101 protein-coding genes, 3 pseudogenes and 1 riboswitch (2 of these 105 cut by a window edge) are annotated in these 114,912 nt (G+C 71.1%); of the genes and pseudogenes, 46 read left to right on the top strand and 58 right to left on the bottom strand.

Annotated features, from left to right (window positions below; translation table 11 throughout):
- On the bottom strand, positions 1-331 hold the 5' portion of the coding sequence (locus ACFPCV_RS19750; RefSeq protein ID WP_378057707.1) for a 3' terminal RNA ribose 2'-O-methyltransferase Hen1. The gene continues 1,028 nt to the left of window position 1, outside the view; the window shows 331 of its 1,359 coding nt (coding positions 1-331); it begins with the start codon at positions 329-331; its stop codon lies off the left edge, out of view.
- On the opposite strand from ACFPCV_RS19750, the gene ACFPCV_RS19745 reads away from it, so the two are divergent.
- A complete protein-coding gene (locus ACFPCV_RS19745) occupies positions 315-842 on the top strand; it encodes a hemerythrin domain-containing protein (RefSeq protein WP_378057706.1) in 528 nt (175 codons plus the stop codon). The two genes, ACFPCV_RS19750 and ACFPCV_RS19745, sit on opposite strands and share 17 nt — an antisense overlap.
- A gap of 392 nt (positions 843-1,234) precedes the next feature.
- On the opposite strand, the gene ACFPCV_RS19740 is transcribed toward ACFPCV_RS19745, so the two are convergent.
- The 5 genes from ACFPCV_RS19740 to phoU all read right to left on the bottom strand — a co-directional run bounded on the left by ACFPCV_RS19740 (position 1,235) and on the right by phoU (position 7,577).
- Entirely contained in the window at positions 1,235-2,662 is a 1,428-nt protein-coding gene (locus ACFPCV_RS19740; RefSeq protein ID WP_378057705.1) for an amidohydrolase, read from the bottom strand.
- A 25-nt stretch (positions 2,663-2,687) separates the two neighbouring features.
- Positions 2,688-3,737, bottom strand: coding sequence for a ribonucleotide-diphosphate reductase subunit beta (locus ACFPCV_RS19735; protein ID WP_378057704.1), 1,050 nt, complete (start codon positions 3,735-3,737; stop codon positions 2,688-2,690).
- On the bottom strand, positions 3,728-6,061 hold the full coding sequence (locus ACFPCV_RS19730) for a ribonucleoside-diphosphate reductase subunit alpha (protein ID WP_378057703.1): 2,334 nt from the start codon (positions 6,059-6,061) through the stop codon (positions 3,728-3,730). Before ACFPCV_RS19730 ends, ACFPCV_RS19735 begins: the two co-directional genes overlap by 10 nt.
- 95 nt (positions 6,062-6,156) lie before the next feature.
- Positions 6,157-6,354: riboswitch (cobalamin riboswitch) on the bottom strand.
- Positions 6,355-6,442: 88 nt separating this feature from the next.
- Positions 6,443-6,910, bottom strand: coding sequence for an NUDIX hydrolase (locus tag ACFPCV_RS19725; RefSeq protein WP_378057702.1), 468 nt, complete (start codon positions 6,908-6,910; stop codon positions 6,443-6,445).
- 13 nt (positions 6,911-6,923) lie between these two features.
- Entirely contained in the window at positions 6,924-7,577 is a 654-nt protein-coding gene (phoU, locus tag ACFPCV_RS19720) for a phosphate signaling complex protein PhoU (protein WP_378057700.1), read from the bottom strand.
- 101 nt (positions 7,578-7,678) lie between these two features.
- On the opposite strand from phoU, the gene ACFPCV_RS19715 reads away from it, so the two are divergent.
- The 6 genes and pseudogenes from ACFPCV_RS19715 (at position 7,679) to ACFPCV_RS19690 (ending at position 11,903) form a co-directional block, all read left to right on the top strand.
- Positions 7,679-8,479, top strand: coding sequence for an endonuclease/exonuclease/phosphatase family protein (locus ACFPCV_RS19715; protein WP_378057699.1), 801 nt, complete (start codon positions 7,679-7,681; stop codon positions 8,477-8,479).
- A gap of 478 nt (positions 8,480-8,957) precedes the next feature.
- A pseudogene (locus ACFPCV_RS19710) lies at positions 8,958-9,125 on the top strand (Orn/Lys/Arg family decarboxylase); the annotation flags it as partial.
- Positions 9,126-9,253: 128 nt separating this feature from the next.
- On the top strand, positions 9,254-9,562 hold the full coding sequence (locus ACFPCV_RS19705) for an early set domain-containing protein (RefSeq protein ID WP_378057698.1): 309 nt from the start codon (positions 9,254-9,256) through the stop codon (positions 9,560-9,562).
- A 61-nt stretch (positions 9,563-9,623) separates the two neighbouring features.
- Positions 9,624-9,986 (top strand): YciI family protein, encoded by a 363-nt coding sequence (locus tag ACFPCV_RS19700; protein ID WP_378057697.1) that lies wholly within the window; start codon positions 9,624-9,626, stop codon positions 9,984-9,986.
- A complete protein-coding gene (locus ACFPCV_RS19695) occupies positions 9,967-11,145 on the top strand; it encodes an RNA polymerase sigma factor (RefSeq protein ID WP_378057696.1) in 1,179 nt (392 codons plus the stop codon). The genes ACFPCV_RS19700 and ACFPCV_RS19695 overlap by 20 nt, the downstream gene beginning before the upstream one ends.
- Entirely contained in the window at positions 11,142-11,903 is a 762-nt protein-coding gene (locus ACFPCV_RS19690; RefSeq protein ID WP_378057695.1) for a carboxymuconolactone decarboxylase family protein, read from the top strand. Before ACFPCV_RS19695 ends, ACFPCV_RS19690 begins: the two co-directional genes overlap by 4 nt.
- A gap of 409 nt (positions 11,904-12,312) precedes the next feature.
- Here the strand turns inward: ACFPCV_RS19690 and ACFPCV_RS19685 are convergent, their stop codons facing one another.
- Positions 12,313-12,861, bottom strand: coding sequence for a TIGR03086 family metal-binding protein (locus tag ACFPCV_RS19685; RefSeq protein WP_378057694.1), 549 nt, complete (start codon positions 12,859-12,861; stop codon positions 12,313-12,315).
- 52 nt (positions 12,862-12,913) lie between these two features.
- On the opposite strand from ACFPCV_RS19685, the gene ACFPCV_RS19680 reads away from it, so the two are divergent.
- Positions 12,914-13,261: an ArsR/SmtB family transcription factor gene (locus ACFPCV_RS19680; protein ID WP_378057693.1), complete on the top strand. Its 348-nt coding sequence runs from the start codon at positions 12,914-12,916 to the stop codon at positions 13,259-13,261.
- 383 nt (positions 13,262-13,644) lie between these two features.
- Here ACFPCV_RS19680 and ACFPCV_RS19675 read toward each other — a convergent pair whose 3' ends face one another.
- Positions 13,645-14,544, bottom strand: a complete 900-nt coding sequence (locus ACFPCV_RS19675) for a cation diffusion facilitator family transporter (RefSeq protein ID WP_378057692.1) — start codon at positions 14,542-14,544, stop codon at positions 13,645-13,647.
- A gap of 72 nt (positions 14,545-14,616) precedes the next feature.
- Here ACFPCV_RS19675 and ACFPCV_RS19670 point away from each other — a divergent pair, with 72 nt between their 5' ends.
- From ACFPCV_RS19670 to fxsT, 11 genes are all read left to right on the top strand, one after another.
- A complete protein-coding gene (locus tag ACFPCV_RS19670; RefSeq protein ID WP_378057691.1) occupies positions 14,617-15,420 on the top strand; it encodes a class I SAM-dependent methyltransferase in 804 nt (267 codons plus the stop codon).
- Positions 15,421-15,473: 53 nt separating this feature from the next.
- Positions 15,474-17,486: a hypothetical protein gene (locus ACFPCV_RS19665; protein ID WP_378057690.1), complete on the top strand. Its 2,013-nt coding sequence runs from the start codon at positions 15,474-15,476 to the stop codon at positions 17,484-17,486.
- An 18-nt stretch (positions 17,487-17,504) separates the two neighbouring features.
- Entirely contained in the window at positions 17,505-18,983 is a 1,479-nt protein-coding gene (locus tag ACFPCV_RS19660; protein WP_378057689.1) for a CYTH and CHAD domain-containing protein, read from the top strand.
- A gap of 3 nt (positions 18,984-18,986) precedes the next feature.
- Entirely contained in the window at positions 18,987-19,496 is a 510-nt protein-coding gene (locus ACFPCV_RS19655; protein WP_378057688.1) for a MarR family winged helix-turn-helix transcriptional regulator, read from the top strand.
- Between the two features lies 1 nt (position 19,497).
- Positions 19,498-20,295: an EamA family transporter gene (locus ACFPCV_RS19650; RefSeq protein WP_378057687.1), complete on the top strand. Its 798-nt coding sequence runs from the start codon at positions 19,498-19,500 to the stop codon at positions 20,293-20,295.
- A gap of 234 nt (positions 20,296-20,529) precedes the next feature.
- Positions 20,530-21,591, top strand: a complete 1,062-nt coding sequence (locus tag ACFPCV_RS19645; RefSeq protein WP_378057686.1) for an AAA family ATPase — start codon at positions 20,530-20,532, stop codon at positions 21,589-21,591.
- Entirely contained in the window at positions 21,588-23,423 is a 1,836-nt protein-coding gene (locus ACFPCV_RS19640) for a vWA domain-containing protein (protein WP_378057685.1), read from the top strand. Before ACFPCV_RS19645 ends, ACFPCV_RS19640 begins: the two co-directional genes overlap by 4 nt.
- 149 nt (positions 23,424-23,572) lie before the next feature.
- Positions 23,573-24,514, top strand: coding sequence for an effector-associated domain 2-containing protein (locus tag ACFPCV_RS19635; protein WP_378057684.1), 942 nt, complete (start codon positions 23,573-23,575; stop codon positions 24,512-24,514).
- Positions 24,515-24,563: 49 nt separating this feature from the next.
- Entirely contained in the window at positions 24,564-26,033 is a 1,470-nt protein-coding gene (locus ACFPCV_RS19630; protein ID WP_378057683.1) for a VMAP-C domain-containing protein, read from the top strand.
- A complete protein-coding gene (locus tag ACFPCV_RS19625) occupies positions 26,030-27,073 on the top strand; it encodes an AAA family ATPase (protein WP_378057682.1) in 1,044 nt (347 codons plus the stop codon). The genes ACFPCV_RS19630 and ACFPCV_RS19625 overlap by 4 nt, the downstream gene beginning before the upstream one ends.
- Before the next feature lie 6 nt (positions 27,074-27,079).
- Positions 27,080-31,447 (top strand): FxSxx-COOH system tetratricopeptide repeat protein, encoded by a 4,368-nt coding sequence (gene fxsT / locus ACFPCV_RS19620; RefSeq protein ID WP_378057681.1) that lies wholly within the window; start codon positions 27,080-27,082, stop codon positions 31,445-31,447.
- Between the two features lie 200 nt (positions 31,448-31,647).
- Here fxsT and ACFPCV_RS19615 read toward each other — a convergent pair whose 3' ends face one another.
- The 3 genes from ACFPCV_RS19615 to ACFPCV_RS19605 form a co-directional block, all read right to left on the bottom strand.
- A complete protein-coding gene (locus tag ACFPCV_RS19615) occupies positions 31,648-33,402 on the bottom strand; it encodes an HEXXH motif domain-containing protein (protein ID WP_378057680.1) in 1,755 nt (584 codons plus the stop codon).
- Positions 33,399-33,596: a hypothetical protein gene (locus ACFPCV_RS19610; protein ID WP_378057679.1), complete on the bottom strand. Its 198-nt coding sequence runs from the start codon at positions 33,594-33,596 to the stop codon at positions 33,399-33,401. The genes ACFPCV_RS19615 and ACFPCV_RS19610 overlap by 4 nt, the downstream gene beginning before the upstream one ends.
- A 111-nt stretch (positions 33,597-33,707) precedes the next feature.
- A complete protein-coding gene (locus tag ACFPCV_RS19605) occupies positions 33,708-34,895 on the bottom strand; it encodes an LCP family protein (protein WP_378057678.1) in 1,188 nt (395 codons plus the stop codon).
- A gap of 135 nt (positions 34,896-35,030) precedes the next feature.
- Between ACFPCV_RS19605 and ACFPCV_RS19600 the strand changes: the two genes are divergently transcribed.
- The 5 genes from ACFPCV_RS19600 to ACFPCV_RS19580 all read left to right on the top strand — a co-directional run bounded on the left by ACFPCV_RS19600 (position 35,031) and on the right by ACFPCV_RS19580 (position 40,526).
- On the top strand, positions 35,031-35,633 hold the full coding sequence (locus ACFPCV_RS19600; RefSeq protein ID WP_378057677.1) for a hypothetical protein: 603 nt from the start codon (positions 35,031-35,033) through the stop codon (positions 35,631-35,633).
- A gap of 77 nt (positions 35,634-35,710) precedes the next feature.
- Complete coding sequence (gene cseB, locus ACFPCV_RS19595) at positions 35,711-36,373, top strand: two-component system response regulator CseB (RefSeq protein ID WP_378057676.1); 663 nt, start codon at positions 35,711-35,713, stop codon at positions 36,371-36,373.
- The gene (locus ACFPCV_RS19590) at positions 36,370-37,578 is read left to right on the top strand and encodes a sensor histidine kinase (RefSeq protein WP_378057675.1); all 1,209 of its coding nucleotides are present in this window, start codon (positions 36,370-36,372) and stop codon (positions 37,576-37,578) included. The genes cseB and ACFPCV_RS19590 overlap by 4 nt, the downstream gene beginning before the upstream one ends.
- A complete protein-coding gene (locus ACFPCV_RS19585) occupies positions 37,575-38,087 on the top strand; it encodes a DinB family protein (protein WP_378057674.1) in 513 nt (170 codons plus the stop codon). The genes ACFPCV_RS19590 and ACFPCV_RS19585 overlap by 4 nt, the downstream gene beginning before the upstream one ends.
- Positions 38,088-38,804: 717 nt before the next feature.
- Entirely contained in the window at positions 38,805-40,526 is a 1,722-nt protein-coding gene (locus ACFPCV_RS19580; protein WP_378057673.1) for a hypothetical protein, read from the top strand.
- 3 nt (positions 40,527-40,529) lie between these two features.
- On the opposite strand, the gene ACFPCV_RS19575 is transcribed toward ACFPCV_RS19580, so the two are convergent.
- The 5 genes from ACFPCV_RS19575 to ACFPCV_RS19555 all read right to left on the bottom strand — a co-directional run bounded on the left by ACFPCV_RS19575 (position 40,530) and on the right by ACFPCV_RS19555 (position 48,660).
- A complete protein-coding gene (locus tag ACFPCV_RS19575) occupies positions 40,530-40,964 on the bottom strand; it encodes a VOC family protein (protein ID WP_378057672.1) in 435 nt (144 codons plus the stop codon).
- Between the two features lie 40 nt (positions 40,965-41,004).
- Positions 41,005-41,475: a TIGR03618 family F420-dependent PPOX class oxidoreductase gene (locus ACFPCV_RS19570; RefSeq protein WP_378057671.1), complete on the bottom strand. Its 471-nt coding sequence runs from the start codon at positions 41,473-41,475 to the stop codon at positions 41,005-41,007.
- Between the two features lie 4 nt (positions 41,476-41,479).
- Positions 41,480-45,667, bottom strand: coding sequence for a TIGR02680 family protein (locus ACFPCV_RS19565; RefSeq protein WP_378057670.1), 4,188 nt, complete (start codon positions 45,665-45,667; stop codon positions 41,480-41,482).
- On the bottom strand, positions 45,664-46,848 hold the full coding sequence (locus tag ACFPCV_RS19560; RefSeq protein WP_378057669.1) for a TIGR02678 family protein: 1,185 nt from the start codon (positions 46,846-46,848) through the stop codon (positions 45,664-45,666). Before ACFPCV_RS19560 ends, ACFPCV_RS19565 begins: the two co-directional genes overlap by 4 nt.
- A gap of 258 nt (positions 46,849-47,106) precedes the next feature.
- The gene (locus ACFPCV_RS19555) at positions 47,107-48,660 is read right to left on the bottom strand and encodes a TIGR02677 family protein (RefSeq protein WP_378057668.1); all 1,554 of its coding nucleotides are present in this window, start codon (positions 48,658-48,660) and stop codon (positions 47,107-47,109) included.
- 184 nt (positions 48,661-48,844) lie between these two features.
- On the opposite strand from ACFPCV_RS19555, the gene ACFPCV_RS19550 reads away from it, so the two are divergent.
- Positions 48,845-51,481, top strand: a complete 2,637-nt coding sequence (locus ACFPCV_RS19550; RefSeq protein WP_378057667.1) for an AfsR/SARP family transcriptional regulator — start codon at positions 48,845-48,847, stop codon at positions 51,479-51,481.
- A 6-nt stretch (positions 51,482-51,487) separates the two neighbouring features.
- On the opposite strand, the gene ACFPCV_RS19545 is transcribed toward ACFPCV_RS19550, so the two are convergent.
- Positions 51,488-52,348: a LysR substrate-binding domain-containing protein gene (locus ACFPCV_RS19545; protein ID WP_378057666.1), complete on the bottom strand. Its 861-nt coding sequence runs from the start codon at positions 52,346-52,348 to the stop codon at positions 51,488-51,490.
- Positions 52,349-52,417: 69 nt separating this feature from the next.
- Between ACFPCV_RS19545 and ACFPCV_RS19540 the strand changes: the two genes are divergently transcribed.
- Complete coding sequence (locus tag ACFPCV_RS19540) at positions 52,418-53,122, top strand: SDR family NAD(P)-dependent oxidoreductase (protein WP_378057665.1); 705 nt, start codon at positions 52,418-52,420, stop codon at positions 53,120-53,122.
- 48 nt (positions 53,123-53,170) lie between these two features.
- Here ACFPCV_RS19540 and ACFPCV_RS19535 read toward each other — a convergent pair whose 3' ends face one another.
- The 3 genes from ACFPCV_RS19535 to ACFPCV_RS19525 are packed head-to-tail and all read right to left on the bottom strand — an operon-like array spanning position 53,171 to position 55,049.
- The gene (locus ACFPCV_RS19535) at positions 53,171-54,172 is read right to left on the bottom strand and encodes an NADP-dependent oxidoreductase (RefSeq protein ID WP_378057664.1); all 1,002 of its coding nucleotides are present in this window, start codon (positions 54,170-54,172) and stop codon (positions 53,171-53,173) included.
- On the bottom strand, positions 54,172-54,588 hold the full coding sequence (locus ACFPCV_RS19530) for an organic hydroperoxide resistance protein (protein ID WP_378057663.1): 417 nt from the start codon (positions 54,586-54,588) through the stop codon (positions 54,172-54,174). Before ACFPCV_RS19530 ends, ACFPCV_RS19535 begins: the two co-directional genes overlap by 1 nt.
- Positions 54,585-55,049: a MarR family winged helix-turn-helix transcriptional regulator gene (locus tag ACFPCV_RS19525; RefSeq protein ID WP_378057662.1), complete on the bottom strand. Its 465-nt coding sequence runs from the start codon at positions 55,047-55,049 to the stop codon at positions 54,585-54,587. The genes ACFPCV_RS19530 and ACFPCV_RS19525 overlap by 4 nt, the downstream gene beginning before the upstream one ends.
- A gap of 99 nt (positions 55,050-55,148) precedes the next feature.
- On the opposite strand from ACFPCV_RS19525, the gene ACFPCV_RS19520 reads away from it, so the two are divergent.
- Entirely contained in the window at positions 55,149-57,191 is a 2,043-nt protein-coding gene (locus ACFPCV_RS19520; protein ID WP_378057661.1) for an MMPL family transporter, read from the top strand.
- 134 nt (positions 57,192-57,325) lie between these two features.
- Here the strand turns inward: ACFPCV_RS19520 and ACFPCV_RS19515 are convergent, their stop codons facing one another.
- Positions 57,326-58,201, bottom strand: a complete 876-nt coding sequence (locus tag ACFPCV_RS19515) for a ParB/RepB/Spo0J family partition protein (RefSeq protein WP_378057660.1) — start codon at positions 58,199-58,201, stop codon at positions 57,326-57,328.
- Positions 58,202-58,525: 324 nt separating this feature from the next.
- On the opposite strand from ACFPCV_RS19515, the gene ACFPCV_RS19510 reads away from it, so the two are divergent.
- On the top strand, positions 58,526-59,446 hold the full coding sequence (locus ACFPCV_RS19510) for a mechanosensitive ion channel family protein (RefSeq protein WP_378057749.1): 921 nt from the start codon (positions 58,526-58,528) through the stop codon (positions 59,444-59,446).
- A 56-nt stretch (positions 59,447-59,502) separates the two neighbouring features.
- Here the strand turns inward: ACFPCV_RS19510 and ACFPCV_RS19505 are convergent, their stop codons facing one another.
- The 3 genes from ACFPCV_RS19505 to ACFPCV_RS19495 form a co-directional block, all read right to left on the bottom strand.
- Positions 59,503-59,892, bottom strand: a complete 390-nt coding sequence (locus ACFPCV_RS19505; RefSeq protein WP_378057659.1) for a DUF6401 family natural product biosynthesis protein — start codon at positions 59,890-59,892, stop codon at positions 59,503-59,505.
- A gap of 357 nt (positions 59,893-60,249) precedes the next feature.
- Entirely contained in the window at positions 60,250-60,417 is a 168-nt protein-coding gene (locus ACFPCV_RS19500) for a hypothetical protein (protein ID WP_184811787.1), read from the bottom strand.
- 207 nt (positions 60,418-60,624) lie between these two features.
- On the bottom strand, positions 60,625-61,254 hold the full coding sequence (locus tag ACFPCV_RS19495) for a hypothetical protein (RefSeq protein ID WP_378057658.1): 630 nt from the start codon (positions 61,252-61,254) through the stop codon (positions 60,625-60,627).
- Positions 61,255-61,678: 424 nt separating this feature from the next.
- Between ACFPCV_RS19495 and ACFPCV_RS19490 the strand changes: the two genes are divergently transcribed.
- A complete protein-coding gene (locus tag ACFPCV_RS19490) occupies positions 61,679-62,965 on the top strand; it encodes an MFS transporter (RefSeq protein WP_378057657.1) in 1,287 nt (428 codons plus the stop codon).
- Between the two features lie 72 nt (positions 62,966-63,037).
- Here ACFPCV_RS19490 and treZ read toward each other — a convergent pair whose 3' ends face one another.
- From treZ to ACFPCV_RS19450, 8 genes are all read right to left on the bottom strand, one after another.
- On the bottom strand, positions 63,038-64,756 hold the full coding sequence (gene treZ, locus ACFPCV_RS19485; RefSeq protein WP_378057656.1) for a malto-oligosyltrehalose trehalohydrolase: 1,719 nt from the start codon (positions 64,754-64,756) through the stop codon (positions 63,038-63,040).
- On the bottom strand, positions 64,753-67,218 hold the full coding sequence (locus ACFPCV_RS19480) for an alpha-amylase family glycosyl hydrolase (RefSeq protein ID WP_378057655.1): 2,466 nt from the start codon (positions 67,216-67,218) through the stop codon (positions 64,753-64,755). Before ACFPCV_RS19480 ends, treZ begins: the two co-directional genes overlap by 4 nt.
- Complete coding sequence (glgX, locus tag ACFPCV_RS19475) at positions 67,215-69,356, bottom strand: glycogen debranching protein GlgX (protein ID WP_378057654.1); 2,142 nt, start codon at positions 69,354-69,356, stop codon at positions 67,215-67,217. The genes ACFPCV_RS19480 and glgX overlap by 4 nt, the downstream gene beginning before the upstream one ends.
- Positions 69,357-69,437: 81 nt before the next feature.
- Positions 69,438-71,240, bottom strand: coding sequence for a 4-alpha-glucanotransferase (gene malQ, locus ACFPCV_RS19470; protein ID WP_378057653.1), 1,803 nt, complete (start codon positions 71,238-71,240; stop codon positions 69,438-69,440).
- Positions 71,241-71,252: 12 nt separating this feature from the next.
- Entirely contained in the window at positions 71,253-71,591 is a 339-nt protein-coding gene (locus ACFPCV_RS19465; protein ID WP_378057652.1) for a hypothetical protein, read from the bottom strand.
- Positions 71,592-71,727: 136 nt separating this feature from the next.
- Positions 71,728-72,399: an endonuclease V gene (locus ACFPCV_RS19460; RefSeq protein WP_378057651.1), complete on the bottom strand. Its 672-nt coding sequence runs from the start codon at positions 72,397-72,399 to the stop codon at positions 71,728-71,730.
- A gap of 21 nt (positions 72,400-72,420) precedes the next feature.
- Positions 72,421-72,591 carry a hypothetical protein gene (locus ACFPCV_RS19455; RefSeq protein WP_378057650.1) on the bottom strand — a complete coding sequence of 57 codons (171 nt, stop codon included), beginning with the start codon at positions 72,589-72,591 and terminating at the stop codon, positions 72,421-72,423.
- 127 nt (positions 72,592-72,718) lie between these two features.
- On the bottom strand, positions 72,719-73,210 hold the full coding sequence (locus ACFPCV_RS19450; RefSeq protein WP_378057649.1) for a GNAT family N-acetyltransferase: 492 nt from the start codon (positions 73,208-73,210) through the stop codon (positions 72,719-72,721).
- A gap of 190 nt (positions 73,211-73,400) precedes the next feature.
- Here ACFPCV_RS19450 and ACFPCV_RS19445 point away from each other — a divergent pair, with 190 nt between their 5' ends.
- Entirely contained in the window at positions 73,401-74,003 is a 603-nt protein-coding gene (locus tag ACFPCV_RS19445) for a histidine phosphatase family protein (RefSeq protein ID WP_378057648.1), read from the top strand.
- A gap of 42 nt (positions 74,004-74,045) precedes the next feature.
- On the opposite strand, the gene ACFPCV_RS19440 is transcribed toward ACFPCV_RS19445, so the two are convergent.
- The gene (locus ACFPCV_RS19440; protein WP_378057647.1) at positions 74,046-75,113 is read right to left on the bottom strand and encodes an erythromycin esterase family protein; all 1,068 of its coding nucleotides are present in this window, start codon (positions 75,111-75,113) and stop codon (positions 74,046-74,048) included.
- Between the two features lie 80 nt (positions 75,114-75,193).
- Between ACFPCV_RS19440 and ACFPCV_RS19435 the strand changes: the two genes are divergently transcribed.
- Complete coding sequence (locus ACFPCV_RS19435) at positions 75,194-75,895, top strand: TioE family transcriptional regulator (RefSeq protein WP_378057646.1); 702 nt, start codon at positions 75,194-75,196, stop codon at positions 75,893-75,895.
- 8 nt (positions 75,896-75,903) lie between these two features.
- On the opposite strand, the gene ACFPCV_RS19430 is transcribed toward ACFPCV_RS19435, so the two are convergent.
- From ACFPCV_RS19430 to ACFPCV_RS19400, 7 genes and pseudogenes are all read right to left on the bottom strand, one after another.
- Positions 75,904-76,683 (bottom strand): DUF899 domain-containing protein, encoded by a 780-nt coding sequence (locus ACFPCV_RS19430; RefSeq protein ID WP_378057645.1) that lies wholly within the window; start codon positions 76,681-76,683, stop codon positions 75,904-75,906.
- A 252-nt stretch (positions 76,684-76,935) separates the two neighbouring features.
- Positions 76,936-77,394, bottom strand: a pseudogene (locus tag ACFPCV_RS19425) (SRPBCC family protein); the annotation flags it as partial.
- 44 nt (positions 77,395-77,438) lie between these two features.
- Entirely contained in the window at positions 77,439-77,801 is a 363-nt protein-coding gene (locus ACFPCV_RS19420; RefSeq protein ID WP_378057644.1) for a DUF5313 family protein, read from the bottom strand.
- A gap of 64 nt (positions 77,802-77,865) precedes the next feature.
- Positions 77,866-78,363: a hypothetical protein gene (locus ACFPCV_RS19415; RefSeq protein WP_378057643.1), complete on the bottom strand. Its 498-nt coding sequence runs from the start codon at positions 78,361-78,363 to the stop codon at positions 77,866-77,868.
- A 51-nt stretch (positions 78,364-78,414) separates the two neighbouring features.
- On the bottom strand, positions 78,415-79,278 hold the full coding sequence (locus ACFPCV_RS19410) for an ATP-dependent DNA ligase (RefSeq protein WP_378057642.1): 864 nt from the start codon (positions 79,276-79,278) through the stop codon (positions 78,415-78,417).
- Between the two features lie 268 nt (positions 79,279-79,546).
- A complete protein-coding gene (locus ACFPCV_RS19405) occupies positions 79,547-80,881 on the bottom strand; it encodes a DUF2252 domain-containing protein (RefSeq protein ID WP_378057641.1) in 1,335 nt (444 codons plus the stop codon).
- Between the two features lie 75 nt (positions 80,882-80,956).
- A complete protein-coding gene (locus ACFPCV_RS19400; RefSeq protein ID WP_378057640.1) occupies positions 80,957-81,280 on the bottom strand; it encodes an anti-sigma factor antagonist in 324 nt (107 codons plus the stop codon).
- Positions 81,281-81,436: 156 nt separating this feature from the next.
- Between ACFPCV_RS19400 and ACFPCV_RS19395 the strand changes: the two genes are divergently transcribed.
- Positions 81,437-82,198 carry a GAF and ANTAR domain-containing protein gene (locus ACFPCV_RS19395; protein ID WP_378057639.1) on the top strand — a complete coding sequence of 254 codons (762 nt, stop codon included), beginning with the start codon at positions 81,437-81,439 and terminating at the stop codon, positions 82,196-82,198.
- A gap of 2 nt (positions 82,199-82,200) precedes the next feature.
- Here the strand turns inward: ACFPCV_RS19395 and ACFPCV_RS19390 are convergent, their stop codons facing one another.
- Positions 82,201-83,034 carry a glycosyltransferase gene (locus tag ACFPCV_RS19390; protein ID WP_378057638.1) on the bottom strand — a complete coding sequence of 278 codons (834 nt, stop codon included), beginning with the start codon at positions 83,032-83,034 and terminating at the stop codon, positions 82,201-82,203.
- 156 nt (positions 83,035-83,190) lie between these two features.
- On the opposite strand from ACFPCV_RS19390, the gene ACFPCV_RS19385 reads away from it, so the two are divergent.
- Positions 83,191-84,264, top strand: coding sequence for a calcium:cation antiporter (locus ACFPCV_RS19385; protein ID WP_378057748.1), 1,074 nt, complete (start codon positions 83,191-83,193; stop codon positions 84,262-84,264).
- Here ACFPCV_RS19385 and ACFPCV_RS19380 read toward each other — a convergent pair.
- Positions 84,254-84,817, bottom strand: coding sequence for a TetR/AcrR family transcriptional regulator (locus tag ACFPCV_RS19380; RefSeq protein ID WP_378057637.1), 564 nt, complete (start codon positions 84,815-84,817; stop codon positions 84,254-84,256). The two genes, ACFPCV_RS19385 and ACFPCV_RS19380, sit on opposite strands and share 11 nt — an antisense overlap.
- Positions 84,818-84,934: 117 nt before the next feature.
- Between ACFPCV_RS19380 and ACFPCV_RS19375 the strand changes: the two genes are divergently transcribed.
- Complete coding sequence (locus ACFPCV_RS19375) at positions 84,935-85,456, top strand: DUF1697 domain-containing protein (RefSeq protein WP_378057636.1); 522 nt, start codon at positions 84,935-84,937, stop codon at positions 85,454-85,456.
- A gap of 16 nt (positions 85,457-85,472) precedes the next feature.
- On the opposite strand, the gene ACFPCV_RS19370 is transcribed toward ACFPCV_RS19375, so the two are convergent.
- Complete coding sequence (locus tag ACFPCV_RS19370; protein WP_378057635.1) at positions 85,473-86,957, bottom strand: glycosyltransferase family 39 protein; 1,485 nt, start codon at positions 86,955-86,957, stop codon at positions 85,473-85,475.
- 45 nt (positions 86,958-87,002) lie between these two features.
- Here ACFPCV_RS19370 and ACFPCV_RS19365 point away from each other — a divergent pair, with 45 nt between their 5' ends.
- A complete protein-coding gene (locus ACFPCV_RS19365) occupies positions 87,003-87,824 on the top strand; it encodes an endonuclease/exonuclease/phosphatase family protein (RefSeq protein ID WP_378057634.1) in 822 nt (273 codons plus the stop codon).
- 370 nt (positions 87,825-88,194) lie between these two features.
- On the opposite strand, the gene ACFPCV_RS19360 is transcribed toward ACFPCV_RS19365, so the two are convergent.
- Together ACFPCV_RS19360 and ACFPCV_RS19355 are read right to left on the bottom strand one after the other, a co-directional pair.
- Positions 88,195-88,401, bottom strand: coding sequence for a hypothetical protein (locus ACFPCV_RS19360; protein ID WP_378057633.1), 207 nt, complete (start codon positions 88,399-88,401; stop codon positions 88,195-88,197).
- Between the two features lie 68 nt (positions 88,402-88,469).
- Positions 88,470-88,700, bottom strand: a complete 231-nt coding sequence (locus ACFPCV_RS19355; RefSeq protein WP_378057632.1) for a hypothetical protein — start codon at positions 88,698-88,700, stop codon at positions 88,470-88,472.
- 136 nt (positions 88,701-88,836) lie between these two features.
- Here ACFPCV_RS19355 and ACFPCV_RS19350 point away from each other — a divergent pair, with 136 nt between their 5' ends.
- From ACFPCV_RS19350 to ACFPCV_RS19340, 3 genes are read left to right on the top strand one after another with little or no spacing between them, the layout of a single operon-like run.
- On the top strand, positions 88,837-89,043 hold the full coding sequence (locus ACFPCV_RS19350) for a heavy-metal-associated domain-containing protein (RefSeq protein WP_378057631.1): 207 nt from the start codon (positions 88,837-88,839) through the stop codon (positions 89,041-89,043).
- 2 nt (positions 89,044-89,045) lie between these two features.
- Positions 89,046-89,963 (top strand): hypothetical protein, encoded by a 918-nt coding sequence (locus ACFPCV_RS19345; RefSeq protein WP_378057630.1) that lies wholly within the window; start codon positions 89,046-89,048, stop codon positions 89,961-89,963.
- Between the two features lie 9 nt (positions 89,964-89,972).
- Positions 89,973-92,189 carry a heavy metal translocating P-type ATPase gene (locus tag ACFPCV_RS19340; protein WP_378057629.1) on the top strand — a complete coding sequence of 739 codons (2,217 nt, stop codon included), beginning with the start codon at positions 89,973-89,975 and terminating at the stop codon, positions 92,187-92,189.
- On the opposite strand, the gene ACFPCV_RS19335 is transcribed toward ACFPCV_RS19340, so the two are convergent.
- The 7 genes from ACFPCV_RS19335 to ACFPCV_RS19305 form a co-directional block, all read right to left on the bottom strand.
- Positions 92,176-92,904 (bottom strand): hypothetical protein, encoded by a 729-nt coding sequence (locus ACFPCV_RS19335; RefSeq protein WP_378057628.1) that lies wholly within the window; start codon positions 92,902-92,904, stop codon positions 92,176-92,178. The genes ACFPCV_RS19340 and ACFPCV_RS19335 overlap by 14 nt on opposite strands.
- 137 nt (positions 92,905-93,041) lie before the next feature.
- Complete coding sequence (locus ACFPCV_RS19330; protein WP_378057627.1) at positions 93,042-94,451, bottom strand: GH1 family beta-glucosidase; 1,410 nt, start codon at positions 94,449-94,451, stop codon at positions 93,042-93,044.
- A gap of 22 nt (positions 94,452-94,473) precedes the next feature.
- Positions 94,474-95,493, bottom strand: coding sequence for an ABC transporter ATP-binding protein (locus tag ACFPCV_RS19325; protein ID WP_378057626.1), 1,020 nt, complete (start codon positions 95,491-95,493; stop codon positions 94,474-94,476).
- A complete protein-coding gene (locus tag ACFPCV_RS19320) occupies positions 95,480-96,436 on the bottom strand; it encodes an ABC transporter permease (RefSeq protein ID WP_378057625.1) in 957 nt (318 codons plus the stop codon). Before ACFPCV_RS19320 ends, ACFPCV_RS19325 begins: the two co-directional genes overlap by 14 nt.
- Positions 96,437-96,439: 3 nt before the next feature.
- The gene (locus ACFPCV_RS19315; protein ID WP_378057624.1) at positions 96,440-97,420 is read right to left on the bottom strand and encodes an ABC transporter permease; all 981 of its coding nucleotides are present in this window, start codon (positions 97,418-97,420) and stop codon (positions 96,440-96,442) included.
- A gap of 2 nt (positions 97,421-97,422) precedes the next feature.
- Positions 97,423-98,457, bottom strand: a complete 1,035-nt coding sequence (locus tag ACFPCV_RS19310) for an ABC transporter ATP-binding protein (protein ID WP_378057623.1) — start codon at positions 98,455-98,457, stop codon at positions 97,423-97,425.
- Positions 98,458-98,462: 5 nt separating this feature from the next.
- Positions 98,463-100,133 (bottom strand): ABC transporter substrate-binding protein, encoded by a 1,671-nt coding sequence (locus tag ACFPCV_RS19305; protein WP_378057622.1) that lies wholly within the window; start codon positions 100,131-100,133, stop codon positions 98,463-98,465.
- A 203-nt stretch (positions 100,134-100,336) separates the two neighbouring features.
- Between ACFPCV_RS19305 and ACFPCV_RS19300 the strand changes: the two genes are divergently transcribed.
- Positions 100,337-101,566: an ROK family transcriptional regulator gene (locus tag ACFPCV_RS19300; RefSeq protein ID WP_378057621.1), complete on the top strand. Its 1,230-nt coding sequence runs from the start codon at positions 100,337-100,339 to the stop codon at positions 101,564-101,566.
- Between the two features lie 80 nt (positions 101,567-101,646).
- Here ACFPCV_RS19300 and ACFPCV_RS19295 read toward each other — a convergent pair whose 3' ends face one another.
- Positions 101,647-103,842, bottom strand: a complete 2,196-nt coding sequence (locus tag ACFPCV_RS19295) for a discoidin domain-containing protein (RefSeq protein ID WP_378057620.1) — start codon at positions 103,840-103,842, stop codon at positions 101,647-101,649.
- Positions 103,843-103,987: 145 nt separating this feature from the next.
- Positions 103,988-104,980 (bottom strand): LacI family DNA-binding transcriptional regulator, encoded by a 993-nt coding sequence (locus ACFPCV_RS19290; RefSeq protein ID WP_378057619.1) that lies wholly within the window; start codon positions 104,978-104,980, stop codon positions 103,988-103,990.
- A gap of 107 nt (positions 104,981-105,087) precedes the next feature.
- Here ACFPCV_RS19290 and ACFPCV_RS19285 point away from each other — a divergent pair, with 107 nt between their 5' ends.
- Genes ACFPCV_RS19285 through ACFPCV_RS19275 form a run of 3 tightly spaced genes read left to right on the top strand, consistent with a single transcriptional unit; the run spans position 105,088 to position 106,612 of the window.
- Positions 105,088-105,942 (top strand): SMP-30/gluconolactonase/LRE family protein, encoded by an 855-nt coding sequence (locus ACFPCV_RS19285; protein WP_378057618.1) that lies wholly within the window; start codon positions 105,088-105,090, stop codon positions 105,940-105,942.
- Positions 105,930-106,304 (top strand): YidH family protein, encoded by a 375-nt coding sequence (locus ACFPCV_RS19280; RefSeq protein ID WP_378057617.1) that lies wholly within the window; start codon positions 105,930-105,932, stop codon positions 106,302-106,304. Before ACFPCV_RS19285 ends, ACFPCV_RS19280 begins: the two co-directional genes overlap by 13 nt.
- The gene (locus tag ACFPCV_RS19275; RefSeq protein WP_378057616.1) at positions 106,301-106,612 is read left to right on the top strand and encodes a DUF202 domain-containing protein; all 312 of its coding nucleotides are present in this window, start codon (positions 106,301-106,303) and stop codon (positions 106,610-106,612) included. Before ACFPCV_RS19280 ends, ACFPCV_RS19275 begins: the two co-directional genes overlap by 4 nt.
- On the opposite strand, the gene ACFPCV_RS19270 is transcribed toward ACFPCV_RS19275, so the two are convergent.
- The 4 genes and pseudogenes from ACFPCV_RS19270 to ACFPCV_RS19255 form a co-directional block, all read right to left on the bottom strand.
- The gene (locus ACFPCV_RS19270; RefSeq protein WP_378057747.1) at positions 106,572-107,363 is read right to left on the bottom strand and encodes an MBL fold metallo-hydrolase; all 792 of its coding nucleotides are present in this window, start codon (positions 107,361-107,363) and stop codon (positions 106,572-106,574) included. The two genes, ACFPCV_RS19275 and ACFPCV_RS19270, sit on opposite strands and share 41 nt — an antisense overlap.
- Positions 107,364-107,383: 20 nt before the next feature.
- Positions 107,384-108,590 (bottom strand): annotated as a pseudogene (locus ACFPCV_RS19265) (class I SAM-dependent methyltransferase).
- A complete protein-coding gene (locus tag ACFPCV_RS19260) occupies positions 108,587-109,285 on the bottom strand; it encodes a DUF1365 domain-containing protein (protein WP_378057615.1) in 699 nt (232 codons plus the stop codon). Before ACFPCV_RS19260 ends, ACFPCV_RS19265 begins: the two are co-directional and overlap by 4 nt.
- A complete protein-coding gene (locus ACFPCV_RS19255) occupies positions 109,282-110,529 on the bottom strand; it encodes an NAD(P)/FAD-dependent oxidoreductase (protein ID WP_378057614.1) in 1,248 nt (415 codons plus the stop codon). The genes ACFPCV_RS19260 and ACFPCV_RS19255 overlap by 4 nt, the downstream gene beginning before the upstream one ends.
- Positions 110,530-110,831: 302 nt before the next feature.
- On the opposite strand from ACFPCV_RS19255, the gene ACFPCV_RS19250 reads away from it, so the two are divergent.
- The 4 genes from ACFPCV_RS19250 to ACFPCV_RS19235 form a co-directional block, all read left to right on the top strand.
- Complete coding sequence (locus ACFPCV_RS19250; protein WP_378057613.1) at positions 110,832-111,584, top strand: FadR/GntR family transcriptional regulator; 753 nt, start codon at positions 110,832-110,834, stop codon at positions 111,582-111,584.
- A gap of 48 nt (positions 111,585-111,632) precedes the next feature.
- Complete coding sequence (locus ACFPCV_RS19245) at positions 111,633-112,922, top strand: RNA polymerase sigma factor (RefSeq protein WP_378057612.1); 1,290 nt, start codon at positions 111,633-111,635, stop codon at positions 112,920-112,922.
- Positions 112,919-113,407 (top strand): flavin reductase family protein, encoded by a 489-nt coding sequence (locus ACFPCV_RS19240; protein WP_378057611.1) that lies wholly within the window; start codon positions 112,919-112,921, stop codon positions 113,405-113,407. Before ACFPCV_RS19245 ends, ACFPCV_RS19240 begins: the two co-directional genes overlap by 4 nt.
- 359 nt (positions 113,408-113,766) lie before the next feature.
- A protein-coding gene (locus ACFPCV_RS19235; RefSeq protein WP_378057610.1) for a glycosyl hydrolase family 28-related protein crosses the window boundary here: on the top strand, positions 113,767-114,912 show its 5' portion. It continues 507 nt past the right edge of the window; 1,146 of the gene's 1,653 nt are visible here — the first part of the coding sequence; the start codon lies at positions 113,767-113,769; its stop codon lies off the right edge, out of view.

Here is a 114,912-nt window from a genome sequence, read left to right as displayed (position 1 = left end):
TCGGGGTCGCGGCGAGTTCCGGGCGTGCGTCGCAACGGCCACGCATCGCGGTGCCGAACACCTTGCCCATGGCGACCGCCAGTAAGGACGACGCCGCGTACGGCCGGTCGTTGACGTACTGGCCGAGGGTGTCGCCGCCCTTACGGACGAGACCGATCGGGTCGATCTCCAGTAACAGTGCGGCGGTGGTGCGTTCCGGCGTCGCTTCCGGGTAGAAGACGTGGGCGGTGCCGGTCGACACGTCGAACCGCTGCGTGCGGTCCGGGTGCTTGTGCAGCAGGTACCCGAGGTCGGTCGCCGGGGTGTGCGTGGTCGTGACGCTGAGGAACATGCCGCCGAGTAAACACGAGGCAACCGACAGCGTCCGCCGCTTTTGTGTTCTGATGGCCGCGATGAACGACCGCCTGACCGCTTTCGGTAACCAACTCATCGTTTCGCACATACGTTTGAGGGAACTGCTGGACGAGCTCCGTGACGGGACGTACGCGGAAATCGACTTGGCGACCCACTGTCTGACCTTCTGCTCGGTGCTCGCCGCGCACCACTCTGCCGAGGACGAACAGGGATTTCCCGTGCTGGCCAAACACTTCCCGGAGCTGGGGCCGGTGCTGACCGAGCTGATGCATGATCATCGCCAGGTCGCCGAGGTGCTCGATCGGCTGAAAGCGGTGTCCACGATGGATGTCGTCGATGCCGGACGTGAACTGGAAACCCTCGCCGCGCTACTGGAAACGCACCTCGTCTACGAGGAGAAGAAGCTGGTGGCGGCGCTCAACCGGTTGAGCCCGACGGTCGAGGAGGCGAGAGCGGTCGCCCGTGCCGTCACGCTGTCGCAGCCCTAGTCCCGCGAACGACGTGCTGGTCGCGCTCCTGGCCCCGCGTGTCCGCGGAACGCGCTGGCGACCGCGCGGCGGTGGTGGAGCCGGAGAACCGGCGCGAGTTCCAGGTGCGGGAACAGCCTGTCCTTGGCGGCCGCGGCGATGCCCTGCACGTTAGTCCGGCCTGCAGTCGCTCGTGCCGACCGACCCGGAAACCGTGCTGTCGCCAGGTGATGGGTGCGGTCGACTTCGTGACCGGTAGGTCGATCGCACCGCGGGCGACACCGTCGCGGCCGATTCGTGCGAGTTCGCGGACGATCCGCAGTCGCACCGGGTCGGCGAGCGCGTGCGGTACCGACTCGATCTGGCATGCCGCCACGTACCTGCTGCTCGCCGGTGAGCTGTTTTCGCTGGTGTCACGCCCGGTGCGTGAGCCTGCCGTCGAGGACGGTGGCCTGGATCGGGAGGTCTCTTAGCTCGCTCGGGGGCAGGCCGGTGAGGTCCCGGCCTGCCAGCACCAGGTCGGCCGGGTCGCCCGCCGCGACAGACGTGCCGCGGCCGCCGGTGCTCGCCGCGACCGCGACCGCCAGCGGCAGGCTCTGCTCGGGGTGCCAGCCGGGCCGGTCGTCGTCGGTGCGGGTGACCGCGGCGGAGATGGCCTCCCACGGGTCGAGCGTGGCGACCGGCGCGTCGGAGCCGAACTCGAGGGTGGCGCCTGCCCGGTGCAGCGACCCGAAGGCGTAGGCGCGGTCGGTGCGGCCCGCCCAGTGGCGGTCGGCGGCGTCGCGGTCGTCGGGCTGGTGTGCCGGCTGGACACCGGCGACCACGCCCAGCGCGGCGAACCTCGGCACGTCGGCCGGGTCGAGGAGCTGGGCGTGCTCGATGCGGCCACCGACGCCGAGGTGGTCGAACGCGTCGAGCGCGAGGGTGTTGGCGCGGTCGCCGATCGCGTGCAGTGCTAGGCCGATGCCGTTGTCGACGGCCTTGCGGAGAACGGGAAGGAGTTGGTCGAGAGGTTCGAGCAGTTCACCGTGGTAGGTGCCGTCGGGGTAGTGGTCGTGGCAGTAGGCGGTGCGGGTGTTGAGCGAGCCGTCCATGAAGATCTTCAGCGGGCCGACGGTGAGGAGGTCACCTGCCGGAGCGCCGGTCCTCAGGCCGCGTTCGATCGTCTCGTCGAGCAGGAACTTGGCGATGACGCACCGGATCCGCGTCGCCGGGGTGCCGCGGCGCCGCCAGTCGGCGATGGTGTCGGTGTACTCGTAGTCGGCGATCGTCGTGATGCCGCGTGCGGCGGCCGCCTCGGTGGCGGCGAGCACCCAGCGGTCGGTGATGTCCGTCGACGGCGAGGGCAGGGCGGCGGTGAGCGCCATGCACTCGTCCTCGATGAACACACCGGTCGGGTGGTCGACGTTCATCATGCGCATGGCCGCCGAACTGAGCCACAGCGTGTGCAGGTCGTTGCTGAACAGTGCGACCGGCTGGTCCGGGAGCACGTGGTCCAGCAGCGTCCTGTGCGGGCGGTCGGGCCAGAGCGCGGCGTGGAAACCCGCGCCCTGCAACAACTCGCCGGGTTTCGGGCCCGCGGCCGCGATCAGCTCCGCGGCGTGCGCGGCGGAGGTGGCACCGGCGAGCGAGACGCGTTGGCGGGAGCTGGCCCACTGCAGCAGGTGTGCGTGGGCGTCGACCAGGCCGGGCAGCAGCGTGCCGCCGTTGCCGTCGACGACCTCGGCGCCGTCGGCGGGCAGACCGGGTGGTTCGACGGCCACCAGGCGACGCCCCTCCACACGCACGTCGGCGCGTCGCCCGGTGAACCCGATCGTCACATCACGCAGAAGCAGAGCCATGAGGACATAGTGCTGGAAGTCGGTGCTAAAAATCTTCGTCGAAGTTGACGGTGCCCGTCACCGCCACCTGGTACGCGGACACACGGCGCTCGAAGAAGTTCGACAGTTCCTGGACGTCCTGCAGCTCCATGAACGCGAACGGGTTCGTCGACCCGTACTCGGGTTCGAGGCCGAGCGCGGCGAGGCGCCGGTCGGCGACGTGCCGCAGGTACTCCCGCATGTCGGTGAGCGTGAGCCCAGCGACACCGCCGGTTAGCAGGTCCTCGGCGAACTGGACCTCGGCGTCGACGGCTTCGCGGAGCATCTGGCGGACCTGGGCGTCGAGTTCGTCGTCGAACAGGTCCGGCTCCTCGCGGCGGACGGTGTCGACCACGTCGAACGCGAACGCCATGTGCATGGACTCGTCGCGGAACACCCAGTTCGTGCCGGACGCGAGGCCGTTGAGCAGCCCGCGGGAACGGAGGAAGTACACGTACGCGAAGGCACCGTAGAAGAACAGGCCCTCGATGCACGCCGCGAAGCAGATCAGGTTCAACAGGAACGCGCGCCGGTCCGCCCGGGTCTCGAGCCGGTTCAGGTGCTCGATCGAGTCGATCCACCTGAAACAGAACTCGGCCTTGTCCCGGATGGACGGGATGTTCTCCACCGCGGCGAACGCGGCCGCGCGATCCTCGTCGTCGGGAAGGTAGGTGTCGAGCAGCGTCAGGTAGAACTGGACGTGCACGGCCTCCTCGAAGAGCTGCCGGGAGAGGTACAGGCGTGCCTCCGGCGCGTTGACGTGCTCATACAGGTTGAGCACCAGGTTGTTCGCGACGATCGTGTCGCCGGTGGCGAAGAACGCGACGAGCCGGTTGACCAGGTGCCGTTCGGCGTCGGTCAGCTTGTTCAGGTCGGCGAGGTCGGAGTGCAGGTCGACCTCCTCGACCGTCCACGTGTTCCTGATCGCGTCGCGGAAGCGTTCGTAGAACAGCGGGTAGCGCATCGGGCGGAGCGTCAGGTCCATGCCCGGGTCGAGCAGCGCCTGCTTGCGGGAGCTGTCCTGCAGGCTGGTGTTCTGGGTGCTGGTCACTGGCATGCCTCACATGACTCGGGGTTCTCCAGGGAGCAGGCGACCGCGGCGTCGTCGGCACCGACGGTGGCACTGACCGTCGCCTGCTGGATGCGGGTCGCCGGGCGGGACCGCAGGTAGTACGTGGTCTTCAGGCCGCTCGCCCACGCGTAGCGGTACATCGACGACAGCTTCCCGATGGTGGGCGAGGCCACGAACAGGTTCAGCGACTGGCTCTGGTCGACGTACGGGCCACGTGCGGCGGCGAGGTCGATCAGTGCGCGCTGCGGCAGTTCCCAGGCGGTGCGGAACAGTTCGCGTGACTCCGCGGGCAGCGCGCTCAGGCCCTGCACGGAGCCGTCGTCGCGCTTGACCTGGTCGCGTGTGGTGGCGGTCCAGAGCCCGTGTTTCTTCAGCTCTGCCACCAGGTATGCGTTGACCTGCAGGAACTCGCCGGACAGGGTCTCGCGCTTGAACACGTTGGACACCTGCGGCTCGATGCACTCGAAGCAGCCCGCGATCGACGCGATCGTGGCGGTCGGCGCGATCGCGATCAGCAGCGAGTTGCGCAGGCCGTGTTCGGCGACCCTGGTCCGCAGCGCCGCCCACCGGTCGGACTGCTTCGGCGTGACGCCCCACAGGTCCGGCTGCAGGTCCCCGCGCGCGGCGCGGGTCTGCGCGTACGCCGGGTGCGCGCCTGCGGACGCGGCCAGGTCGGCGGACGTCTCCAGCGCCGTGAGGTAGACCTCCTCGGCGAGCCGTGTCGACAGCTCGCGGGCCTCGTCGCCGTCGAAAGGCAGGCGCAGCTTGAAGAACACGTCCTGCAGGCCCATCACGCCGAGCCCGACGGGACGCCAGCGCGGGTTGCTGCGGCCTGCCTCCTCGGTGGGGTAGTAGTTGATGTCGATCACGCGGTCGAGGAACGTGACGGCGGTGCGCACGGTCTCCCGCAGCCGCGCCCAGTCGATCTCGCCGCCGGTGACGTGCGCGCCGAGGTTGACCGAGCCGAGGTTGCAGACGGCGGTCTCCTCGTCGGACGTGACCTCGAGGATCTCCGTGCACAGGTTGGAAAGGTGCACGACGTTGCCGGGCGCCGCGGTCTGGTTGCAGGTGCGGTTCGCGGTGTCCTTGAACGTCATCCAGCCGTTGCCGGTCTGGGCGAGCGTGCGCATCATCTTCGCGTACAGGTCGCGGGCCCTGACCGTGCGCACCGCCCGCCCGGCCTGCTCCGCGGCCCGGTACGCCCGGTCGAACGCCTCACCCCACAGGTCCGGCAGTTCCGGCAGTTCGTCCGGGTCGAACAGCGACCAGTCGGCGTCGGCCTCGACCCGGCGCATGAACTCGTCCGGGATCCAGTTGGCGATGTTGAGGTTGTGTGTGCGGCGTGCGTCCTCGCCCGTGTTGTCGCGCAGTTCGAGGAACTCCTCGATGTCCGGGTGCCACGTCTCCAGGTAGACGCAGGCCGCGCCCTTGCGCCTGCCGCCCTGGTTGACGGCGGCAACCGACGAGTCGAGCGTGCGCAGCCACGGGACGACGCCGTTGGAGTGGCCGTTGGTGCCGCGGATCAACGCGCCGCGGGAGCGGACGCGGGACCACTGGATGCCGATGCCACCCGCGAACTTCGACAGCCGCGCGACCTGGCCGTAGCGCTCGTAGATCGACTCGAGCTCGTCGCGCGGTGAGTCCAGCAGGTAGCAGGAGGACATCTGCGTGTGCCGGGTGCCGGAGTTGAACAAGGTGGGTGAGCTGGGCAGATACGCCAGTGACGACATCAGCCGGTAGAAGCGGACCGCCTCGGCCGGGGTGTTCGACAGTCCACACGCGACACGGAGGAGCCAGTACTGCGGGCGTTCCAGCGCGGTGCGGCTGTTCGGGTGGCGGAGCAGGTAGCGGTCGTGGACGGTGCGCAGACCGAAGTACTCGAAGCGGCGGTCGGCGTCGTGGTCGATGGCGTCGTCGAGCTTGCGGGCGTGCGTGGCGACGAACGTGGCGGTGTCGTCGCCGATCAGGCCGAGTTCGTGGGCCGTGCCGATGGACTGGCTGAACGAGTGGACGCCGTGACCGCGGACCTCCTTGTCGATGTAGGTGGCGAGCAGGCGGGCCGCGAGCCGGGAGTACTCCGGCTCCTCGGCGACCAGTTCGGCGGCGGTCCGTATGGAGAGGCGGTCGAGCTCTTCTGTGGTGGCGCCGTCGTAGAGCCCGTTGATCGTCCTGGTGGCGACCCGTTGCGGTGCCACCGCCGGGAGTCCGGTGGCGCAGCGGGCGACCGCGCGGATGATCTTGTCGATGTCGACCGGTTCGGTTTCCCCACTGCGTTTCCGGACGCGCATCGTGTCCTGGATCGTGGTCAAGGTTCTCCTCGCTTTTTCGGGCGCGCGAGAGAACCCCGACAGGTGGGTCGTCCCCGCGCGCCCTCCCTCGGGGCAAGCGGATGCACCCGGCAGCGGCGCGGCCGGGGGAGCGGGCAGGTCTTCGGACTCACGGGCAGACGCCTACTGACCGTCGCTTCCCGGACTCGCGTCCAGTGCTTCGTGACGGCGTTCGTTCCCGTTCACCGCTGCGGGGCAGTCCCGGACTCCCACCGGGTTCCCTCTTGCGACGACCACCATGGCATGGTGGTCGAACCAGCTCGGTGATCACTATACATAGGGGCTAGTTCAGGAGTAGCGCCCATATGTTGTGTCGGTGTGTCGTTGTCCACAGCACGCCAGGTTGTCCACAGGCAAGATCGACTACGGCCGGTTGTCGGTGTCCGCCGGTAGACTGGACCTGGGCCGCCCCCCGGGTTCGGGTGGGGGCTGCCTACGTGAGCGTTCTGGGTGACTGAACCAGAGGTCGATCGCGCGGTGGTAGCCGCGCGGGAGGTTCAGGGCGGAGATTTCGGCTTGGTGGAACAGGTTTGCGCTCACGTGCTCGGTGGACAGCACCACCTCGGCCGGGGCGTTCGGGTGGCAGCCGTAGGTCACGACGAACACGTGGCGGTGTACGGATTCCACGTGGTAGAGCCAGGTGTCCAGCACCGGGCCCACGTGCACCCGCCAGCCCGTCTCCTCCGCGATCTCGCGGGCCACGCACTGTTCCGGGGTTTCGCCGATCTCCAGCCTGCCGCCCGGGAGTTCCCACTCGTCGCGGGGGTTCTTCAGCAGGAGGACCTTGTCCTCGTGCAGCACCACGCCCTTGACGGAGACCGGGAACGTCACGGTGTTCGGGTGCTCAGGCCGGGAGAGTGGGTGTCTCGCCGGTGCACACGAACTCGACCCGCTTCGCTGCCGACACGGCCTGGTCGGCGTAGCGCTCGTAGAAGCGGGCCACCAGTGCCAGGGTCGTCGCCATCGGGACGCCGTGCGGCCAGTCCTTCGCGGTGATCTTGTGCAGTACGTCCGCGTGCAGGTCGTCGACCTCCTGGTCGATGGCGTCGAGTTCGGCGAACGCGCCGGCGCGGGGCGCGGCCACGTGTTCGACCAGGCGCGCGGACATGTCGGACGTGATCGCACCCAGGCGGTCGAACGTGTCGCGCAGCTCGGTGGGCACGACCTGGTCGGGGTGGACGCGGCACGTGGTGTTCGCGATGTGTTCCGCCAGGTCGCCCATGCGCTCGACCCGCTCCGCGCAGTAGATCGCGGACAGCACCAGGCGCAGGTCACCCGCCACCGGGGCCTGCAGCGCGAGCATCTGCTGCGCCATCTCCTCGCACTGGTCGCGCATCTCGTCGATCGCGGCGTCCGCGGCGAGGACACCCTTGGCCGCGTCGAGGTCGGCGGACAGCATCGCCCCGGTCGCGAGGCGCATCGCGGTCGCCGCCTGCTCGCACATCCTGGCCAGCAGTGCCCGCAGTTCGGCGAGCTCGCTGTGGAACGTCTCCCGCATCAGAACGCCACCCTTCCCGACAGATAGGACATACCCCGGCCGCGCGTGGTCCAAGCGTCATCGTCATGCGAACGGGGAAGCCCCGCGCCAGACTCGAAGACATGCGCGTGGTCACACAGAACCTGCTCGGCCATCACATGGACTGGCCACGCCGCCTGCCCGCGGCCGCGAGCTGGTTCCGGCGGCTCGACGCGGACGTGGTGACGCTGCAGGAAGCCGTCGCGACCGCCGGCTACGACCAGGTTACCGAGGTGCTCGGGGACGGTTACCACGTCACCCACCACCCGCTGCGCGAACCGGACGGCTCCGGCATCTCCATCGCGAGCCGCTGGCCGATCGGCGTGGTCCGGGAGCTGGACCTGCAGGTCGGCCCGCGCACGGCCGACTTCCCCGCGAGCGCGCTGATCGCCGACATCCACTGGCCCTACAGCGACGTGCCGCTGCTGCTGGTCAACCACAAACCGTCGTGGGCGACCAACCTCGAGTACGAGCGCGGCAGGCAGGCGGTGCTCACCGCGGGCTTCGTCGAGGAGCTGGTCGAGCGGACCGGCCAGCACGTGGTCCTCGCCGGGGACATGGACGCCATGCCGGACACCGACAGCATCCGGTTCTGGCGCGGCGTGCAGGCGCTCGACGGCACCAGCGTCAGCTACCGCGACGCGTGGGAGCTGACGCACGGCAGCGAGCCGGGCCCCACGTTCGCGCCGTCGCTGACCCCGATCATGGAGAAGCACTGGCGGAGCGATCTCGACCGCAGGATCGACTACGTCCTCATCCGCTGCGGCCGTGCCGGGCCGTCATTGGGAGTGACCTACTGCACACGCACGTTTGACGAACCCGTCGACGGGGTATGGCCCAGTGACCACTTCGGGGTGGTGGCAGACCTCGATCCTGGCCGGTGACGCTGAACGGCGGTAACAGCAATGCTCGAAAAGGCGACGTACCGGATCGTGGAGCCGACGGAATCCCAGCTCATCGCCCTTTTCGAGGCATGGCGCCAGGACATCGACTCCGAGCCGTTCGCGCATGAGCAGGAATGGGCGGGCTTGGACGCCCCGCGGTTTCGCCCGTTGACCGCTTGGGCACACAAGCACCATGGAGCACAGCCGTGCGCCTGTCCTGGAGGCTCTCCAGGCATTCCGTGACCGCAGGTTCACGCCGTTCAACCCACCGGGGCACCGGCAGGGGCCGGGGTGTCGACCCCCGTCGCGGCGCTGGTGCGGGCGGTGAGCGCGATGCGCCTGGCCGACCTGCCCGTGCCGCACCCCGTGGACCTGCCGTCGCCGAGGGACCTCGAGCTGGAGACCGCGATGCTGCCGAGGGACGCGTTCTTCGGCGAGAACCGAACAGGTCGGCGTCGACGACGCGCCGGGGCGGGTCAGCGCGCAGATGATCACGCCGTACCCGCCCGGTGCGCCCGCGGTGCTGCCCGGTGAGGTGATCATCAGCGCGGTGCTGGACTACGTGCGCAGCGGGCTCGCCGCCGGGATGCGGGTCCCGGACCCGGTGGACGCCGAGCTGAAGTCCGTACGAGTGGTCGCCAGGTGAACACGGGCCCACTGATCGAAGCGGGTTCGCCCAGGGGCGTCACCCGGAAGCGTTGTCCTGCGGGCGAACCCCGGCGAACAGGGCCATGATGTCCTCCGCATCCCCGACGAGATCGACTGTGGAGAGTCATGCTGAAGATCGACCGCGACCGCTCCGGAGACGTGCGCGTCACCTTTGTCCTGCGACCGAACACGCCCAACGGCCGGGTGAGCGTCGTCGGTGACTTCAACGAGTGGCGGCCCGGCGCGCACGAGCTGCGGCCGCGCAGCAACGGCACCCGCTCGGTGGCCGTGACCGTCCCGGACGGCGCCCACGTGCGGTTCCGCTACCTCGGCGAGGGCGGCCACTGGTGCAACGAGACCGAGCACCCCGAGGTGCGGCAGGTCGGCCAGGACAGCGTCGTCGTCGCGATCCCGCCGGTGCGGAAATCTCGCTGACCCCTGTCGAGTTGCGGCATGCTTGTTCGTCATCCTCAGTGCACACCCGCGAGGAGGAGACGTGCAGTACCTGCTGCTGATCTACGACTGTGACCGGCCGGAGCCGGATGACCCCGGCTTCGCCGACGCGCTGGCCAGGGTGAACGCGTTCGCCGACGAGTGCCGTCGGCGGGGTGTGTTCGTGGCGGGCGACCCGCTGACCAAGGAGGGCGCCGCGACCACGGTGGCCGTCCGGGACGGCCGGACCATGATCACCGATGGGCCGTACGTGGAGACCCACGAGCATCTCGGCGGCTATTACGTCCTCGACTGCCGCGACCTGGACGAGGCGCTCGAGCTGGCCGCCATGTGCCCGCTGGCGGCCGTGGGGTCGATCGAGGTCCGGCCGGTCGTGCGCGTGCCCGGTGTCGACCACAGCCGCTGAGGTCGAGCGGGTCTACCGCGGCCACCGGGCGCGCATGCTGGCGGCACTCCTGCGCGCGGTCGGTGACTTCGAGCTGGCCGAGGACGTGCTGCAGGACGCGTGCGCCCTCGCGCTGCGCAGGTGGGCCGACGGCGTGCCGGACGACCCGGTCGCGTGGCTGCTGACCGTGGCCCGCAACCGGGCCGTCGACCGGCTGCGCCGTGCGCGCCGCGGCCGGGAGAAGGAGGCACAGGTGCCCACCGCCGACCTCCCCACGGGAGAACGCCTGGTCAGCGTGGGTGACGAGCGGCTGAGCCTGATCTTCACCTGCTGCCATCCCGCGCTCGCCGAACAGGCGCGGGTCGCGTTGACGTTGCAGGCCGTCGTCGGACTGACCGCCGGGCAGATCGCGCGGATGTTCCTGGTCGGCGAGGCCACGCTCGCGCAGCGGCTGGTGCGGGCGAAGCGCAAGATCCGCGACGCGGGCATCTCGCTCGCCGTGCCGCCGGACCACCTGCTGCCCGAGCGGCTGGCCGGCGTGCTCGCGGTCGTGTACCTGATCTACACGCACGGCTACCCGGCCGACGACGATCTGCGTGCCGAGGCGGTCCGGCTGGCGAAGCTGGTCGCCGCGCTCATGCCGGACGAGCCGGAGGCGATGGGGCTGGTCGCGTTGCTGCTGCTGCACGAGTCGCGGTCGGCCGCCCGCCGCACGCGCGACGGTGACCTCGTGCTGCTCGCCGACCAGGACCGGGCGCGGTGGGACGGTGCGCTGATCGCCGAGGCGGTCGGGGTGCTGGACCGGGCACTGCGCCACGGCACGGTCGGCCAGTACCAGCTGCAGGCGATGATCGCGGTGCAGCACACGCGGGCACCGGCGGACTGGACGCGGATCGCGGCGCTGTACGAGGCGCTGCTGGTGGTGGCGCCGACACCGGTGGTGGCGCTGAACCACGCGGTGGCGGTGGCCGAGACGGCGGGGCCCGCCGACGGGCTGGCGCTGGTCGAGCGCATCGACGGGCTGACCGGGTACCACCTGTGGCACGCGACCCCCGCGGACCTGCTGCGGAGACTGGACCGCCGCGGCGAGGCCGCCGAAGCGTACCGGCGGGCGCACGACCTGGCGACGGATCCGGCCGACCGCCGCTTCCTGACCGGACGACTACTGGAGACCTCATGAGGCTTTCTTGTCTGGACGACGGGCACCGGCTGCGTGGTCGCCTGTTCCTGCGCATGACCTCGCGCGACGCGCCCGACGTGGTGCGGATGTTGTTGTACCGCCCGGAGTTCTTCGCGCGGCCGCTGCTGGCGCTGACCGTGACCGCGATGCGTGGGCCGTCGTACTGGACGGTGGGTGAGCGGGAGGACATGGCCCGCCGCGTCGCCGAACGGCACCGGTGCGCGTTCTGCTTCGACTCGCACGCCGAGATGACCCGGCTCGCGGCGCACGACCCGGCCGAGACCAGGGCGGTCGAGGACGCGCCGGCGCACGCGGTCCGCGACGCGGCGCGGGTGACGCTGGTGTGGGACGTCGTGAACCGGCTGGGGAACGCGTTCGGCTTCGCGTTGCGCGGCGACCAGGTGCACACCGGGACGCGGGCACTGCACCGGTTCGGGTACCGGTTCCCCGGTTTCCTGCTGGCGGGCGGGAAGGACGCCGGGCACGACGATCCCGTGGAGAACCTGCGGCACGCGGTGTTCGCGGCCCCTGCGGTGACCGACCGGGAACTGCGTGCGGCCGCGGCCGCCGGCCAGCCGGACGAACCGTGGCGGTCGTACACGGCGATGGTCCGCGACGCGTCCTACCGGATCACGGACGCGGACATCGCCCGGCTGCTGGCGGCGCACTCGGAGGACGAGGTGTTCGAGGTGACGGTGGCCGCCGCGGTCGGCGCCGCCCTGAAGGACTACGACGCCGACCAGACGATGATTCCGTGAAGATCATGTGAAGTGCCGTCCCGCAGGCGTGGGCCGGTGCCGTAAGGCGCGTTGACGGCACAACGAGTGCCGTCAATGGGCCTTTCAGGGCGCCCAGCGCCCTGAACGCGCCTTTCAGGGCATCGCCAACGCCGTCAGCCTTCAGAGCGCCGAACCAGCCCGCTACCGCCCTGCCCGCGAAGCGGGCGCCTGCCCGCGAAGCGGGCGCTGCCCGCGAAGCGGGCGCCTGCCCGCGCAACCCCGATGGTGGCGTAAGCCCACCCCAAAGGGGCTCCCTGCCATCCCGTCGACCTGGCAGGCAGACCCGAACCCAGCCGCAGCCCAACAGCCCTCCGCCACCCCGAGACCTGCCCGTCCGGCTAGGACAAACCCCCAGCCCAAGGGAGCACCCAGGTTTCGAGGAGGCGGACTAGGTGGTCCGGCCGAGGAAGGCCAGCATGCGGGTCTGCGCGTCGGCGTCCTGGGCGACGGGCACCTCCTGGTCGAAGAATCCCGGCCTGCGCACCACGTGGTCGCGGGCCCAGTCGAACGACGCCGTCACCAGTTCCGGTGGCAGGCGGACCGGCAGGCCCAGTGCGTGCCCGATGTCCCACGTGTGCGCGGAGAGGTCGGTGACCAGCAGCGACAGCAGTGCCGCGACCGGGATCTCGCCCATGCCGGTGATCGTCACCGTCCTTTTCAGCTCCTCGCCGGACGGGACCGTGCGGGCCGCGCGCCATGTGGTCAGCGGGTCCTCGCCCGCCATGACCGCCGGGGTCGGCATGCCAGGGGCGCCGTCCGGGGCCGGGTCGGGGGCGCCCGTCGCCCACGAGTGCAGCTGCCGCTGGCCCCAGATCGCGTGCCCCGCGACGTCGCGGACCGTCCAGTCGCGGCACATCGACGGCGTGGTCCAGCCGGCCGGGGGGACCGCGGCCAGCATCTTGTCGAACTCGTCCTGTGCTTGTGTGTACAGCTCCATGTGCCGAGGACGAACGGGTGGCGCCGCACTCGACATGTGACATCGTGTGCGTATGCACGCACCCGTGGAGCTCACGCAGTGGCGGGAGCTCCCGCCCGACGACACCGTCGCCGCGGCCGTCGAAGCGTTGCGGATGCTCGCCGATCCGACGCGGTTGCGGATGCTGTGGCTGCTGTGCGGCGACGAGTACGACGTGACCACGCTCGCCGCCGCCGTCGGGATCGCGCGGCCCGCCGTGTCGCAGCACCTCGCCAAGCTGCGGATCGCCGGGCTCGTCGCCACCCGCAGGGACGGGCGCCGCGCGGTCTACCGGGCCACCGGCGGGCACGTGAAACGCATGCTCGGCGAGGCCGTCGCCGCCGCGCACCACCGGGTGTCGAACGTCCCGGACGGGGACTAGATGATTGATTCCGTGAAGTCGGCGAGAGGCGGTGGTCGGTTGTCGTGTGCTGGTCGCGTGGCTCCGGTTCACGTTGTGGTGGGTTTGTCCTCGCCGGACGGGCCGGTCTCGGCGCTGGCCCGGGCCCGCTTCGCGGGCCCGGGAGCGTAGCGCCCGGGGTTTGGTGCTGTGAAAGGCGCGTTCACGGCATCCGCAATGCCGTCAATGGGCCGTTCACAGCGCTCAGCGCCGTCAATGTGCCATCGACGGCACCGGTTGTGCCGTGAATGCGCCTTTCACGGCATCGGCCCGCCCCGTCGGGCGCCCACGTTGGTATGGGTGTCGTGCCTGATGACGGGTTCTTGCGCCAAGCCACTTCACATGATCTTCACGGAATCAGTCATCTAGGGCGGGGACTGGCCGGGGTGGGCGTGGATCGTCGCGTCCACCAGTTGCGGGACCGCGTGCCGTAGTGCGTGTTCTGCGTCGTGGGCGATGTCGTGGGCCGCGGCCAGGGTCAGTTCCGGGTCGACGGCGACCGTCGCCTCTGCGGTGACCCGGTGGCCGATCCACCGCAGCCGCAGCCGGTCCACCGCACGCACGCCGCTGGTCGAGCGCAGTGCCGCCTCCGCGTCGTCCACCAGTTTCGGGTCGACGGCGTCCAGCAGCCTGCCGAACACCTCGCGGGCCGCGCCGACCAGGACCCACCCGATCGCGACCGCGATGGCGAGGCCGGCCACCGGGTCCACCCACGACCAGCCGAGCGCCGCGCCACCCGCCGCCGCGACGACCGCGAGGCTCGTGAACCCGTCGGTGCGCGCGTGCAGGCCGTCCGCGACCAGCGCCGCCGACCCGATCTCGCGGCCCACGCGGATCCGGTACCGCGCCACCGCCTCGTTGCCCCCGAACCCGACGACGCCCGCGAGCGCCAGCCACAGCACACCGGTCACCGGGCGCGGTGACAGGAGCCGGTCGATCGCCTGCCACCCGGCCAGCACGGCGGAACCGGCGATCACCGCGAGGATCACCAGCCCGGCCAGGTCCTCGGCGCGGCCGAGCCCGTAGGTGAACCGACGGGTCGCCGCGCGCCTACCGAGCAGGAACGCGATGCCCAGCGGCACGGCGGTGAGCGCGTCGGTGACGTTGTGCAGCGTGTCGCCGAGCAGTGCGACCGAGCCGGTCACGCCGAGCAGCAGCGCCTGCACCAGTGCGGTCGCCGCGAGCGCCGCGAACGACACCCACAGCGCACGCAGGCCGCGCTTGCTCGACGGCAACGTGTGCGTGTGCCCGTGACCGTGTCCCATGGCTCGATGATATGTGCTCATGTACGCACGCGACAACGATGCAGGTGCAAGTGATTGGCTACTGTGGCCATCGTGACCGACGCCGTTCGCGCCCTCGCCCAGCACTACTCCGACGCCGCGGACACCTACGAACGCACGTGGGCCGGTGCCCTCCACCCGGTCAGCCGCGGGCTGATGGAGCGGCTGCCGCTCGCGGGCGCACGCCGCGTCCTCGACGTCGGCACCGGTGTGGGCACACTGCTGCCCGCGCTGCGCACCGCCGCCCCCGCCGCGCTCGTGGCCGGGATCGACCGCGCGCCGGGCATGCTCGCCAGGGCGCCCCGTGACTTCCCGCGTGTGCTCACCGACGCGACCCGCCTGCCGTTCCTGGACGGCGCGTTCGACGTCGCCGTCGCCGCGTTCATGCTGTTCCACCTGCCCGACCCGCCCGCCGGGCTGCGGGAGGCGCACCGGGTGCTCGCCGACGGCGGTGTCCTCGGTCTCGCGACGTGGGGGCCGGACCAGCCGATGAAGGCCGTCGACGTCTGGAACGAGGAACTGGACCGGCACGGCGCGCCGCAGGAGGAGTCGCTGCTCGCCAACCACGAGGTCGTCGACTCGCCGGACAAGCTCGCCGAACTGGTCACGGCGGCCGGGTTCGCGGACGCGGACATGCGGCCGGTCGACTGGGAGTACCGGCCGACGGTCGACGAGTTCGTCGTGCGGTACACCGGGCTCGGGTACACCGCGCGCCGGTACGCCGGGCTGGAGCGGGCGGCACGCGACGAGTTCGTGGCCGCCGCGCGCGCCCGGCTGGCGCAACTGGGCCCGGCGGACTTCGTTCAGCGCCGCACGATCGTCACCGGCGTGGCGACTGCCCGTCATTCGGCGGATTGACCTGTTCCCTACTGGCGGGTAGATCTGGAGCGGCCGGACCAACGGAGGTCGCCATGCGCCGTCGTCGCCTGCTCGGATCACTCGCCGCGGTGCTCACCGTCGCCGCGCTCGGCATGCCGGTGCCCGCCGCGCAGGCCGCGCCACCGGACGTCGCCGCGCTCGACGGCGCGTGCGTCGCGCTCAGGGCGCCGAGCGGGAAGTTCGTGGTACGCAACGCGCTCGGCGGCTACCAGGCCACCGGCGGCGCCGCGACGCAGCCGTTCCGCCTGCAGGAGACCGGCGCCGCGACCTACCTGATGTACGGCACCGGCGACGACTTCCTCGGGCAGGGTCTCGGCACGCTCGGTGTGCTGGCCGCCCGGGCCGCGAGCGCCGACACGAACTGGCGGCTGACCGCCGCCGGTGACGCGGTCACGGTCACGGCCGTCGCCGCGAACCGGCAGCTCGCCGTCGACCCGCTGCTGAGGACGCTCGCGCTGCGGGCCACCGCGACTCCGTTCACGCTCGTGCCGTCATCGGGCTGCGCGACCGCGCCGGAGGCCGAGCTGAACGTCGCCGGCGAGCCGTTCACCGGCACCGTCGACGGCGAGGTCCGCGGGCTCGCCGACCTGCACAGCCACCTGACCGCGTACGAGTTCATCGGCGGCGACATCCACTGCGGCGCGCCGTTCAGCCAGTACGGCATCACCGCGGCGCTCGTCGACTGCCCCGACCACGAACCGCACGGCCTCGGCGCCTGGTGGGAGAACCTCGCGGGTGGCGGCTACCCGACCTTCACCCACGACACCAAGGGCTGGCCCACGTTCGCCGACTGGCCCAAGCACAACTCGTGGACGCACGAGGCCATGTACTACCGCTGGCTGGAACGGGCGTGGCGCGGCGGGCTGCGCGTGTACACGAACCTGTTCGTGAACAACGAGGCCCTGTGCGAGATCTACCCGGTCAAGTCCAACCCGTGCGACGACATGGCGTCGATCCGCCTGCAGGCACAGCGGATCCACGAGCTGGAGGACTTCATCGACGACCAGCACGGCGGGCCGGGCCGGGGCTGGTTCCGGATCGTGCGTGACCCGGCGCAGGCGCGGGCGGTGATCGAACAGGGCAAGCTCGCGGTGGTGCTCGGCGTCGAGGTGTCGCAGCCGTTCGGGTGCGGGATCCGCAACGGGACCCCGCTGTGCGACCGCGCCGACATCGACGCCGGGCTCGACGAGCTGTACGACCTCGGTGTGCGGCGGATGTTCGTGTGCCACAAGTTCGACAACGCGTTGTGCGGCGTGCGGTTCGACGAAGGTGTCGCGGGCACGATCATCAACGCCGCGAACTTCGCCTCGACCGGCCGGTTCTGGCAGGTCGAGAAGTGCGCGACCGCCGCGCACGACAACACGATCCAGTTCCAAGCCGACCTGCTCTCCGGCCCGTTGGGGGCACTGCTGCCGCCGGGCGTGACGCTCCCCGTGTACCCGAGCGCGCCGCACTGCAACGTGAACGGGCTCACCGACCTCGGCGCGTACGCCATGCGGGGCATGATGGACCGCGGGATGCTCATCGACATCGACCACATGAGCGTGAAGGCGACCGGCCAGGCACTGGACCTGCTGGAGGCGCGGAACTACCCGGGGGTCGTGTCCAGCCACTCGTGGGTCGATCCGACCTTCTACCCGAGGATCTACGCGCTGGGCGGCATGGCGGTCCCCTACGGCCACGGCACCGAGCAGTTCCTCGGCGAGTGGCGTTCGATGAAGGCCGCTGCCGGACCGGGCGCCGACTTCGGTTTCGGCGCGGGCTTCGACACCGGCGGGTTCGGTCACCAGCCACCGCCGAGGGCCGGGTCGACCGTCCGGTACCCGTTCCCGACGTTCGACGGCGGGTCCACTGTGGATCGTCAGCGGACCGGGGAGCGGGTGTTCGACGTGAACACCGACGGGCTCGCCCACTACGGTCTGCTGCCGGACTGGCTGGAGGACCTGCGCATCGTCGCCGGGCCGGACGGGCAGGAGGTCGTCGGGGACATGAGCCGCGGCGCCGAGGTGTACCTGCGTACGTGGGAGCGGGTGTTCGTGTCCTGATTGGGTAATCATGGAGGCATGGCTGTCACCTCCCATGCCGAGACCGAACGCAAGTACGAGGCCGCGGCGGACACCAAGCTGCCGAAGTGGTCGGACATCCCGGGCGTCGCGGACGTGCACGGGCCACGGTCGGAACACCTCTCGGCCGTCTACTTCGACACCGCCGACCAGCGGCTCGCCCGGTACGGCGCGACGCTGCGCAGGCGAACGGGCGGCGAGGACGCCGGCTGGCACCTCAAGGTGCCAGCGGGCGAGGACTCGCGCACCGAGCTGCGGCTGCCGCTCGACGACGACCCCTCCGGCGCCACGAACGCGCCGCCGGAGGAGCTGGTCGGCCTGACGCTCGCGATGACCCGCGGCGCGGTGCTCCGCCCGATCGCCCAGCTCAAGACGTCCCGTCGGGTGTGGGAGCTGGCCGGGGACGACGGGGGGCCGGTCGCCGAGGTGACCGACGACCGGGTGAGCGCGACCAGGCTCGACGGCTCGTCCAACGTGGAGGAATGGCGGGAGCTGGAGGTCGAGGTGGCCGGTCCCGGCGCGGCCGGGGTCCTGGCGGGCGCGGAGAAGGTGCTGCGCAAGGCGGGCATCCGGCGGGCCGCGCACAGCTCCAAGGTGGCGCGGGTGGTGCCGCCGCCCGCCGTGGCGGTGCCGGCCGCCGACGGCACCGCGGGTGACGCGGTGCTCGCGTACGTCGGCGCGCAGTTCGCCGAGCTCGTCGCGCAGGACCTGCTGGTGCGCAGGGACGCGCCGGACGCGGTGCACCAGATGCGGGTGGCGGCGCGGCGGCTGCGGGCCGTGCTGCGGGTGTACCGGCGGCTCCTGCCGGGGACCGAACGGATGAGCACCGACCTGCGGTGGCTCGGGCGGCGGCTGGCGGACGCGCGGGACCTGGAGGTGCTGGAGGAGCACCTGCGCGCCGCGGTGGCCGCGCTGCCGTCGGAACTGGTCGTCGGACCGGTGTCCGGGCGGCTGACCAGGCACTTCTCGCCCGCGGCCGCCGCAGCCCGGGAGGTCGTGACGGACACGCTGGCCGACCAGCGGTATCGCGGGATGCTCGACGACCTGGCCGGGTTGCTCGCCGAGCCCGACCTGGGACCGCGTGCGGCCAAGCGGGCGGCGAAGGAGCTGCCGAAGCACCTGCGGCGGGCCTACCGGAAGACGAAGCGCCGACTGTCGGACGACACGCCGCACCGGGCGCGGAAGGCGGCGAAGCGGTACCGGTACGCACTCGAGGCCGCCGAACCCGCGCTCGGCAGGGCGGCCAAGGAGGCGCGGAAGCGGGCGAAGGACCTCACGAAGGTGCTCGGCGAGCACCAGGACGGGACGGTCGCCCAGCCGGTCCTGCGTGACCTGGGCATGCAGGCCCACATGGCGGGGGAGAACGGCTTCACCTACGGGCTGCTGCTGGAGCGGGAGCGGGCCCGGTGCGCGCGGGTCGAGGAGGTGTACCCGGCGTACTGGCGGCGTTTGACGGAGGCGCGCCCGTGGAATGCATGAGGCATGCATGAATTACGGCTGGCGAACCTGCTCGGTGCGTGCGGTCTGGCTGTCGCCGACCGCGTGCGCGACGTCACGGCGGGGCTGAACCCGAGCAGTGCCGCCGCGGTCGTGGTGCTGGCCGCCGGCCCGGTCGGCGGCACCGAGCTGGGCAGGCGGGTCGGGCTGACGCAGTCCGCGGCGACCAGGCTGGTGGACTCGCTGGTGGCCGCCGGGCTGGCGGCGCGTTCCTCGCGGGCGGGCCGGTCGGTGCTGGTGAGCCTCACCGAGTCCGGCCGCTGGGTGGCCGACGAGCTGCTCGCGGCGCGGGCGGAGGCGCTGGCGGGCGTGCTGTCGGTCCTGCCCGACGACGAACGGGCGCGGCTGGGCGGGCTGCTGGAGAAGCTCCTCGCCCGGCTGTACGACGACATCGGCAGCGCGGAGCTGATGTGCCGCCTGTGCGACCGGTCCGCCTGCACGTCGGGCGCGGTGTGCCCGGTGGGCCAGGCGGAACGGGACCGCGGGCGAGGCTGACGTGGGTGCGTTGCTCGCCCTGGCCTCCGCGGTCGCGTACGGGGTGGCGGACTACGTCGGCGGGGTGCTGTCCCGCCGCGCGCACTTCGGCAACGTCGCGTTCGTCGGCCAGGTCGGCGGGCTGGTGCTCGCGCTGGCGGTGGCGCCGTTCGTGCCCGCCCATGTGAGCCCGCAGGGGCTGGCCTGGGGCGCGCTCTCCGGTGTCGGCACCGGCTTCGGCATGTTGTTCCTGTACCGGGGCATCAGCCGCGGCGCGATGAGCGTCGTGGTGCCGGTCAGCGCGGTTGGCGGGGTCGCGATCCCGGTCGTCGTCGGCGTTGCCCTGCTGGGCGACCGGCCCTCTGCGCTCGCGTGGGCGGGGATCGCGGTGGCGGTGCCCGCGCTGTGGCTGGTCGCGCACACCAGCGGCCCAGCGAAACCGGACGGGGTCACCGACGCGCTGCTCGCCAGCGTCGGCATCGCCGTGCAGTACCTCGCGCTCGCGCAGTCCGACGCCGGGCTGTGGGCGGTCGTCGCGGGGCGGGTGGCGGCCGCGCTCGTGGTGCTGCCCGCCGTGCGCGGACCCGTGACCGCCGTGGTCCCGGCCGCCGCCTGCGGGGCCACCGCCGCGGTCGCGCTGACCTGCTACCTGCTGGCCACCTGGCAGCAGCTGGTGACCGTCGCCGTCGTGCTGTCGTCGCTGTACCCGGTCATCCCCGTGCTGCTGGGAATCACCCTGCTCCGCGAGCGGCTGGCACGCGCCCAGATCGCCGGTCTCGTGGCGGGCGCGGCGGCGACCGGGCTGCTCGTCGTCGGTTGACCAGGGCGCTGACCTGCGGAAGGTCCGGAATGTAGTCAGGACTTAGCCGCGTGCCCGATCATCAGCCCCGGTGTGCCGGGGCCCTGGGGGTGCCCCGGCACACCCCTTTGCCGGTGGCCCGTGCCGCCGCCGTGTCCGCGAAAACCCGGTGCGCGGGAACGGGGAACGCGCGATCATCTCCCACGGAAAGGGGGCGTCGCACACGGGATGTCCTGACGCCACAGGAGGTTCCACGTGCACGCCGGCCGGACGGTCACGCCAGCGCAGTTGCCCGAGGTGCTGCTGAACGTCGCCGTCGTGCGTCCGGTGTTCCTGTGGGGTGCGCCCGGCATCGGCAAGTCGTCGCTGGTGCGGCAGTTCGCCGCGGCACTCGGGCTGGACTGCGTGTCCCTGCTTGGCACGCAGCTCGCGCCGGAGGACCTGATGGGCGTGCCGAGGATCGTCGACGGGCGCAGCCAGTTCTGCCCGCCCGAGCAGATCGCGCGGGACACCCCGTACGTGCTGTTCCTCGACGAGCTGAACGCGGCAGCGCCCGACGTTCAGAAGGCGTTCTACTCGCTGATCCTCGACCGCCGCATCGGGTCCTACGAGCTGCCCGCCGGGTCGGTCGTGCTCGGGGCCGGCAACCGCGCCACCGACCAGGCACTCGCCCGGCCGATGGCGTCGGCACTCGTCAACCGGCTCGTCCACGTCCACCTGCGCGCCTCGGCCGCGGACTGGCTCACGTGGGCGGTCGACAACGGCATCCACCCGTGGATCGTCGAGTACCTCACCCAGCGCCCGGACCACCTGTGGAGCGCGCCGCCCAAGACCGAGGAGCCGTTCTCCACGCCGAGGGCCTGGCACATGCTGTCCGACGTGCTGCACTCCTACGGCGACGACGCACTCGACGACGACACCGTCGCACTGCTCGCGCACGGCACGCTCAGCCCGCGGCACGCGGGTGCGTTCCGCTCCTACCTCAAGGTCGCCCGCCACGCCTACGACCTGGACGCGATCATCAAGGGTGACCGGCGGTGGCCGGACGCGCCGGAGGACCGCGACCTGCTCTACTTCCTCGCCGAGACCTTCCGTGCGCGGCTCGGCAAGGAGCTGCCAGCCGACCGGCGGCACGCGTCCGGCGGCGTCCGGCAGTTCGCCTTCCGCGCCAAGACGCTGCTGGTGGAGCTGGCCGAGATCGCACTGGAGATGGCGCAGCTCGTCATCGCGGAGGACGAACAGGGCACGCCGCTGCCCGCGTGGTTCCTCGTCGAGGCCGCCAGGGACATGCCCCGGCTCGTCGACGCACGGTCATGAGCAGGACCGCCGACGCCGAGCGTCGTGCGCGCAGGGAGAAGGCGCGGGTCGCGGGCTGGGCGATCGTCGGTGCCAACCCGGTCCTTGGCCGGCTCCGCGAAGCGGTTCGGGGCCGGGCCGGCGAAAGCCTCACCGGCACCGACGCGTGGGCCGTCGTCGACGGGCACGGCATGCTCACGGTCAACGCCGAACGCGACGGCGAACCGGCCGAGTGGGCGTGGGTGTTCGCGCACCTCCTGCTGCACCTGGGACTCGGCCACACCGACGAGGACGACCGGCTCGACCGCGTCCGTGTGGCCGCCTGCTGTGTCGCGGTCAACCGGTTCGCGCAGACCCTGCGCGTCGGCCGGGCACTGGTGCTGGTGCCCGAGCTGCCCGGCGACAACGAGGACGCGCTGGCCAGGCGCTGGCGGGAGACCGGTGTGCCACCGGAGTACGCGACGCTCGGCACGAACGGCAGCCGCCCCTGCCTGGCGCCGTCTCGGGCCGGCGACTGCCACCCGGTGCGCAGACCCGACTGGGACCAGTTGTTCGCGCTCGGGCTGACCGACGCCGCGACCGCGGCGATCACGCGGGCCGCCGAGTCCCGTGGGCAGACCGCGCACCAGCGCCCGCGCCGCGAGTGGGACCGCGCGCTGTCGTGGTTCACCTCGTCCTTCCCGCTGCTCGGTGCGGTCGCGGCCGGGTTCACGATCGTGGCGGACGTCGAGGTCGCGCGGGCGTGGGACATCAGCCTCGCCGCGGTGTCTGCCGAGCACGGCGAGGTCTACGTCAACCCGCACGCCGCGCTCACCGCGGAGGAGTGGCGGTTCGTGCTGGCACACGAGATGCTGCACGCCGCGCTCGGCCACGACCGCCGCGCGCAGGGCCGCGAACCGCACCTGTGGAACGTGGCCTGCGACTTCGTGATCAACGGCTGGCTGGTCGCGATGGCCGTCGGGCACATCCCGGAGGGCGTCCTGCACGACCCGCGGCTGACCGGCCTGTCCGCCGAGTCCGTGTACGACACGCTCGTCACCGACCTGCGCCGGGCCCGCAAGCTGCGCACGCTGGGCACCCCGTCGGGTGACGTGCTCGGTGACTGGCTGTCCGAGCCGGAGGCGGTCGCGCGCCGCGGCTCCCGGCGCGCGGTGGGCAGGCCGATGCCGTGGGACCGCACGAAACAGGTCGACCTGGACGACTTCTACCGCCGCGCGCTGACGCAGGGTCTCGAGTACCACCGCACCAGCGGCCGGGGTCTGGTGCCCGGCGGGCTGGAGGAGGAGATCCGGGCGCTGGAGCACCCGCCGCTGCCGTGGGACGCGCGGCTCGCGCGCTGGTTCGACGAGCACGTCCCGGCGCAGGAGCCCAGGCGCACCTACGCGCGGCCCTCCCGTCGCCAGGCCGCGACCCCCGACGTCCCCCGGCCGGGCAAGGCGCGCCCGGACGAGCTGACGCGACAGCACACGTTCGGGGTCGTGCTGGACACGTCCGGGTCGATGGGCACCGAACTGCTCGGCAAGGCGCTCGGCGCGATCGCGTCGTACGCGACCGCCCGGGACGTGCCTGCCGCGCGCGTCGTGTTCTGCGACGCGGTCGCCCACGACGCCGGTTACCTCGCGCCGTCGGACATCGCGGGCCGGGTGACGGTCCGCGGCAGGGGCGGTACCGTGCTGCAGCCGGGCGTGCGGCTGATCGAGCACGCGGGGGACTTCCCGGCGGACGGCCCGATCCTGGTGATCACCGACGGTGAGTGCGACGTGGTGCGGGTCAGCCGCGAGCACGCGTTCCTGGTCCCGGCCGGTGCGCGGCTCCCGTTCACACCGAAGGGCCCGGTGTTCCGCGTCCGCTGACCGGCGTTCCGGGCGACCGGGCGTTCCGGCGACCGCACCGGACAAATCATGGACACATCCGCGTAGCCGCCGCCGCAAGGCCGGTTCGCGGCTTGCCCGCGTCAATTGCCGTAGGCATCCTGAACGGAAGCGAGTTGGGGGTGAGCGGTATGGATGACGAGCACACGACGATCTGCGCGGTCGACATCGCCGGGTTCGGTGGCATGCCCCGCACACGCCCGAACTACGTGGCGTTGCGTGAAGGGATGTACTCCTCGGTTGAACAGGCGTTCCTGCGGTCGGGAATTCCGTGGGAGGACTGTTACCAGGAGGGCGCGGGCGACGGCATCCTCGCGCTCGCCCCGGCGACCGTCAAGAAGGGCGCGTTCGCCGACAGACTGCCCGTGGCGCTGGTCTCCGCACTTCAGGCGCACAACGAGGCGCATCCGCCGGAGGAACGGATCCAGATGCGGCTGGTGTTGCACGCGGGGGAGATCACCCGGGACGGGCGCGGTGTGACCGGACCGGCGATCATCCACGCCTTCCGGTTGCTCGAGTCGCCCGCGCTCAAGGAGGCGCTGCGCGAGTCCACCGGTGTCCTCGCCGTCATGGCCTCGGTCTGGTTCTACGACGAGGTCATCCGGCACCACCGGGAGTACGCGCCGGACCAGTACGAGGAGGTCGCCGTGGAGGTCAAGGAGACCAACGGGTTCGGCTGGATCCGGCTGCCGGACGGGGAGCGCCGCGTGCCCCGGGAGTCACGCGAGGTCGAGAAACGACGGTCCGCGGTCGCGTCCGCCGGCAACGGATCGGTGCTCGTCACTCCGGTGGTGCGGCCCGCCACACCGGAGTTCTTCCAGGTCCTCGACGCGATCGAGGCGGTTCCCTGCATGCAGGGCGAGCACACCCGGTCGTTGGTGGTGGAACAACTGCGGTTCTCTGGCGCGATCCGGTACTTCCCCAACCGGAGGGCGCACGTGATGAGCATCCTGCGCACCTGCCTCGATTTCGAGGGCGGCGTCGTGGAACTGGTCACCGCGATTTCTGGTCAGGAACCGAGTGGGTCGGTGCCGCTGAACCATTTGATGACACTGTTGACCGGGGCGGCGTAACGCCCCGCCTCGCCGATGCGGACCTCCTGGGTCCGGAAAGGAGAAGCTCGTGGCGTCTGGCAACGCGGGCGGTGCGCTGTGGCCGCTGATCGGTGCGTTGCGGGAACTGCCGTGCCTGTCTTCGGTGCAGGACAGGAACCTCGTCGTCCGGTTGCTCACCGACCGCCTGGGGCATTTGCCCATCGAGGAGAGCCCGCGGATAGAACAGCACCTGATCAACATCGTCGAGGCACTGCAACGCCGCCCGGACGGACTGCCCGCGTTGACCGAGGTTCTAGGCGTTCTCGACGAGGGAACGATTTACTTGCCTGAGGTCAGGAGGATCGTCGCGGAGCGGGACGCGGACGAGATGTGGCCGGAGGGCGAACGCGCCCGGCTGTTCGGCCTGCTGTCGGGGATGATCTTCAAGGACCTCGTCGAGCTGTACCACGAAGTTGCCGGTGTCAACGCGCCGGCACTGCCCGCCGAGACAACGTATCGCGAGGTGTTCTTCACCTTGGAGACACTGAACGCGGACGCGACCGGTCTGCCCAAGCCGATCGTGTTCGTCGAACACCTCGCGCACGGGCGGCGTCCCGAGTTGTCCACGGAACTGCGCCGGTGGTCCGACCGGCAGGCCAGCAGGCTGGAGCTGATCACCGAACTGCAGGCGCTCCGGCGCGCTTTCCACGCACCGCCACCGGGTCCGGCCCCGAACGAGCCCGCGTACCTGGTGCTGATGCTGCGGCGCGTCGGGCTCGCCGGTGACCGGTACCAGCTGTGCCACTGGATGCAGATCGACCTTTCCGAGGGCTGGTACCCCGAGCGGGGCGACGACTTCTTCGGCACCCTTGAAGGTGTCAAACGCCAGGTAGCGGTGTTGATCGAGGAAGTGGAGACGAAATGGGCGAAGTATCAGCCGGACATCCGCATCGAAGTAGTTCTTTCGGGTGAATTATTGAACCTCGACGTCGATCAGTGGCCGTGGGAAGTGGAAAGCACGCTGCCGGTGCCGATCGGATGTCGTTACTCATTCGCAATTCGCTCACTGGATCGAATGCAGACCGGTAAGTGGCATCGTTCGTGGCACGCGCGATGGACTGTTCTCACTGGTCAGCTGCAGCAGTACGGAGCGGTGGATCCGGAGTCGGCTCGGGGTGGCGAGGGGGGTGACGACATCCGTAGGCTGGTCGCAGATTTCGAGAACAACGCGAAACTGGTATCGCTCACGCTGAGTGCCCCGCCCGACGGCTCGGCGAACGGCGGGGACGAAGTCGCGGTCGGGTTGCGGGCCGGTGTGCCGGTCATGGTCTGGCATCGCGAGGATTGCGATTCGGAGGCGTTCTTGGCGGCCGCACGCGAGTTGTTGCACGGCGATGGTCCTGGCACCGTTCTCCAGCGGATCAAACAGGTGCGGACGACCGCGTACCAGTCGCACGCCGAGCACGTCGGACACCGCCTCGCCATGCTCTGGGACGACCCGCACCGACTGGTCGTCCCGCCCGACCTCGGACCGCCGAGGGAGGCGAATGTGGCGTGAGCAGCGGGACGAGTGCGGTGCCGGGTGAGCAGTCACGCGCCGACTGGCACGTGTATCAGGGGACAGGACTTCCCGGCGTCGCGGAGAAACTGCCGGATCCACCGCCGTGGCGCCGGTTCGCCGGCGAACCGGTGTGCGAGGCGCCCGCCGACGACAGCGGTGAGGCCGACCGCAGGATCGGCGGTGTGCGGGGCACGGGCTGGGTGCCGAGCCCGCACGAGGTTTCGATGGTCAACGCCGCGCTGTACCTGCGGCGTCCGCTGCTGGTGACGGGCAGGCCGGGTACCGGGAAGTCGAGTCTGGCCTACCTGGTCGCGCGGGAGCTGGGGCTTGGGCCGGTGCTGCGGTGGCCCGTCACCAGCCGCACCACGTTGAAGGACGGGTTGTACCTGTACGACGCGATCGGGCGGGTGCAGGAGATCAACGCGCGGCGGGGTGAGGAGCCCGACATCGGGGAGTTCGTGCACCTCGGTCCGCTCGGCACGGCGTTGTTGCCCTACGAGCGCCCGCGGGTGTTGCTGATCGACGAGTTGGACAAGAGCGACATCGATCTGCCCAACGATCTGCTGAACGTCTTCGAGGACGGCGAGTTCGAGATCCCGGAGCTCTCCCGGCTCGCGGCGCGTCATCCCGAGGTGACGGTGCTGACCGACGACCGCGACGGTTCCGCCGTGGTGCGCAGGGGCCGGGTGCGGTGCCGGTCGTTCCCGCTGGTGATCATCACGTCGAACGGTGAACGGGAGTTCCCTGCTCCCTTCCTGCGCCGGTGCCTGAAGCTGCACGTCGACCCGCCCACCTTCGCGCAGCTCGGTGCGATGGTGGCGGCGCAGTTCGGGGAGACCGATGGGGTCGACATCTCCCGGCTGATCACGGACTTCGTGGAACGCAGCGAGGCGACCGGCGGCCTCGCGTCCGACCAGTTGCTCAACGCCGTGCACCTGGCCATGCAACTGTCGACGTCGGGCGCCTACCAGCCGGACGGCGACTGGCAGGAACTGCTCACCGCCATCTGGCACCCGCTCTCGTCGACGGAGGGGTGACCGGCCGTGAGCGGACTGCCTCTCGACGACCCGCCTGGCGGCCCGGGGCTCGACTCCGGGGTGTTTCCGCACCTGGACGTCCGAGAGGCGCACTGCGAGCCGGCCCTTGGCACCGGCGACCTGGAGTGGCGCGAGGTCCGCGACGCGTTGTGGCTGGCCCGCGCGATCCATCCAGGCCCGGCACAGCAGCCACCGAAGGCGGTGCCACCCGACCCGCCGGCACCGCGAACCGAGTCACCGCCACCGCCGTCCCCGCCACCGGCGGAGCCCGAGCCGCCGCCGGTCGCCGAGGAGCCCGAGCCCGCGCCCGGCGATGAACAGGAAGCGCAGGACTGGTCGGTCGGGCGGCCGCATCCCGTGCGCACCGCCGTGTACGACCGGCACGCGGCGGGGGAGACCGCGCCGCTGGTCTGGCCGACCACGCCGGCGTTGCAGAACCGGCTCCGGATCGCCAGGGCGTTGCGGGTCCTGTCCCGGCGCACCCCGTCGCCGTGGGGCAGGGAACTCGACGAGGAAGCCACCGCGGAGCGTGCGGCGCTGGACCGGATGTGGCTGCCCGAGTTCCGGCCCGCGACCTGGCACGAGTTCGAACTGGTCGTCGTGGTCGACACGGCGGGCGCGGCGGACGTGTGGCAGCAGATGGTCAACGAGCTGTGCGACCTGTTCCGCCGCCAGGGCGCGTTCCGCAACGTCCGCGTGCTCCTGCTAGACGGCGCGGACAAGGCGGGCGGCGACATCGTGCTGCGCACCGGTGGGCCCGACGGCGCGGTCCGCGGCTGGCGGGACGAGATCGACCCGACCGGCCGCAGCCTGTTCCTCGTGCTGACCGACGGCATCGGTGCGGGATGGCGCACCGGCGTGGCGACCAGGGTGGTGGCGTCGTGGGCCCGGCACGCGCCCACCGCGTTGGTGAACCTGCTGCCGGACCGGCTCTGGCACTGGAGCAGCCTCCTGCCGAGGCGGGTGCGGCTGCGTGCCGAGAGTCCCGGCGTGCCCAACGTGGGGTTGCGGGTACGTACGGAGGCCGGGCTGGCGCTCAACGGCGAGTCGGCGGTTCCGATTCCCGTGCTGGGCCTTGCGCCGGAGTGGTGGGCGAGCTGGGCGAAGCTGCTGGCGGTGCCGGGGGCGGGCTGGGTGGACAGCACCACGATCTTCGTGGAACCCGACGCGGTCGTGGCGGAAGCACCGGTCAAGCCGGATGACGAACCCGAGGAAATACCGCCCAAGGAACGCGTTCTGCGATTCCGCACGTTCGCGTCCGTGCCCGCTTTCCAGTTGGCGATGCTCCTCGCCGCCGTGCCGCTTTCTCTGCCCACGATAAAACTCGTGCAACGGGTGCTCCTGCCGAGCGCGGACATTTCCGCGATCGCCGAGGTGCTGCTCGGCGGACTGCTTCGGAAAATGTCGCTTCGACCGGATGCCGGCGACGGTGTCGACTACGAGTTCCACAGCGGAGTACGTGAGGAACTGCTGGCAGGCGGGCGCCGCGGTGACACTGTGCGAGTAGCTCGCCTGGTCGGGGATCACCTGGGCGCGCGTAATCCGATCGTGCGTAATTTTCGGGACGCGTTGTCCGATCCGGACAGCACGCCCGAACCGGAGCCGACCCCGGAGTCGCGACCCTACCTGCGTGTGCAGGAGGCCGTCTTCCGGGCTTTGTCGGGAAGGTACGCACCGCGCGCCCGGCGCCTCCGCCTCAAGCTGGGGAGAAGCGGAGTTGTGCCGGGCACCGGCGCGACGCCCACGGCCGCCAGTACGATCACCGAGCCCACACCGCTCCAGCCACAGTACGACGCACCGACCGTGGAATCCCGACCCATGTCCGAAGGAGGCCAGATGACCGCGTCCGGGTTGAGTCATTCGGAAGGCACTGGCCGGGCGCTGGGGCGACAACCTCAGATCTGGGGTTCGGTGCCGCTGCGGAATCCTGATTTCGTCGGCCGGGACGAACTGCTCGAACAACTGCGACGGCGCCTCATGGAACCGGGTGAGGCGACCGCTGTTCTGCCGGAAGCCCTGCACGGGATGGGTGGCGTCGGGAAATCCCAGACCGTCGTCGAATACATTTACCGGCACGCGACGGAATACGACATCGTGTGGTGGATTCCATCGGAACACACCACGCAGATCCGGTCGAGTTTCGTCGATCTGGCCAAACGGCTCGGGATCGCGGCGGGCAGTGCGGAGACCGCGGTGCCCGCGGTGCTCGAGACGTTGCGGACCGGGATGCCCGACCGCAGGTGGATCCTGGTGTTCGACAACGCGGAGGATCCCGCGGTCGTGCGCCAGTTCCTGCCGAGAGGCCTCGGCCACGTCGTGGTGACGTCGCGGAACTCCGAGTGGCAGGCCGTCGCGCGCACCGTCGAGGTCGATCTGTTCACCCGCGCGGAGAGCAAGGAACTCCTCCGCCGCCGCGGTGGCGGCAACATCACCGACGACGACGCCGACCGCCTGGCCGAGGCGCTGGGCGACCTCCCGCTCGCGGTCGAGCAGGCCGCCTCGTGGCGGGCGCAGACGGGCATGCCCGTCGCCGAGTACGTCGGGCTGCTCGAGAAGAACAGTGCCGAGTTGCTGAAGGCGGGCGGGACGAGCGAGTACGAACTCCCGGTCGCCGCCGCGTGGAACGTGCCGCTCAACCGGCTCAAGGACCAACGCAGGGGTGCGCTGGAGCTACTTCAGGTGTGTGCGTTTTTCAGCCCGGAACCCATTGCCCGCAGCCTGTTCACAGGCGTGCGCGGCGCCCCGGTTCCGGACGCGCTGGCAGAGGCTTTCGCCGACCCGATCAAGCTGAACCACGCGATCCGGGAGATCAACCGCTACAGCCTGGCGAAGATCGACCACAGCCGGAACACGCTCCAGCTTCACAGACTCGTCCAGGCTGTTCTGAGAGATCAACTGGACCGCACCCAGTGGGACAACATGCGTCACTCTGTTCACCTCATGCTCGTGAACGGCGATCCCGGAGACCCGGACAACGCCGTCAACTGGCCGGTATACGCCGACCTGCTTCCCCATGCCATCAACTCCAGGGCCGTGGAATGCGAGGACAGTTGGGTCCGCCGCCTCGTCACGCACCTGGTCAGCTACCTCATCGCCTCCGGTGATTACCACGGCGCACTGAACCTCGCCGAGTCCGCACGCGACTCGTGGACCGTGGCCCTCGGCCCGAACCACGTCGACACCCTGAACATGGGCCGCCACATCGGCAACGTGCTGCGCCGCGTCGGCCGCGTCACCGACGCGCGTGAGGTCAGCAACGAGGTCCACACGCTCATGCGCGAGCACCTCGGCGAGGAACACGAGGCGACGATCGCCATGTCCGACGTCCTGCTTGTCGAAGACCGCGCGGCGGGGCGGTTCTATGAGGAGAAGGAAAAGGCAGAGGGCAACCTCAAGGGTGCCCGCAAGGTACTCGGCGAGGACGACCCGGCGACATGGCGTTACGCCAACACCTTCGCATCGCGGCTTCGTCTCGCCGGCGACTACTTCAAGGCGCGGGACCTGGACGAGCAGATCCTTCGGCGCAGGACCGCGATGCTGGGGGACAACCACGGGGCGACTCTGAACACCCGCAGTTGTCTTGCCATGGACGTCCGCGAATGCGGTCAGTACGTCGAAGCCTGTGAGATGCAGGAAGTGACGAGCCAGCTGACCACCGAGATTCTCGGCCGAGATCACCCGACGACCATCGGCGGTGACCGGTGTCTCGCGGTGGCCCGCCGCATGGCAGGCCTGCACGAGAAGGCGATGGAACTCACCGAGGACTGCTACAACCGCTACCGCCTGCGGCACGGTGAGGGGCACCTCGACACGGTGACCGGCTTGATGGACATGACCTCCGAGCTGCGGCACATGGGTGACCTCCAGAGGTCTCTCGAGTTCGGTCTCCGCAGCGTCACGGGCTTCGAGGAGATCTACTACCCGGAACACCCGTTCGCCATGATCGCCGCGACGAACCTGGCGGTCACCCGCCGTCTCGTCGGCGATGTCGACGAGGCGCGCAAGCTGAACGAGCGGGCGGTCGCGGGGCTGCTCGAGCGCCTGCACGACGACCACCCCTATGTCCTGGTCGCCAGGGCCAACCTGGCGAGCGATCTCGCGGAGTTGGGTGAGGTCGAGAAGGCCCGTCAGCTCGATGTCGAGAACCTCGAGCGCAGCAAGCGGATCCTCGGCGAGGAGCACCCCATGAGTCTCGCCCTCTCGCACAACCTCTCCATGGACCTGAACCTGCTCGGCAATGCCGACGAGGCGGCGATCCTGCACACGCAGACGTCGGCGAGCTTCCGCAAGGTCCTCGGTGAGAACCACCCGGCGACACTGGCGGCGAGCCACAACGTCCGCGCGAACTGCGACACCGACACCATGCAGCTGTAGCGCCCGGGTCACCCCACCTGGCGAGAGCGGAACCAGCAGGAGAAGGGCCCACCGAAGGCCGGAGATCGCGGTACATGACGATCGTGACCTCCGGCTGCTGGGATCGCGACGGCCGGGCGAGGCGGCAGCGCGGAGATCGCGTTGGAACGCGGGGGAAACATGTCCCGGCGGGGCAAGCACCAAACCCCGAAACTGTGCGGCTACAGCGCCTGGTTCACCCACGTGGCGAGTTCGGAAGCAGCAGGGAGAGGACTGCCGCGTGCCCGGATCCCGCGGTACACGGCGAACGTGACCTCCGGTTGCTCGAGCAGCGAGGCCGCCTCGTTTCCCTGTGCCCGCAGGGCGAGCCCGAGCCCTGCCCACGCGGTGACGTCGTCGGCGTCGGCGCGCAGGCGGTCCTCGTAGCCGTGCGCCGCACCGGCGAAGTCGCCGGTGCACAACGCCGCGTCCGCACGTGGCGTTGTGCCAGGTAACGCCGTCGGCGAGCGCACGAGTGACCGGAACAGCTCGGGGTCGGTCGCCTTGGCGCGCAGAAGGTTCCTGCGGTTCGCGGGCAGCCGCCGTTCGTCGTCGGTGCCGACCGCGGCCCCGCCGGGCCAGGCGGGTGGCGCCGCACCGCCGAGCCACGCGGTGACGAGCTCGCTGACGGCACGCGCGTCCGGCCGGGTGTGACGCAGCCGCCACAGTGCCTGGTGGTCGTCGACGACCGCGGTGACGGTGGCGGACAGGGCTGGGTGCACGGGCACTTCCTCGCAGACGGCCAACCGGGCCGAGACCACGTCCACGAGCGCCTGCCCGGGCGCGGTGAGCAGCCCGCTTGCCGTGATCGTGTCCAGGGCTCGCCGGACCTGAAGCCGCCTGCGGACCATGTCGAAGTCGATGGTGCGGGCCTCGTTCTCGGCGACGACCGAGCTTTGCGACAGCCAGAACTCCACTCCGCAGGTGAACGCGTACACGCCGTGGATGAGCCCGACCAGAGGACGGGGGTCATCCCGCCATGGCGCCAGATAGCGGCGCTCGTTGTCGCCGTTGCCGAGTCGCACCATGGTCATCAGCGCGTTCAGCTTCGAGTGCTGCATCTCGTGCACCATCGCCTCGGCGAACTCGGTCGCGGTGCCGTCGGCCGACAGCCGGATCCCGCCGAACGCGGCGGGCGACGACGCGCCGACGGTGTCCCCGCCCGGCCCGATGGGCATGAGCGCGCGCAGACCGGACGTCAGTTCCCGTGCGTAGGCGGGGTGGTGGTGCACGAGGACGTCCCACGCCTCGTCGAGGAGCTTGTGCCACTCCGAGAGCATGACGTCGGTGAGGTCGGCGGGCGGGCGCGGTTCGGCGAAGCCGTGATAGGGGTCGTGGTCGTCGACCCACGCGCGCAGCGTGCTGCCGTTGGCGGTGGTGGTGTGCTGCCGTGCCGGGGTGAACGCGGAGTCGCTGCCGTCCAAGGGCATCGAGACCGTTCGGCCGAGGCGGAGCCGGGACGCGTGCCCGGCGCAGCTCACCTCAGCCGATCCCACGGGGAACGTCCCGGGGACCCGCACGTGGCCGACGGTGGGGAGCGACACCACACCGCGCCACACCGGGACCCGGACAGCGCAGCGGTGGCCGGTTCTGATCGCGGCGGCCGCCGCGATCAGGTGGAGGTAGCCGAGTTCCGGCCACACGGCCGTGGTGCCCGGCCTCGTGTAGTGCAGGGCGCGGGTCAACCACACGCCGACCGTCGGATACATCAGAAGATCCGCCACCGCGCCCGGATCCCGCTGTTCGGCGGCGGCGATGATCCGCCACGCCCCTTCCGGGTCGACGAGACGCCCGATCGTTTGCGGAGCGCGCCGCAGCTGATCGACCAGTGCCCGGAAGGCCAGTCGCCGTTGGCTGTGCTGTGCGTTCTCGAGCAACGCCATGGTGTCGCCGCTGATGGGACCGGCGCACACCTGGTCGAACTCGGTCCGTGTCAAGCGGTGCCTGGACAGCGTCCAACCCCGTTTTCCTGTTCCTGCAGTTCATTCCCGGTGACGTACGCTGCGGTCGCGTAGGTGTGTTCCAGGGCCGCGACCAGCTCTGATGTCGTGAGGTCGCGCAGTTCTGTCAAAGGGATCGCGGTCAGGTCCACCAGTTCCGAGCCGAGGTCGGCTTCTGTGAGGTTCGCCATGCACCCTCCCCGATCTTCACCCAGTTTGCACTGATGGTACCTGCTGACAACGGGATTCCCCGTTGCTTGCGTGAATGTGGAACGGGTGCGGGCGAGGTTGTCCTGTTTTTGTCAGTTGACGCAGGGAATGCCGTCGGCGGTCATCGGCTCGTCCGGGGTCTGCCGGGCGAGGTTCTGCACGATCACCGTTTCCGGGTCTGCCTGCGGTTTCCTCTGGTTCGTGGTGTTGCGGGCCGGGGTGCTTGGCGGGGGACCGTTCAACAGGCTCTGTACGTACGCCCGCACCTGCGCCGGGTCGACCTCGACCGCGCTGCCGTCGGAGGGGGTACGCAGGTCGATGCTGCCGGTGGGGATGGTGGAGAACTCGATGTGGTCGCCGGTCAGGGTGGCGGCCTGGGTCGCGAAGGACAGCAGGTCCCAGTTCTTGTCCAGCACCACCGTCCTGGTCAGCGCGTCGACCAGGGTGCGCACGCCCGCGGGTGAGGTGAGGGTGCCCGAGCTGAACAGCCGGTGCGCCACCCCGGCCAGGAAGGCCTGCTGTCTGCGCACGCGGTCGAGGTCGCCGCCCGGGAGGCCGTGGCGCTGCCGGACGAACTTCAGCGCGTCGACGCCCTGCAGGATCTGCTCGCCCGCCGGGAAATCCGCACCCGAGTAGGAGTCGTGCACCGGCTCGTTCAGGCACACCGGGACGCCGCCGACGGCCTTCGTGATCTCGCTGAAGCCGTGCAGGCCGATCTCCGCGTAGTGGTCGATGTGCAGGCCGGTCAGCGCGGACACCGTCGCGATCAGGTTTCTCCTGCCCTCGGTGGTGGACTCGCGGTCGACCGTCGCGTCGTCGGCGCCCTCGTCGCGCAGCTGGTTCGCGGCCGCGTTCTTCGCCCGTGCGTACGCGGAGTTCAGCTTGTGCCTGCCGAACCCGCCTGCGATGTCCACATAGGAATCGCGGGGGAGGGACAGGGCGAACGCCTTCTTCTCCGGGTCGGCCGGCACGTGCACCAGCATCATGGTGTCGGTGTTCTGCTCGCCGTCCGCCTCGCCTGCGCGCAGTGCGTCCAGCACGTCCCGCGGCAGCGGGTTGCCCTGCGCGTCGGTGCGGGAGTCGAGGCCAACCAGCAGGATGGTCGACGCGGTGCGGGGCAGGTCGCGCACCGACGACGGGTCGTCGGGGCGGTCCGCGATCACGTCGTCGCGGACCACGTTGTCCTCGGCGGTGCGGTAGGTGTACCACCCGAAACCGACGGCCGCCACGACGGCGGCCGACACGAGCGCCACCAGGGTCCTCCCCGCCCACACCAGCATGGTTCCGACGTTATGGACCGATTGCACCCGTCGTGCCGCGGTTCTGTAACAGCCGCCCGGCGACCCGTTCGCGGCCACGTAACAGCGGCGGGGACCCCGGTGGCCGAGGCGCCCGCGGCATGGTCTCCTGTGCTCGTGCGCGGAAAGGTGATCGGGCGGGCCCTGTTGTGCGGCCTCGCCATGCTCTGCGCCGCGGGCTGTGCCACGCAGGGCGGTGTCGAGGTGGCAGGCCGCGCGAGCCAGGTCAGCCCGCCGCCGTCGGCGCCGACGCTGCCCAGCGGCACCCCGGCCTCCGCCGACCCGGTCGCGATCCTGCGGGCGGACCCGCAGGTCGAGCCCAGGATCAAGGACGGCCTGGTGCCGTGCGACGGTGGCCAGTACCCGACCGACGACCGGTACGTCGACCTCACCGGCGACGGCAAGTCCGAGCTGGTCGTCCTGCTGCTCACCTGCCCCCGCCACGAGTACGCCAAGCCGATGATTCTGCCCGAGCCGTCCGGGCTGGTGGCCTACGCGGGCTACGCGGCCTTCGTGTACGACCTGACGACGGAACCGCCGACGCGCCTGCTCGGCGTCGAGGGACCGGCCATCGACCTCGTGCCGGCCAACGGCAAGGGCAACGAGCTGGTGCTGATCCGCAGCGCCTGGTCGGCGCGGGACGACCCGTGCTGCCCGTCGGACCAGTCGCTGGTGCTGTACCGGTGGAACGGCACGCGGCTCGTCGAGGTGCCGAAGTGAGCGGAGCTTGCGGAGCGAACCATGAGCACAGGGCGACCGCGAGCGGCGCCCCGGAGCCTGCGAGGGGGCGTCCGCGAGTGCTGCTGGTCGAGGACGACGACGTGATCCGGGAGGCGACGCAGCTCGCGTTGGAACGCAACGGGTTCACCGTCGAGGTGGCCGCCGACGGGCTCACCGGGCTGGCCGCGTTCCGTGCGCGGCGACCGGACGTGGCGCTGCTCGACATCATGCTGCCCGGCATGAACGGGGTGTCCCTGTGCCGCCAGATCCGCGAGGAGAGCCCCACCCCGGTGCTGATGATGTCGGCCCGCGCGGACCCCGTCGACGTCGTGCTCGGCCTGGAGGCAGGCGCCGACGACTACGTGACGAAACCGTTCGACAGCACCGTGCTGGTCGCGCGGATCCGTGCCGTTGTGCGGCGGATGAGCCGTGCGGCGGTGCCAGCGGCGGCCGGGGACACCTTCGGTGACCTGGTGGTCGACCGGGACGCGCTGGAGGTGCGGTTGAAGGGCAGGCCGGTCGAGCTGACGCCGACCGAGCTGCGGCTGCTGCTGTGCTTCGCCGACTCGCCGGGCACCGTGCTGACCAGGGACGTGCTGCTGGAACAGGTGTGGGACTACCAGTGGGGCGGCGACTCGCGCGTCGTCGACGTCCACGTGCAGCGGCTGCGCACGAAGATCGGCCAGGACCTGATCGAGACCGTGCGGGGCTTCGGGTACAAGCTCAAGCACGGCGCATGAGGTTCTTCCCGCAGTCGTTGCGGTGGCGGCTGTCGGCGGTGATCGTGCTCGTCAGCGTGGTGCTCGCGGTGGCGTTGTCGCTGCTCGTGCGCTCGGAGTTCAGCCGGGTGCAGCTCGCCGACGCGCGGCGGGTGCAGGACGAGCGGATCCAGCTGGTCGTCCGGGACTACGGGCTGACCGGCCGCGCGGCGCTCGGCAGCAGGCTGGACGCGCCAGACGTGCCGGAGGAGCTGCTGGACGCGGTCCGCGGCGGCCGCCGCGCCACCTACCTGGAGCGGACGCCCGCCGGTGCGTGGATCTGGGCGGCGGCCGAGACCGACGGACGCGTCCTGTCGTTGCGCAGCCCGTACGCCGACCGCGACGAGGCGTTGCGGCAGCTGGACAACGTGCTGATCCTCGGTTCGGCCGCGGTGCTGGTGCTGGCGACGGTGCTCGGGATCGTCCTGGGTGGCCGGCTGTCGAAACGGCTGCGGCGCGCCGCGGTCGCCGCGCGGCGGGTGGCCGACGGCGACGCGACCCTGTCGGTCGGGGAGGAGATCGGCGACCGGCCTCGGGACGAGACGACCGAGCTGGCACAGGCCGTCGACGCAATGGCCGCGGCGCTGCGGGCGCGGCTGGTGGCCGAGCGGCGGGTGACCGCCGACATCGCGCACGAGCTGCGCACCCCGGTGACGGGCCTGGTGACGGCGGCGGAGCTGCTGCCACCGTCGCGGCCCGCCGAGCTGGTGACCGACCGCGTGACGGTGCTGCGGTCGCTGGTCGAGGACATCCTGGAGGTGGCAAGGCTCGACGCGGCGACCGAACGCGCGGAGCTGGTGGACGTGCCGCTCGGCGGGTTCGTGTCGCGCCGGGTGCCATCGGCCGTGGTCACGGCCGCGGAGACGGTCCGCACGGATCCCCGGCGGCTCGAACGCGTGCTGGTGAACCTGATCGAGAACGCGGAACGGCACGGTGCGCCGCCGGTCGAGGTGACGGTCGAGGCCACGACGATCCGCGTGCGGGACCACGGTCCCGGCTTTCCGGCCGAGATCCTGCGGGAGGGGCCGAGCCGGTTCCGCACCGCCGACCCCAACCGGTCCGACGGTCACGGGCTCGGCCTGACCATCGCGTTGGCCCAGGCACGCGTCCTGTCGGCCGAGCTGACGCTCGCGAACGCGACCGACGGTGGAGCCGAAGCCACGGTGGTACTACCGTCTCCGCCGTGAGTGACCGTGACGAGCTGTTGGCACAGCTGGAGTTCTACTGGGATCACAACCTGTGGCCGCGGCTGCGCGGGCTCACGGACGAGGAGTACTTCTGGGAACCCGTCCCTGGTTGCTGGTCCGTGCGCAGGCGCGACGACGACACGTGGTCGATGGACTGGGAGTGGCCTGCGCCTGCGCCGCCCCCGGTGACGACGATCGCCTGGCGGCTGGCACACATGGGCATACAGACGCTGGGCATCAGGGCCAGCGCCCTGTTCGGTGACGGGTCGCTGACGGTCGAGACGGTCCGCTGGCCGCGTACCGCGGCCGAGGCGTTGCGCGCACTGGCGACCCACTACGAGCACTGGCGTCGCGGCGTGCGCGCCCACCAGCCCTCGGACGAGAACTCGTTCACCACCCTCATCCTCCACGTGAACCGCGAGGTCATCCACTACGGCGCGGAGGTCGTGCTCATGCGTGACCTGTTCCGGGCGAGCAGGCGCCCCGCGCCGGCCACCACTCCCGCCTGAGACGACCAATTCCGTGAAGCTCAAGTGGCTTGTGGGCACGAATCCGTCATCAGGCACGACCCCACACTCACGTAGGCGCCCGAGCCGGGGTGGGGCCGATGCCGTGAAAGGCGCGTTCACGGCACAACCGGCGCCGTCAATGGCACATTGACGGCGTTGAGCGCCGTGAACGGCCCATTGACGGCATCCCGAATGCCGTGAACGCGCCTTTCACGGCACCAAAAGCCGGGGCGCTCCACGCCCCGGACCCGCGAAGCGGGCCCAGGCCGCGTAGCGGGCCCCCTGCCCGCGCAACCCTGACGGTGGCGCAAGCCCACCAGCAAGGGGCTCCCTGCCATCCCGTCGACCTGGCAGCGCCCGATCACGCCGCGTCAAGGGGGGCCAAACACCCGAATCACAACACGCACGAATCGGCCCCCCTTGGCGCGGTGTGATAGCCCGTAGGGAGGTCGACGGGATGGCAGGCAGACCCGAACCCAACCGCCGCCGACCCGCCCCTCCGCCACCCCCGAGACCTGCCCGTCCGGCGAGGACAAACCCACAACACCAACCGCAGCCAGCACACCCGACCCAAACCGGACCGATCCGACCAGCACACGACGACCCACTAACACCGACCGCGTCGCCGGAAAGTTCCGGTCCCACCGAGGCTTGGGGAACCAGGGGATCGGCCGCCGCGTCATCGGTTGGCCACCCCCGGAGCGAAGGAGCATCGCGATGCAGCCACAGGTGCTCACCCGGCAGCCGCCGAGTTCCGCGGGCGGGGGTGCGGTCGCCAGGGTGGCCGGTGTGCTCCTGCTCCTGCCCGCGGCCGTGCTCACCGTCGTCACGCTCGTCGTCCCGACGGTGCGGACGGTCGGGATCAGCTTGCGGGCCGAGACCTTCCTCGCCAGGGGCGAGGCCGAGTACGTCGGGTTCGACAACTACGACGCCGTGCTCGGCGACGGCGTGTTCGGGCCGGCGCTGTGGTTCTCGGTGTCGCTCGTGCTGCTGCCGATCGTCGTCGCCGTCGTCGTCGCGCCGCTCATCGCCGCGGCGTTCGACTGGGCGGGTGGCTGGGCGCGGGTGACCGCGCGGGTGGTGCTGTCGCTCGCGATCGTGGTGTTCGCACCCGTGGCGTTGTCCATCGCGTGGACCCGTGCGCTGCGGGAGGAACCCGAACTGCTCGCCGACCTGGCAGGCGGCACGCTGCGGACCAGCGTGGCGCTGATGACGTTCGGTGTGGTGTGCGCGGTCGGCCTGATGGTCTTCCTGCCCGCCTTCCGCGCACGGCGCAAGCTGTGGCCGACGCTGTTCACCGTCGCCGGCCTGCTCGTGCTCGGCATGCTCGCGATCGGGCTGCAGCAGTTCTCGGTGCCGTTCGTGGTGACGCGGTTCGGACCGGCGAACGAGACCATGACACTGCCCGGGATGTTGTTCACGACCGCGTTCGGCAACGGCCGGTTCGGCGAGGGGGCCGCCGTGTCGGCGCTGCTCCTGGTGCTGCTGGCCGTCCTCGGCGTGGCCGCCGTCCTCGTCGTCGTACTGACCCGGTTGCGGGTCGGCGTGCGGCCGTGGCGGTCACCGGGTCCGCGGTCGCCGGTGAACCCAGGCGCGATCGTGCTGGCTCTGCTGGCATTGGTCGCGGTGGTGGTCGTCGCCGTGCTCGCCACGGGGCCCTGGTTCGACGCGCTGGGCGGGCCGGACCCGGAGGTGCCCTCCGGGGCGGGCGGCCGCACCTGGCCCCCGGCCCTGCTCGCGGCGCTCGTGTCGGTGGGGGTCGCGTACCTCGGTGCGCTGGGGATCAGCGGGCTGCGTCCGCTCGGCAGGCACAGCGAGTGGCTGCTGATGCCGTTCGCGCCGTGGCTGTTCGTCGGCGCGACGCCGCTGGGCATCGCGCTGTACACGTCGTTGCGGGACGAGGGCGAACTCGATGACGGCACCGTGTTCCCGCCGATCCTGGTCAGCCTCGTCGCGCTGCTGGTCCTCGCCGTGCTGTGCCGGGGGCAGGCGGAGCGCTGGCAGCAGCAGATCGCGGCGGGCGCACCCGCGGCGGCCTCGTTCTTCCGCACGGTCGTGCTGCCCACCCTGCCCGTAGCGGCGCTCCTCTTCGTGGTGACGGCGTTCCTCAACGCCCAGGACCTGTTCTGGGGCATGCTCACCGCACCGTCGGTGGAGAACGGCACCACGCCGATGCTGTTGTTCACCGCGCACTCGACCCTGACCGGACTGGACTACTCCGTGGCGTCGGCGACCCCGCTGGTGGCCGTCGTGCTCGGGTTCGTGGCCCTGGCCGCCCTCCAGGCGTTGCACCTGGACCGGATGACCGCCACGGTCGGCAGGCCGGACGACCCCACGGGGCCGATCCGGTTGCCGGTCCAGCCACAGCAGACCGCGGCAGGCCAAGCTTGGTCCGACCCGACCCAGCCGCCAGGGCAGGAGCCCCCGCAGAGCGGCTAGCCCTCAGTCGAGGCAGAACTCGTTGCCCTCGATGTCCTGCAGCACGATGCACGACTCGTTGTCGTCGTCGGCGAGCAGTAGCCGCACGCGTTGCGCGCCGAGCGCGACCAGTCGCGCGCACTCGGCCTCGAGGGTGGCGAGGCGCTCCGCACCCACGAGGCCGGTGCCCGCCCGCACGCACAGATGCACCCGGTTCTTGACGACCTTGCCTTCTGGAACGCGCTGGAAGAACAGCCGCGGGCCGACACCGGCTGGATCGCCGCAGGCGAACGCGGAACCCCGTTTCCCGGGCGGCAGCGAGCGATCGAAGTCGTCCCAGGTGGCGAAGCCCTCCGGTGGCGTCGGCACGACGTATCCCAGCACCTCGCACCAGAACCGGGCGAGCCGCTCGGGTTCCGCGCAGTCGAAGGTGACCTGGAACTGCTTGACCGACACCATCGGTCCACCATAGTCATCGCCGCGCGGGCCGGGCGACGCCTCAACCGCGCTTCGGGTTGGTGTAGACCCGGCGCGGCGTGACCAGCACGGCGGCCCGCCGGTCCTCGGCCATCACGCGGTCGTAGGTGTCCCAGTCGTCGTGGGTGCCGCCCGCGGCCTGGAAGACGGCACGCAGCAACGTCTTCGTGGCCGCGTCGTCGACGTCCGGGTGCGGGTCGTCGGGGCCGATGATCTCGGCGGTGCCCTCGACGGCCGCCCACTGCCAGCCCGCGCGGGCGACGACCGTGGTGCGGGGGTCGGCGCGCAGGTGGCGCAGTTTGCGGGAACCGCCCATGGCCACCAGCCCGACGACCGGTTCGCCGGTCTGCGGGTGCGGCAGCACGCCGGCGTTGACGACCGAGGAGTGCACGCTCCCGTCCTGGCGCAGCGTGCTCACCACGCACAGCCCGTGGTCGAGTGGCACGAGTTCGGTGAACGCGGACAGGTCGGGGGCCGGGGGGCTGGGGGTCACGGGCTCACCTCGGGTCGTCGGTCAGGGACTTGCCGGTCCAGATCGCGTGCGTGCACGCGATGCCGCTGCCGCCCTTGGGGCGCAACACGTCGTAGATGTGCATGCGCGGGATCTTCTCCGAGAGGCCCCAGCCGCTCGGCCACGTGATGATCCAGTCCATGTCCAGGTCCACCAGCAGGCCGAGCATCCGCGCGATCGTCGGCTCGTCCAGCCGTTCGAACGCCTCGTCCAGCAGGACCAGGCGGACCGGCGGCTGGTCGGCCGCGGTGCCGACCGCGTCGTAGAACGCCGACGCCGCCGCGAACAGCGTCACGTACGAGATCAGGCGGGTCTCACCCGACGAGAGCTGGCGCATGCGGCGGGTTCTCGGGCTGCCGTCCGGGCCGAGGTCCTTGACCCGCACCGTGAAGCGGTACCACGTGCGGTAGTCCAGTGCGCGGGCGAGCACCTCCGCGTAGTCGCCGGAGTGGCCGTCGCGTTCCGCCGTGATGCGTTCGGTCAGCGCGGTGCGCAGCGCCTCGTCCTGGCCCTCGCCGCGCTTGGCGAACGGGGTGCGGATCAGTTGCATGGCCTGGCGCATGTCCTCGTCCAGGTCCGGCGCGGGCTGCCAGTCCAGCTGCACGTGCACGCCCTGGCTGGAGCGGGCCACGTCGAGGGTGTCGTTCATGCGGCGGCACAGGTCGTCCGCCACCCCGATCTGGGTGGCCAGCTTGTCCGCGAGGTCACGCAGCATGAACGCGTCGAAGATCTGCTGGTACTCCTCGGACAGCAGGTCCCGTTGCGCGGTGAGGCGTTGCGCCACCTCGCGGGCCGCGACCGCGACCGGTTGCGGGCCCTGCGCTCCGGTCACCGTGACCGTCAGGATGTCCGCGGCGCGTTGCGCGATCACGTCGTGGCTGCCCGCGAGGGTGGACTGCAGCGTCTGCAGGTTGCCGAGGACGGTGTCCTCGCTGACGCCGTCCCTCGGGTGCGCCGTCAGGACCTGGTACGCCTCGCCCAGGTCCTCCGGCAGCGGCGGCTCGACCGCCGCCGACCACACGCCGTCCGCCGCCAGGGCGTCGCGGAAACGTTGCCGTGCCAGCGCTTCGCGCTCGGTCAGCTCGGTGATCTTCGACTGTTTCGTGTCGATCTGCGTCTGTGTCTTGCCGGCCTTCACCCGCGCCGCCGTCGCTTCCTGCCGGACCTCGGGCAGGCGCTGGCGGACCGCCGCGCGCTCCTCCTCGGCCGCCGACAGCTCACGTTCCAGTTGCTCCGCCGCGCCGCCGATGGCACGGACCCGCTCCTCGTAGCCCGCCTGCTCGTTCAGGTAGTCCAGGCACGCGCGGTCCGCGCCCGCCTGCACGTCGGCCAGTTCCGCGTCGACGCGGGCGTGGCTGTCCAGCGACCTGGTGAGGCTGTCCACGCCGCCGAGGCAGCGTTTCGTCAACGCCGTGGCCAGCTGTTCGGCCGTGGTGCGGGCCTCCAGTGCCGACGCCCGCGCCAGCTGCAGCGACTCGGCCGTCGCGTCGAGGCCCGCCGCGCGGGCGTCGGTGAGCAGCGCGTCCTGGCGGGCCCGGTAGCGGTCGCCCGTACCGGAGTGCTTGTCCCGCAACGAGAACGCCTTCTTGCTCGCGTCGTCCGCCGACGCGGCCGCCGCCCGCAGCGTCACGTGCGCGGCCAGCACCTCGCGGTCGTCCGGGTACTCGTCGGTGTGCCGCTCCCACGCGGCCACGTTCTCCTGCGCCATCGCCAGCGCCTTCACTGCCAGCTCGCGCTCGTCCGCCAGCCGCGCCAGCTCCGAGGACAGGTCGCTGATCCGCTTGTGCCGCGTCGTCTCCCGCGCGCCCGCGCCGACGAACTCCGCCGCCGGCTTGGTCATCGCACCCGTCAGCACACCGGCCCGCCAGCGGCCGTCCAGGGAGACCGACAGACCGGCGTCGGTGCCGAGGCCGACGCGGGTCAGCACCTGGGTCACCAGGTCCGCCGACACCGGTGAGCCCGGCGGCACCGCGGGCACCAGCACGTCCGACAGCGACGGCGACACCGCCGGGCCCGCCACGACCGCCGTCAGGTCCCGCGACGCCGCGTCGGTCAGCGTGCCCTCCGCCGTCACCCACGCGTTCAGCAGGCCGGAGGACTCCAGCGCCGCCTCACACCCGGCCCGCTCCTCCTGCGACAGCGACGGCGCGAAGTCCACCAGGCGGTAGAACGCGGCACCCGCCGCCTGATCGCGGTCCACAGCGGACACCGGAAGCGCGGGCTCGGGGTCGACACCGGCCCGCAGCGCGTTCAGCTCGTCCTCGGACCCGGCCATCCGCCGGTCCAGCTCTTCGACGCCGCGGCCGGCCCGGTCCACGTCCGCGTGCAGCACCGGCAGCCTGCCGCGCAGCCACGCCGCCGCCCGCTCGGTGGCACCGCGGGCCGCGTCCACGTCCGCCGTGAGGTCCGCCAGGTGCGGCGGCACCAGCTCGGCCGCACGCTCCAGCGTGGCGAGCGGACCGGCCGCCGACCACTGCAGCACCGCCGTGTGCCAGGTCGCCGCCACGTCCTCGAGGCGCTGCGCCGCCTCGTTGCGCCGCCCGACCGACTCGGTCGCCTCCAGCTGCGCCTCGCGGGCCTCCCGCTGCAACCGCTCCACCTCGGACCGCTCGGAGTCCAGCTCACGGGCCCGTTCCAGCAGCGTCAGCGTGACCGCGCACCGCTCCCGCAGCGCCGCGACCGCCTCGCCGGCCTGCACCCCGGCAGCTTCCAGCGCGGCACGCAGCGAGTGCGGCTGCAGGTCCGGCGGGGTGCGGCGGGTCGCCTCCTGCGGCTCGGCCTCGGGGTCCAGCGACAGGCGGACGAACTCGTGCACCTCGGTCGCCGCCGCCTCCGGCACCGCGGGGACCTGCGGGCACAGGCGCGGGTCCAGGCCCGCCTCCCGCATCCGGGACCGCACGGCGTCGGCCAGGTCGGCCGCCTGGTTGGTGTCGTCGACGAACCGGGCCAGCTCGGACACGACCGAGTCGACGAGCTGCTCGGTGTGCTCCCGCTGGGTGCGCAGCTGCTTGAGCGCGCTCACCGCCGCCTGCCGCGCGGCCGACACGACCCGTTTGCGGTCGGCCAGGTCCCGCACGCTGTCGTAGGCTGGGCTGCTCTTCAGCGAGTCGATCTTCGACTCGAGCGTCAGCTCCTGCTCCTCCAGCTGCGCGACCTCGACCTCGGCCTTCTCGGCGGCGGACTCCTCGTCGGCCAGCCGCGCCATCAGCTTCGTGATCTCGTTGCGTGCGGTGGCCAGCTCCTTCGACGCGTCCACACCGCGCTTGCCCGCCGACCGCAGCGAGCTGTACGCGTAGCCAGCGTAGCTCGACAGGAACCGTTGCAGCGCGGTGTCCGCGGCACCCAGGGTGCGGATGTTGTCGCGGATCGACTCCAGGTCCTCGAACGACCGCGCCAGTTGCTCGACCACCGCGGGGTCCAGCGGTGGCAGCGAGTCGGACAGGATCTGCTCCAGCTGCCCTTCGAGGACCTTCAGGCCGACGTCCGGGTTGCGCAGGGTTCGTTGCAGGTGCAGCAGATCCGCGTAGCGGGCGGCCGGGATGCCGTACACCAGCTCGGCGATCTTCGCGCGGAACGGCTCCTCGTCGTGCAGGCAGTCGGCGCCCAGCAGGTCACGCAGCTGGGTCGGGCCGACCGGGGTGCCGTCGAACACGAGCTGGAAGTCGCCGGCGGCACCGCCGACGCGGCGGTCGGTGACGAACCGCCACGAGTCGCCGATCTGCTGCGAGTTCGCGGAGGCCTTGATGCCGACGCCGCTGGTGAGGAACTCCTCGCGCCCGCCGACCGTGCGGCGCAGCTCGATCCACGCGTACCCGATGCGGTTGGGGCCACCGGTGTAGTCGTCGAGCATGAGGCGCCGCATGCTGACCGTGTCGTAGCCCTTCGAGCCGATCTGCCGCAGGTCGCCGTCGAGGCACAGCGGCAGCAGCAGCTCCAGCGTGCGGGACTTGCCGGAGCCGTTGGTGCCCTGGAAGATCACCCGGCCGCCGGACAGGTCGAACTCCTCGACCGCGTACTGCCACACGTTCACGATGCCGCCGCGGTGCAGCTTCCAGCGGGTGGACTGGCCCGCCTCCCCGGAAACGGACGTGCCGGTCGCGCCGGGGAGCGGAGGGTCCTGTCCGGTCACGTGCTCGTGGCCGAGCTGCGTCACGTTCCCCTGCGGTGCGGTCATCGGGTCTCCCCCTCGTGATCAAAGAGCGACCAGCCGGGTTCGGGCGCGGGCACTGGTTCCTCGTCCTGCTTGGGCGCCCCGTCCGGCTCCGGCGCCCACCGGTGCGCGGCGGGGCTGAGCAGCCAGACATCGTCCTCTGCCTGCCTGGCCAACCCCAGCGACAGCAACAGCTGCAGGACGTCGTCCACCAGCTTCGGGATGCTCGCCACCATCAGCTTCGACCACGCGGCGGGGTAGGCGTCGACCAGCTCGTCGCACACCGTGGTGACGCGCTCGACCGGTACCGCAACCCAACCATCCCGCACCGCGCCCGACGAAAGCAGGTCCGGCAGCGCGAGCAACGCCACCCGCGCGACCGTCGACTGGCCGGGGAACGAGACGTCGGTGAGGTAGTCCTCGGGGTCGGTGACCGCGATGCCCTCCCGCCGGACCTCGGCGACCAGCCCGAAGCAGCGTTCGATCAGCCGTGACTCCTGCCGGGCGCGCCTGCGCAGCCAGGCGGCCTCGTCGTCGGTGAGGTCGGCGTAGTGGGTCACCGGGTTCTCCACCAGCCTGCGCCGCAGCGCGTGCTCGACGCCGCGCGGGCCGGGGCGGGCGGCGAGCGTGACCAGCTCGGTCGGCGTGGCCGCGACACCGATCGGCCCCGCCACGAGCTGGCCGAGCAGCGTGGTGTCGATCGTGAGGAGCGCCTCGTCGTCGCCGGTGACCGTGCCCTCGATCTCGGTGAGCACACCGAGCGACACCAGGTACCGCAGCGCCGACGCGATCGCGCGCAGCTCGCCGAGGTCGTCGGACACCTCGATGCCGGCGTCGCCCGCGGCCGAGCGGATGTCGGTGACCAGGCGGGACAGCAGCGTCTGCTGGCCGACGCCGGTGAGCGAGGCGAGCGTGAGGGCCAGGTAGGCGTAGCCGCGCGGGGTCAGCGTGGCCTCGCCCCGGGTCGGGTCGTGACCGGGACCGGACTTGTACAGGCGCGCGAACCGCCGTTCCACGACGAGCCGGTAGCCGAGCACACCCGCGAACAGCTCGGACAGCACCGCGCGATGCCGGTAGACCAGCGGCAGCAGCTCGCTCTCCTGCCCGCCGGTGCGCAGCAGCGGGCGGCGCAGGAGGACCCGGGCACACCGCACCGCGTCGGCCTGGTCGATCTCACTGAGCCGGTCGAGGACCTCGGTGTTCATGGTTCGCTTCGCTCACGGTGTACCTGGTTCGCTTCGCTCGTCCGCCAGCACGCCGTCTTCCCTCGTCGCGTGCCCGGCGCGCGCTCCTCGGTCCAGACGGCGCACGCTCCTTCACTCCCGCTCACGGTGTTCATGGTTCGCTTCGCTCATCCGCTAGCACGCCGTCTTCCCTCGTCACGTGCTCGGCGCTCGTTCCTCGCGCCTGCGCGCGCTCCTCGGTCCAGACGGCGCACGCTCCTTCGCTCCCGCTCACGGTGTTCATTTCGTGCCGGTACTGAACTCGACGGCGGTGTCCTGCAGTTCGAGCACGCCACCCGCGGTGTGGATGACGGCCGTGCCGCCCGACTCGGGGCGCAGGCGCAGCGTCAGCCCGCCGACCGGGTCGACGGCCTCGCCGGGGTCGGTGGTGCGTTCGCGTTGCGCCATGGCGTCGGTGAGCAGGCCGCACAGCGTGCCGAGCGCGTCGGCGGACAGGGTCACGTGGTCCAGCCGCCCGCCGGCCGAAGCCAGCTCGGCGACCGCGGCCGTGTGCCGGGCGTCGGCGTTGCGGGCCTCGGCGAGCAGCTGCTCGCGGCCCAGCGGGTTGTCGAGGATGCGGGACGTGCGGCCGCGGGTGCGCTCACCCCGGCCGCGGACGGTGACCAGCACGTCGACGACCGGACCGTCGGCCCACGGGGTCTGCTCGTCGTCGCCGTCGTGCTCCGGCGCGGGGGAGACGTGGCGGGCCGAGTGCAGCCCGAACGCGGCGGCCGCGAGCGTGTGCGCCTGGTCGGGGGTCGACTCGTCGAACCACTTCGCGAGCGTCAGCAGCTCGGCGCGGCGGCCCGGCTCGGGACCGCCGCCGGACGTGGCGCGCTTGACGGTGGCCAGCAGCGTGCCGATGGCGCGGGCCGTGGCCTCCCGCAGCGCCGTGACCTGCGAAGGGCGGCCCGGCCGGTCGACGAACCAGTCGGTCAGCTCCCGCCAGTCGGCGGCCGCGCGACCCCGGGCCCGTTCCACGTCGCGGCCCAGCGAACCGGACGGGGTGAGCAGGCGCAGCAGGTGGCGGGTGGCGTCGGCGAACTCGTCGCGGGTGAGGATCTCGGCGATCGCGGGCGTGTACCGCAGCACGTCCTCGACGACCATCTGGATGTACTCGACCAGCAGGTTGCGGAACCCGGAGATCTCGTCGGAGGCCAGGTGGTAGCGGGTGACGACCTGACCGAGGTAGGCGTAGAAGTCGCGGACCGTCGCCGCCAGCTCTCCGTGCTGCAGGAAGAGCGTGGTGACCTGCTCCGCCATCCGTTCGACGGCCCGCTGCGCGGTGTCGGAGCCGGGTGCGCGGGCGTGCTCGTGGCTGGCGCGGGACAGCCGGACGAGCAGCTCGTCGAGGCCGGCGGCGATGGCGGGCAGCAGCTCGCGGGAGACCTCGCGTGCGCCCTCGGTGGTGCGCAGCAGCTCGTCGACGTCCCGCTGGACACGCACGCCGAGCTTGCTGACCTGGTAGCGGACGCTGCCGTGCTGGAACTCGGCGATCGAGGAGGCGACCACCTCGCGGCGGCCCGCGACCAGGTTGCCCCACTCGACGAGCTGCTTGAGCCGGGTGATCACGTTCTCCACGCGGGACTCGCCGGGCGCGATGTCACCACGCCGTTCCGCGGCGCTCAGCGCGGCCGACACCTCACCCGCGGACAGGTCCGCGAGCAGCGTCGACGCGAACAGCCGCATGATCCACAGGTAGGTGCGCCGGTGCTCGCGCGCGTCCAGGTAGGCGTACAGCTTGAGCCGGCGCGCCTCGTCCGCCGCCAGGTCGGCGGGAGGGTCCGATGCCATGGTCGGTCACCCTACCCGCGCCGACCGACGACGCCGGGCGACGTGCCCCACCCGGCCGGGGGACATCGAGGCAGGAAAGACGCCTCGGACGTTCCGGGCACGCGGAGCGGTCCGGCGTCGCTTTCCTCCCGGTTCGCCCGGTACCGCTCGTATCTGCGGCGCGGTGGCATGCTCTTGTTCGCCGATGGCAATCATGTTCGGGGTGCTGGGACCGGTGCGGCTGCGCAGGGGGACGCGGCTCGCGCCCGCCGCGGGGCGCATGCAGTCGATCCTGCTGGGGGTGCTCCTCGCCCGCGTGAACGGCGCCGTCCCGGTGGACGTCCTGATCGAGGCCATGTGGGGTGCGCCGGACCCGCGCAGCGCGCAGCGGCTGCAGCTCCACGTGCACCGCCTGCGCCGCGTGCTCGACGACCCGGACCGGCTCACCTTCCACCGCGACGCCTACCGGCTGCGGGCCGACGCCGACGAGCTGGACGCGACCCGGTTCGAGCTGCTGGTCCACGACGGGCGGCCGGAGTCGCTGCGGGAGGCGCTGCGGCTGTGGCAGGGCGAGCCGTACCAGGGGCTGGACGTGCCGCTGCTCACCGACGAGGCCGCCAGGCTCACCGAGCGGCGGCTCGCAGCGGAGGAGGACCGCTACGCCGCCGAGCTGGCCGCCGGCCGGGCCACCTCGGTCGTGACCGACCTCGCCGAGCTGGTCCGCGCCCACCCGTTGCGGGAGCGGGCGCACCTGCTGCACGTCACCGCCCTGTACGAGGCGGGCAGGCGGGCCGACGCGCTGCGCGCCTACCGCTGCGCACGCGACGCGCTGGTGGTCGAGCTGGGCGTCGAGCCGGGGTTCGAGCTGCGTGCGCTCGAGGCACGTGTCCTGGCCGGCGATCCGGTCACCGGGTGGGCGGGGCCCGCGCAGCTGCCCAAGGACGTGCCCGCGTTCGTCGGCAGGGACGACGCGATGGCGGCCATGGCCGCGGCGTGGGCGCGCCGGGCGGGGCCGCTGGTCGTCGCGGGCACCGCCGGGGTCGGCAAGACCGCGCTCGCCGTGCGCTGGGCACACCGCAACAGGGAGTCCTTCCCGGACGGCCAGCTGTACGTGGACCTGCACGGGTTCGGGCCGGGCCGTCCGCTCGTGCCAGCGGACGTGCTGGCCGGGTTCCTCCGGGCGCTCGGGGTGCCCGGGGCCGCCGCGCCGACCGACCCGGTCGAGCTGGCCGCGCGGTTCCGGTCGCTCGTGCACGACAGGAAGGTCCTGGTCCTGCTGGACAACGCGCACTCGGTGGCGCAGGTGCGGCCGCTGCTGCCCGCCGGGCCGGACTGCTTCGTGGTGGTCACCAGCCGCGACTCGCTCGCCGGGCTCGTCGCCCGCGACGGCGCGGCTCGGGTGGACCTGGACCGGCTGCCGCCCGCCGAGGCGTCGGACCTGGTGCGCCGCCTGGTCGGCGCCCGCGCGGACGCCGAGCACACCGCGGTCGGCGAGCTGGTCGACCGGTGCGCGCGGCTGCCGCTCGCGTTGCGGATCGCGGCGGAGGCCGTCGGCATCCGCGCCGGGCTGCGGGTCACCGACGTGGTCGCCGACCTCGACCTGGACGTGCTCGACGCGACCGGCGACCCCGGCACCGACATCCGCGCCGTGTTCTCGTGGTCCCACCGCCACCTCGACGACGACGCCGCCCGCCTGTTCCGCCTCATGGGCCGCCACCCGTGGGACGCGCCACCGGACGCGCTCGGCGCGCTCGCGGGCTTCGACGGCAGGACCACCCGGCGCGCGCTGGCGTCGCTCGCGCGGGCGCACCTCGTCGAGGAGTCGGCGGGCGGCCGGTTCGGCATGCACGACCTGCTGCGCGCGTACGCGGCCGAGCAGCAGGAGCCGGACGCCGGCGCGGTGCGGCGGTTGTTCGCGTGGTACGTGCGGTCCGCGGCCGCCGCGCGGTTCGCGCTCATCCCGCAGTCACCGGAGATCCCGATGACCGGGGTGCCGGAGGGCGGGAGCTCGTTCCCCGACGCGGCGGCCGCGCTCGCGTGGTTCGACGCGGAACGGCCGGTGCTGGTGGCGCTGGTGACCTCCGGGCGGGACGACGACCTCGCGTGGCGGCTCGCCGCCATGCTGCTGACGTACTTCAACATCGGCAAGCACTGGGGCGACTGGCTCACCACGCACGAGGCCGCGCTCGCGGCGGCCCGGCGGGTGGGCAGTGAGCTGGGGGAGGCCCTCGTGCTCAACGGTCTCGGCGTCGTCCACGACGACCTCGCGCACGACGACGAGGCGGTCGCCTGCCACGTCGGCGCCGAGGAGCTGTACGCGCGGGTGGACGCGCCGCACTGCTCCGCGTGGAACCTCAACAACCTCGGGGTGGTGTACGACCGGCTCGGGCGTTTCGACGAGGCCGCCGCCGCCCACCACAAGGCGCTCGACCTGTTCCGCTCGGTCGGCGACCAGCGCGGTGTCGGCTACAGCCTCAACAACCTCGGCGACGTGTACCGGCAGCGCGGCGAGTACGCGGCCGCGGAGACGAACCTGTTGCTGGCACTGGCCTTGCAGACCGAGGTGGGCGAGGTCGACGGCCTGCGCTACACCTACGCCCACCTCGCCGACCTGTACTGGGACGCGGGCAGGCCCGCCGACGCGCGCGAGTGGTACGACAAGGGCGTCACGGCGAGCTTCGCGGCGGGCGACCGCTGGCTCGCGGCGAAGCTGCTGACCCGCCTCGCCGTGCTGGGCCACGAGCCGGGCGACCGCCTGCGCCAGGCACACGCGTTGTTCCACGAGGTGGGCGACACCGAGTCGGCGGACGAGGTCCGCGAACTGCTGCTGTCGGCAGGCTGAACCGGGTCAGGCCGCCTGCCGCCGCGCCGCCACCTCGACCGCGGTGCGCACGAACGCCGCGAGCTCCCTGTCCCGCCTGCCCGCGGCCCAGACCACCGACAGGGTGTACGGGCTCGCGTCCGTGACCGGCCGGTAGACCAGGTCCGCGCGCCGGTAGCTGTCGGCGAGCGACGTGGGCACCAGCGCCACCGCCTGCCCCAGCGCGACGACCTCCAGCAGCTGCGAGCTGTCCGCCACCTCCGGCCCGGACACCGGCGAGGACTGACCGGTCCAGTACTCGCGTTCGGCGGGCAGCTCACGGGACCAGCGCGGCATCGGGTGCCCGGCGAGGTCGGCCACCACGAGCGACCTGGCCGCCGCGAGCGGGTGCCCGGCAGGCAGCGCCGCCACCCTCGGTTCGGTCACGAGCGGCTCGGCCTCCAGATCCGGCCAGACGTGCGGGGAACCCATCAGCGCCGCGTCGGCGCGACCGGTCCGCACCAGCGCCGCCTGCTCGCCGTACCCGCTCACCAGCACCTCCACCGGGCCGGGGCAGTCCGCCACGACCTCCTTCAGCAGCACGGACGCGACCCCCGGTTTCGCCGTCACCACGACCGGCCCGTTCGCGCGGCGGGTACGCAGCGCGGCCGCGGTCACCGCGTCGAGGATCGGCACCGCCTCGGCCAGCAGCGTCTCGCCAGCCTCGGTCAGCGCCACCCGGCGGGTGTCACGGGTGAACAACCGCACCGCCAGCTTGCGTTCCAGCGCGCCGATGGCCCGCGACAGCGGTGGTTGCGCGATGCCGAGCCGCTGCGCGGCGCGGGAGAAGTTGAGCTCCTCCGCGACCGCGCGGAAGTACCGCAGCTCCCGGATCTCGAGGTCGTTCATACCCCCAAGGTATAACGCCAGACCGAAGCGGTCCTTCTCACCGCGCGGCCGCGCTGGTGGGCTGGTGGCATGGAAACAGCACTGGTTACCGGAGCGAACAAGGGGATCGGCAGGGAGATCGCGCGGCGGCTCGTCGCCGAGGGGATGACCGTGTATCTCGGTGCACGGGACGAGGTGCGCGGCAAGGAGGCCGCGGAAGCGGTCGGCGCGCGGTTCGTTCGGCTCGACGTGACCGACGAGGAGTCCGTCGCCGAGGCGGTGGCCGGCCTCTCCTCGCTCGACGTGCTCGTGAACAACGCGGGGGTGGCCGTCGACTGGGGCGTCGAGGCCGCCGACCTGAGCGCGGCCCTGATGCGGGAGGCGTTCGAGGTCAACGTGTTCGGCGTCGTGACGGTGACGAGGGCGTGCGTGCCGCTGCTGCGCCGCGCGCAGGCGGGGCGGATCGTGAACCTGTCGAGCCCGCTCGGCTCGCTGACGCTGCTCAGCGACTTCGACAGCCCGATCGCGGAGCCGCAGCTGCTCGCGTACAGCTCGTCGAAGGCCGCGCTGAACGCGCTGACGCTGGTGTACGCGCGGGCGTTGGCGCCGATCAGGGTCAACGCCGTGAATCCCGGCCTGATCGCCACCGATCTCAACGGTTTCCCCCCGGGGGAGGGCGTCGGCACGGTGGCGCAGGGCGCCGAGGTGCCGGTCCGCCTCGCGCTCGGCGACGGCGGCACGGGCGGTTTCCACGGCGAGGACGTCAGCTCGGTCGGCGGCCGCGTGCCGTGGTGATGCCACGACGGTGCCCTTCGGGACCTCCCGAAGGGCACCGTCGAGGGGTTACAGGCGGACGACCATCTTGCCGGTGTTCTCGCCGCGCAGCATGCCGAGGAACGCGGCGGGCGCGTTGTCGAGACCGTCCACGAAGGTCTCCTCCGCCACCAGTTTCCCGCCTGCCAGCCACTGCCCGACCTCGGCGGCCATGGCGCCGAACCGGTCGTAGTGGTCGAGTACGAGGAAACCCCGCAGCCGCAACCGTTTGCCGACCAGCAGGTGCAGGTTGCGCGGCCCCGGCGGCGGCTGCTTCTCGTTGTACATGGAGATCGACCCGCAGACGGCGACGCGGCCGTCGTTGTTCAGCGCGCCGATCGCCGCCTCGAGGTGGTCGCCGCCGACGTTGTCGAAGTACACGTCGATGCCCGCGGGCGCGGCCCGCGCCAGCAGGTCCGCGACGGCACCGTCGCGGTAGTTGAACGCCGCGTCGAAGCCCAGCTTGCCGGTCAGGTGCGCGACCTTCCCGGCCGACCCCGCGCTGCCGACCACCCGGCCCGCGCCCTTCAGCCGCGCGAACTGGCCGGCCAGGCTGCCGACCGCGCCCGCGGCGCCGGACACGAACACCGTCTCGCCCGGCTCGAACGACGCGATGTCGAGCAGCCCGACGTACGCGGTCAGCGCGGGCATCCCCAGCGCGCCGAGGAAGTGCGACGGCGAGACACCCTCGACCGGCGTCAGCGGCGTGTACTGCGACACCAGCGCGTGTGACCGCCAGCCGGCGTTGTGCAGTACCAGCGCGCCGGGCGCCACGCCATCCACACCGGACTCGACGACCGTGCCTACGGCGCCACCCTCCAGCGCCTTGCCCAGCTCGTAGGGCGGCGTGTAGGACTTCACGTCGTTCATCCGGCCGCGCATGTACGGGTCGACGGACATGAACGTGTTGCGCACCAGCAGTTCTCCCGCCGACGGCGATGGCAGCTCGACGTCCGCGAACGCGAAGTTCTCTTCGGTGGGCCAGCCGTCCGGGCGGGACGCGAGGCGGATCTCCCGTGCGGTGACCGACATCAGGCCACCCGCAGCTGCACGTCGATGTTGCCGCGGGTCGCGTTCGAGTACGGGCACAGCTGGTGCGCGGCGTCGACCAGCTTCCTGCTCGTCTCCTCGTCGAGGCCCGGCAGCGACACGAGCAGGTCGACGGACAGCCCGTACACCTCGCCTTCCTTGCCGATGCCGACCTCCGCGGTCACCGACGAGTCCCGCACCGACACCTTCTCCCGCCGCGCGACGCCCTGCAGCGCGCTGTGGAAACACGCCGCGTAGCCCGCGGCGAACAGCTGCTCGGGGTTGGTGCCCGCGCCGCCGGGCCCACCCATCTCCTTCGGGATGGACAGGTCGTGCGCGAGCACGCCGTCCGAGGACGCGACGTGGCCGTTGCGGCCCGCCCCGGTGGACGTGGCGTTGGTCGTGTAGAGGGTGTTCACGGTGCTGATCCCCTTCTCGTCCGGTCCTGCTGTGCGGTGATCTCTTCGGTCAGTCGTACGAGGTTCTGCCGCAGTGCCTCGAGGTCCTCGCGTGCCATGCCGGTCGCGCCGGAGAGCTTGCGCGGCACGCTGGTCGCGCGGTCCCGCAGCGCGGCGCCGTCGTCGGTCAGGTGAATCCGGACCGCCCGCTCGTCCTCCGCGCACCGCGCACGGCGCACGAGACCGGCGGCCTCAAGGCGTTTCAGCAGCGGCGACAGGGTGCCCGAGTCGAGGTCCAGTGCCTGGCCGAGTTCCTTGACCAGCACGGGGCCACGTTCCCAGAGCACGAGCAGCACGAGGTACTGCGGATAGGTGAGGCCGAGCGCGTCGAGCGCGGGCCGGTAGAGGCCGGTGACCGCCCTGGACGCCGCGTACAGCGCGAAGCACACCTGCTTCTCGAGCTTCAGGTCGTCGGCCGTCACGACCCTTACGTTACGCACAATTGAGTTGTGCACAACTTGATGTGCCCGGAGTCACTCAACTAATGAGCATGCTGCCAACAAGCCATCTAGGCTGCCCGCATGCGTCGATTCCGGTGGGGGTTACCCGCACTGCTCGTCGTGCTCTGGCTCGCCATCGGCGGGATCGGCGGACCGTTCGCGGGCAAGCTCTCCGACGTTGCGACGAACGACAACGCCTCGTTCCTGCCGGAGTCCGCGGAAGCGACCGAGGTGGAGCGCCTGCAGCGCCAGTTCAGCGACGAGCAGGTGCTGCCCGCCGTGGTCGTCGCGGAGCGCGCGGCCGGCATCACCGAGGACGACCTGCGCTTCCTCGCCGAGCGGGGCGCTGCCGTCGCGCGGATCGACGGCGTCGCCGGGTCGCCGACGCCGCCGCAGCGGTCCGAGGACGGGGCGGCGGCGCAGTTCGTGGTGCCGATCGCCGCGGACGGCGGCGAGCCGGACAAGGTCGTTGCCGAGGTCCGCGCCGAGGTCGCGAAGGGCGCGCCGGACGGGCTGACCGTGCTGGTCACCGGCCCCGCCGGGCAGATCGCCGACCTGGTCGTCGCGTTCGGCGGCATCGACGGGCTGCTGCTCCTGGTCGCGGGCCTGGTCGTGGTGCTGATCCTCATCGTGGTGTACCGCAGTCCGCTGCTGCCGCTGATCGTCGTGCTGTCGGCGGTGTTCGCGCTCGGGGTCGCCGCGTTCGTCGTGTACCAGCTGGCCGACCACGACGTGCTGACGCTCAACGGTCAGAGCCAGGGCATCCTGTTCATCCTCGTCTTCGGCGCGGCCACGGACTACGCGCTGCTGCTGGTGTCCCGGTTCCGCGAGGAGCTGCGGGACGTCGACGACCGGTTCACCGCGGTCCGCAGGGCGTGGCGTGCGACGGTCGAGCCGATCGCCGCGTCCGCGGGCACGGTCGTGCTCGGCCTGCTGTGCCTGCTGTTCAGCGACCTGCGTTCCAACCAGGGCCTCGGACCGGTCGCCGCGATCGGCATCGGCGCGGCGCTGCTCGCGTCGCTCACGTTCCTGCCCGCCGCGCTCGCGCTCGTCGGCAGGGCCGCGTTCTGGCCGTTCCTCCCCAAACACGGCTCGGAGAAGCCGGAGCACCGCGGCATGTGGGGCTGGATCGCGCGGCACGTCGGCGCGCGGCCGAGGCTGATCTGGATCGTGACCGCGCTCGTGCTGCTCGCGGGTGTCGCGTTCGTGCCGCAGCTCAAGGCGAACGGCACCGCCCAGTCCGACATCTTCCTGACCGAGGTGGACTCCGGCCGGGGCCAGGACGTGCTGTCCGCGCACTTCCCCGGCGGCTCCGGCTCGCCGACGGTGATCATCGCCAGGTCGCCGCAGGCGGAGCGGGTCGCGCGGGCCGCCGACGTCGACGGGGTCGCGCAGGTGCGGCCCGCGGGGGAGAAGAACGGCCTGACGCTGCTGCAGGCGACCCTGGAGGACGCCGCCGACTCCGAGGCCGCGCTGTCGACCGTGGCACGCGTGCGCGACGCGGTGCACGCCGTGCCGGGCGCCGAGGCACGCGTCGGCGGGCAGACCGCGATCCAGCTGGACGTGCAGACCGCGTCCCGCCACGACCGCAACCTGATCATCCCGATCGTGCTCGTGGTGATCTTCCTGGTGCTGGCGTTGCTGCTGCGGGCGCTCGCGGCGCCACTGCTGCTGATCGCGACGGTGGTGCTGTCGTTCGGGGCGACCATGGGCGTGTCGGCGCTGGTCTTCAACAACGTGTTCGGCTTCCCCGGCGCGGACCCGGCGATCCCGCTGTTCGGGTTCATCTTCCTGGTGGCGCTGGGGATCGACTACAACATCTTCCTGATGACCCGGGTGCGCGAGGAGGCGCTCACCTCCGGCACCCGCAAGGGCACGCTGCGCGGCCTCGCGGTGACCGGCGGCGTGATCACGTCGGCCGGGGTGGTGCTCGCGGCGACGTTCGCGGCGCTGTCGGTGATCCCGGTGCTGTTCCTGGCCCAGATCGCGTTCATCGTCGCGTTCGGCGTACTGCTGGACACGATCGTCGTCCGTTCCCTGCTGGTACCGGCCCTGACCATCGACATAGGCAAACGAATCTGGTGGCCGGCAAAACTGAGCCGCCACCAACCCCCACCCCCCTGACAACCACCACCCCCCGCGAGTCCCCCATCCAGAACCCGCGAGTCCCGCGTTCAGAACCCGCGAGTTCTCCGTTCGGGACCGGTGAGTTCCCCGTTCGGGATCCGTGGTGGGTGCGTTTTCGTGTCGGGCGGGATTCAGCCCGCTTTGGTGTTTCCGGGGGCGAGGAGCGTTTCCGCGAAGCCGCGCCACGCGTCCGAGCATTCGATGGCCATCCTGGCCACGGTGTCGCGCCAGTGCGGTGGCACGTTCGCCGCGATCGCCGCCCATTTCTCCGGCGACACCGACCGCGCCTCCAGCAGGCGCAGCAGGGCACGACCCGTCTCCGAGAACCGGAGCGTCGGATCGGAGCGCAGCCGCATCACCAGCGCCGCAGGGTCCGGGCTCGGTGCGGGACCCGCCTCCGCGAGCTTCCTGCGCACCGACCGCGCGGTCTCCGGGGAGATGCCCGCCCGCCGCGCCACCTCCCGCAACGACAGGTCGGGCTCGGTCATCAGGATCGCCCGCGCCACCCGCCGCCGCTCCAGGCCGTTGACGGGCCGCAGCTTGCCGTCGTTCCCCAGCCGCACCTCCGGCGCCGACTCCGGCCGCGACCTGCGGATCCTGGCGACCGTCGCCGCCGACAACCCGGCGACCGTGGCGATCATGCGGTCCGACCAGTGCGTGTGGGACGCGATGATGCGTGCCGCTGCCGCCTTGCGATCGGTCAGTGACAGTGGCAGTCCGTGTGTCACGTTCGTGCGGACGGCGAGCACGAACGCCTCTTCGTCACCGCCCTCGAAGTACCGGGCCGCGATCCGCTCGTCACCGCGCAGCCGGGCCGCGCGCAGCCGGTGCATGCCGTCCACGACCCGCATGTCATCGCGCCGGACGATGATGGGCGGCAGTTCGCCGATCGTGTCGGCGAGTGTCTGGACGTGTTCGAGGCTCTCCCCGCCCTGCCTCGGCGAGTGACCTCCGCGCACGTCCGACACGGCGACTGTGGTGACAGGACCGTCGACGTCGAATGGCATGTCGACCCCCTGGGTACGGCGGCCGTCGAGGCCGCGATCTGACAACACCCGTACCGTACGACGTTTCCAGGTGCGGGTCTCCTGTGCCAGTGATGGATTCACGGAACGGGCGGGAAGAGTTCCCATCGTTGCTCGCCGGACGTGACTTTGTGATCTGACCTGCGAGAACAAGCCGGAATCACCGCCGATTCGGCATTTCCCACCTCACCCGACCAGGTGAGATCACGAGCTCCGAAGTGTGTCAAGTCACCTTCCGGGTACAGGCTTTCTCCAATGCGCGTCCACGAGGGGCGTGCCCGTCTCGCCTGGAAGGGGGCGGTGGCGTTGCAGAGTTCCAATCTCGCGGCCGTCGATTTCGGTCAAGGGATCTCGAACGCGTGGAGCGCGATTGCGACGTTCGTGCCCAAGTTGCTCGGGTTCTTGCTGATCCTGTTCATCGGCTGGCTGATCGCGAAGGCGCTCAGCAAGGTCGTCGACAAGGTCCTCGAACGGGTCGGGTTCGACCGCGTGGTGGAGCGCGGCGGCATCAACCGCATGATGTCGAAGAGCAAGTACGACGCCTCGGACATCATCGCGAAGCTCGTGTACTACGCCGTGCTGCTGATCGCGCTGCAGATGGCGTTCGGCGTGTTCGGCTCGAACCCGGTGAGCACCATGCTGACCGGCATCGTCGCGTTCCTCCCGAGGGCGGTCGTGGCGATCGTCATCATCGTCGTGGCGGGCGCGGTGGCCCGTGCGGTCAAGGACGTGATCACGAACGCGCTCGGCGGCCTGTCGTACGGTTCGCTGCTCGGCACGCTCGCGTCGGTGTTCATCTGGGGTCTTGGCATCATCGCCGCGCTGAACCAGATCGGCGTCGCGACCGCGGTGACGACCCCGGTGCTGATCACGGTGCTGGCCACCATCGGCGGTATCGCGATCATCGGCGTCGGCGGCGGGCTGGTCCGGCCCATGCAGCAGCGCTGGGAAGACTGGCTGCACCGCGCGGAGAGCGAGATCCCCCAGGCCAAGGCGGCTGCCGAGGCGTACCAGCGTGGCCAGGAGGACGCGAGCCGCACGGGCGCCCCGACCCGCGCGGAACACATGGCGCCTGCGGGCGGCGCCCACTCGGCGCCCAGCCAGATGCCGACCGGCGCCCAGGGCACGCAACAGCACCAGCGCATGCCGCAGGGCTACGAGCAGTACCCGCAGAACCCCGGCTACCCCCAGCAGGGCAACTACCCGCCGGGACGACCGCAGCAGTAACCGACAGCGACGGCGGCCGGGTGCCCAGGTTGGACTGGCCTTTCAGGGCACCAAGGTCAGGCCAGGGACGGCAGGTCGTCGGTCCTCGCCACCGGGTGGCCGGGCAGCATGTTTCGCGCCAGTGAGCAGACGGCCAGCAGTCGCACGTGGAACCAGCTCGCCGTGCTCCACTCGGTGGCGTCGCCCAGGATGGGGAGTGCCATGCCGCGTTCCCGCAGATGGTCCTGGATGCCCTGCGCGTAGCCCGCCAGCAGCACCGTCCCGGCCACCGCGGCGCCGGACTCCACGCCCGTCGTCAGGATGTCGCGGACCGCCGCCGCGTGCTGGTCGACCACCGCCGCCAGCCCGGGCACGGTCGCCACCGCCACCAGCCCAGCCGTGCCCAGTTGCTCGTTCAGGCGGTCCAGCGCACGTCGCGCGGACCGTTCCAGACGCCGGAGCCCCACGTGATCACCCACTAACAATCGAAAACCATCCGCGTGTGTATCACGCGGAGTAGCCATTGCGATTGTCGAAGTGGTCCGTACCACACTCGGACACAGCGTATCGTTCTCTCTGTGAGGGAGTACTCACGCTGCGGTGACTATCGTGGCTTGGGTACCTGAACCGCATCGTCGCCGTCGGCGATGCCGACGGCGACGGACTGTCGAAGTATCCCGAGCGGATCTTCGTATTCCGGTTGCGGTGAACAAATGGGAAAACGGTGAATTGCCGAGCCGGCCATCAGCGTTTTCCCATACGTTGGAACGAGACGCACATCACGTTGACGTGAATCGCCTGTCCTGTGCCACGTCGACTATGGATTAGTCGCCACGGCGCGGTTCGGGAAGGTGGGCGGCGTACTGCTCGGCCTCGTGCCGGTTCACGCTGACATCGCGCCACTCCCGGCGGTTCCCGTCGTACACGGAGTAGGTCCAGATGCAGTCGTCGTTCACGTAGCCCGATATCGCGCGGTGCGAGGGTTCGGACATCGCGTTCTCCTGAAGAATCGGCGGAATGTGTGTCTCATGATGCGACATTCGGATCGCCGTCGCGAGTGATGTCACCCGTACGGCGGGCATCAGGATAACATTGTGACATTCCGTGTTCGCGAGTGCCGATGCAAGTGCGCGGGGCAATTGTCAAATGCGTCAAAAAGGCACCGGCAATAGCCGACACAATTCACCAGGGTAACTGGATCAGGATGCGACCACGGCTCGACCGGCAGCTGATAGCGACGTGAGCGGCACCCGTCGCACCATCGCCGGGAGCGCAACGCACGAGGTCACGCCGCCGATGACCATGAGCGCGGTGATCCCGGACCCGATCGCGAGACTGGCCACGAGGAAGGTCGCCGCGGGCCACACCGGCATTTGCCGCCGCGCCGCGGCGATCAGTGCCAGCACCGATACCCCCGCCAGCCCGAGCGCGGGAACGGCACCGTAGAAGAACGTCTCGACGCCGGGCAGCTCCTGGATGGAGCGGGAGATGGCCGACATCTCACTGCGTGCGCCCGCCCGGAACCCGACAATCAGGTCGATCACCATCTGACCGGTCATCGCCACGGTCCCGACGAGCCCCGCCAGTGCGACCACGGCGACGGCGGCCCGCTCCGCGGTGTGCCGTGCCGCGTCCTTGGTCCACGTCCACAACGTCGCGAGGACGACGAGCATGGCGAGGTTGCCGATGATGTAGGCGAGGTGGGCGGCGGTCCACAGGGGGAGTGCCACGGTCCAGTCCAGGTCGGGGTTGGGTTTCCAGCCGAGCTTCATGCCAAGCACGCCCAGCAGGAGGAACAGCGGAGCGGCGAAGAAGGCGGTGCGGACCATTGGTGGTTCTCCCCTTGGATTTCGACTGTGGGGGAACCGTGGCACCGGCCGGGGGCCACCGCATCAGGGGAAGGCCCTTGCCCGCACCCTTAGGGGATCTTCGTCCGAGTGTCCATCGGCGCTGGTCCGAGGACCGGAGTTGTCGGTGGTCACCGTTAGGCCCGATTCCGGGGCCGGAGGCCGCGTTGATCATGGTGGCCGGGATAGTCGCAACGGGTAGGGGATCCACTTCGGAGGGTTTCAACTCCTCAGTTGTGGGTAGACCCGTTCGGTCAGCTACGCCTGTGCTTGGTGGGGACAGGTGTTTGCCCAGGTCGGAGGGGACAACATGACGTCTGCTCGTGCGGAGGGTTCTGCTGGTCGGGTGGCGGAACCCGATGCCAAGACATTGCGGCGCGCGATTTCCGCGTCCGCTATCGGCAATATGACCGAATGGTTCGACTACGGGGTCTACGCGTACACCGCCGTCTACATCGGCGACGCGTTCTTCCCCAGCGAGAACGAGACAGCCTCCACTCTGGGCAGTCTCCTCGTCTTCGCCGTGTCGTTCCTCATCCGGCCGCTCGGCGGCATGGTCTGGGGGCCGCTCGGTGACCGGCTCGGCCGGCGGCAGGTGCTTGCCACCACGATCCTCCTGATGGCCGCCGCCACCTTCGGTGTCGGCATTCTGCCCGGGTACGTCACCATCGGCATTCTCGCGCCGATCGGGCTCATCCTGCTCCGGATGATCCAGGGCTTCTCCACCGGCGGGGAGTACGGCGGCGCCGCCACCTTCATGGCCGAGTACGCGCCCGACCGGAAGCGTGGGCGGTTCGGGTCGTTCCTCGAGTTCGGGACGCTCGCCGGGTTCACGCTCGGTGCGGTCCTGGTGCTCGTCACCGAACTCGTCGTCGGGCCCGAGAACATGGCCGACTGGGGCTGGCGGCTGCCGTTCCTCGTCGCCGCGCCGATGGGGCTCGTCGGGCTCTACCTGCGCAGCAGGCTCGAGGACACGCCCGTGTTCCGGGAGGCCGAGGCCGAGGGCAAGATCGACCACGAGGCCAAGAACCACCTGCGTGACCTGTTCAAGTACTGGAAGCCACTGCTCCTGCTGATGGGGCTCGTGGTCACGTTGAACATCGCCAACTACACGCTGCTCGCCTACATGCCCACCTACCTCGAAGGGGAGATCGGTCTCACGTCGCGGGCGTCGCTGATCCTGATCATCATCGGGCAGACCGCGATGATGATCGTGGTGCCGTTCTCCGGTGCGTTGTCGGACCGGGTCGGACGCAAGCCCATGTGGTGGGTCAGCATCATCGGGTTGTTCGTGCTGTCGATACCACTGTTCAAACTGATGGGCACCGGGTTCACGGGAGCCATCATCGCGTTCGCGATCCTCGGGCTGCTCTACGTGCCGCAGCTCTCCACGATCTCGGCGATGTTCCCGGCCATGTTCCCGACGAAGGTGCGGTACGCGGGTTTCGCCATCGCCTACAATGTGTCCACCTCGCTGTTCGGTGGCACCGCGCCCGCGGTGAACCAGGCACTGATCAACTCCACGGGCGACAAGCTGATGCCCGCCTACTACCTGATGGCGGCGTGCGTGGTCGGCGCGATCGCGCTGTGGTTCGTGCCGGAGACGCGGGCGTGCTCCATCCGGGGTGACGGCATCCCCGGCATCGACACCAAACCCCAGATGGAACCGGTGAAGGTCAAGTCCCCGACCTGATCGGGAACACGGCACCGCCACGACGAAGGCGCCCGCGGCCGCGGGCGCCTTCGTCGTGTCCTGGGTGCGCGGTCACACGCGGACGACGGCGAACGTGTCCGGGGCGAGGGCAACGCACCCGTCCCGGACCTCCGGTCGTCCCAGAAGGACCTCGCGACTGTCCACTGTGATCCGTGCGGTCGCCGTGCCCAGGTTGACGAGCACCCGCAGCGAGCCGCGGTGCAGCACGAGCGCACCGTCCACGATCTCCACGTGGTACCGGTCGAGGCGCGGGTCCGACAGCTCGGGATGCGTGCGGCGCAACGCGATGAGCGCGCGGTAGGTGTCGTACACGGACCGGTGCGCCGGGTCGGTCAGCTCGCCCCAGTGCAGCGTCGAGCGGACGACGGTGGCCACGTCCATCGGGTCCGGGACCTCCGACTCGCCCCAGCCGTGCTCGGCGAACTCCTTGCGCCGCCCGTCGCGGACGGCTGTGGCCAGTTCCTCGTCCTCGAACGACGCGAAGAACTGCCACGGCGAGCCGGCCGCCCACTCCTCGCCCATGAACAGCATCGGCGTGTACGGCGACGTCAGCACGATCGCGGCGCCGCACAGCTGACGGGCCGGGGTGATGGTCGCGGTGAGGCGGTCACCCTGTGCGCGGTTGCCGATCTGGTCGTGGTTCTGCAGGTAGGCGAGGAAACGGTGCCCGGAGACGCGGCTCTGGTCGAACGGGCGGCCGTGCGTGCGCTGCCGGAACGACGACCACGTGCCGGTGTGGAAGAACGCGTGCGTCAGCGTCTTCTCCAGCGCGCCAGGGGCGCCGAAGTCGGCGTAGTAGCCGTCGACCTCGCCGGTGAGCGCCACGTGCAGTGCGTGGTGGATGTCGTCGCACCACTGGGCGGCCAGCCCGTGGCCACCCGCGTCGCGGGAGGTCACGAGCCTGGCGTCGTTGAGGTCCGACTCGGCGATCAGGGAGAGCGGTCGCCGAACGGCGGCGGCCAGCGCGTCCACCTCGGCGGCGAGCTCCTCGAGGAGGTGCGTGGCGCCCTTGTCCACCAGCGCGTGCACGGCGTCGAGGCGCAACCCGTCGAGGTGGTAGTCGCGCAGCCAGCTCAGCGCGTTGTCGATGACGTACCGGCGGACCTCGTCGGAGAGCGCTCCGTCGAGGTTGAGCGCCGGGCCCCAGATGGTGCGGCCCGCGAAGTACGGGCCGAAGCGGTCGAGGTAGGCGCCGGAGGGCCCGAGGTGGTTGTACACGACGTCGAGCAGCACGCCCAAGCCTCGGTTGTGGCAGGCGTCGACGAACCGCTTGAACGCGTCCGGGCCGCCGTACGGTTCGTGCACCGCGCCCCACGCCACCCCGTCGTAGCCCCAGCCAGCGGTGCCGTCGAAAGCGTTGACCGGCAACACTTCCACGAAGTCGACGCCCAGTTCGACCAGGTGGTCGAGGTGTTCGAGCGCGGCGTTGAACGTGCCCTGCTCGGTGAACGTGCCCACGTGCAGCTCGTAGATGACGCTGCCCGCGAGCGGGCGGCCGGTCCAGCGTTCGTCCGTCCAGCCGAACGCGTCGTGCGAGTACCGGCGCGACGGGCCGTGCACGCCCGCGGGCTGCCAGGCGGAACGCGGGTCGGGGAGCGCCCTCTCGTCGTCGTCGAGGAGGAACGCGTAGTCGGTGCCCTCGCCGGTGCCGGGGACCTCGGCGTGCCACCAGCCCTGGTCGTCGCGGGTCATGTCGTGGACGGCGGGGCCGATGGCGAGGCGGACGCGGTCGCGTTCCGGGGCCCACACGGAGAAGTGCTCGGGGTTCACCTGTTTCCTCGCAGCAGCAGGGCGACGGGGTAGTGGGACAGCAGGTCGCCGAGTACGGCGCGGCGCGGCTCCTGGCCGGTGTCGACCGGTTTGCCGGTGAGCAGGTCGTGCCAGTTGCCGGGGCCGCCGGGGAGCGGGAGAACGGTGTCGGCCCACCCGCTCCCGGCCAGCTTGACCGGCAGCCGGGTGGCGACGACGACCAGCTCCGGCGCGCGGCTGAACGCGAACGCGTGCTCGGCGGCCGGGCCCTGCGTGGTGAGCGGGCGGTAGCCGGTGAACAGGTCCGGGCGGTCGCGGCGCAGGTGCAGCACCTGGCGGACGACGTGCAGCTTTGCGGCGCCGGTGGCGTCGACGTCGGGGAGCCAGCCGTCCTCGAGACGGCTCAGGAACTCCTGCCGCTGCGCGAAGTCGACCGGGCGGCGGTTGTCGGGGTCCACAAGGGACAGGTCGAAGAGGTCGGTGCCCTGGTAGACGTCCGGGACGCCCGGCCCGGCGAGCTGGACGATCTTCTGCCCGAGCGCGTTGGACCAGCCGGGACCGGCGATGCGCTCGACGAACGCCCCGATCTCCGCGCCGAGTTCGGCGATGACCTTGCCGGGCCACTCGTTCACCTTCTTCTCGAAGGCCTCGTCGTGGTCGACCCAGGAGGTGCGGACCTTGGCTTCCTTGGCGGCCTTGTCGAGGTAGGCGCGAAGCCGGTCGGCGGTGATCGGCCAGGCACCGACGAGCGACTGCCACGCCAGGTTGTTCAGCGCAGGTTCGTCGATGCCGTGTTCGGCCGACCAGCGCTTGACCGTTTCCGCCCACTCGCCGGGAAGCTCGGAAAGCACCGCGAGCCGTGCCCGGACGTCCTCGGCACGTTTGGTGTCGTGAGTGGACAGTGCGGTCATGGTGCCCGGCCAGCCGGCGGCGCGTGCGGTCGCGCGGGTGTGGAACTCGGCCGGGGTGACGCCGAAGCGGTCGGGTGCGCCGCCGACCTCGTTGAGCGCGGTGAAGCGGGTCCACCGGTAGAAGGCGGTGTCCTCGACCCCCTTGGCGACGACCATGCCGGAGGTCTGCTGGACACGGGTGGCCAGCTCACCGCGCGGGTCCTTGCGGACGGCGTCGTCGACGGTGTCGATGTCGGCGACGAGGTGCGGGTTGGCGCGCCGGGCGGCGGCGACGGCCGCGGTCCAGTGGTCGAGGCCCTCGGGGAGGTAGGACCGGTAGACGGGGAAGGCGACCATGATCTCCGCGACGGCCTCGGGCGCGACGTTCGCGAGCGCGGCGATGCGGCGCATCTCGGCGACGAGGGACGTGCGCGTGATGAGACGGCGGCATTCGGTCTCGACCTCGTGGAGGGTCGGCCTCCGGCCCCCGGTTTCCACGCTACCGGAAGGGGATGACGGTTCCGGGGGGTTGTCCACAGCCTCGGTTGCCACGGGCGGGTTTTGTCGGTGGTCGCCGGTACGCTGGATCTCGGGGGGCCGGAGGCCACGGTCCGCCGCGAGGTTGGCCTCGTGTGCGGCGGTTTCGGTGGCGACCGGGCCGTTGTCCGGGGGCCGGTGGCCGAGGTCCGCCGCCAGCGTGGTCAGTGGGGCCTCGCCCGCCGGGTCCACGAACAGGCCGCAGATCTCGCGCAGTGCGTCGTAGCCCGTTGTGCCGTCCACCGGCCAGGACGCGGGCAGGGTTTCGTCCACCGCCAGGATCTTCTCCACCACCAGCCACGCGTCCGGCGCCTCCGCGCGCAGCCTGCGCAGGTAGCCGCCCGGGTCGGCGAGGCCGTCCGGGTGGTCCACCCGCAGGCCCGCCACCTCCCCGGCCTGCACCCAGCGCAGTACCTCGCCGTGGGTGGCCTCGAACACCGCAGGGTCCTCCACCCGCACCCCGGCCAGCGTGGTGATGTCGAAGAACCTGCGGTACGTGAGCTCCGCGTTGCCCCGGCGCCAGTTCACCAGCCGGTAGTGCTGTCGTTCGTGCACCTCCTGCGGGCTGCCCCCCGCCGTGTCCGGCGCCAGCGGGAACTCGTGTTCGAAGTACACGAGGCGGTCGTCGTGGACGGCCAGGTCGTCGAGGGAGTCCGAACCCAGCACCGGCAGCAGGATCGGGCCGCGGGACCAGTCGACGTCGAAGTACGTCGCGTACTCGGAAGCCGGGCCGTTGCGCAGGACGTCCCACCACCACGGGTTCGTCGACGGGACCGCCACCGACATGTGGTTCGGCACGATGTCGACCACCACGGACAGGCCGGCCGCCTTCGCCGCCGACGTCAGGCGCAGGCGGGCCTCCTCGCCGCCCAGCTCCCGCGACGTCCGGGTCGGGTCGACCACGTCGTAGCCGTGGGCCGAACCGGGGGCGGCGGTCAGCAACGGCGACGTGTACACCGCACCCACACCGAGGCGGGCCAGGTAGTCCACGACGGCCACGGCGGCGTCCAACGGGAACGCCGGGCTGATCTGCAGGCGGTAGGTCGACGTGATCATTCGTTCGTCCCCGTGCGTTGCAGCACGATCAGGGACCGGGCAGGCACCGGCAGCACCGTGCCCGCCTCGACCTCCCTGACGTCGGACAGGTTGCCGCCGTTCGGTTCGAGCACCTCACCGGTGAACGTGTCCACGACGACCGCCCACGTCGTGCCGTAGCTGCCGCCCGGCAGCGTGGTATCGATCTCCTCGTCGTGGGCGTTGAAGCACAGCAGGAACGAGTCGTCGGTCACCCGGCCGCCTCTGCGGTCCAGGTCGGGGATGCCGTCGCCGTTCAGGAACACCACGATCGAGCGGCCGAAGCCCGACTCCCAGTCCTGCTCGGACATCTCCTCGCCCGACGGGGTGAACCACGCGATGTCCCGCAGCTCCTCGCCCTTGCGGATCGGCCTGCCCGCGAAGAACCTGCGGCGGCGGAAGACCGGGTGGCTGTGCCGCAGGTCCACGACCGCCGCGGTGAAGTCGACCAGGTCGCCGTTGCGTTCCAGCAGCGACCAGTCCACCCAGGACAGCTCGTTGTCCTGGCAGTAGGCGTTGTTGTTGCCGTCCTGCGTGCGGCCGATCTCGTCACCGTGCAGCAGCATCGGCACGCCCTGCGACAGCAACAGCGTCGCGATCAGGTTCCTCCGCTGCCGCGCACGCAGCTCGTTGACCTTGTCGTCGTCCGTCGGGCCCTCGTGGCCGTGGTTCCACGACCGGTTGTCGCCTGCGCCGTCGCGGTTGTCCTCGCCGTTGGCCTCGTTGTGCTTGTCGTTGTAGGACACCAGGTCGTTGAGCGTGAAGCCGTCGTGCGCGGTCACGAAGTTGATCGACGCGTACGGGCGGCGGCCGTCGTTCTGGTACAGGTCGGAGGAACCGGTGATGCGGGACGCGAACTCGCCGAGCGTCGCCGCTTCGCCGCGCCAGAAATCCCGCACCGTGTCCCGGAACTGGCCGTTCCACTCCGTCCACAGCGGCGGGAAGTTGCCGACCTGGTAGCCGCCGGGGCCGACGTCCCACGGCTCGGCGATCAGCTTCACCTGGCTGATCACCGGGTCCTGCTGCACCAGGTCGAAGAACGTGGACAGCCGGTCCACGTCGTAGAACTCGCGGGCCAGCGTCGCGGCGAGGTCGAAGCGGAAGCCGTCCACGTGCATGTCGTTCACCCAGTACCGCAGCGAGTCCATGATCAGCTGCAGCGTGTGCGGGTTGCGCACGTTCAGCGAGTTCCCGGTGCCCGTGTAGTCCATGTAGTACCGCTTGTCGTCCTCGACGAGCCGGTAGTACGCCTCGTTGTCGATGCCGCGCATGGACAGCGTCGGGCCGAGCTGGTTGCCCTCGGCGGTGTGGTTGTAGACCACGTCGAGGATCACCTCGATGCCTGCCTCGTGCAGGGCCCGCACCATGGCCTTGAACTCCTGGACCTGGTTGCCGGCCTCGGAGTGCGTCGCGTACTCGTCGTGCGGCGCGAAGTACGCGATCGTGTTGTAGCCCCAGTAGTTGCGCAGGCCCTTCTCGGTCAGGCCGTGGTCGTGGAGGAACTGGTGCACCGGCATCAGCTCGATCGCCGTGACCCCGAGCGTGTTCAGGTAGTCGATCATCACCGGGTGCGCGAGCCCGGCGTAGGTGCCGCGCAGCTCCTCGGGGATCTCCGGGTGGCGCATCGTCAGGCCGCGGACGTGCGCCTCGTAGATGACGGTCTCGTTGTAGGGGATGTTCGGCAGCCGGTCGTTGGCCCAGTCGAAGAACGGGTTGACCACCACGCCGAGCATCGTGTGCCCCGCCGAGTCCTCGTCGTTGCGGCTCTCCGGCGCACCGAAGTCGTAGCCGAACACCGCCTGGTCCCAGTCGACCGCGCTGGTGACGGCCTTCGCGTACGGGTCGAGCAGCAGCTTGCTCGGGTTGCACCGCAGGCCCCGCGCCGGGTCGTACGGACCGTGGACCCGGTAGCCGTACCGCTGACCAGGGTTGACGTTCAGCAGGTAGCCGTGGTGGACGAACCCGTCGACCTCCGGAAGGCGGACGCGGGTCTCGTTGCCGCTCTCATCGAACAGGCACAGCTCGACCCGCTCCGCGACCTCCGAGAACAGCGCGAAGTTGGTGCCCGCACCGTCGTAGGTGGCACCGAGCGGGTAGGGGGAACCTGGCCAGGGCTGCACGCGTGCTCCTCATGAAGAATCGATTCTGTGCGCCCTACCACCGTAGAGCGCCGGGGTCGGGGCGCTACCGCCAACGGACTGTCAGCCGGGTGATACCCCGTCGGGGCGCGCGTCACGCAGTGCAGCGACCGAAGAGCGCAAGGTCGGGTCGGCCAGCAGGACGTCGATCGGAACGGGTAGGGGGATTCGCCAGTTCGGGTACTCGTCGACCGTACCGGGCAGGTTGGGTTGACGTGGTTCGCCGAGCGCGTCCTGCGGGGACGTGAGCAGGAGGCGGCTCGCGGCGGTCGCCAGCAGCCGGTGGAGGGCGACGACCAGCTCCTGCTCCGACGCGTCGGCAGGCAGCAGGCCGTGCGCGTCCAGTGCCGCCAGCATCTCCCGCTTCGCGGCCTCGGCGCGGGCGCGCTCGCCGTCCGGGTCGTCGAGCAGGCCCAGCTCGGCGCGGACCCGCGCGTTCTCGGCGCGCAGGAAGCCCGCCGTGGTGGGCAGGTCGTGGGTGGAGATGCTGGCCATCGCGTCGACGGGCCACCGTTTCGGCGGCAGCAACGGCTCGGCCGTCCCCGGGGCCACGTCCGGGTCGCGTTCGAAGTACAGCACCGACGAGCTGAGCACACCCCGGTCGTGCATGGCTTCGGTGACCTCGTCGGGGACGGTGCCGAGGTCCTCGCCGACGACCATCGCGCCGGCCAGGTGCCCCTCGAGGGCGAGGATGCCGAGCATCGCGTCGGCGTCGTAGTACACGTACGTGCCCTCGCTCGCCGGGCGGCCCGGCGGGATCCACCACAGGCGGAACAGGCCGGCGACGTGGTCGACGCGGATGCCGTCCGCGTGCCGCAGCACGCTGCGGATCACGTCGCGGAAGGGCCGGTAGCCCTGCTCGGCGAGCTTGTCGGGGCGCCACGGCGGCAGGTTCCAGTCCTGGCCCTGCTGGCTGAACGCGTCGGGCGGCGCGCCGACCGTGACGTCGGAGGCCAGCACGTCCTGCAGCGCCCACGCGTCGGCGCCTGCCGGGTCCACGCCGACCGGCAGGTCGTGGACGATCTTCGCGGTGCTGGCCGTGCGGGCGGCGGTGAGCTGGCGTTCGCACAGCCGCTGCAGCCAGGCGTGGAAGGCGACCCGGCCGGCCAGCTCCGCGCGCGCCGCCGCGACCGCCGGGTGGCCGGGCCTGCGCAGGTCGGCGGGCCATCGGCGCCAGTCGGGGCCGTGGCGTTCGGCGAGGGCGCAGAAGGTGGCGAAGTCACGCAGGTCGTCCGGCATGGGGTCGGCCGTGCCCGGCCACAGGAGTTCGAGTGCGCGTTGCTTGGCGGTCCACACCGCGTCGTAGTCGATCAGGTCCGTGTGGGGTGGGGCGAGGGCGGCCACGGCCTGTTTCGTGGCCGGGTCGGCGCGGTGGAACTCGTCGGTCTCGGTGACGCGCAGGTAGATGGGGTTGGCGAAGCGGCGGCTCGACGGCGAGTACGGGGAGCGCTGCACCGGCAGGGCGGGGGTGATGGCCTGGACCGGGTTGACGAGGACCACGCCCGCGCCGGACTTGCTCGCGAAGTCGCGCAGGTCGGCGTAGTCGCCGATGCCCCACGAGCCGGGCGAGTGGAGCGCGTAGAGCTGCAGCATCCAGCCCCACGCCGGCTCGACCGGCGGCAGGCGACGTGGCGTGACGATCAGCTCCTGACCGTCATCGAGCCGGTGATACCCGAGTGGGGGAGTGTCCGGGCCTTCGCGCACCACCCGCACCTTGGGTGGTGGCGGCGTGTGCTCGACCACCCCCATCTCGGCGAGCACGGCGCGCACGACGTCGTCCGCCACCTCGACGCGGTGGCGGTCGGCGTTCTCGTACCAGGTGGCAACTCCGTGCGCGCTGGCGAGCGCACTCAGCTGTTGATCCATCCGGTAAGGATGTCAGCGCATGCGCTGTCTCGGCACGACGTGCATGCCGTCGCGGGCGGCGGCCAGCGCCGACCTGGCATGTTCGGCGTCGCCGTGGCGCAGGCCGATGCGGGCGTCCCGCACCTGGCGCACGGCGGGTGCGATCCGGCAGGTGTCACCCGCTGCCGCGGTCCACGCCAGCGCGGTGCGCAGGACGTCGTCGAGGCGGACGAGGTCGGCGTCGCCCGCGTTGAGCCCGGTGAGCACGACGTCCACGGCACGCCGCAGGCGCTCCCCGGGGACCGGCGTCGGGCGTTTCCTGACGGGTGGGACATGTCTTGGGGACTGCACGGACAACTGTTGCTTGGTCACCGCGACCCTCCAGCTGGTCAGGCGTCGCCGGGGGCTCCTGCAGTCCCGCGGCGAACCCTGAGTGCCCCGATCCTCGCACTCTTGAACCCGAGAACACAGACCCGGAACCCGAAGGAATGACGGGAGACACAAAGAGTTAACGCAGTTCACCCCGCGAGTCCTTCAGGACCTGGCGGGACAGGTGGTCGGCCTGGCGGGTGGTTTCGGGGAGGCGGTAGCGCCTGGCCAGCGCCAGCACCTGTGCGCACGCCGTGGCCAGGTCGATCCGGTGGCCGACCGAGACGAAAACCGGTTTCACCCCCGGCCGGGTGCGCAGCGCCGCGCCCACCTCGTCGTCGCCGTCGCGCAGCGGGCTGGTCGCGCCCCGGGTGTCGGCCGGTGGCGGGTAGTCGGCCATCGGGGTCTTCGCAACGCCGATCGTGGGGAGACCGGTCGCCACCCCGAGGTGGCAGGCGAGGCCGAAGCGGCGGGGGTGGGCGAGGCCGTGGCCGTCCGCGACCAGCAGGTCGGGTGTCGTGCGCAGGCGGCCCAGCGCGGTGAGCAGCGCGGGCAGCTCACGGAACGCGAACAGGCCGGGCACGTACGGGAAGGCCGCCGTACCGACCTCGGTCGCCGACTCCAGCACCTCGCCCGTCGCGATGTCGACCGTCACGACGGCGGCCGCGACCAGCTCGGAGCCGACCGCGTACGCCACGTCCAGGCCGGCCGCCGTGCGGGGCGCGAAGCCCGGCGGCGGGGTGCGGACCACGGCGGCCGCCAGCGTGGACTGCAGCGTGACGGCCTCCTCGACCGTCGACGGAACCAGCACCCGGGCGACGATAGCGGGTGGTCACACGGACAGCGGCGTTGCCCGCGCGACCACCTTCGGCGCCCCCGGCGCCTTCGTCAGCAGGCGGCGCAGCAGCGACGGGCGCCGGACCCGCGCCCGCAGTGCCGCGTCGCCTGCCAGCTCCATGCGGTAGCTGATCTCGGCGGAGATGGCTTCCTGCGTGGTGAACATGTCGTTTCTCCTTGTTTCGGTGACAAGGAGAACTTCGTCCTGAGGCCGGGACCCCGGCATCGGACGATCACGTACCAACAGCCCTTACCTCGGCCGCTGAGGGGGCTCGCCGCCCCCGGGTAAGGGGTCAGGCCCCGGGTAGGGCCAGCCACTCCTGCCAACTGAGGTCCCGGCCGGGGTACCTGGGCCTCTCGAACGGCCAGACCCGCGCGATCCATCTCGGCACCAGCAGGTCGAGCGCGTCCTCCAGCGGTGTGCCCACCTTCTCGTCGACCACCCACCAGCTGATCTCCGCGTCCGCTCCGGCCCGCTCCGGCGGGTCGATGTAGACGCACCCGAACAGCGCGGTCTCGTCGAGGTTCAGCAGGGCGTAGTTGAACGACTGGTGCGCCTCGATCTCGCGTTCGTGCCTGGCCAGGTCGGTCTGGTCCTCCTCGATGGTCATCGTGGTCGGCGGCCAGCCCCACGCCGGGCCGAAGATGTCCCACAGGCGTTGCTGCGAGCCCATCACCGCCGGGTAGTCGATCTCGGTGTCGGACGCCCGGATCGGCCGCAGGTGGAAACCGTCGAACACCGGCACACAGGTGGGGTGCGAGAAGTCGTCGGGCAACCAGGCCATGGCCGTTACCGTACCCGCGCGAGCCGGGCTGTCGCCGCCCGTATGGTCGGCGTGGAAGCGGTCCGCCCGCCGGCCGGCGGACCACCCCACACTGCGAATCCCGAGGTGTTGTCGTGAGCAGAGCCCGCGGAGCGAACGATCGGAAACAGGGCGGCCGCGAGCGGCCACCTGGCGTCTGCGAGGAGCGGTCGTGAGTCGTCTGTTACTCGCCCGCCACGCGGAAACCGTGTGGCACGGGGAAAACCGCTACGCAGGCGGGCGCAGCGAGCCCGAGCTGACCGACCTGGGGCTGCGGCAGGCCGAGCAACTCGGCAAGGCGGCGGTCGGGCTGGGGGTCGGCGTCGTGGTCAGCTCGCCGCAGCGGCGTGCCGTCACCACGGCCACGCCCGCCGCGGCGGCACTGGGGCTGCCGCTGCGCCTGCGGCCGGATCTGCGTGAGGTCGACTTCGGTGACCTCGAGGGCCACACGCTGTCCGAAATGGACCCCGAGGCGGTCCGCTGCTTCCGCGAGGATCCCGAGGCGAACCGGTTCCCGAACGCCGAACCGCTGCGGTCCGCGGGGGAGCGGTGCGCGGCAGCTCTGCGCGAGGTCGACGCGGAGCACGACGGCACGGTCCTCGTCGTCGCGCACAGCAGCCTGTTCCGCATCGGCCTGTGTGTCCTCATGGGACTCCCGGTGGCCCGCTACCGCCATGTGTTTCCCCTGCTGGAGAACGCGGCGCTCACCGAGATCCGGCTGCCTGCCGACCCGGCCGAGCCCGCGGCCCTCCTCTCCCTCAACCGCTTGCCGTGAAAGGAACAACCATCCGCCGGTTCCCGGTTACCGTCGCGGTGCTCATCGCGACGGCGAACCGGCTTGCGCGACGTCGGCGCTGACGTGCAGGACCGCGTCCGCGTCGGCGAGGGTGGGGTCGGCGTGGGTGCGGTCGGTGGTCAGGTCCCAGCCGGTGATCCGGTCTTCGCGGGTGTCTGCTTCTGGTTCGCGGAGGCTGCCGGCGACGAAGGTGTACCGGTCGCCGACCAGGGACGCCACGATGGCGCCCGCGGAGAACCAGTCGATGTCCATGTCTCCCATCCGCAGGTGGCTCCGGTTTCGCTGCAGGTGGGCGTTGTGCGCGAACACCAGTGTCGCGCCGCGGCGGTCCTCGGTGGCGCGGATGTCGAGGAGGTTCTGTGCCATGAGCGAATCCCTGGTGGCGCACATGCGGGTCCACCGGGCACCCGGCGCGAGGTCCTGTGCCGCCTGCCTGTGGTAGCGCAGCAGGCCGAGACCGGTGGTGAGGTGTGTCCTGGCCCTGAGCCATTCGGCACGTGAGGTCGCGGCGACCAGTTCCGGTGCGCGGGCGTAGAGCGAGGTGAGCATGTCGTCGGCGACCGCGCGCAGCCGTTCGGCCTCAGCCGTGGCGCCGACCGACTTCGCCGGGTCCATGACCGCCTCGGTGCGGCTCCACTGTTCGTCATCGCCGGCGAGGCCCGCGAAGCCGGCATCGACCGCCAGGTAGGTGGCCGCGTGTTCGAGGTAGGGCCGCGGGCTGGGGGCGCTCATCGTCTCCATGGCGCCGTCGAAGCCGTGGAACGACAGCCGGTCCTCCGGTGGCCTGCTCTCGTTGTGCTCACGCATCCAGGTGACCAGTCGCCGGTTGGCGTCGTGGTCGCCGAAGCCGTGGGAGAAGCCGTGGCCCATCGCGGCGTCGAGGGTGCCGACGCCCTCCTGGACGAAGTCGTTCACGGCGAGCGCGGCCACCCGGTCGCTCTCGATGGCGATCGACCGGAAGCCGTGCTCGACCAGCCGGCCGAACAGGTCGTTGCGGATCCAGGCGAACGCCGGGTCCAGGTGGGTCGGCTCACCGAAGGCCAGCAGGTGACATGACGGGGTGACGAGATCGTGAATGTCCTGACTCATGTGCATGAATCGTATCGTTGAAGGATCGATGTGGACTTCGACGTCGATTCCGGTGGTGGGGCGCGGTAAAGTCTCAACCGATGCGTACAGCTGACCTCGCGCGCGAGCACGGCATCTCGACCCAGGCGGTCCGCAACTACGAGCGGGAGGGGTTCATCCCGCCCGCCGTGCGCACCCCGAGCGGCTACCGGGTCTACACCGAGGTGCACGCGGCAGCGCTCCGCGCCTACCTTGCCCTCGTGTCGGCCCACGGGTACAAGGCGGGCGGCCGGATCATGACCGCGGTCCACGACGACCGGCTCGACGACGCCCTGCTGGTCGTCGACCGCGGCCACGGCCAGTTGCTCCGCGACCGGGGCACCCTCGACGCGGTGCGCGAAGCGGTGGGCCACCTGACGGCGGAGGCGGACGGCGCGCGGGAGGAGCCGGCGGGCACCCGGACCATCGGCGAGCTCGCACGCCGGCTCCGGGTCACCGCGGCCACCCTGCGCAAGTGGGAGGACGTCGGCATCCTCACCCCCGCACGCGACCCCGCCACCGGCTACCGCGTCTACGACGCGAGCGACCTCCGCGACGCGGAACTCGCCCACCTCCTCCGCCGCGGCGGCTACCTGCTGGACCACATCGCCACCGTGGTCCGGCAGATCAGGACGGCCGGCGGCACCGGCGCACTGGTCGGCGCGCTCGAGGACTGGCAGCGGAAGCTCACCGCGCAGGGCCTCGCCATGCTCGACGCGGCCGCTCAGCTCAGCCACTACCTGCGCAAGGAGTGCCGCGGCTGATTCCCCGCTCAGTACTCATCGTGGAAGCGGAGGTCGGGGCTGCCCGCCTTCGCGCCGAACGCGGTGGCCCGGCCTTCCGGTTCCTCCCACGGTTCCTGCCGGCCCAGCGCCGTCAGGTCGAGGTAGTAGAGGGTGCCGCCGACCTGTTCCAGCCCGCGCGCGAACGTCGAGTACGTGTGGAACACCCGGTCACCGTCGCGCAGGAACGCCGACATCCCCGGGTAGTCGCCGCGCCGGGCGGGTGACCACTCGAAACCGTGCGCCGCCAGCTCGTCGACGGTCCGGTAGTTCAGCAGCACCGGCCGGACGCGTTCGTCCACCGTCACGTGGAAGTCGTGGTTGAAGTCGCTGCCGTGCGACGAGTACCACGGGAACGTCCACCCCATCCGCTCCCGGAACGGGCCGATCTTCGCGTAGGGCGCCCGCGACACCGCGGCGAACGACGTGTCCCGCTGGTGCAGGTGCACGAGGTGGCCGATGTTGTCGGCATGTGCCGAGCAGCTCGGGCAGCCCGTGTCGCGCGGCACCTCGGTGCCGTCCTCGGCGATGTCGTAGGCCCACATCATGTGGTCGACGATCAGCTGACGACGGCCGTCGAACAGGTCGAGCAGCGTCGCGGACCCGTCCGGGCCCGCGAACACGTACTCCTTCTCGACCGGCACCATCGGCAGCCGCCGCCGCGCCGCGGACAGCTCGTCGCGGGCCTTCGTCAGCGCCTTCTCCCTGGCCAGGAGCTCCTTGCGGGCTTCGAGCCACTCCTCGCGGTGCACGATCCTCGGCAGGTTCATACCTGGACAGACCGCACGGCGGCGCGAAACTCATCGCGCCGCCGTGCGGGGTTCGCTGTCGCCTCAGAGCGGGTTGCGGCGGGTGCGGTCCATGCCGGCCGGGTTGTTCGGCACCGACTCGTCCGGGGCTTCCGGCGCGGGCTCGTCCGCGAACGTCGGACTCGTGTGCTCGGCGGCGAAGTCCGGGTCGCCCTGCGGCGGCACGCTCTGGGCGGGGCTGCCGCCCCTGGGGGCCATGCGCGTGTCACCCTGCTGCGGCGACCGGTCGACCTCACCGCGCCACGCGCCGGTCTCGCCGCCGCGGTGCTCGATGAACTCCTTGAACCGGCCGAGGTCGCCCTGGACGCGGTGGCCGACCACGCCGAGCGCGGCGCCCGCCTTCTCGGTCAGGCTCTCGGGTTCGTACTCCATCTGCAGGTGCACCCGGGTGGTGTTGTCGTCGAGGCGGTGGAACGTCACGACGCCGGAGTGGCCAGGGCCGCTGACCGATCGCCATGCCACCCGCTCGTCCGGGTGCTGCTCGGTGATCTCGGCGTCGAACTCACGGGAGACGCCGCCGATCGTGGTCTTCCAGTGGGTTCTCGTCGGCGTGGTCTGGTCGATCCGGTCCACGCCCTCCATGAACTCCGGGAACGACTCGAACTGCGTCCACTGGTTGTACGCGGTCCGCACGGGAGCCTGCACATCCACCGACTTTTCGATGGTGGTCACTGTTTCTCCTCCTTCGATCGCGTCATGGAAAGACGTTCCACGTCCTACCACTGCGAAACGTGCTTGTCCTTGCGGCGTTTCTTGCCGGTGCCCGGGGCGTAGCCGTGCTTGACCAGCCGCGCCTCGGTCAGCTCGTCCGCGCTGGTGACCGTGAAGTACAGGCTCAGCCCCAGCGCCATCGCGATCGCGCCAAGCACCCAGCCGACGGGCAGCGGCGTGAACAGCACGAGCACGACGAAGACGGCGACCAGCCATGGCAGCGTCTGCGCGGCCACCCGGAGCGCGAAGCGCGCCAGCCAACCGCGGTCGGTCGCGTCGTGCAGTACCCATTCGCGGTACCGGTCGGGCAGCCTGGCGCCGTATGCGTAACGGACCCACTGCACAGGACCGGGTCTCGTCATGTCCATGGCCTTGGGGTACCCACCCGGTGCCGGGTTCAACGCGCGGATGCCAGGAACTCCGGGTGGTAAGTCACTTCATCCCCGCGAGCGCGGTCATCAGGCCGGCGACCACCTCGGGGTGACCGAGTGGCAGCGGCGCGTCGATCCGGTCGGTGGGACCGGGGTGGCTGCGGGCCACGACCCGCACCTCGATGTCGGAGTCCGCGAGCGTTTCCGAACCTGCCGGCGGGTCGACGAGCAGCACGGACGTGACGGCGTCACTGAACTGGCCTGCCAGCGCGAGTGCCGACTCACAGGCCTGCCCGCTCGCCACCAGCGTCGCGGGCGCGCGCCGCTCCGCGAGCGTCTCGAACACGTCCTCGACGTCCTCGATGGTCCGTTTGCTCGCCGGGATCCGGCACCAGGCCACCTGGAAGTGGTCGGCGAGCCGGTCCCACGTCGGGGGCAGTTCGTCGTGCCGCGCGGCACCTGCCGGGTCGACCACCACCAGTGCCGGACCGCTCTCCCGGCCCGCCCACACGACGGGTGCGCCCTCCGCACGAGGGCCTTCCTTGTCGAACTCGCGCACCAAAATCACCTCTCGGGAGGGATACCGCCCGCCGACGTCGGCAAACGTGGTTCAGCGCGTTTCGCGGACGACCTCGGCGGGTGGCTTGTCGGTGCGCAGCCCGCCGAAACGGGGGTGCCGCAGCCGGCCGTCCCTGGTCCACTCGCTGAACCCGACGTGCACCACCAGTTCCGGCCGGATCCAGTGCGCGGTCGGCTCCGGCACCGGATCGGCGAACGGCGACGCCTCCTGCGCCATGCCGTCCATGCGGACCCGCAGCGCACGCAGTGTCGCGTGGTCGTAGCCGGTGCCGACCTTGCCCGCGTACCGCAGCGCGCCGTTCTCGTGGTAGCCGACGATCAACGCGCCGAACCCGGCCCGTGAGCCCTGCGGCTCGGTGAACCCGCCGACCACGAACTCCTGGCCGCGCACGCACTTGAACTTGAGCCAGTCGGTGGACCGCCCGCCGACGTAGGGGGAGTCGGCACGCTTGGCGATCAGTCCTTCCCAGCCGCTGTCACACGCGTGCTGGTAGTAGGCCTCGCCGTCGGCGTCGAGGTGCTCGGAGTAACGCAGCGGCCCGTCGAAGCGGAACGCGGTGCGCAGGATCTCCTTGCGCTCGCGCAAAGGCCGCTCGGTGAGGTCGGTGCCCTCGAAGGACAGCAGGTCGAACAGGTAGTAGTGGACCGCGTCGCCCTCGCGGACGATCTCCCCGTCGCCGACGAAGCGGCCGGGACCCACGTCGCTCAGCACCTCCACCAGCTCGGGATAGCCCTCGTCGATGCGCTTGTGGTTGCGCGACCACAGCTGCGGGCGCCACCCGTCGCGCAGGGACAGGGCACGCACTCCGTCCAGCTTCCGTTCGAACAACCAGTCGTCGTCGGAGAAACGGCGATCGGTCGGCGTGGCGAGCATCAACTCGGGCGGATCGATCATCTCTCGTCTCGGGGTGATCGGCGGGCGAATATGCAAGTTGCATACTCGGAGTTGCGGATTGTAAACGCTCCGCGCCTCCACGTCACTACCGGATGCGAATGACTTCACTGACCGGCCCGCGCAGCGAACGCCGGACGCGCAGCACCGGGCCGGGCACCCCGCACAACGAGTGCCGTGAATGGGCCGTTCAGGGCGCCCAGCGCCCTGAACGCGCCTTTCAGGGCATTGACACGCCGTCAACGCGCAAGCACTTCACGGAATCAATGATCTAGATGCCGGGGATCTGACCGTGGCGGAAGGCGTTCACGAACAGGCTGTGGTCCTCGCGCGTCTGGGCCGCGTACGCGATCGCGAACCTGGTCAGTGTGTCGGTGAACACCTTTTCGTCGTCGATCACGGCGGCGATGGCTTCCTCGCTCTGGAAGCCGACCAGGGTCTGTTCCGAGTCGGAGTCGGAGACGCAGTGCATCTTGGCGGTCGCGCGGCCGAGGTAGGCGAGGACCGGGGCGATGTCGGCGGGCTCGGTCAGTTCCGACCAGTCCAGGTCGCAGGAGTACGGGGACAGCTCCGAGACCACGAACCCCTTGCCGTCGATCGCGGTGTGGCCCAGCCACGGGTCCGCGTGTGCCTGCAGTGCCCGCTGTGACACGGCCGTCCGGTGGCCCTCGTTCTCGAAGTAGCCCTGGATGGGGGTGACGATGCGGCTCGGCGCTGGCACGTTGCCCTGCTTCATCGACAGCACGACGTCGTTCTCCAGCGCCTGTGTGTGTCCCTCGACGAGCACGCTGTACGCGGGCAGCCCGGCCGACCCGATGCCGAAACCGCTGCGGCCCACCAGGTCCTTCACGCGGTAGGTGGCCGGGGGGAACCGTTTGCCTGCCGGGATGCTGTCCAGGTAGGACTCGAACGCCGCCGCCGCCACCGACCGTTCGGCCTCGGACAGTTCCCGCACGCCCGGCCCCCGGGAGAACTGGCGCTCGTAGTCCTCCACCTTCGTCATCGTCGACAGCAGGGCCGTGCGGGTGCGCAGGCGTGCCCGCAGCAGCACCTGGTGCAGCGTGCCCTCGGTGCTGTCGAGCTGCAGCCGCACCCCCTCGTCGCCGGGGTTGTCGGCGAACGAGCGCACCTGCCGCACGTACGCTCGCAGGTACGTCCCGATCAGGTGCGCGATGTCGTCGTCGGAGATGGCCTTGCTCCACGCCATCAGCGCCATGCTCGCCGCCAGCCGTTTCAGGTCCCACGTGAAACAGCCGAGGTAGGCCTCGTCGAAGTCGTTGACGTCGAACACCAGCATGCCGGACGAGTCCATGTAGGTGCCGAAGTTCTCCGCGTGCAGGTCGCCCTGGATCCACACCCTGCTGGTGCGCTCGTCGGCCCACGGGTCGGTGTCGTCGGCCATGTCCGCGTAGAACAGGCACGCGCTGCCGCGGTAGAACGCGAACGGCGCCGCCGCCATCTTCCGGAACTTCCTGCGGAACGCCAGCGGGTCCGCGCTCATCAGCTCGTCGAACGCGGCCACCAGCACGGCGACGATCTGTTCCTGTCGTGCCTGGGCACCGCGCGCCGCGATGCGGTCGATGACTCCGTCGTTGGCCGCGTCCATGTGTCCACCATGCCACCTGGCGGAGCCGGCCGGTGATCATGGTCGGCTACCGGGCCCGGCCAGGCGCGGCGACGCCTAGTCCACAGTGGATTGACTGACGGCGGCCGACAGGCTCGAGCGCACCCGCAGCGCGTCCCGCAGCCCGGTCACCATGACCGGTCGCAGCACCGACGGGCTGTTCGCGACCACGGACAGCGACGCGCCGCGGGCGTTCAGTGCCGCCTGCGCGTCGAGGAGGATGGACAACCCGCTGCACGCGAGGAACCGCACCTGCGACAGGTCGCACACGAGCAGTGCCGTCGTGGGATCGGACAGGTACGGCGACAGGCTGTCGCGGAACGTGACGGCGGTGGCGAGGTCGACCTCGCCTGCGACGTGAACGACGGAGACGCCGCTCACGACGGCTCTGTGACGGACGTGGAGCGGTGACGTGCCAGCCAATGTGGCCTCCTGGGGAAGAGGAACCACGGCTGACTTCGTAACCGTGAACTTCAGCACCACACTACCAACCCCGGGGGAGTTGCCTTCACCGCCCGGACCACTCAGACTCCCTCCGTGCCTGACGACATCCTGAGTGTGGCGAGCGAGCTCGTGGAGATGACGCGCTTGGTCGCCGACGACGATTTCGGCGCCACGATGGCCCGTTTCGTCACCCGGATCGTGCGCACGGTGCCCGGCTGTGACGACGCGATCATCACGGTGCGGTCGGCTGCCGGCGTCGAGACCGTGCATTCCAGCCGTGACCTCGGCTTCGACCCGCTCGTGCCGGGGCCGATCGTCGAGGCGGTGACGTTCGGCGAGCCGCGCAGGCTCGACGACGTGGCGAACGACCAGCGCTGGCCCTCGTTCGGCACGCAGTTCGTCAACGCCGGCTACCGCAGCCTGCTCTGCCTCCCGGTGTCCACGGCCGGGGAGAACTCCGCGGTGCTGACCCTGCTGTCCACCGAGCCCGACCGGTTCGGCGAGGCCGCGTACGACCCGGTGCTGCTGCTGACGTTGCACGCCGGGGTCACGTTCGACAACGCGTCGCTGTTCCACGACTCGCAGGAGCTGGTGATCCAGCTGCGGGCCGCGCTGCGCACCCGGTCACTGGTCGGGCAGGCGCAGGGGATGCTGATGCGGCACTTCGGCTACGACTCGGACCGGGCGTTCGAGTTGCTGAAGCGGACCTCGCAGAACAACAACCGGAAGCTGCGCGACCTCGCGGCCACGCTGGTGGACGCGCACGAGGACGGCACGTTCGAGGACGCGCTCATCGAGCTCGGTCTCGCGGACCGGGGCGCGGACGACGTGAGCCCGGCCTCACAGGCGCGTTGAGTTCAGGCGGCCCGCGCGAGCGGTGGCCCGGCGAGGAGGTCGGCCACCCGGTCCGCGGCGGCCGCGGGTGCACCCGCGGCGGTGACCAGCCCGCGGACCCGGCGCGCCGAGGCGGCGGTGACCTCGTCGGCCCGCAGTCGTTCGACGAGCCCGCGCAGCGTCGCGGCGTGTGTCTCGGCGAGCGCGGCGACGACCGTGCCGGCACCGAGCGCGGCGATCCGGTCTGCGTGCGCGGCCTCTCGCACGGACGTCGGGGCGAGCAGCATCGGCACCCCGGCACGCAGTCCCGCGCTGACCGCGCCGAGGCGGCCGTCGGTGAGCAGGACATCGGCGTGCGGCAGTTCCGTGTCGCTGACCACGACCTGCCAGTCGGTCTCGCCGAACGCGCGCACCACCGGCCCGATCGGCGGGCCGTCGACCAGCAGCACCGGCCGCAGGCCCAGGCGGCGCCACGGGTTGTGCACCGCACCGCGCGTGCCGGGCAGGCTGAACACGTACGGGTCGTGTTCCTGCTCGAACGGCCAGCCGTGCGGTGAGGGCGGCAGGTTCTCGCCGGCCACGACCAGCGGCACGTCCCACGCCCTGGCCAGGTCGGCCGCGACGGCCGCGGCCCTCGGGTCGGCGACGACGGCGTCGACCGTGGCGAGCGCGGGCACCTCGAGCAGGCTCCGCTCGCTCCTGCCGAACCGGATCGGCCGCACACCGGGCCCGGCGGACCCGACGTGCTCCCCGGACGCGAACGTGACGCGGTGGCCACGAGCGCCGAGCTCCTCGGCGAGCCGCAGCGTCGGGTACCGGTGTCCCGGAGCGGGCCTGCTGAGGAAAAGGAGGTCCATACCGCGACGGTAGGCGGGCCCGGTCGAGTCACGCTCCAGCCCCGGTCACCCGCCGGGCCGGTGTGATCAATCGGACTATTCGGGCAGTCGAACGACGTGGCGCCGAACGGGCTGGCTAGGGTCGGAAACGTGGGAGTGGACAGGCGAGCCGCGTGGTTGTCGTGGACACGTGCCGTTCCGGTCCTCGCGGTGATCTCACTGGTGCTCACCTGGGGGCGCACGCCGGGCGTCGTCGTGGTCGTCCTGCTCGCCGTCGTGCTGGCGGGGTCGGTCCTGGCGGCTGTGCACCACGCCGAGGTCGTCGCGCACCGGGTGGGGGAGCCGTTCGGGTCGCTCGTGCTCGCGGTGGCCGTGACCGTCATCGAGGTCGCGCTCATCGTGACGCTCATGATCTCCGGCGGACCCGAGACCGCGACCCTGGCCAGGGACACCGTCTTCGCGGCGCTCATGATCACCACCACGGGCATCGTCGGGCTGTCGCTCATGGTCGGCGCACGGCGGTTCCACGTCACCCTCTTCAACGCGGAAGGCTCCGGGGCCGCGCTCTCGACCGTCGCGACCCTCGCCGCGCTCAGCCTCGTCCTCCCCACCTTCACCACGAGCGAGCCGGGCCCGGAGTTCTCGTCCTCCCAGCTCGCCTTCGCCGCGCTGGCCTCCCTCGCGCTGTACGCGATGTTCGTGGTCACGCAGACCGTGCGGCACCGCGACTTCTTCCTCCCCGTCGCACAGGCGGGCCAGCAGGGGGACTCCGACGAGCACGCCGCCCCGCCGGGTAACCGGGAGGCGCTGGTCAGCCTCGCGCTGCTGCTCGTGGCGCTGGTCGCGGTCGTGGGACTGGCGAAGGTCGAGTCGCCCGCCATCGAGGACGCCGTCGCCGCGGCCGGGTTCCCGCCCTCGTTCGTCGGTGTGGTGATCGCGATGCTGGTGCTGGCACCCGAGACGCTGGCCGCCGCGCGCGCGGCGAGGCGCGGCCGGATCCAGACCAGCCTCAACCTCGCCTACGGCTCCGCGATGGCGAGCATCGGGCTCACGATCCCCACCATCGCGGTCGCGTCGATCTGGCTCGACGGTCCGCTGGTCCTGGGGCTCGGTCCCACCCAGCTCGTGCTCCTGATCCTGACCGTCGTGGTCAGCGTGCTCACGATCGTGCCCGGCCGGGCCACCCGCCTGCAGGGCGGCGTGCACCTGGTCCTGCTGGCGGCGTTCCTCTTCCTGGCCGTCAATCCCTGAGCAGGGCCGCGACGGCGGCGACCACGACCGCCCGCCGCCGCTCGTGCGGGATGTCCTCGGTCAGCGCGCCGATCTCGGGGGTCACGGCGAACCACAGTGACGACAGGTGCGCCACCAGCGCGAGCACCTCCACCGGTGTGAAGCGGTCCGGGATCAGGCCGTCCTCCTGGGCCTTCGTGACCGCGGCGAGCTTGTCCCCGGTGCTTGCCACCACCAGCTCGACGGCCGCGTAGCCGGCGCCCTCCAGCCGGTACCAGTTGGCGAGCCGCGCCATCACCGGGTCGGCGGCGAACCGGTCGTAGAGCCTGCCCGCGTACTCCGGCAGGTCGGTCGCGTCGATCGGCGCCTCGCGCACGGTGTGCCCGGCCAGCTCCCGCATGACCGCGTCGAACAGGCCGTCCTTGTTGGTGAAGTAGTGGTAGATCTGCGCCTTGTTGCTCCGCGCCGCCGCGGCGATCCGGTCGACCCGCGCGCCCGCGATGCCGTGCTGGGCGAACTCCTCCGCCGCGGCGTCGAGCAGACGCCGTCTGGTCGCCTCCGCGTCTCCTGCCATGGCTCCAAAAATACCTGACTAACCGTCTAGTTGGGGCGCGTCCCGGCCGCTGTGCCGAGCTCGTCGACGCGCGGGACCGCCCGGGAATTGTCGGTCCCGCGCGTTATCGTGCGCGCCATGGTGTACATCGCCCTGTTGCGGGCCATCAACCTCGCCGCGAGGCGGCGGGTGGCGATGGCCGATCTGCGCGCGTGGCTGACCGGCCTCGGGTACGACGACGTGCGGACACTGCTGCAGAGCGGCAACGCGGTGTTCCGCACGAGGAAGAAGGCCGCGAGCGTGCGCAAGGAGGTGGAGGCCGTGCTGGAGCAGGGCGCGGGGTTCCACATCGACTGTGTGCTGCGCACGGCCGACGAGTTACGCGCGGTGGTCGCGGCCGACCCGCTTGGCGCCGTGGCCACCAACCCGTCCCGGTACTTCGTGTCCTTCGCCGACGTGGCAGGGGAGTGGCCCGCGATCGACCCGGGCGCCTACGAGCCGGAGCGGGTGCACCTCGCCGAGCGTGAGGCGTACTTCTGGGTGCCTGAGGGCACCCAGAACTCCAAGGTGCTCGCGGCGTTCCCGGCCAGACCCGGCCAGATCACGACCGTCCGCAACTGGAACACGGTGACGAAACTGCTGGCCATGACCGAGAAGTAGGTGACTGCGAAGCGGGTCAGCTGTAGTGCCGCAGCTCCGGCCACAGCTCGGCCCACGTCCGCACCGGGCCGGAGCACAGCAGGATCGGCTTGCCCTGCTCCTCGTTCCACGAGCCGACGCCGTCGTCCACTGTGGCGTGGCGCTCGCAGGTGCGGAACAGGCGCTGTGCGCGTGGTGAGTCCGTTGCCATGATCACCGCGGTGATGTGCTCGTCCGGCATGGCACGCCACCACAGCTCGTTGTGCCCGCTGTACACCGGCGGCAGGTCGAACTGTTCCGACCACCGGTCCACTGCGCCCGCCTGGCCGTAGTTCTCGGCGAGCACGACGGCGTGCACCCGGTCCGCCGTCGGGATCGTGCTCGCCACGTCGCCGATCTGCTCCGCGAACCGCTCCCACCCCACCGACTCCGGGGCGGTCTCGTTCAGCTCGCCGATCGGCAGGTCGTCGAAGGCGGACACCGGCAGCACGGGCAGGCCGAGCGGCACGGACACGACCGCGGTGGCCACGAGCCCGAGCACCACCACCGTCCTGCGCGTGACCGTGGTCATCCATCCGGCCACCGGCACGGACCCGGCCGCGCACAGCGCCAGCAGGAACCCGGCGACGTAGTCCGCGCGCCCGCCCGAGTACACCGTCACCCCGCACGCCACCGGGTAGGCGAGCACGAAGAACCGGAACGTGCGGCGCCGCCACAGCGACACCAGCCCGGCGATCGCCAGCACCGACCCGAACCCGAGCAACCCGAACTGCAGCGGCCCGAACATGATCCGGTTCTCGTCCCCGTCGTCGAGGTCGAGCGCCTCGGCCATCTGCGCCTGCGGCCAGTCGTGGGTGGACTGGTAGAGCAGGTTCGGCAGCGCGAGCACCAGCGCCAGCATCGCGCCGAACCACAGCCACTTCGAGGCCAGCACCGACCGGGGCCCCGCGATGAGGATGCCGACGGCGATCCCGAGCACGAGCAACGCGATCAGCTGCCGGTTGTAGGTCGCCACTCCGACCGTCGCGCCGAACGCGAGCCACCACCGGTCGTCGCCGGTGTCGTCCACCCCGATCGCCTTGCACATGAACAGGATGGCCGCCGCCCACAGCGGCAGGTCGAGGGTGAGCGTGAGCAGGAGGTGACCGGCGATCAACGTGATCGACGACACCGCGACCGCGACCGCGGCCAGCACCTGCGCGCCGTGCGTGCCACCCAGCTCCCGGCACACCAGCGCCAGCAGGACGACCGTTCCCGCGACAGCCAGTGCCGGCACCACCCGCAGGGCGACCACGTTGTCACCGAACAGGGCGATCGAGAGTTTCGCGACCATCGGCGTGAGCGGCGGCGTGTCGAAGTACCCGGTCGCGGGCTGTGCACCAAGCAGGCGGAAGTACAACTCGTCCCGGTGATAGCCGTACCGGGTGCTGACCGCCATGAGCGCGCCGAACAGGATGGTGGCGACCAGCGTGACCGGCGCCGCGGCGAAGGGGGACCTGGTCCTGACCGGCGCGTCAATCACGGGCGGGATTCTTCCGCAAGGATCCGCTCTCTACCATCACTTCTCATGTCCGGTCTCAGCATGCTGACCCTCAACATCGGCAGCCCGTCAGAAGAGCGCGCCCACCGCCAGCTGGCGTGGCTCGCGACCAGGGACGAGGACGTGCTGGTGCTGACGGAGACCAGGACCAGCGACGGCTGCAAACACCTCGCTGACGCGTTCCGCACGGCCGGTTACGCCGTGCTCTACCCCAAGCCCGCACCCACCGAGTACGGCGTGATGGTCGTCAGCAGGCTGCCGGTCCAGGCCGACCCCATCGGGAAAATGCTGACGTACCTACCCAATCGGGTGACAGGCGCGATGATTTCCACCCAGATGGGTCTGATTCGCGTTCTGGGCACCTACGTTCCGACACGAGACGCGACCGCCGACAAGACCGAACGCAAGCGGCGCTGGCTGTCGGAGTTCTCCTCCGCACTGGGCGCGGCGGGCATGGCCGCCGCGGGCGCGCAGACCGTGGTGCTCGGCGACCTCAACGTGATCGAACCGGACCACGAGCCCGCGTACACGTCGTTCCGCTGGTTCGAGTACGACTTCTACCGCGGCCTCACCGACAAGCACGGCCTGGTCGACGCGTACCGCCACCTGAACCCGGAGCGGGTGGAACACAGCTGGATCGGCCGCACCGGCGACGGCTACCGCTACGACCACGCGCACTGCAGCAAGGAACTGGCCGAGGAACTCGTCGAGTGCGAGTACGTGCACGAGCCGAGGACCATCCGCCTCACCGACCACTCGGGACTGTCACTGCGCTTCTCCTGCGACGCGGGCACCCGTCTGGACACCTGCGACGCCTTCGAAGCGGCAAGCCCACCCACCCTGTTCTGACCGCGGATGCGTGAAAGGGCCGTTCAGGGCATGGCACTCCGCCCCCGGGCAGCGGACGCCAGGCACGCAGCGCTCGCGGCAGCCGCAGGCGAGCCGCCGTCAATGGCGCGTTGACGGCACAACCGGTGCCGTGAATGGCGCATTGACGGCGCTGAGCGCCGTGGACGGCCCATTCACGGCAACGCAAACGCCGTCAACGCGCCTTTCACGGCACAAAGCCAGGCGCGCAGCGCCCAGGCCCGCGAAGCGGGCCCTGCGAAGCAGGGACACAGCCAGGCAGACCCGAATCCAACCGGCACCGACAGTCCCCGCCACCCCCGGAGACCTGCCCGTCCGGCGAGGACAACCCACGGGTCCACTGAGGACAGAGTCAGGTCAGCGTGCGCAACTCGGCGGCGTGTTCGCGAGCGAGGGCGGCCAGTGCGTGCATGTGGGCGGCCTCCGTGGACTGGCTGCCGGTGGCGAGGTGGTCGAGGAGTTGCGCCTTGCGGTGGTACCAGTCGGCGACCTCGTGGGCATCGGCGGCGGGGCCGGGTGCGGTCCGCATCACGTGGCCCATCTCTTCCAGCATGGTCATGCGTTCAGTGTGAGCGGCGTCACGGTGGCTGAGCCAGTGTGCCCGTGAGCGATCCGGCCGTGAGATTCTCACGCCGCCAGATGGGGATTCGCGCGCAGCGCCTGGCTGAGCCGCGTCCACCAGGCGTCCAGCGTCTGCTCCTCGGCCAGGTCTCGGTAGGTTACCGGCACTCCGCGCACCCGCAGCAGGTTCACGACACGCATGACGTCGACGGAGGACATGTGCAGCGCTCCGTGAACGTCCTCATGGGACACTCCGGCGACGCGGGCGATCTCGTCTGCCAGGTCCTCACGGGTCATGTCGTGAGATTCTCATGGCTCGCTGGAGCGGCGCATGATTTCCGGCCACACGACCGCGGGACATACCGTGCGGGGGTATAGTAGGTTTGACGGCAGGGCGGCCGGGGAAGCCGCTTATGGACACGAGGAGTGACTGGTGGCTACGAACACGTACACGGTGACCGGGATGACCTGCGAGCACTGCGTCGGCGCGGTGCGTGGCGAGGTGTCCCAGATCCCGGGCGTCAACGACGTCCAGGTCGACCTCTCGAGCGGGCAGGTCACGGTGACCAGCGACGAGCCCATCGACGTCGAGACCATCCGCGCGTCGGTCGACGAGGCCGGCTACGAGCTGGCGAGCTAGCGATGAACACCGCGGCGGTACGGCTCGGCGGCCTTGTCCTGGTCGTGGTGGTGGCCTTCGGTGCCGCCTACGGCATCGGCAAGGTCGTGGGGCCCGTCGCGGCGGAGTCCGAGCCCGTGGCGGCCGAACACGAGGGGATGGGCGCGGCGCAGGAGGGCGGCGGGCACGGCGACAGCCACGGTGCCGCCCCCGGGGTGCCCAAGGGACTGCAGGTCAGCGAGGGTGGCGTCACGCTCGACGTGCTGAGTCACGGGCTCACCGCGGGGCGGCAGGCCGAGTTCGCGTTCCGTGTCCTCGACGAGGACGGCCACGCGGTCACCGACTTCCAGCCGACGCACGACAAGCTGATGCACCTGATCGTCGCGCGCCGCGACCTGTCCGGGTTCCGGCACGTGCACCCCGAGATGGCCGCCGACGGCACGTGGCGGGTCCCGCTCACGTTCGGCTCGGCCGGTGACTTCCGGGTGTTCGCGGACTTCCAGCGCAAGGGCGCGGACGAGGGGCACACGCTCGGCATCGACGTCCCGGTCGCGGGTGCCTACGCGCCGGTTCCGCTGCCGCCTCCGGCGCTGACCGCGACGGCCGGGGAGTACCGGGTCACGCTGAGCGGGAAGCTCACGCCGGGCACCACGAGCAAGCTGACCCTCTCGGTCGACAGGGGCGGTGTGCCGGTCACCGACCTGCAGCCCTACCTGGCGGCGTACGGCCACCTGATCGCGCTGCGGCAGGGCGACCTCGCCTACCTGCACGTGCACCCGGACGGCGAGCCCGGCGACGGGACGACGAAGCCGGGACCGAACATCGTGTTCTACGCCGAGGTGCCGACCGCGGGCACCTACCGGCTGTACCTGGACTTCAAGCACGGCGACGTGGTCCGCACCGCCGAGTTCACGACCGTCGCGGGCGGGCACGGGCACTAGGAGGCGAGCATGGCCACCGACCGGGTAGAACTGGTGATCGGCGGCATGACCTGTGCGTCGTGCGCGGCCAGGATCGAGAAGAAGCTCAACCGCATGGACGGCGTCGCGGCCACCGTCAACTACGCGACCGAGAAGGCGCTGGTCAACGGCACGGTGGCGACGGCGGACCTGATCGCCACCGTCGAGAAGATGGGTTACACCGCCGCGGTCCCCGCACCCGAGGAGCCGGCGGCGCCCGAGGAGCCGCACGACGCGCAGGTGCGGTCGCTGCGCACCAGGCTGCTGGTGAGCGCCGTGCTGGCGCTGCCGGTCGTGGCCATGTCGATGGTGCAGGCGTTCCAGTTCGAGTACTGGCAGTGGGCGGCGCTGACGCTCACCGCGCCGGTCGTCGTCTGGGGTGCGTGGCCGTTCCACCGTGCCGCGTTCCTGAACGCGCGGCACGGCGCGGCGACCATGGACACGCTGGTGTCCATGGGCACCCTGGCCGCGTTCGGGTGGTCCCTGTACGCGCTTTTCCTCGGCACGGCAGGCATTCCGGGCATGGAGCACCCGTTCCGGATCACCATCGAGCGCACCGGCGGCACCGGTGACATCTACCTGGAGGTCGCCGCGGGCGTCACGACCTTCCTCCTCGCGGGCCGGTACTTCGAGGCACGCGCCAAGAGCCGGGCCGGGGCGGCGCTGCGAGCGCTGCTGTCGTTGGGGGTCAAGGACGTCGCGGTGCTGCGGGACGGCCGGGAGACGCGGGTGCCGGTCGACCGGCTCGCGGTCGGCGACCGGTTCGTGGTGCGGCCGGGGGAGAAGGTCGCGACGGACGGGGTCGTCGAGGACGGCACGTCGGCCGTCGACGAGAGCATGCTGACCGGCGAGTCGGTGCCCGTCGAGGTGTCGCCGGGGTCGGCCGTGGTCGGTGCGACGGTGAACGCGGGCGGACGGCTGGTCGTGCGGGCCACCCGGGTCGGCGCGGACACGCAGCTCGCGCAGATGGCGCGGCTGGTCGAGCAGGCGCAGACCGGCAAGGCGCGGGTCCAGCGGCTCGCCGACCGGGTGTCGGCGGTGTTCGTGCCCGCCGTGATCGTGCTGGCGTTCGGCACGCTGGGCTTCTGGTTCGGCACGGACGCCACCCCGTCGGCGGCGTTCACCGCGGCGGTCGCGGTGCTGATCATCGCGTGCCCGTGCGCGCTGGGACTGGCGACGCCGACCGCGCTGCTGGTCGGCACCGGCCGGGGCGCGCAGCTGGGGATTCTCATCAAGGGCCCCGAGGTGCTGGAGTCCACGCGGCGGGTCGACACCGTGGTGCTGGACAAGACCGGCACCGTGACGACCGGGCAGATGACGCTGGTGGACGTGCTGCCGGCGGGCGGTGTCACCGAGGACGAGCTGCTGCGGTACGCGGGTGCGCTGGAGGACGCGTCGGAGCACCCGATCGCGAAGGCGCTCGCGGACGGCGCGCGGGAGCGGGTCGGCACGTTGCCGCCGGTCACCGGGTTCGCCGCCCGTGAGGGGCTCGGGGTGCGGGGCACGGTCGAGGGCCGCGAGGTCGCGGCGGGCCGGGTGGTCGACGGCGACGCCTGGTTGCCCGCGCTGCCCGACGAGCTGACCGAGGCCAAGGACGCCGCGCAGGCGCAGGGCAGGACGACGGTCACGGTCGCGTGGGACGGTGCGGTCCGCGGGCTGCTGGTGGTGGCCGACGCGGTGAAACCGACCAGTGCGGCCGCGGTGCGTCAGCTGCGGGCGCTGGGGCTCACCCCGGTCATGGTGACCGGTGACCACGAGGCGGTGGCCCGGTCGGTGGCGGCGGAGGTCGGCGTCGACGAGGTGGTCGCCGGTGTCCTGCCCGCCGACAAGGTCGACGTGGTCAAGCGGCTGCAGGACGAGGGCCGGGTCGTCGCGATGGTCGGCGACGGCGTGAACGACGCGGCCGCGCTCGCACAGGCCGACCTCGGGCTGGCGATGGGCACTGGCACGGACGTGGCGATCGAGGCGAGCGACCTGACGCTGGTGCGCGGTGACCTGCGTGCCGCCGGGGACGCGATCCGCCTGTCCCGCCGCACGCTCGCGGTGATCAAGGGCAACCTGTTCTGGGCGTTCGCCTACAACGTGGCGGCGATCCCGCTGGCCGCCGCCGGGCTGCTGAACCCGATGCTCGCCGGCCTGACGATGGCCGCCAGCTCGGTGTTCGTGGTGACGAACAGCTTGCGGCTGCGGGGTTTCAGGGCTGCGTGAGGTAGCCGACCGACAGCCGGCCGCCCGCGTCCCTGGTGATGTCCAGCGACCGGATCGCCGCGGTCAGCATGAGCAGGACGCCGAGGTTCTCGCCCAGTTCCTCCGCGTGCAGCACCAGCACGTACAGCGGGCCGCTCTCGCCATTGGCGACAAGCAGGCCCTGCACGAACTCCATGCCCATGGCGGAGCCGAGCAGCAGCGCGAGGCCGCCGATCATGCACCAGCGGGTCACGCCGTGGAGCTTCACGGCGAGCAGCCCGAGCGCGGCCGCGACGGCGAGACCGGCGAAGATGCCGGGCACGAGCCAGTAGCCGGGGAAGCGTTCGAAGGTCACCCAGCTCTGGCCGACGCGTTCGAGGCGTTCGTGCAGCGAGGTGTGGTCGTCGAGGGACAGCGCGGCGAGCACGGCGGCGGAGACGAACCACGCGAACCGGAACCGCGGCGCGAGCATGCCGGTGATCGCGTGCGCGACCGCGGTCAGCACCAGCAGGCCGACGCTCCACCAGGTGGGCAGGTTGCCTTCGGAGAACACGTCGAAGTAGACGCGCACCTCGCCGCGCTCCGTGGTGAGCGGGTGGTCGATCAGTGCGGGGATGGCCATGCTGAGCACGGAGAGCGTGACGCTCACCCCCAGCAACCACCACCCGGCCCGGCGCACCCGCACCGGTCTCGACGGCGGCGACATGACGACAGTCGTCTCGGTGTCCACAGCCATGCGCCCTCCTCGTGTCCCCGGAGCACATTAAAGGTGTGGTAACGGCACCTGTCGTTCACCCCGGGTCAACCTGGACGACATGGACGGGACGGGACCTTCCCGTCGGCGGCGACCGGAGGGCCGCCGCCGACGGTGAGTCACCGGCCGCGGACGCGGCGGATCGTGTCCCGGTACCAGAGCGCGCTCTGCTTGGGGGTGCGGACCTGCGTGTCGTAGTCCACGTGCACCAGCCCGAAGCGCTTCGCGTACCCGTAGGACCACTCGAAGTTGTCCATCAGTGACCACGCGAAGTAACCGCGCACGTCGGCCCCCTGCTGCCGGGCCGCCGCCACCGCCGCGATGTGCGCCGACAGGTAGGCGGTGCGGTCGTGGTCGGCGACGTACCCCGACGGGTCGGGCCGGTCGTCGAACGCGGCACCGTTCTCGGTGATCACCATGGCGGTGCCCGGGTACTCGCGGGACAGCCGCACGAGCAGCTCGGTGAAGCCCTCCGGCACGATCTCCCAGTCCATCGCGGTCACCGGCCGGCCGAGCGGCACGTTGACCGTGATCGGGTTGCCGTCCTCGTCCTCGGTGCGGCCGGTCGCGTCCACCCCGGTGAAGCGGTGGCTGGAGTAGTAGTTGACGCCGAGCACGTCGATCGGTTCGCTGATGATCTTCAGGTCACCGTCGACCACGGGCATCTTGATGCCGCGCACCGACAGGTCGTCCACGATGTCGCCCGGGTACTGGCCGCGCAGCAGCGGGTCGAGGTAGATCCGGGCGCCGAGACCGTCGGCCCGCCGCGCCGCCTCCTGGTCGGCGAGGCTCTCCGAGGCGGCCATGGCGGTGCCCATGTTCAGCGTGATGCCCAGCTCGATCGGCTCGGTCGCCGCGGCCCGCATTCGCTGTGCGGCGAGACCGTGGCCGAGCAGCAGGTGGTGCACCGCGTCCATGGCGTCGGCGAAGTTCCGCCGCCCCGGGGCCTGCCTGCCCTCGTAGTAGCCGAGCATCGCAGAGCACCACGGCTCGTTCAGCGTGGTCCACGTGCGCACCCGGTCGGCCAGCCGGTCGAACACCAGCATCGCGTAGTCGGCGAACCGGTACGCCGTGTCCCGCTCCGGCCAGCCACCCCTGTCCTCCAGCGCCTGCGGCAGGTCCCAGTGGTACAGCGTGACCCACGGGTCGACGCCAGCGCGCAGCAGCTCGTCGACGAGCCGGTCGTAGAACGCGAGCCCCTTCTCGTTCGCCGGGCCGGTGCCGTCGGCCTGGATCCGCGGCCACGCGACGGAGAACCGGTACACGTCGACGCCGAGCGAGGAGATCAGCGCCACGTCCTTCGGCATCCGGTGGTAGTGGTCGCACGCCACGTCACCGTTCTCACCACCATCGACCATGCCCGGCGTGCGGCAGTAGGTGTCCCAGATGGACACTCCGCGGCCGTCCTCCTGGTACGCCCCTTCGATCTGGTAGGCCGAGGTGGCCACCCCCCACCGGAAGTCCGTCGGCAGGCTCGCGATCAGCTCCGCCTCGGACGCCGGTGCAACTGTGGTATCCAAGAGATCCATCCTCCGTAACTCGGCGGCCGGGTCAGCTCTTGACCCGCTCGACCGCGTGCAGCCAGCAGGCCACGGTCCGTTCGCCCGGCCGTTCGTCGCTGCCGGGCGGCGCGGCCAGGACAGGCGATTCGTCGGCGCACGGCTCGAACGCCCTGGGGCAGCGGGGATGGAACGCGCACCCCGACGGCATCGCACGCAGGTCCGGCGGCGATCCCGGGATGCCGGTCAGCTCCCGGCGCGGCCCCCGCAACGCCGGGAACGAGTGCAGCAGGCCGTCGCTGTAGGGGTGCAGCGACTCCCGGTACAGCTCGGCGGCGGGCGCGGACTCGACGATCCGCCCGCCGTACATGATCGCGATCCGGTCGGAGAACTCCACCAGCAGTGACAGGTCGTGCGTGATGAACAGGACCGAGAACCCGACCCGCTCCCGCAGCTCCACCAGCTGGGCGAGGATCTGCCGCTGCATCACCACGTCCAGCGCGGTCGTCGGCTCGTCCATCACCACCACGCGCGGCTCCAGCGCGAGCGCCATCGCGATCATCACGCGCTGCCGCATGCCCCCCGACAGCTGGTGCGGGTAGCTGCCCAGCCGGTCGGCGTTGATGCCGACCAGTTCGAGCAGGTCCTTCGCGCGGGACCGTTGCGCGGCCCGGCTGGTCCTCGGCTCGTGCGCGGCGATCACGTCGCACAGCTGTGCCGCGATGGTGTGCACCGGGTTGAGCGAGTTCATCGCGCCCTGGAACACGATCGCGATCTCCGACCAGCGGAACCGGCGGAGCTTCGCGGTCGACAGCGTCATCAGGTCGATGGGCTCGCTGTCCCGGGGGTGGTACAGCACCTGGCCACCGGTGATGACGCCTGGTGGTGGCAGCAGCCGCAGCATCCCGTATGCCAGCGTGGACTTGCCGCTGCCGCTTTCCCCGGCCAGGCCGAGCACCTCGCCGCGGTTGAGCGTCAGGCTGACGTCCCGGACCGCGTGCACGGCGTCGTCACCGAGGCCGTAGTTCACGTTCAGGTCGCGGATCTCCAGTACCGGCTCAGTCGTGACCATGTCCGCTCCCCCTCAGCACCGGCGTGAAGCCGACCCGCATCCTGACCCCGCGCACCTTCGTGCTGCTGCGCAGCCGCGGGTTGACGTACTCGTCGATGCCGAAGTTCAGCAGCGCCAACCCCGTGCCCAGCAACGCGATCGCGATCCCGGGCGGCACGAACCACCACCACGCGCCCTGCGCAAGCGCCTGCTGGCTCTGCGCCCAGAACAGGATCGCACCCCAGTTCCACTCGGAGACCCCTGGCACCCCGATGAACGCGAGTGTGATCTCCGACAGTACCGCGAAGATCACCGTGCCGATGAAGCTCGCCGCGATCACCGCGGTCAGGTTCGGCAGGATCTCGAACCCGATGATGCGCCACGTCGACTCCCCGGTCGCCCTCGCTGCCTCGACGTAGTCCCTGCGCCGCAACGACAGCGTCTGCGCCCGCAGCACCCGCGCGCCCCACGCCCACGACGTGCAGCCGATCACCAGCGCGATCGTCATGTCGTCGGTCTCGGGCAGCGACAGCGTGATGATGAGGATCAGCGGCAGCGCCGGGATCACCAGGAACACGTTGGACAGCGCGGAAAGGCCCTCCGACCCAAGACCGGACAGGTAGCCGGAGGTCACCCCGACCAGCACCCCGAGCACCGTCGCCACGACACCGGCGACGAGCCCCACGAGCATGACGCTGCGGGAACCGTCGAGCATCTGGCTGAACAGGTCCTGACCGAGGTGCGTGGTGCCGAACCAGTGGTCGGCCGTCGGCCCGACCAGCAGCTGGTCGCCACGCTCGCCGGGGTCGTAGGGTGCCAGCACCGGCCCGAGGACCGCCAGCAGGCAGAAGAACCCGAAGATGACCAGGCCGATCGTGGCCTTGCGGTTGGCGAGCAACCGCGACCTGCGGCGGCGTTTCACCGGCGCGGTCACCGGCATGACGTCCGCGGTGGGCAGTGCCACGGCTCAGCCCTCCTTCCTGGTGCGCGGGTCGAGCAGGAGGTAGACGAGGTCCGCGAACAGGTTCGCGACCAGCACCGACAGCGTGATGATCAGGAAGATGCCCTGCACGAGCGGGTAGTCCTTCGCGCCGACCGCCTGGAACAGCTGGAACCCGACACCGGGGTAGGAGAACACGATCTCGACGAGCAGCGTGCCGCCGACGATCAGCCCGAGCGACAACGCGAACCCGGACACGTTGGGCAGCAACGCGTTCCGCGCCGCGTAGCCGACCATCACCCGGCGCTCCGACAGACCCTTGGCGTGCGCGACCGTGATGTAGTCCTCAGAGGACACCGTGAGCATCATGTTGCGCATCGACAGCACCCAGCCGCTCATCGACGAGATCAGGATCGTGATCGCGGGCAGCAGGCTGTGGTGTACCGCGCTCCACACGAAGTCCATGTCCCAGCTCGGCACCACGCCGGGGTCGTAGCCACCCGACGACGGGAACGCGCCACCCCGGTCGGCGAGCAGCGTGATGGCGATGAGGCCGAGCCAGAAGTACGGGATGGACGACAGGAACGTCGTCACCGGCATCAGCATGTCCGCCCATGAGCCGCGCCACCAGCCCGCGAGGACCCCCATGAACGTGCCGAGCAGGAAGCTGATCACCGTGGTGATCCCGACGAGCCCGAGCGTCCAGGGCAGCGAGTCGGCCAGCACCTCGGACACGGGCGTCGGGAAGAACGTGAACGACAGACCGAGGTCGCCGCGGAACAACTGCCCGAGGTAGTCGCCGTACTGTTCGACGATGCCCTTGTCCGTGTCGAGCCCGAAGAGGATGTACAGCGACTCGATCGCCGAGGTGTCCAGCCGGCCTTGTGAGCGGGCGATCAGCGACTGGACCGGGTCACCGGGGATGAGGCGGGGGAGGAAGAAGTTGATGGTGATCGCCGCCCACGCGGTGAACACGTAGAACCCGACGCGCCGCAGGAGGTAGCCCATGGTCAGCCCGCCTCCACGGTGTTCGCGTCGTACAGCCAGCACGCAGCCCAGTGGGGGCCGTCGCCGTTGGACTCGACGGGCAACCGCGGCGGCGCTTCCAACTCGCAGCGGGCCATCGCGTGCGGGCAGCGCGGGTGGAACCGGCAGCCCGCCGGTGGCTCGATCAGGCTCGGCGGTTCGCCACCGCCCGCGTCGGTGACCTCGGCCTCCGTGCCCGCGATGCGGTCCGGGTCGGGTGCGGACGCGATCAGCAACCTCGTGTACGGGTGCGCGGCGCGCTGCGTCACCGCCTCGCCGCTGCCGCCCTCGACGACCTGGCCCGCGTACAGCACCAGCACCTCGTCGGCGAAGTACCGCGCCGACGCGATGTCGTGCGTGATGTACAGGATCGCCAGGTCGAGCCGGTCGCGCAGGTCCCGCAACAGGTTCAGCACACCCAGCCGGATCGAAACGTCCAGCATGGACACCGGCTCGTCGGCGAGCAGCGCCTCCGGGCCCGCGGCCAGCGCCCTGGCGATCGCGACGCGTTGCCGCTGCCCGCCGGACAGTTCGTGCGGGAACTTCGACAGGAACCGTTCCGGCGGGGTCAGCGCCACCCGGGTGAGCAACTCCTCCGCGCTGGTCTCGCTGCGGTGGATCCTCAGCGCCCGCGTGAGGTGGTAGCGAACGGTGTGGATCGGGTTCAGCGACGCGAACGGGTCCTGGAAGACCATCTGCACCCGCCTGCAGTAGGCGCGGAACCGGCGGCCGCCCGTGCGGACGGGTTCGCCGTGCAGCAGGACCTGGCCGTCGGTCTGCCGAACGAGCTGCGCCATCAGCCGGGCGACGGTCGACTTGCCGGACCCCGACTCGCCGACCATGGCCGTGACCCGGCCCTTACGCAGCGCCAGGTCGACCTGCTCGACGGCGTGGACCGCCCGCTGCGCGGCGAACAGCGTGCGCAGGCGGCGGCGGATCGGGAAGTGCTTGGTGAGGCCCACCGCCTCCAGCACCACGTCCGTGGTGCCGGGGGCGGCGGGTTCGGTGCTCGCCGTCATGAGGACTACGAGGCCGGCTTCAGGCGCAGGATGATGTCGAGCGCGTTCGGCTGCGTCGGCTGCGCCGGCGCGTACTGGTTGTCCTCGTCGGGCCAGCCGACCCAGTTCTTCGTGCTGTACTCGCCGCCCGCGTTGGCCGCACCGGTGATCAGCACCGGCGCCTGCTCGACGTAGATCCGCTGCAGCTCGTCCATCGCCTCCTGGCGGACGGTGTCGTCGGCGGCGTTCGCGTACTGGTGCAGTGCCTCGGTGGCGTCCGCGTTGCGGAACCGGCCCCAGTTGCCGTTGACGCCCGCGGTGCCGACCGGCTTGTACAGCGCACCGTCCATGATGGACTGGTACAGGTCGTACGGGGTCGCGCCGTTGTTGGTCCAGTGCATGGCGGCCTCGAACTGGCCGGTGTCGACGTCGCTGGTCCAGGTGTCCTGGTTGGCCTTGTCGACGGTCGCCGCGATGCCGAGGTCCGAGAAGTTGTCCTTCAGGATCTCGAGCGTGGTGATGTAGTCCGACCAGCCCGCCGGGTTCGACAGCGTGAGCTGCACCGGCTTGCCGGTCTTGTCGAGCAGCGTGTCGCCGGAGTAGGTGTAGCCGCTGTCGGTCAGCAGTTTCCTGGCGCCGTCGACGTCGACCTCGAACTCCTCGCCCTTGAACTCGTCGGCGAGGAACGACTCACCGGCGGGCGTCGGGATGCCCGTGACGTTCTTGACCTCGGGGTAGAAGTAGCCCGCCTCACCCTGCATGAACACGTCGTTGCGGTTGATGACCATGTTCATCGCGCGGCGCAGCACCGGGTCGTCGAACGGCTTCAGCTCGGTGTTGAGGAACAGGCCGTGCACGCCGAGCACCGGCGGGAACCACAGCTTGTGGTGCTCGGGGTCCTTGTCGACGTAGACCGCCTTGTAGTTCGAGATGAACGTGAACGCCCACTCCGACGAGCCGTTCGCGAGCGCCGTGGTCTGCGCGTTGTTGTCGTTGTACGACGTGTAGCGCAGCTCCTTGACCTGCGGCAGGTCCTGCCAGTAGCCGCTGTCCCGCACGGTCAGCGTGACCGTCTGCGGCGTGAACGTCTTCAGCGTGTACGGGCCGGAGCCGACCGGGTTCTTCACCGTGTCGGTGGCCGGATCGGTGATCTTCGACCAGATGTGCTCTGGCACCATCGGCGTCTGCGTGAGGATGTCCATCTGGTTCACGAACTGGGACGACGTGAACGTCACGGTCACCTTGTCGTCCTCGGCGACGGCCTCGGCGTAGGGGATGGCGTTGATGTTCAGCGCCGGGGTGTTCTTCAGCAGCGTGAACGTGTACGCGATGTCCTGTGCCGTCACCGGCTTGCCGTCGGACCAGGTCGCGTTGTCGCGGATCGTCAGGTCGAGCTCGCGGAAGTTGTCCGACCAGGTCCACTCGGTGGCGAGCCAGGGCTTGCCCTCCTCGTCGGGCTTGACCTGGTTGGTCATCACGAGCGGCTCGTAGAGCGCCCACCGGTAGCCGAGCGAGTTGCTCGAGCTGGACGGGAGGAACGGGTTGTGGTTCTCGGTCTGCGGGCCGTTCGGCATGCCGATGTTGAGCACGCCGTTCGGGTTGCCCGCGCCACCCGTGGTGCCATCGCCACAGGCCGCCAGTGAAGCGGTGAGGAGTAACGCCGCGGCGACCGCCACGGCCTTTCGCCTGAGTCGCATGGACCGGACTCCTTTGTCGGGGAAAGGGATCGCGAGCGTGCACGCTGCCTGTTGGGTCGGAGTCAACTAGGTGAGCCCGGTCACGTCAATAACGGCCGGGTAACGAACTTAGCCTTATTTAAAGACGCGAATAAAGTCGGCGCATGAACTATCGTCCCGGCTGGCTAGGCTGACGCCGACCAGGTCGGGAAAGGACGGTGCTCATGGAGCAGAGACGCGCGACGGTCCGTGACCTGCGCAGGCGCAACCGGTCGACGCTGCTGTCCACGCTCTTCTTCGACGGCCCGCTCTCCCGCCACGAACTCGGCGGCCGGACCGGCCTCTCGGCGGCGACGGTGAGCAACGTGGTCGGCGAGATGATCGACGACGGCCTCGTGATCGAGGCAGGCCAGGTCGAGTCGGACGGCGGCCGCCCGCGCGTGCTGCTCCGCGTGGACCCGACGTACGGCCACGTCGTCGGCATCGACGTCGGCGAGACCGGCGTGACCATGGAGCTGTTCGACCTGGCGATGACCCGCCTCGCGCAGGTCGACCGCCCGCTGGCGACCCCGCAGCCCGACGTCGCGCTCGTCGGCGAGATCATCGCGGCCGGCTTCGGCACCCTGCTGGCGTCGGCGGGGGTGGCGGAGTCGTCGCTGCTGGGCGTCGGCATCGGGGTGCCCGGCACGGTCGAGCAGGGCGCGACGGTCCGGGTGCACGCGCAGACGATCGGCTGGGACGGGGTGGCCCTCCCGGACCTGTTGCGCGCCAACGGGATCACGGTCCCGGTGTTCGTCGAGAACGGCGCGAAGACACAGGGTCAGGCGGAGATGTGGTTCGGCGCGGGCCGGGGCGCCAGGCACGCGGTCATCGCGTTGATCGGCTCCGGGATCGGCGCCACGGTGGTCACCGACGGCACCACGTACCGGGGCGCGACGAGCAGCGCGGGGGAGTGGGGCCACACCACGCTGTCCTACGGCGGGCGCGTGTGCCGGTGCGGCGCGCTGGGCTGCCTGGAGGCGTACGTCGGCGCGGAGGGCATCCTCGACCGCTTCCGGAAGGCCCGCGGCGGCAGGGCGATTCCCCGCGTGGACGAACAGTCGCAACTGGACTTCCTGCTGGCGTCCACGGAACGGTCCGAGACCGCGGCGGCGGTGGTGGCGGAGACGGTCGGGTACCTGGGCGCGGGCATCGCGAACCTGGTGAACCTGTTCAACCCGGAACGCATCGTGCTCGGCGGATGGGCGGGGATGGCACTCGGTTCCCGCCTGCTCCCGGAGATCCGCACCGCGACAGCGGCCCACGCACTGCGGCACGCCTACGAACAGACGTCGATCGTGCTGTGCGAACTGGGCCCGGACGCGGTGGCCGTCGGGGCGGCGACACTCCCGGTGGAGGCACTGCTGAGCCTGGGCTCGGACCCGAGAATCCGCCCGAAGACCCCAGCCCTGTAACCACCGGAGTGTCCTGAAAGGCGCGTTCAGGGCGCCCAACGCCCTGAACGCGCCTTTCAGGGCACCAAGTCAGGTGCCACTCACGGATAGTTGGTCACGTAACTCACCTGGTGCGCCTGGTTCGCCACCTCTCCGGTGTCGTTGATGACGCGGTTGATCGTGCCGACGCCGCCGAGTGACACCGTCACCAGGCCGTGGAAGCGGACGCCCGGCTTGTTCGGCACCTCGAAGCCGCGGCTCGCGACCACCGACGGGTTGGTGTTGAAGAAGCAGTACACCCCGACACCCCACGCCTCGTGGTTGGTCACCGAGTCGGCCACCTTGTACGACGCCCAGCCCTGGGCGCCGCCACCGCTCGAACCCCATGCCGCGTTGCTCGGCGGGTCGTAGGGCATCTCGTTCTGGTAGAAGTACGTCCGGCCGTTGTCGCCGTTCCAGATCGTCTGGTACTGCTGGTAGTGCTCGACGAACAGGCCGTACATGATCACGTTGTCGCCGTTGACCACCAGGCCGTTCTGCGCGGTGTTCGTGTTCCACCCGATGCCGGTGCCGTGATCGCCGCGCCACAGCCACATGTGGTCACCGATCACGTCGTTCGAGTTGATCCGCAACGAGACCGTCGCCTTGCCGGCGTGCTGACCGCCGACACGGAAGAACACGTCGTGCAGTGACGTCGGGTTCGCCGCGTGGCTCGCCGACGAGCCTGCCGGGCCGATCTCCGCGAGCACCGGTGAGTTCTGCGGTCCCGCGTCGATCAGCAGCCCCGCGAGCTTCACCCCGTCCACATCGGCCACCGTGATGGCGGGGAGGCCGGTGTCCGGGGTGAGTGTCGCCAGGCCGAGGCCCAGCACGACCGTGTTCGGGTTCGTCACCCGGATCGTGTCGTTCAGGTGGTGGATGCCCGGCGTGAACAGCAGGTGCCTGCCCTGCGCCAGCGCCGCGTTGATCGTCGCCGCCGGGGTGCCCTCCTGCACGACGTAGAAGTCCGCCAGCGAGATCGACGTGCCAGCCGGGTTGCCGCTCGCCCACGACGTGCCCCGGGTGTTCTCCCGCAGCGCGGGCACGAACACGCGGTACTCGCCGGTGCCGTCGACGTACAGGAACGGCTTCTCCCGGATCTTCGGCGTGGTGTCGACGACCGTGTGCGACGGGTTCGGGAACTGCTGCGCGGGCGCACCGGTGGTGCCGGTGAACACCATGTTCCACACCGAACCGTTCCAGCCGCCGCGCAGGTCGCTGTTGCGGGTGAAGAACTGCTGCTGCGAACCGGACACCGCGACCCCGTCGATCCGCGAGTCGGCAATCAGGCCGCCGGAAGCCCAGCCGTCGCCACCGTTCCACAGCTGGACCTGGCCGCGCAGGTGCATCCGCCGGTACGGCGCGGCCTGCGAGACCGCCCAGCGCTCGATCTGTCCACTCGGGAGGGTCACGGACATGTTCTCCGCCGCCCGCCAGAAGTTCTGGGTGGCGTTGCCGAGGTTGTCCGGGTTGTCGCCCTGCTGGAGCCAGTCGGCCTCGACGCGCACGTGGCCGTTGATGTTCACCTGGTCTGGCAGCAGCCCGAGCCCGGCGACGTGGGTGTAGAAGCGGAGGTCGACGTCGGCGTTGTAGGACCCCGGTTTGAACAGCACCGCGTACCGCTGCGTGCCGAACTGGTTGGTCCTCATCTGCGCCGCGATCGTGTTCAGCCGCGACTGGATCGTGCTCTGCGGCGTCGACGGGTCGAAGACGAACGTGTTCGGGCCCAGGTTGGGGTTGCGCGGGTCGGTCGGCGGGATCACCGGGCCGCCGGTGCCGCCTTCGGCGTACACGGACAGCTCCCACAGCGAGTAGCCGTACTGCGTGGCGCGCGCGGTGCCGTTGACCCGCAGGTAGCGGCCGGTGCCGGTGACGTCGAGCGACTGGTTGCCGCCGGTTCCGGTGGTCGTCGAGTAGATCGTGGTCCACGTGCTCGCGTCGGCGGAGACCTGGAGCTGGAACGCCCGCCCGTACGCGGCCTCCCAGTTCAGGCCGACCCGGCAGATCTGCTGTGCCGACCCGAGGTCGACCCGCAGCCACTGCGGGTCGGAGAACGCGCTGGACCAGCGCGTGCCCGCGTTCCCGTCGACGGCGGCGCTCGCGGGCGTGCCCGCGTTCTCGGCGGAGGACGCGGTCGTGGGCTTGCCCTGTGCCACGTTGGTGGTCCCGCAGGCGAGCGGCGCCGCCTGTGCCTGCGGGATGGTGAGGAGGGCCGCGGCCGCGAACACCGTTGTCGCGGCGGCGAGGATGCGTTTCATAGGCCTACCTGTTTCGATCCAGAAAGGTGCAGGGGATGGATCGTCATTGGGTCCGGAACCGGTACCGGAACCGGTTCCGGACCTGTGATGCATTCAACAAGCAGCCACTGGGGGCCGTCAAGGGTGCGAATGGCCGCACGGCCGTTCAGCTGGCGGGCGCGCTGTCCCGGATCACGAGCGAGGTCGGGACCACCAGCGGTCGCGTCGGCGGGGTCTCCCCGGCCAGGTGGGCCAGGAGCATGGTCGCCGCGGCCTCACCCATCTCCCGCGACGGCTGGCGGACCGTCGTGAGCGCGGGCTGCGTGTGCTCCGCCACGGAGATGTCGTCGAAGCCGATGACCGCGACGTCGGCGGGGACGGCCCGGCCCGCGGCCCGCAAACCGTCGAGGACGCCGACCGCCATCAGGTCGTTGTGGGCGAACACGCCGTCGAACGGCACGCCCCTGGCCAGCAGCTCCTCGATCGCCGCCTGCCCACCGCCCCGCGTGAAGTCGCCCTCCACCGCCAGTGCCGGGTCGAAGGCGTCGCCCGCCGCGCCGAGGAAACCCGACGTGCGGTCGCGGGTGCAGCCGAACGCCGCCGGGCCGGTCACCATCGCGAGGCGGGTGCGGCCGATGGCGCGCAGGTGGGCCGCCGCGTCGGCGGCGCCCTTGTCGTTGCTCGTCGCGACCGAGGGGAAGCCGGGGTGGTGGCCGCGGTCGTCGATCATGACCACGGGAAGGCCCTGCTCGTGCAGGCTCGTGATGTAGGACAGGGTGTCGGGCGGTTCGACCAGCAGGAGACCGTCGAACGCGTTGGCCGACACGTGCCGCTGGAACTGGGTGAGGGACTGCTCGCCGCGGTTGACCGTGTGCAGCAGCAGCCCGTAGCCCCTGGCCTCCAGCACGTCCGCGACACCCTGCAGCACGTCGCCCATCCACGGCCACGTCAGGCCGGGCACCAGCATGCCGACGGTCTGGGTGCGGCCCCTGGCCAGCCCGACCGCGCCGGCGCTCGGCGTGTAGCCGGTCGCGGCGATCACCTCGCGGACCCGGATGGCGGTGGCCGCGTCCACGTCGCCCTTGTTGTTGAGCACGCGCGACACCGTCGTCTTGCTGACCCTCGCCCTTTTGGCGACCTCGGCGATCGTCACGCGCATGCGGGTCAGGATACGTTCACCCAGACCCGCTCCGACGTCCTGACCGGCGAGGCCGCCGACAAGTCGCCGACAAGTCGCCGACACGTGCTCCGGGGTACGGTCCTGCTGTGATCGTCGATGTGGCGCTGGCGGGACAGGCACGGCTGGCAGAGGGGCCGGTCTGGGATCCGCGCAGCTCGTGCCTGCGATGGGTGGACATCCAGCGGGGACAGGTCCACCGGTTCGACCCGGCATCGGGGACGGACACCTTCTTCGAGGTCGGCGAGGACGTCGGCACGGTCGCGGTGCGCGCGGCGGGTGGGCTGGTCATCGCCACCACGTCCGGTCTGTACACGTGTCCGGAGGGCGGCGGGCGGGCGACGCTGCTGCACGCCGTGGACACCGACCCGCCCGGCGGCCGGTTCAACGACGGTAAGGCCGACCCGTGGGGCCGGCTGTGGGCGGGCACCATGCTGGACGACCCGCCCGGCGCGTGCGCGCTGTACCGCCTGGACCCGGACCACTCGCTGCACACGGTGGCGACCGGGGTGTCCTGTTCGAACGGTCTCGGCTGGTCGCCGGAGGGCACGACCATGTACTACATCGACACGCGGACCGGCGGGATCGACGCGTTCGACCACGACCCGTCCACCGGTGCGCTGTCCGGGCGCCGCCGGGTCGTCGACGTCGACCGCGGCTGGCCCGACGGCATGACGGTCGACGCGGACGGCTGCCTGTGGGTCGCGTTGTGGGACGGCTGGGGGCTGCGCAGGTACGCCCCGGACGGGCGGCTGCTGACGACCGTCGAGGTGCCGGCGCAACGCGTGACGTCGTGCGCGTTCGGCGGGCCGGCGTTGTCGACGCTGTACGTCACCACCGCCCGGACCGGGTTGCGGGACTTCACCGACCAGCCGCTGGCGGGGTCGCTGTTCGCGGTCGAGCCCGGGGTGGCGGGGCTGGCGCCGGGGGAGTGGGCGGGTTGACCTGGCCGTCGCGGCTGCGTGCGCGCGGCGAGGACCCGGACCCGAGGTTCAGCTTCGCGAACGAACGGACCTTCCTCGCGTGGATCCGGACCGCGCTCGCGTTGCTGGCGGCCGGGATCGGGCTGGAGGCGTTCGCGCCGCCACTCGCGGTGCCGGGTCTGCGGCAGGTGCTCGCGGCGGTGCTCGTGCTGGCCGGCGTGGGGCTCAGCGCGATGGCGTTCCGGCGCTGGCTGCGGAGCGAGGAGGCGCTGCGGGAGCGGCGGCCGTTGCCCGCGCCGCGGGTCGCGCCGTGGCTGTCGTACGGGATCGCGGCCGTCGCGCTCGTGTTGTTCGTGCTGCTGGTGGTGGCGAACCTGCGGTGACCGAGCCACCCGGGGTGCAGAACGAGCGGACGTCCCTCGCGTGGGTGCGGACCGCGCTCGGCCTCGTCGTCTGCGCGCTGCTCGCCGGGCGGCTCGCGGTCGTGCGTGGCGAGGGCTGGGCCCTCGGCGCCGCGCTCGCGGCCGCGGTGCTCGCCGTCGGGGTGCTCGGCTGGTCGCACGACCGCTACGTGCGCGCGGACCGCAGGCTGCGGCAGGAGCGGGCCGTCGACTTCGCCGTGCCGGCGCTCGTGCTCACGCTCGCCGTGGTCACGGTCGGTGCGCTGGGTCTCCTGTTGGTAGTGCTCTGACGAACGGCTCCGTCAGGTGCGGGGTCGCCAGCTCCGCGTCCCGTGCCAGCAGCGCCATCCGGGTGGCACGGGCCAGCTCCGGGTCCTCCTCGTACCGGTAGGACACCGAGGGCGACACCAGTTGCACCGCGTGCACCAGCACGTCGCCGGTCACCACGACCTGCGCGCCGCCGCCCTCGACCACCACCGACTGGTGGCCGGGCGTGTGGCCGGGGGTCGGGATCACCGTCACCCGCTCACCGGAGGGCAGGGCGGACAGCACGGTCTCGCCCGCCACCACCTGCAGGACCCCCGCCGCGCGCAACGGTGCCACGACGTACGACGCCACCGGTTCTGTCACCCACGCGACCTCGTCGCGGTGCAGCACGTAGCGCGCGTTCGGGAACAGCGGGGCGCGCTCGGGCGTCACCGCCCACCCGCAGTGGTCGGAGTGCAGGTGGGTCAGTACCACAGTGTCCACATCGGACGGTGCGACATCCGCGGCGGCCAGGGCTTCGGGCAGCACACCGGGCACCGGCGCCCAGCCCTGCGCTGGCGCGCCGACCGGGCCGATGCCCGTGTCCACCAGCGTCACGCCCGCCGTCGACCGGACGAGGAACGCGCGGAAGTCCAGCAGCCACCGGCCGTCCGGCCCGAACGCGGCCGGGTCCGCGCTCCTCGCCAGGCCCCAGTCCCGCGCCGAGGCGCCGGGGAACGCCGCCTCCCACGTCACGTACGGGCCGCGGGCGTCGCGCAGCGCCGTCACCGTCATCTCACCGACCGACCGCGTGTTCACCCGGCCGAGCGTAGGCCGAACTGCCACACGTCCAGATACCGCGACCGGAACCCGGCCTCCGAGTACGCCAGGTAGAACTCCCACAGCCGTTCGAACCTCGTCGAAACCCAGTGCCGCCACCCGGTCCCGCGAAGCCAGGAACCGGGCCCGCCACTGCGCCAGCGTCCGCGCGTAGTGCGGGCCGAGGCTGCGGCGCTCCACGACCGCCAGTCCCGCCCGCGCGGCCTGCTGCTCGATGGCGGGCACCGACAGCACCAGCCCGCCGGGGAAGACGTACTTCTGGATCCAGTTGTGCGAGTGCCTCGTGGCCAGCAGCCGGTCGTGCGGCATCGTGATCGCCTGCAGCCCGACCCGGCCGCCCGGCGCCAGCACCCGCGCCAGCGTCGCGAAGTACTCCGGCCAGAACTCCGCGCCGACCGCCTCGATCATCTCCACCGAAACGACCGCGTCGTACGTGCCGGACGCCGCCCGGTAGTCCAGCAGCTCCACCGAGACGCGGCCGGTCAGCCCGGCCGCCGCCACCCGCTCCCGCGCCAGCCGCCGCTGTTCGACCGAGATCGTCAGCGACGTCACCGTCGCGTCGCGCCGTGCCGCGCGGATCGCCAGCGCGCCCCAGCCCGTGCCGATCTCCAGCACCCGGCTGCCCGCGGTGACGCCCGCGTGGTCGAGGATCCCGTCGATCTTGCGCAGTTGCGCGGTGTGCAGGTCGTCGCCGGGCGCGAACCACGCGGCCGAGTACGTCATCGACTCGTCCAGGAACGCCTCGAACAGCTCGTTCGACAGGTCGTAGTGGCGGTGGATGTTCTCCCGCGCACCGTCCGGTGTGTTCAGCTCGGTTGCCGGGCGGCGCGCGTCCACCCACCCGCGCAGCACCTGCAGGGGCGCGGGCACCAGCGTCGCCATCCGTGCGGCGAACGGCGTCAGCGCCGCCGCCGGGTCGGGGCTCGTCCAGTCGCCCGCCATGTAGGCCTCGCCGAACCCGATGTTGGCCTGCGCGCCGAGCCGGTGGAAGAACGCCGAGGGCCGCACGATCCGCAGCTCCGGGCCGCCCCGGCCGACCGTCGACCCGTCCGGGAAGGACACCGTGACGGGCAGGTCCCTCGCCGCGTGGCGGAAGAGGCGTTCCGCGACCCACGCGCGCAGCGGTGCGTGGGGCGGGGCGGACAGCGCCGTCCCGGTCGTCCCGGTCGTCGTCGTGGTCACTGCACACCCTCCTGGGGTACGTGGGGCGCACGCGGCACCACGGGCAGCCGCCGCAGCCACAGTGCGACGCCGTGTCGCTGAATGAGGAACCGCACCCGTTGCGGCACAAGGGAAAAGGTGTAGCCGAGCAGTCGCGCCGCGGTGGCGGGGCCGACGCGGCGGCCGGTGAGCGTCGCCGTGAACGCCGGCTCGTCGTCCTGGCGCAGCGCGATCGTCAGCGACAGCCGCGCGTCCGGTGATGGCAGCCGCATCCGGTAGCGGCCGGACACGTCGAGGAACGGGGACACGTAGAACGCCTTGTCCGCCGCCGCCTGCCACCGCTCGTCCGGGCGCAGCAGGTAGCAGTGCCGTTCCCCGTAGGTGTTGTGCACCTCGGCGACCACGCACATCGGCGCCCCCGCCGCGTCCTCGCACCAGTAGACGGTCAGCGGGTTGAACACGTAACCCAGCGACCGGGGCGCCGCCAGCATCAGGACGCGCCCCGGCGCGGGGATCCCCCGCGTGGCGAGCCACGCCGTGAGGTTCGCGCGGATCGGCCGGTCCGGTGCGCCGAGGTGGTCGGCCGCGCGGAACGACACGAGCCGGGACACGGGCAGGTCGTCGAGGTCCACCAGCCACAGCCGCACGCGGTGGGTGAACCGCCGGTACAGGGCCCGGTGCCGGACGTGCGTCAGCGTCGCCGTGTACAGGATCACCAGCCCACCCCGAACGCGGCGGCCGCAGCCACCCCCGACGCGCAGCCGTCCTCGTGGAACCCCCAGCCGTGGTAGGCGCCCGCGTACACCGTCCGGTCCGTGGCGAGCGCGGGCAGGAGCCGTTGCGCCGCAACGGACTCCCGGGTGTACACGGGGTGCTCGTAGGTCATCCGCGCGAGCACGGTGCCCGGGGCCACCCGGTCGGTCGCGTTCAGCGTCACCACGTAGGGCACCGGTCCGCCCAGCCGCATCAGCCGGTTCATGTCGTAGCTCACCAGCACCTCGTCGGCGCCCGCGCAGTTGGGCTTCAGGTAGTTCCACGACGCGCGCGCCGCCCGCGCCACCGGCAGCAGCGAGTCGTCGGAGTGCAGCCAGGTCTCGTTGCGGGAGTAGGTGAACGCGCCGAGGACCCGCTTCTCCTCCGGTGTGGGGTCCGCGAGCAGCGTGAGCGCGTCGTCGGCGTGCGTCGCCACGACCACCCGGTCCACGGTGTGGGTCTGGTCGCCGTCGTCCCGGACCTCGACACCGTCCGGCGTGCGCTGGACCGCCCGCACCGGGGTGCCGACGTGCACCGCGGTCAGCCCCTTCGCGGCGCGCTCTACGTACTCGCGGGACCCGCCGACGACGGTCCGCCAGGTCGGCGAGCCACCGATGGACAGCAGCCCGTGGTGGGCGAGGAAGCCGAACAGGTACCGCGCGGGGTAGGCGCGGCTGACCCGCTCCGGCGCCGACCACACCGCGGACACCATCGGCAGCAGGAAGTGCTCGGTGAAGTAGCGGGAGTAGCAGGCGGCGAACTCGCCGAGCGTGACCTCCGCCCCGCCGTCGGCCAGTACCCGCCGCGCGTGCCGGTGGAAGCGGGTGACCTCGGCAAGCATCCGCAGGTAGCGGGGCCGCAGCGCGGTGCGTGGCCGCGCGAACAGGCCGGGCAGCCCGCGTGCGCCCGCGTACTCCAGTCCACAGCCGAGGCAGCGCACGCTCATCGACATCTCCGACTCGCGTGTGCGCACCCCCAGCTCACCGAACAGCCGCAGCAGGTTCGGGTAGGTGCGCTCGTTGTGCACGATGAACCCGCTGTCGACGGTGACCGTGCCTTCCGGCGACGGCACGTCATGGGTGTGCGCGTGGCCGCCGAGCCGGGGGGCGGCCTCGAACAGCAGCACGTCGTAGCGGCGTTGCAGCAGGTAGGCGGCGGTCAGACCAGCCACCCCGGCCCCGATGACGGCAACCCTCTCGGTAGTCATGCCCGTCATTCGGTGCGGTGGCGCGCGCGGCTTGCGTCCAATCCGTCCGGTGCCACGCGGCGGCCGGGGCGGCCGTGGAAATGTCGGTGACCCCGGCCGACGGTGACGTTTTCAGTGTGTCTGTGACAACAGTAGGCGAACGTGTAACGGGCGTGGCCTGGGAAGCGATGTTGTATCCACTCGACCCGGCCTGGGTAATCCATCGCTCTCGGGAATATCCGGCCGGTGTGGCGGAATCCTCCCGTTGCCTTTGGAAAAAGCCTGACCGAAATGGGAGACATTCTGGCCAATGTCGCTAACATGTGCGGGTGGCAGCAACAGGCGCGGGGACGCCCAGGAGGCCGGTCAGACGCAGCGACAAGGTGTCAGAGGCGATCGCGCGAGATATCGTCCGCCGAATCGGGGCAGAGGAGCTCAGTCCGGGAACGCAGCTGCCACCAGAGGCCAAGATGCTCGAGGAGTACCGTGTCGGCCGGGGTTCGTTGCGGGAGGCGTTGCGCATTCTCGAGGTGCACGGGCTGATCTCGATCAAGCCCGGTCCGCGGGGCGGGCCGACCGTGGACCAGGTCCACACCGAGAACTTCGGCCGCATGGCCACGCTGTTCTTCCAGATGGACGGGGTGACCTTCGGCGACCTCGTCGAAGCGCTGGTGATCATGGAGCCCACGCTCGCCGGCCTCGCGGCGCAGCGGCACGACGCCCAGCTCGTCGCGGAGATGTCCCGGTTCACCCGCCCGGCCCGGGTGGACGACGAGGAGTACACGCGCCACGCGGCCGACTTCCACCGGCTCGTCGCCGCCATGGCGGGCAACCCGGTCATGAGCCTGTTCGGGCAGTCGCTCACCGACATTGTCCGGGACCGGCTTTCCCCGCCGCTGTTTCCCAAGTCGCGGCGTCCCGGGGTGCTGAATGTGCACTGCGGCATCGCACGCGCGATCATCGACGGGGACGTCGACCGGGCGGAGGAACTGATGCGCGAGCACATGACGGAATATGCCGCATATGTACGGCGACGGCATCCCGGGATGATGCGCGAGGTCGTGGACTGGCGTTGACCGACGTTGTCGTTGACGACCGAGTCCACAACGGAGTAGGCAGGTTCGGTGACCGAGGACCGGAGGTCTGACGCTGATCTCATCGCCGCCGTGCGGCGCGGTGACTCAGCGGCATACGGCGAGCTCTACGAGCGGCACCTGCACGCCGCGAAACGGGCCGCGGCGTGTCTGTCCAGCACGGCCGCGGAAAGGGAGGACCTGGTCGCGGACGCGTTCACCCGCGTGCTCCGGGTGCTGCGCGACGGCGGCGGCCCGGCGGAGGAGTTCCGCGCCTACCTTCTCGTCACGCTGCGCAACGCCGCCATCAGCGGGTCGCGGGGCGCGAACGTGTCGCTGTACGCCGATGTGCCCGAGACCTACCTCCCCCGGCCGGGTGGCGATCCGGTGCTGAGCCGGTGGGACGCGAACGCCGCCGCGAGCGCGTTCGCGAGCCTGCCGGAGCGGTGGCGGACCGTGCTGTGGCACACCGAGATCGAGGACGAGTCGCCCGCCGAGATCGCCCCGCTGCTCGGGCTGCGGCCCAACGGCGTCGCCGCGCTCGCGTACCGCGCGCGGGAAGGGCTTCGGCAGGCGTACCTGCGCGCGCACCTTCCGGACGTCGAGAGCCGCGAGTGCCGTGCGACGGTGTCGAAGCTCGCCGGGTGGGTGCGCAGCAGCGTGCCGGACCCGCTCAGCCGCAAGATCAGCAGGCATCTCGCGCGGTGCTCCGACTGCCGTGCCCGAGCCGACACGCTCGCCACGGTCAACGCCGAGCTGCGGTCGTCGGTGGCGCCGCTGCTGCTCGGCGCGTCCCTGGCCGCCGCCTACCTGCCTGCCGCCGCGCCCGCGACGGTCGCGAAGACGTTGGTCGCCAAGGCGGCCGCGTTGATCGTGATCGCCGCGACGGCCGTGACCACCGTGGCGTCGTCGCCGGAGGTCGCCGCGTGCGATCCGCTGGCCCCGGTGCCCGCGCTGGCCGATCCGGTGTCGGAGCGGGAGATGACGATCCAGGGGCCGGTGCCGTCCGGGCGGCCGACGATGGTGCTGGCGCCCGTGGAGCCACCGGCGACCTCGACCGCTCCTGTGGTTCCGGCCGCCCCGGCGGTCCCGGCTGCTCCGGCGGCGAAGCCGGGCGGTGGCGCCTTGCCCGAGCAGGCCGCCGACCGGGCCGAGCAGGCGAAGGGCAGTTCGAACGCCGCCGACCGGGCCACCGAACAGGCCGAGACCAACGCGGAACGCAAGGCCGGGAAGGACGCGGCGAAGGCGGAGCGCAAGGCGGAGAAGGACGCCGCGAAGGCGGAGCGCGAGGCGGCCAAGGCGGAGGAGAAGGCGGACAAGAACGGCGGGCAGGGCCGGTGACGGCGGGATCGAGGTTCGACGCGCTGGTCAGCGGGCTGGACTACCCGATGTACATCGTCACGGCCGCCGCCGGGGACCGCAGGGCGGGGTGCCTGGTCGGGTTCGGGTCGCAGTGCGGCATCGACCCGCCGCGGTTCATGGTCTGGCTGTCGAAGAAGAACGAGACCTACGAGGTCGCCTGCTCCGCGCGCACCCTGGCGGTGCACGTGCCGAGGGCCAGGGACCACGCGCTGGCGGAGCTGTTCGGTGGCGTGACCGGCCGCGAGCGGGACAAGTTCGCGCAGGTCGAGTGGCGGCCGGGCCCGGAAGGGGTGCCACTGCTGGCGGACTGCGACCAGTGGTTCGTCGGCACCGTCCTGTCCCGCCACGACACCGGCGACCACGAGGGCTTCCTCCTGGCCCCGGCAGCAGCAGGCGAAGCCCACGGCGCCCCCCAACTCCCGTTCCAGCAAATCCGCAACCTCCCCCCAGGCAACGCCCCCTAACCCCACAACCCACAAACCCCACCCAAACCCGCGAGTCCCCGGTTCAGAACCCGCGAGTCCCGGTTTCGGGACCCGCGAGTCCCCGGTTCAGAACCCGCGAGTCTCCCGTTCGGGACCCGCGAGTCTCCCGTTCAGGACCGTCGAGTTGGCGGTTCGGGTCTGCGTGGGGGCCGTCGGCTCGGCGGTCCTGAACGGGAGACTCACCGGTCCTGAACCGGGGACTCGCGGGTTCTGAACGGGGGACTCGCGGGGTGGTGGGGTCTTTTGGTGGGTGGGTGGGGGTGGCGAAAGTTTCGGGGGTGGGTGCTGGGGGTAGGAAAGCCTTTTCCTTGGGAAAAACTGACGCTACGCTCCGAGTCATGGATCGGCGCGACTTCCTGCGGTCTGCCGGAACCACGGCGGCAAGCGGTTACCTGCTGGCCGCGACGGCAGGCGCCGCCGTCGCGACTGATCGTCCACAGTGGAGCGAACACTGGCGCGCCTACCTGTCGAACCCCGACGCCCACCCGCGCATCCCCAATGTCTCCTACGCCGGTTACCGGCGCGGCGAACTGCCGTTGCCCCGGCCCGGTGTGCGGGCGAGCGTGACCGCGTTCGGCGCGGCAGGCGACGGCGTCACCGACTGCACGGCCGCGTTCAACGCCGCGGTCGAGCGGGTCGGCGCCGACGGCGGCGGCACCGTCTACGTCCCGCCGGGGACCTACCTGCTCACCGGCGTCGTGTGGGTGCACCACAGCCGGGTCGCGATCCGCGGCGCCGGGCAGCACCGCACCCGCCTGTACTTCGACCGGTCGCTGACCGAGTGCTACCGCCCGGCGGCGCGCAACGAGTGGTCGTGGTCCGGCGGCCTGGTCTGGTTCATCCCGCGCGAGCTGCGGGCCGCGCTGGAGGTGAGCGGGTTCACCGGCAACGAGGGCTGGCTGGACAACCGGGACCTGGCGACCGTCACCGCCGACGTGCCGCGTGGCCGCCGCCGCGTCCCGGTGTCCGACCCGTCGGCGTTCCGGACCGGCGAGCACGTGCTGCTGCTCGCCGACAACACCCCCGACAACACGCTGCTCGCGCACCTCGCGGGCGACGTCCCCGGCGCCGCGACCTACCCGTGGGAGACCGCGGCGAAGCGCCTGCGACCGGAGCTGACCACGTGGCCGCTCGCCGTCAACTTCGCGCGGTACCGGTTCCCCGTGCAGGTCCACCGGGTCGAACGGGACGCGGTCGTGCTCGCGCAGCCGCTGAAGACCGACCTGCGCACCGGCTGGTCGCCCCGGTTCGCCACGCTCGGCCCGGTGGTCACCGAGTCCGGCATCGAGGACCTCGCGATCGAGATGCGGCAGGTGCCGCAGACCGCGCACCACCTCGACCCCGGCTTCAACGGCCCGCACTTCCAGGCCGCGCTGAACTGCTGGGTGCGCGACGTCGACCTGTGGCACAGCGACAACGGCTTCGGCTCGACGACCACCAAGGGCGTCACGATGACCGGTGTGCGCGTCGGCGGCCGCGCCCGC

This window comes from Actinophytocola glycyrrhizae (genome assembly GCF_042653545.1).
Taxonomy (GTDB): Bacteria; Actinomycetota; Actinomycetes; order Mycobacteriales; family Pseudonocardiaceae; genus Actinophytocola; species Actinophytocola glycyrrhizae.
Note: the sequence above shows the minus strand (reverse complement) of the source record. Positions and strands in the feature narration are given on the sequence as shown.

Coding starts and splice junctions, on each gene's coding strand:
- ACFPCV_RS19740 (WP_378057705.1), bottom strand. CDS start 2,662: ATGGCTCTGCTTCTGCGTGATGTGACGATCGGGTTCACCGGGCGACGC.
- ACFPCV_RS19735 (WP_378057704.1), bottom strand. CDS start 3,737: ATGCCAGTGACCAGCACCCAGAACACCAGCCTGCAGGACAGCTCCCGC.
- phoU (WP_378057700.1), bottom strand. CDS start 7,577: ATGCGGGAGACGTTCCACAGCGAGCTCGCCGAACTGCGGGCACTGCTG.
- ACFPCV_RS19715 (WP_378057699.1), top strand. CDS start 7,679: ATGCGCGTGGTCACACAGAACCTGCTCGGCCATCACATGGACTGGCCA.
- ACFPCV_RS19705 (WP_378057698.1), top strand. CDS start 9,254: ATGCTGAAGATCGACCGCGACCGCTCCGGAGACGTGCGCGTCACCTTT.
- ACFPCV_RS19690 (WP_378057695.1), top strand. CDS start 11,142: ATGAGGCTTTCTTGTCTGGACGACGGGCACCGGCTGCGTGGTCGCCTG.
- ACFPCV_RS19685 (WP_378057694.1), bottom strand. CDS start 12,861: ATGGAGCTGTACACACAAGCACAGGACGAGTTCGACAAGATGCTGGCC.
- ACFPCV_RS19680 (WP_378057693.1), top strand. CDS start 12,914: ATGCACGCACCCGTGGAGCTCACGCAGTGGCGGGAGCTCCCGCCCGAC.
- ACFPCV_RS19675 (WP_378057692.1), bottom strand. CDS start 14,544: ATGGGACACGGTCACGGGCACACGCACACGTTGCCGTCGAGCAAGCGC.
- ACFPCV_RS19665 (WP_378057690.1), top strand. CDS start 15,474: ATGCGCCGTCGTCGCCTGCTCGGATCACTCGCCGCGGTGCTCACCGTC.
- ACFPCV_RS19660 (WP_378057689.1), top strand. CDS start 17,505: ATGGCTGTCACCTCCCATGCCGAGACCGAACGCAAGTACGAGGCCGCG.
- ACFPCV_RS19655 (WP_378057688.1), top strand. CDS start 18,987: ATGCATGAATTACGGCTGGCGAACCTGCTCGGTGCGTGCGGTCTGGCT.
- ACFPCV_RS19640 (WP_378057685.1), top strand. CDS start 21,588: ATGAGCAGGACCGCCGACGCCGAGCGTCGTGCGCGCAGGGAGAAGGCG.
- ACFPCV_RS19635 (WP_378057684.1), top strand. CDS start 23,573: ATGGATGACGAGCACACGACGATCTGCGCGGTCGACATCGCCGGGTTC.
- ACFPCV_RS19610 (WP_378057679.1), bottom strand. CDS start 33,596: ATGGCGAACCTCACAGAAGCCGACCTCGGCTCGGAACTGGTGGACCTG.
- ACFPCV_RS19605 (WP_378057678.1), bottom strand. CDS start 34,895: ATGCTGGTGTGGGCGGGGAGGACCCTGGTGGCGCTCGTGTCGGCCGCC.
- ACFPCV_RS19590 (WP_378057675.1), top strand. CDS start 36,370: ATGAGGTTCTTCCCGCAGTCGTTGCGGTGGCGGCTGTCGGCGGTGATC.
- ACFPCV_RS19580 (WP_378057673.1), top strand. CDS start 38,805: ATGCAGCCACAGGTGCTCACCCGGCAGCCGCCGAGTTCCGCGGGCGGG.
- ACFPCV_RS19575 (WP_378057672.1), bottom strand. CDS start 40,964: ATGGTGTCGGTCAAGCAGTTCCAGGTCACCTTCGACTGCGCGGAACCC.
- ACFPCV_RS19565 (WP_378057670.1), bottom strand. CDS start 45,667: ATGACCGCACCGCAGGGGAACGTGACGCAGCTCGGCCACGAGCACGTG.
- ACFPCV_RS19560 (WP_378057669.1), bottom strand. CDS start 46,848: ATGAACACCGAGGTCCTCGACCGGCTCAGTGAGATCGACCAGGCCGAC.
- ACFPCV_RS19555 (WP_378057668.1), bottom strand. CDS start 48,660: ATGGCATCGGACCCTCCCGCCGACCTGGCGGCGGACGAGGCGCGCCGG.
- ACFPCV_RS19550 (WP_378057667.1), top strand. CDS start 48,845: ATGGCAATCATGTTCGGGGTGCTGGGACCGGTGCGGCTGCGCAGGGGG.
- ACFPCV_RS19545 (WP_378057666.1), bottom strand. CDS start 52,348: ATGAACGACCTCGAGATCCGGGAGCTGCGGTACTTCCGCGCGGTCGCG.
- ACFPCV_RS19540 (WP_378057665.1), top strand. CDS start 52,418: ATGGAAACAGCACTGGTTACCGGAGCGAACAAGGGGATCGGCAGGGAG.
- ACFPCV_RS19535 (WP_378057664.1), bottom strand. CDS start 54,172: ATGTCGGTCACCGCACGGGAGATCCGCCTCGCGTCCCGCCCGGACGGC.
- ACFPCV_RS19520 (WP_378057661.1), top strand. CDS start 55,149: ATGCGTCGATTCCGGTGGGGGTTACCCGCACTGCTCGTCGTGCTCTGG.
- ACFPCV_RS19515 (WP_378057660.1), bottom strand. CDS start 58,201: ATGCCATTCGACGTCGACGGTCCTGTCACCACAGTCGCCGTGTCGGAC.
- ACFPCV_RS19500 (WP_184811787.1), bottom strand. CDS start 60,417: ATGTCCGAACCCTCGCACCGCGCGATATCGGGCTACGTGAACGACGAC.
- ACFPCV_RS19495 (WP_378057658.1), bottom strand. CDS start 61,254: ATGGTCCGCACCGCCTTCTTCGCCGCTCCGCTGTTCCTCCTGCTGGGC.
- ACFPCV_RS19490 (WP_378057657.1), top strand. CDS start 61,679: ATGACCGAATGGTTCGACTACGGGGTCTACGCGTACACCGCCGTCTAC.
- ACFPCV_RS19480 (WP_378057655.1), bottom strand. CDS start 67,218: ATGATCACGTCGACCTACCGCCTGCAGATCAGCCCGGCGTTCCCGTTG.
- malQ (WP_378057653.1), bottom strand. CDS start 71,240: ATGGATCAACAGCTGAGTGCGCTCGCCAGCGCGCACGGAGTTGCCACC.
- ACFPCV_RS19455 (WP_378057650.1), bottom strand. CDS start 72,591: ATGTTCACCACGCAGGAAGCCATCTCCGCCGAGATCAGCTACCGCATG.
- ACFPCV_RS19450 (WP_378057649.1), bottom strand. CDS start 73,210: ATGGCCTGGTTGCCCGACGACTTCTCGCACCCCACCTGTGTGCCGGTG.
- ACFPCV_RS19440 (WP_378057647.1), bottom strand. CDS start 75,113: ATGAGTCAGGACATTCACGATCTCGTCACCCCGTCATGTCACCTGCTG.
- ACFPCV_RS19435 (WP_378057646.1), top strand. CDS start 75,194: ATGCGTACAGCTGACCTCGCGCGCGAGCACGGCATCTCGACCCAGGCG.
- ACFPCV_RS19430 (WP_378057645.1), bottom strand. CDS start 76,683: ATGAACCTGCCGAGGATCGTGCACCGCGAGGAGTGGCTCGAAGCCCGC.
- ACFPCV_RS19420 (WP_378057644.1), bottom strand. CDS start 77,801: ATGGACATGACGAGACCCGGTCCTGTGCAGTGGGTCCGTTACGCATAC.
- ACFPCV_RS19410 (WP_378057642.1), bottom strand. CDS start 79,278: ATGATCGATCCGCCCGAGTTGATGCTCGCCACGCCGACCGATCGCCGT.
- ACFPCV_RS19405 (WP_378057641.1), bottom strand. CDS start 80,881: ATGGACGCGGCCAACGACGGAGTCATCGACCGCATCGCGGCGCGCGGT.
- ACFPCV_RS19390 (WP_378057638.1), bottom strand. CDS start 83,034: ATGGACCTCCTTTTCCTCAGCAGGCCCGCTCCGGGACACCGGTACCCG.
- ACFPCV_RS19380 (WP_378057637.1), bottom strand. CDS start 84,817: ATGGCAGGAGACGCGGAGGCGACCAGACGGCGTCTGCTCGACGCCGCG.
- ACFPCV_RS19375 (WP_378057636.1), top strand. CDS start 84,935: ATGGTGTACATCGCCCTGTTGCGGGCCATCAACCTCGCCGCGAGGCGG.
- ACFPCV_RS19365 (WP_378057634.1), top strand. CDS start 87,003: ATGTCCGGTCTCAGCATGCTGACCCTCAACATCGGCAGCCCGTCAGAA.
- ACFPCV_RS19360 (WP_378057633.1), bottom strand. CDS start 88,401: ATGACCATGCTGGAAGAGATGGGCCACGTGATGCGGACCGCACCCGGC.
- ACFPCV_RS19355 (WP_378057632.1), bottom strand. CDS start 88,700: ATGACCCGTGAGGACCTGGCAGACGAGATCGCCCGCGTCGCCGGAGTG.
- ACFPCV_RS19345 (WP_378057630.1), top strand. CDS start 89,046: ATGAACACCGCGGCGGTACGGCTCGGCGGCCTTGTCCTGGTCGTGGTG.
- ACFPCV_RS19340 (WP_378057629.1), top strand. CDS start 89,973: ATGGCCACCGACCGGGTAGAACTGGTGATCGGCGGCATGACCTGTGCG.
- ACFPCV_RS19335 (WP_378057628.1), bottom strand. CDS start 92,904: ATGGCTGTGGACACCGAGACGACTGTCGTCATGTCGCCGCCGTCGAGA.
- ACFPCV_RS19330 (WP_378057627.1), bottom strand. CDS start 94,451: ATGGATCTCTTGGATACCACAGTTGCACCGGCGTCCGAGGCGGAGCTG.
- ACFPCV_RS19325 (WP_378057626.1), bottom strand. CDS start 95,493: ATGGTCACGACTGAGCCGGTACTGGAGATCCGCGACCTGAACGTGAAC.
- ACFPCV_RS19315 (WP_378057624.1), bottom strand. CDS start 97,420: ATGGGCTACCTCCTGCGGCGCGTCGGGTTCTACGTGTTCACCGCGTGG.
- ACFPCV_RS19310 (WP_378057623.1), bottom strand. CDS start 98,457: ATGACGGCGAGCACCGAACCCGCCGCCCCCGGCACCACGGACGTGGTG.
- ACFPCV_RS19305 (WP_378057622.1), bottom strand. CDS start 100,133: ATGCGACTCAGGCGAAAGGCCGTGGCGGTCGCCGCGGCGTTACTCCTC.
- ACFPCV_RS19300 (WP_378057621.1), top strand. CDS start 100,337: ATGGAGCAGAGACGCGCGACGGTCCGTGACCTGCGCAGGCGCAACCGG.
- ACFPCV_RS19295 (WP_378057620.1), bottom strand. CDS start 103,842: ATGAAACGCATCCTCGCCGCCGCGACAACGGTGTTCGCGGCCGCGGCC.
- ACFPCV_RS19290 (WP_378057619.1), bottom strand. CDS start 104,980: ATGCGCGTGACGATCGCCGAGGTCGCCAAAAGGGCGAGGGTCAGCAAG.
- ACFPCV_RS19270 (WP_378057747.1), bottom strand. CDS start 107,363: ATGACGGTGACGGCGCTGCGCGACGCCCGCGGCCCGTACGTGACGTGG.
- ACFPCV_RS19255 (WP_378057614.1), bottom strand. CDS start 110,529: ATGACTACCGAGAGGGTTGCCGTCATCGGGGCCGGGGTGGCTGGTCTG.